This window comes from Thermoactinospora rubra (genome assembly GCF_002093975.1).
Classification (GTDB): Bacteria; Actinomycetota; Actinomycetes; order Streptosporangiales; family Streptosporangiaceae; genus Nonomuraea; species Nonomuraea rubra_A.
The window spans coordinates 282271-397613 of record NZ_MSZZ01000005.1; the positions used below are offsets into that span (position 1 = coordinate 282271).

The 115343-nt window shown below is 71.5% G+C and carries 74 protein-coding genes, 1 tRNA gene and 2 pseudogenes (2 of these 77 only partly in view); 44 read left to right on the forward strand and 33 right to left on the reverse strand.

Translation table 11 applies throughout. From position 1 onward, the window contains the following. Nucleotides 1–220, forward strand: partial view of a VOC family protein gene (locus tag BSB02_RS18275; RefSeq protein WP_084960188.1) — the 3' portion only. Its footprint begins 149 nt before the window's first position; only the last 220 of its 369 coding nucleotides appear in the window; its start codon lies off the left edge, out of view; the stop codon is at nucleotides 218–220. Nucleotides 221–329: 109 nt separating this feature from the next. Continuing rightward, nucleotides 330–1214, forward strand: a complete 885-nt coding sequence (locus BSB02_RS18280) for a DMT family transporter (RefSeq protein WP_084960189.1) — start codon at nucleotides 330–332, stop codon at nucleotides 1212–1214. On the opposite strand, the gene BSB02_RS18285 is transcribed toward BSB02_RS18280, so the two are convergent. Then, the gene (locus BSB02_RS18285; protein WP_084960190.1) at nucleotides 1117–2268 is read right to left on the reverse strand and encodes an FAD-dependent monooxygenase; all 1152 of its coding nucleotides are present in this window, start codon (nucleotides 2266–2268) and stop codon (nucleotides 1117–1119) included. The genes BSB02_RS18280 and BSB02_RS18285 overlap by 98 nt on opposite strands. 57 nt (nucleotides 2269–2325) lie before the next feature. Between BSB02_RS18285 and BSB02_RS18290 the strand changes: the two genes are divergently transcribed. Then, nucleotides 2326–2883: a TetR/AcrR family transcriptional regulator gene (locus BSB02_RS18290; protein WP_084960191.1), complete on the forward strand. Its 558-nt coding sequence runs from the start codon at nucleotides 2326–2328 to the stop codon at nucleotides 2881–2883. 47 nt (nucleotides 2884–2930) lie between these two features. Here BSB02_RS18290 and BSB02_RS18295 read toward each other — a convergent pair whose 3' ends face one another. Continuing rightward, on the reverse strand, nucleotides 2931–5297 hold the full coding sequence (locus BSB02_RS18295; RefSeq protein ID WP_084960192.1) for a protein kinase family protein: 2367 nt from the start codon (nucleotides 5295–5297) through the stop codon (nucleotides 2931–2933). 4 nt (nucleotides 5298–5301) lie between these two features. Beyond that, complete coding sequence (locus BSB02_RS18300) at nucleotides 5302–5880, reverse strand: GNAT family N-acetyltransferase (RefSeq protein ID WP_084960193.1); 579 nt, start codon at nucleotides 5878–5880, stop codon at nucleotides 5302–5304. Nucleotides 5881–5998: 118 nt separating this feature from the next. Between BSB02_RS18300 and BSB02_RS18305 the strand changes: the two genes are divergently transcribed. Genes BSB02_RS18305 through BSB02_RS18315 form a run of 3 tightly spaced genes read left to right on the forward strand, consistent with a single transcriptional unit; the run spans nucleotide 5999 to nucleotide 9455 of the window. Next, nucleotides 5999–7201, forward strand: a complete 1203-nt coding sequence (locus BSB02_RS18305) for an acyl-CoA dehydrogenase family protein (protein ID WP_084960194.1) — start codon at nucleotides 5999–6001, stop codon at nucleotides 7199–7201. An 8-nt stretch (nucleotides 7202–7209) separates the two neighbouring features. Further along, nucleotides 7210–8373, forward strand: a complete 1164-nt coding sequence (locus BSB02_RS18310) for an acyl-CoA dehydrogenase family protein (RefSeq protein WP_084960195.1) — start codon at nucleotides 7210–7212, stop codon at nucleotides 8371–8373. Beyond that, nucleotides 8370–9455 carry an acyl-CoA dehydrogenase family protein gene (locus BSB02_RS18315; RefSeq protein WP_084960196.1) on the forward strand — a complete coding sequence of 362 codons (1086 nt, stop codon included), beginning with the start codon at nucleotides 8370–8372 and terminating at the stop codon, nucleotides 9453–9455. Before BSB02_RS18310 ends, BSB02_RS18315 begins: the two co-directional genes overlap by 4 nt. On the opposite strand, the gene BSB02_RS18320 is transcribed toward BSB02_RS18315, so the two are convergent. Next, nucleotides 9438–10016 (reverse strand): TetR/AcrR family transcriptional regulator, encoded by a 579-nt coding sequence (locus BSB02_RS18320; protein WP_420855866.1) that lies wholly within the window; start codon nucleotides 10014–10016, stop codon nucleotides 9438–9440. The two genes, BSB02_RS18315 and BSB02_RS18320, sit on opposite strands and share 18 nt — an antisense overlap. A gap of 158 nt (nucleotides 10017–10174) precedes the next feature. Here BSB02_RS18320 and BSB02_RS18325 point away from each other — a divergent pair, with 158 nt between their 5' ends. Further along, complete coding sequence (locus BSB02_RS18325) at nucleotides 10175–10942, forward strand: nuclease-related domain-containing protein (RefSeq protein ID WP_084960198.1); 768 nt, start codon at nucleotides 10175–10177, stop codon at nucleotides 10940–10942. A gap of 250 nt (nucleotides 10943–11192) precedes the next feature. Here BSB02_RS18325 and BSB02_RS18330 read toward each other — a convergent pair whose 3' ends face one another. Continuing rightward, nucleotides 11193–12584 carry a vWA domain-containing protein gene (locus tag BSB02_RS18330; protein ID WP_084960199.1) on the reverse strand — a complete coding sequence of 464 codons (1392 nt, stop codon included), beginning with the start codon at nucleotides 12582–12584 and terminating at the stop codon, nucleotides 11193–11195. A 13-nt stretch (nucleotides 12585–12597) separates the two neighbouring features. Then, the gene (locus BSB02_RS18335) at nucleotides 12598–13431 is read right to left on the reverse strand and encodes an AAA family ATPase (protein WP_084960200.1); all 834 of its coding nucleotides are present in this window, start codon (nucleotides 13429–13431) and stop codon (nucleotides 12598–12600) included. A gap of 118 nt (nucleotides 13432–13549) precedes the next feature. Between BSB02_RS18335 and BSB02_RS18340 the strand changes: the two genes are divergently transcribed. The 3 genes from BSB02_RS18340 (at nucleotide 13550) to BSB02_RS18350 (ending at nucleotide 15849) form a co-directional block, all read left to right on the forward strand. Continuing rightward, a tRNA-Lys gene (locus BSB02_RS18340) sits at nucleotides 13550–13626 on the forward strand. Between the two features lie 372 nt (nucleotides 13627–13998). Continuing rightward, a complete protein-coding gene (locus BSB02_RS18345) occupies nucleotides 13999–14814 on the forward strand; it encodes a restriction endonuclease (RefSeq protein ID WP_206184759.1) in 816 nt (271 codons plus the stop codon). Between the two features lie 15 nt (nucleotides 14815–14829). Beyond that, the gene (locus tag BSB02_RS18350) at nucleotides 14830–15849 is read left to right on the forward strand and encodes an NAD-dependent epimerase/dehydratase family protein (protein WP_084960202.1); all 1020 of its coding nucleotides are present in this window, start codon (nucleotides 14830–14832) and stop codon (nucleotides 15847–15849) included. Here BSB02_RS18350 and BSB02_RS18355 read toward each other — a convergent pair. After that, nucleotides 15830–16312 (reverse strand): GNAT family N-acetyltransferase, encoded by a 483-nt coding sequence (locus BSB02_RS18355; protein ID WP_084960203.1) that lies wholly within the window; start codon nucleotides 16310–16312, stop codon nucleotides 15830–15832. The two genes, BSB02_RS18350 and BSB02_RS18355, sit on opposite strands and share 20 nt — an antisense overlap. A gap of 1 nt (nucleotide 16313) precedes the next feature. Further along, nucleotides 16314–17702, reverse strand: coding sequence for an NsdA family TPR-like regulatory protein (locus BSB02_RS18360; RefSeq protein ID WP_084960204.1), 1389 nt, complete (start codon nucleotides 17700–17702; stop codon nucleotides 16314–16316). A gap of 175 nt (nucleotides 17703–17877) precedes the next feature. Between BSB02_RS18360 and BSB02_RS18365 the strand changes: the two genes are divergently transcribed. The 11 genes from BSB02_RS18365 to BSB02_RS18415 all read left to right on the forward strand — a co-directional run bounded on the left by BSB02_RS18365 (nucleotide 17878) and on the right by BSB02_RS18415 (nucleotide 26769). Continuing rightward, nucleotides 17878–18096 (forward strand): hypothetical protein, encoded by a 219-nt coding sequence (locus BSB02_RS18365; RefSeq protein ID WP_084960277.1) that lies wholly within the window; start codon nucleotides 17878–17880, stop codon nucleotides 18094–18096. Nucleotides 18097–18196: 100 nt separating this feature from the next. Continuing rightward, on the forward strand, nucleotides 18197–19126 hold the full coding sequence (locus tag BSB02_RS18370; protein WP_084960205.1) for a thymidylate synthase: 930 nt from the start codon (nucleotides 18197–18199) through the stop codon (nucleotides 19124–19126). Continuing rightward, entirely contained in the window at nucleotides 19123–20805 is a 1683-nt protein-coding gene (locus BSB02_RS18375) for a carbamoyltransferase family protein (protein ID WP_084960206.1), read from the forward strand. The genes BSB02_RS18370 and BSB02_RS18375 overlap by 4 nt, the downstream gene beginning before the upstream one ends. Further along, on the forward strand, nucleotides 20802–21833 hold the full coding sequence (locus BSB02_RS18380; protein WP_206184760.1) for a glycosyltransferase family protein: 1032 nt from the start codon (nucleotides 20802–20804) through the stop codon (nucleotides 21831–21833). The genes BSB02_RS18375 and BSB02_RS18380 overlap by 4 nt, the downstream gene beginning before the upstream one ends. 57 nt (nucleotides 21834–21890) lie before the next feature. Further along, complete coding sequence (locus BSB02_RS18385; protein ID WP_206184761.1) at nucleotides 21891–22400, forward strand: P-loop NTPase family protein; 510 nt, start codon at nucleotides 21891–21893, stop codon at nucleotides 22398–22400. A gap of 16 nt (nucleotides 22401–22416) precedes the next feature. Continuing rightward, complete coding sequence (locus BSB02_RS18390) at nucleotides 22417–23244, forward strand: class I SAM-dependent methyltransferase (RefSeq protein WP_084960278.1); 828 nt, start codon at nucleotides 22417–22419, stop codon at nucleotides 23242–23244. Continuing rightward, nucleotides 23241–23975, forward strand: coding sequence for a phosphotransferase (locus tag BSB02_RS18395; protein WP_084960209.1), 735 nt, complete (start codon nucleotides 23241–23243; stop codon nucleotides 23973–23975). The genes BSB02_RS18390 and BSB02_RS18395 overlap by 4 nt, the downstream gene beginning before the upstream one ends. Next, nucleotides 23972–24619 carry a histidine phosphatase family protein gene (locus tag BSB02_RS18400; protein ID WP_084960210.1) on the forward strand — a complete coding sequence of 216 codons (648 nt, stop codon included), beginning with the start codon at nucleotides 23972–23974 and terminating at the stop codon, nucleotides 24617–24619. The genes BSB02_RS18395 and BSB02_RS18400 overlap by 4 nt, the downstream gene beginning before the upstream one ends. 11 nt (nucleotides 24620–24630) lie before the next feature. After that, nucleotides 24631–25434: a phosphotransferase family protein gene (locus tag BSB02_RS18405; RefSeq protein WP_338064350.1), complete on the forward strand. Its 804-nt coding sequence runs from the start codon at nucleotides 24631–24633 to the stop codon at nucleotides 25432–25434. Further along, the gene (locus tag BSB02_RS18410; RefSeq protein WP_084960212.1) at nucleotides 25421–26419 is read left to right on the forward strand and encodes an NAD-dependent epimerase/dehydratase family protein; all 999 of its coding nucleotides are present in this window, start codon (nucleotides 25421–25423) and stop codon (nucleotides 26417–26419) included. Before BSB02_RS18405 ends, BSB02_RS18410 begins: the two co-directional genes overlap by 14 nt. Next, the gene (locus BSB02_RS18415; protein ID WP_084960213.1) at nucleotides 26416–26769 is read left to right on the forward strand and encodes a hypothetical protein; all 354 of its coding nucleotides are present in this window, start codon (nucleotides 26416–26418) and stop codon (nucleotides 26767–26769) included. Before BSB02_RS18410 ends, BSB02_RS18415 begins: the two co-directional genes overlap by 4 nt. Here BSB02_RS18415 and BSB02_RS42305 read toward each other — a convergent pair. The 3 genes and pseudogenes from BSB02_RS42305 to BSB02_RS18430 all read right to left on the reverse strand — a co-directional run. Further along, entirely contained in the window at nucleotides 26746–27765 is a 1020-nt protein-coding gene (locus BSB02_RS42305) for an AfsR/SARP family transcriptional regulator (protein WP_240506504.1), read from the reverse strand. The two genes, BSB02_RS18415 and BSB02_RS42305, sit on opposite strands and share 24 nt — an antisense overlap. 663 nt (nucleotides 27766–28428) lie before the next feature. After that, nucleotides 28429–29604: pseudogene (locus BSB02_RS18425) on the reverse strand (IS3 family transposase). Between the two features lie 68 nt (nucleotides 29605–29672). Next, nucleotides 29673–30422: pseudogene (locus BSB02_RS18430) on the reverse strand (IS256 family transposase); the annotation flags it as partial. Nucleotides 30423–30549: 127 nt separating this feature from the next. On the opposite strand from BSB02_RS18430, the gene BSB02_RS18435 reads away from it, so the two are divergent. Further along, entirely contained in the window at nucleotides 30550–30828 is a 279-nt protein-coding gene (locus tag BSB02_RS18435) for a hypothetical protein (RefSeq protein WP_084960215.1), read from the forward strand. A gap of 181 nt (nucleotides 30829–31009) precedes the next feature. Here BSB02_RS18435 and BSB02_RS18440 read toward each other — a convergent pair whose 3' ends face one another. Together BSB02_RS18440 and BSB02_RS18445 are read right to left on the reverse strand one after the other, a co-directional pair. Then, nucleotides 31010–31624 carry a hypothetical protein gene (locus BSB02_RS18440; protein WP_084960216.1) on the reverse strand — a complete coding sequence of 205 codons (615 nt, stop codon included), beginning with the start codon at nucleotides 31622–31624 and terminating at the stop codon, nucleotides 31010–31012. Next, complete coding sequence (locus tag BSB02_RS18445) at nucleotides 31621–31857, reverse strand: hypothetical protein (protein WP_143590837.1); 237 nt, start codon at nucleotides 31855–31857, stop codon at nucleotides 31621–31623. The genes BSB02_RS18440 and BSB02_RS18445 overlap by 4 nt, the downstream gene beginning before the upstream one ends. Nucleotides 31858–32041: 184 nt before the next feature. Between BSB02_RS18445 and BSB02_RS18450 the strand changes: the two genes are divergently transcribed. Genes BSB02_RS18450 through BSB02_RS18465 form a run of 4 tightly spaced genes read left to right on the forward strand, consistent with a single transcriptional unit; the run spans nucleotide 32042 to nucleotide 34740 of the window. Continuing rightward, nucleotides 32042–32254: a hypothetical protein gene (locus tag BSB02_RS18450; protein ID WP_084960218.1), complete on the forward strand. Its 213-nt coding sequence runs from the start codon at nucleotides 32042–32044 to the stop codon at nucleotides 32252–32254. Further along, entirely contained in the window at nucleotides 32251–32775 is a 525-nt protein-coding gene (locus BSB02_RS18455; protein ID WP_084960219.1) for a DUF6879 family protein, read from the forward strand. The genes BSB02_RS18450 and BSB02_RS18455 overlap by 4 nt, the downstream gene beginning before the upstream one ends. Nucleotides 32776–32781: 6 nt before the next feature. Beyond that, entirely contained in the window at nucleotides 32782–33642 is an 861-nt protein-coding gene (locus tag BSB02_RS18460) for a helix-turn-helix domain-containing protein (RefSeq protein WP_084960220.1), read from the forward strand. 51 nt (nucleotides 33643–33693) lie between these two features. Beyond that, nucleotides 33694–34740 (forward strand): hypothetical protein, encoded by a 1047-nt coding sequence (locus tag BSB02_RS18465; protein WP_143590839.1) that lies wholly within the window; start codon nucleotides 33694–33696, stop codon nucleotides 34738–34740. Nucleotides 34741–34773: 33 nt separating this feature from the next. On the opposite strand, the gene BSB02_RS18470 is transcribed toward BSB02_RS18465, so the two are convergent. Next, nucleotides 34774–37050 carry a 2OG-Fe(II) oxygenase gene (locus BSB02_RS18470; RefSeq protein ID WP_084960222.1) on the reverse strand — a complete coding sequence of 759 codons (2277 nt, stop codon included), beginning with the start codon at nucleotides 37048–37050 and terminating at the stop codon, nucleotides 34774–34776. Further along, nucleotides 37047–37226, reverse strand: coding sequence for a hypothetical protein (locus BSB02_RS18475; protein WP_084960223.1), 180 nt, complete (start codon nucleotides 37224–37226; stop codon nucleotides 37047–37049). The genes BSB02_RS18470 and BSB02_RS18475 overlap by 4 nt, the downstream gene beginning before the upstream one ends. Nucleotides 37227–37349: 123 nt before the next feature. Here BSB02_RS18475 and BSB02_RS18480 point away from each other — a divergent pair, with 123 nt between their 5' ends. The 7 genes from BSB02_RS18480 (at nucleotide 37350) to BSB02_RS18510 (ending at nucleotide 57483) form a co-directional block, all read left to right on the forward strand. Then, the gene (locus BSB02_RS18480; RefSeq protein ID WP_143590841.1) at nucleotides 37350–38351 is read left to right on the forward strand and encodes a serine/threonine-protein kinase; all 1002 of its coding nucleotides are present in this window, start codon (nucleotides 37350–37352) and stop codon (nucleotides 38349–38351) included. Between the two features lie 11 nt (nucleotides 38352–38362). Then, nucleotides 38363–41104: a DEAD/DEAH box helicase gene (locus tag BSB02_RS18485; protein ID WP_084960279.1), complete on the forward strand. Its 2742-nt coding sequence runs from the start codon at nucleotides 38363–38365 to the stop codon at nucleotides 41102–41104. Continuing rightward, nucleotides 41104–45981, forward strand: coding sequence for an Eco57I restriction-modification methylase domain-containing protein (locus BSB02_RS18490; protein WP_084960225.1), 4878 nt, complete (start codon nucleotides 41104–41106; stop codon nucleotides 45979–45981). Before BSB02_RS18485 ends, BSB02_RS18490 begins: the two co-directional genes overlap by 1 nt. A 163-nt stretch (nucleotides 45982–46144) precedes the next feature. After that, nucleotides 46145–52528, forward strand: coding sequence for a DEAD/DEAH box helicase (locus BSB02_RS18495; protein WP_084960226.1), 6384 nt, complete (start codon nucleotides 46145–46147; stop codon nucleotides 52526–52528). Next, on the forward strand, nucleotides 52525–54654 hold the full coding sequence (locus tag BSB02_RS18500; RefSeq protein WP_084960227.1) for a UvrD-helicase domain-containing protein: 2130 nt from the start codon (nucleotides 52525–52527) through the stop codon (nucleotides 54652–54654). The genes BSB02_RS18495 and BSB02_RS18500 overlap by 4 nt, the downstream gene beginning before the upstream one ends. Continuing rightward, entirely contained in the window at nucleotides 54651–55544 is an 894-nt protein-coding gene (locus BSB02_RS18505; protein WP_084960228.1) for a serine/threonine-protein kinase, read from the forward strand. The genes BSB02_RS18500 and BSB02_RS18505 overlap by 4 nt, the downstream gene beginning before the upstream one ends. A 4-nt stretch (nucleotides 55545–55548) precedes the next feature. Next, nucleotides 55549–57483 carry an N-6 DNA methylase gene (locus tag BSB02_RS18510; RefSeq protein WP_084960229.1) on the forward strand — a complete coding sequence of 645 codons (1935 nt, stop codon included), beginning with the start codon at nucleotides 55549–55551 and terminating at the stop codon, nucleotides 57481–57483. A 7-nt stretch (nucleotides 57484–57490) separates the two neighbouring features. Here the strand turns inward: BSB02_RS18510 and BSB02_RS18515 are convergent, their stop codons facing one another. Next, nucleotides 57491–59185: an N-6 DNA methylase gene (locus BSB02_RS18515; RefSeq protein ID WP_158088669.1), complete on the reverse strand. Its 1695-nt coding sequence runs from the start codon at nucleotides 59183–59185 to the stop codon at nucleotides 57491–57493. A 3-nt stretch (nucleotides 59186–59188) separates the two neighbouring features. Between BSB02_RS18515 and BSB02_RS40645 the strand changes: the two genes are divergently transcribed. From BSB02_RS40645 to BSB02_RS42315, 3 genes are all read left to right on the forward strand, one after another. Then, nucleotides 59189–59494 (forward strand): RNaseH domain-containing protein, encoded by a 306-nt coding sequence (locus BSB02_RS40645; protein WP_158088670.1) that lies wholly within the window; start codon nucleotides 59189–59191, stop codon nucleotides 59492–59494. A gap of 175 nt (nucleotides 59495–59669) precedes the next feature. Continuing rightward, complete coding sequence (locus BSB02_RS18520) at nucleotides 59670–60590, forward strand: DNA-processing protein DprA (RefSeq protein ID WP_084960231.1); 921 nt, start codon at nucleotides 59670–59672, stop codon at nucleotides 60588–60590. A 1236-nt stretch (nucleotides 60591–61826) separates the two neighbouring features. Continuing rightward, a complete protein-coding gene (locus BSB02_RS42315; RefSeq protein WP_240506493.1) occupies nucleotides 61827–62594 on the forward strand; it encodes a hypothetical protein in 768 nt (255 codons plus the stop codon). Nucleotides 62595–62640: 46 nt separating this feature from the next. On the opposite strand, the gene BSB02_RS39725 is transcribed toward BSB02_RS42315, so the two are convergent. From BSB02_RS39725 to BSB02_RS18535, 3 genes are read right to left on the reverse strand one after another with little or no spacing between them, the layout of a single operon-like run. After that, nucleotides 62641–63219 carry a PP2C family protein-serine/threonine phosphatase gene (locus BSB02_RS39725; RefSeq protein WP_143590863.1) on the reverse strand — a complete coding sequence of 193 codons (579 nt, stop codon included), beginning with the start codon at nucleotides 63217–63219 and terminating at the stop codon, nucleotides 62641–62643. Further along, complete coding sequence (locus tag BSB02_RS43590) at nucleotides 63216–63401, reverse strand: acyl-CoA carboxylase subunit epsilon (RefSeq protein WP_143590843.1); 186 nt, start codon at nucleotides 63399–63401, stop codon at nucleotides 63216–63218. The genes BSB02_RS39725 and BSB02_RS43590 overlap by 4 nt, the downstream gene beginning before the upstream one ends. Then, nucleotides 63401–64942, reverse strand: coding sequence for an acyl-CoA carboxylase subunit beta (locus BSB02_RS18535; RefSeq protein WP_084960232.1), 1542 nt, complete (start codon nucleotides 64940–64942; stop codon nucleotides 63401–63403). The genes BSB02_RS43590 and BSB02_RS18535 overlap by 1 nt, the downstream gene beginning before the upstream one ends. A 187-nt stretch (nucleotides 64943–65129) precedes the next feature. On the opposite strand from BSB02_RS18535, the gene rfbA reads away from it, so the two are divergent. Further along, complete coding sequence (gene rfbA / locus BSB02_RS18540; RefSeq protein WP_084960233.1) at nucleotides 65130–66023, forward strand: glucose-1-phosphate thymidylyltransferase RfbA; 894 nt, start codon at nucleotides 65130–65132, stop codon at nucleotides 66021–66023. A gap of 6 nt (nucleotides 66024–66029) precedes the next feature. Here rfbA and rfbB read toward each other — a convergent pair whose 3' ends face one another. From rfbB to BSB02_RS18590, 11 genes are all read right to left on the reverse strand, one after another. Then, nucleotides 66030–67034, reverse strand: a complete 1005-nt coding sequence (gene rfbB / locus BSB02_RS18545; protein WP_084960234.1) for a dTDP-glucose 4,6-dehydratase — start codon at nucleotides 67032–67034, stop codon at nucleotides 66030–66032. Further along, a complete protein-coding gene (locus BSB02_RS18550) occupies nucleotides 67031–68449 on the reverse strand; it encodes an NDP-hexose 2,3-dehydratase family protein (protein ID WP_143590845.1) in 1419 nt (472 codons plus the stop codon). Before BSB02_RS18550 ends, rfbB begins: the two co-directional genes overlap by 4 nt. 93 nt (nucleotides 68450–68542) lie before the next feature. Then, on the reverse strand, nucleotides 68543–71236 hold the full coding sequence (locus BSB02_RS18555) for a helix-turn-helix transcriptional regulator (protein ID WP_158088671.1): 2694 nt from the start codon (nucleotides 71234–71236) through the stop codon (nucleotides 68543–68545). 232 nt (nucleotides 71237–71468) lie between these two features. Then, nucleotides 71469–72848, reverse strand: a complete 1380-nt coding sequence (locus BSB02_RS18560; RefSeq protein WP_158088672.1) for a SagB family peptide dehydrogenase — start codon at nucleotides 72846–72848, stop codon at nucleotides 71469–71471. A 43-nt stretch (nucleotides 72849–72891) separates the two neighbouring features. Further along, the gene (locus BSB02_RS18565) at nucleotides 72892–75153 is read right to left on the reverse strand and encodes a TOMM precursor leader peptide-binding protein (protein ID WP_206184764.1); all 2262 of its coding nucleotides are present in this window, start codon (nucleotides 75151–75153) and stop codon (nucleotides 72892–72894) included. Between the two features lie 32 nt (nucleotides 75154–75185). Then, nucleotides 75186–75320, reverse strand: a complete 135-nt coding sequence (locus BSB02_RS43020) for a hypothetical protein (protein ID WP_276206338.1) — start codon at nucleotides 75318–75320, stop codon at nucleotides 75186–75188. Nucleotides 75321–75521: 201 nt separating this feature from the next. Beyond that, nucleotides 75522–76142, reverse strand: a complete 621-nt coding sequence (locus BSB02_RS18570; protein WP_084960282.1) for a response regulator transcription factor — start codon at nucleotides 76140–76142, stop codon at nucleotides 75522–75524. A 170-nt stretch (nucleotides 76143–76312) separates the two neighbouring features. Beyond that, nucleotides 76313–78613, reverse strand: a complete 2301-nt coding sequence (locus BSB02_RS18575; protein WP_084960238.1) for a sensor histidine kinase — start codon at nucleotides 78611–78613, stop codon at nucleotides 76313–76315. A 135-nt stretch (nucleotides 78614–78748) separates the two neighbouring features. Next, nucleotides 78749–79726 (reverse strand): NAD-dependent epimerase/dehydratase family protein, encoded by a 978-nt coding sequence (locus BSB02_RS18580; RefSeq protein WP_084960239.1) that lies wholly within the window; start codon nucleotides 79724–79726, stop codon nucleotides 78749–78751. Next, the gene (locus BSB02_RS18585) at nucleotides 79714–81012 is read right to left on the reverse strand and encodes a nucleotide sugar dehydrogenase (protein WP_084960240.1); all 1299 of its coding nucleotides are present in this window, start codon (nucleotides 81010–81012) and stop codon (nucleotides 79714–79716) included. Before BSB02_RS18585 ends, BSB02_RS18580 begins: the two co-directional genes overlap by 13 nt. A gap of 176 nt (nucleotides 81013–81188) precedes the next feature. Further along, the gene (locus BSB02_RS18590; protein WP_084960241.1) at nucleotides 81189–81869 is read right to left on the reverse strand and encodes a PIG-L deacetylase family protein; all 681 of its coding nucleotides are present in this window, start codon (nucleotides 81867–81869) and stop codon (nucleotides 81189–81191) included. A gap of 217 nt (nucleotides 81870–82086) precedes the next feature. On the opposite strand from BSB02_RS18590, the gene BSB02_RS18595 reads away from it, so the two are divergent. The 4 genes from BSB02_RS18595 to BSB02_RS18610 are packed head-to-tail and all read left to right on the forward strand — an operon-like array spanning nucleotide 82087 to nucleotide 96478. Then, nucleotides 82087–93183, forward strand: a complete 11097-nt coding sequence (locus tag BSB02_RS18595; RefSeq protein WP_084960283.1) for a type I polyketide synthase — start codon at nucleotides 82087–82089, stop codon at nucleotides 93181–93183. Between the two features lie 8 nt (nucleotides 93184–93191). Beyond that, nucleotides 93192–94028 (forward strand): nucleotide disphospho-sugar-binding domain-containing protein, encoded by an 837-nt coding sequence (locus BSB02_RS18600; RefSeq protein WP_084960242.1) that lies wholly within the window; start codon nucleotides 93192–93194, stop codon nucleotides 94026–94028. 36 nt (nucleotides 94029–94064) lie between these two features. Beyond that, on the forward strand, nucleotides 94065–95198 hold the full coding sequence (locus BSB02_RS18605) for a cytochrome P450 family protein (RefSeq protein WP_084960243.1): 1134 nt from the start codon (nucleotides 94065–94067) through the stop codon (nucleotides 95196–95198). Further along, on the forward strand, nucleotides 95195–96478 hold the full coding sequence (locus tag BSB02_RS18610; RefSeq protein ID WP_240506496.1) for an activator-dependent family glycosyltransferase: 1284 nt from the start codon (nucleotides 95195–95197) through the stop codon (nucleotides 96476–96478). Before BSB02_RS18605 ends, BSB02_RS18610 begins: the two co-directional genes overlap by 4 nt. Here the strand turns inward: BSB02_RS18610 and BSB02_RS18615 are convergent. The 3 genes from BSB02_RS18615 to BSB02_RS18625 are packed head-to-tail and all read right to left on the reverse strand — an operon-like array spanning nucleotide 96450 to nucleotide 99932. Continuing rightward, nucleotides 96450–97604 carry an aminotransferase class I/II-fold pyridoxal phosphate-dependent enzyme gene (locus BSB02_RS18615; protein ID WP_084960244.1) on the reverse strand — a complete coding sequence of 385 codons (1155 nt, stop codon included), beginning with the start codon at nucleotides 97602–97604 and terminating at the stop codon, nucleotides 96450–96452. The genes BSB02_RS18610 and BSB02_RS18615 overlap by 29 nt on opposite strands. Continuing rightward, on the reverse strand, nucleotides 97594–98925 hold the full coding sequence (gene rfbH / locus BSB02_RS18620) for a lipopolysaccharide biosynthesis protein RfbH (protein ID WP_084960245.1): 1332 nt from the start codon (nucleotides 98923–98925) through the stop codon (nucleotides 97594–97596). The genes BSB02_RS18615 and rfbH overlap by 11 nt, the downstream gene beginning before the upstream one ends. A 2-nt stretch (nucleotides 98926–98927) precedes the next feature. Then, a complete protein-coding gene (locus BSB02_RS18625) occupies nucleotides 98928–99932 on the reverse strand; it encodes a Gfo/Idh/MocA family protein (RefSeq protein WP_084960246.1) in 1005 nt (334 codons plus the stop codon). 178 nt (nucleotides 99933–100110) lie between these two features. Here BSB02_RS18625 and BSB02_RS43025 point away from each other — a divergent pair, with 178 nt between their 5' ends. The 3 genes in view from BSB02_RS43025 to BSB02_RS18640 are tightly spaced (at most 58 nt apart) and all read left to right on the forward strand, a layout consistent with a single transcriptional unit that may run on beyond the window. Beyond that, entirely contained in the window at nucleotides 100111–101028 is a 918-nt protein-coding gene (locus BSB02_RS43025; protein WP_084960247.1) for a nucleotide disphospho-sugar-binding domain-containing protein, read from the forward strand. Between the two features lie 58 nt (nucleotides 101029–101086). After that, on the forward strand, nucleotides 101087–105862 hold the full coding sequence (locus BSB02_RS43030) for a type I polyketide synthase (protein ID WP_420855867.1): 4776 nt from the start codon (nucleotides 101087–101089) through the stop codon (nucleotides 105860–105862). Next, a protein-coding gene (locus tag BSB02_RS18640) for a type I polyketide synthase (RefSeq protein WP_084960249.1) crosses the window boundary here: on the forward strand, nucleotides 105863–115343 show its 5' portion. The gene runs 698 nt beyond the window's last position; 9481 of the gene's 10179 nt are visible here — the first part of the coding sequence; its start codon is at nucleotides 105863–105865; the stop codon falls past the right edge of the window. It begins immediately after the preceding gene.

Consider the following 115343-nt stretch of genomic DNA (forward strand, 5'->3'; position numbering starts at 1 on the left):
CTTCGGGCGCGTCCCGGACCGCAAGCCGGTGTCGTGGCCGAGCCCGGACAAGCAGTTCCACCTCGACTTCCGCGTCCCGGACGTGGACAGGGCCGTCGAGGAGTACGTGGCGCTGGGCGCCACCAAGCCGGACTTCCAGCCCGGCGTGAGCGAGGAGGGCACCCGCTGGGTCGTCCTGCAGGACCCGGAGGGCCACCTGTTCTGCGTGATCCCCGAGTAAGCCGTCCCTGAGTTAGCCGGTCCCGGGCAATCAGCCTAAAGGCGGATACGCGCCCGATCTCGGGCCCTTACGCTGGAGCAATGCTTCACACACGGGGGGAGTGGCCCGCATGACGTGGGCCGGCCTGCTGATCGCCCTGCTGGGGGCCCTGGGCTACGCGCTCGGCGCGGCCATGCAACAGTACGAGGCCGTGGCGGAGGGCGCCTCGCTCACGCTCATGAGGCGCCCCCGCTGGTGGATCGGCGGCGTCATCGGCTTCACCGGCGCGTGCCTGCACGCCGTGGCGCTGAGCTTCGCGCCGCTGGTGGCGGTGCAGCCGATCAGCGTCGCCACGCTGGTGTTCGCCGTCCCGCTCGCGGCCTTCATGTACGGGCGCAGGCCGTACAAGGCGGAGATCTTCGGGTCGGTGGCCGTGGCGGTGGGGCTGCTGTGGCTGATGCTGCTGGTCCCCCAGCACCACGTCACGCCGAGGCTGTCCACGCCGGCCGCACTCGGGTTCGTCGGGGTGGTCGCCGCGATCGTGCTCGTCACGCACGTGGCCGCCCGGTTCGTCCACGGGGCGGGGAAGGCGCTGCTGCTGGCGGTCGGCGCGGGGGCGACGACCGCCAGCGTGTCGACGTTCGTGCGGGTGGTCGGCGGCGGCATGGAGGGGGACTGGTCGCGGCTGCTGCACTGGTTCACGCTGGCCATCCCCACGCTGCTGGTCTGCGCCGTGGTGCTGCTGCAGAAGTCCTACGCGGTCGGCTACTTCGGCATCGCCTACGCGGGCGTGCAGGTGGTGGACCCGATCACCAGCGTGCTGGCGGGCGCGATCCTGCTCGGCGAGCCGCTGCCCACGAGCCCGAGCACGGCGGTCCCCGCCTTGATCGCCGCCGCGCTGACCGTCGGCGGCACCATCACGCTGGGACGCCTGGCTCCCGACCACTCCCGGCCCAAGCCGGTGGCCGCCAGCCCAGCACCGGTTCCTGCGACCGCAGGAGCAGATCCGGGCTGACCCGGCCCGCGAGCGACAGTCCCAGGTCGCGCAGCCGTACGGCCAGCGGGTTGCGCCAGCCCGTGATCCGGCAGATCGCCGCCGACCTGGCCGTGACCATGGCGGTCCGCCTGAGCCGGGCGGCCGTGTACCGCTCCAGGCCGTGGCCCTCCGGATCGGCGCACGCGGCCAGCACGACGGCGTCCTCGATGGCCTGGCAGGCGCCCTGGCCCAGGTTGGGCGTCATCGGGTGGGCCGCGTCGCCCAGCAGCGCCACCGTGCCGCGGTGCATGGCGGGCAGCGGCTCGCGCAGGTGGTAGACGTCGTTGCGCAGGATGCGGGCGTTGTCGGCGGCCTCCAGCAGGTGCGGGATCGGGTCGTGCCAGTGGCCGAAGCGCCGCAGCAGCTCGGCCTTCTCGTCGGCCAGGACCGTCCCGGCGGGCAGCGTGTCGGTGGCGTAGAGGTAGACCCACTCGTCCGCCATCGGCATGACGCCGAAGACCAGGCCCGGGCCCCAGGACTCGGTGGTGCGCAGCGTCACGCCCGCGGGTCTGGGCACCAGGGCCCGCCACGCCGTGATCCCGGCGTAGACCGGCCGCGGGTGGCCGGGGAAGAGCTCGCGGCGGGCTGCCGAGTGGATGCCGTCCGCGGCGACGACGAGGTCGGCGCCGAGGTCGGCGCGGAGATCGGCCACCGACTCCACGGTCACGCCGAGCCGCAGGGCGCCCTCGGGCAGCCGGTCGAGGAGCATGCCGGTGAGCGTGGCGCGGCGCAGCAGCACGACGGAGTCGCCGAAGCGCGCGGCGGCCCTGTCCTCGGTCGTCCGGGTGAGCCAGCGGCCGTCCCAGCGCCGCAGGCCGGCCGTTCCCTGGATGGAGGCGAGCCCCCGCACCTCGTCGCCCAGGCCGAGCGTGTCGAGGGCCTTCAGCGCGTTGGCCGCGATGGCGAGCCCGGCCCCCACCGGCTCCAGCCTGGCGGCCCGCTCCAGGACGGTCACCTCCCAGCCGCGCCGGCGCAGCGCGACGGCCGCCGTGAGCCCCCCGATTCCCGCCCCTATCACCGCTGCTCGCCGCATGCCGCCCTCCCGGGAAACTACATCTGTAGTTTCACACTACACCTGTAGTATGGCGCTGTGCTCACGAGGGCGGAACTCGTCGCGGAGACGGCCATCACGCTGCTGGCCGAGCGGGGCATGCGCGGGCTGACGCACCGCGCGGTCGACGAGGCCGCGGGGCTGCCGCCCGGCTCCACCTCCAACGTGGCCAGGACCCGCGCCGCGCTGCTGGAGCTCACGCTCGCCCGGCTCACGGAGCTGGAGGAGCGGGCCTTCGCCGGGCTGCTGACCGCCCCGCCGCGCGTGGCGGACCTGCCCGAGCTGCTGGCCCAGGCGCTGCTGGTGCAGATCCGCGACCGGCGGCGCACGCTCGCCCGCTACGAGCTGGCGCTGGAGGCCACCCGGCGGCCCGAGCTGCGCGCGGTCTACGACCGCAGCGGCGCCCGCTTCCGCGACCCCGCCGTGGCGCTGCTGAGCGCCGGGGGCTTCCCCGATCCGGTACGGCAGGCGAGCCAGCTGGTGGCCTTCGCCGAGGGCGTGCTGTTCTACGCGATCGTCGGCGCGGGCGGCGAGCCCTCGGCCGGGGAGATCGCCCGGGGCGTGCGTGAGCTGCTGGCGGGCTTCAAGGGCTCGTAGCGTGCCTTCTGACAGGGTCTTCTAGCAGGGTCTTCTGACAGGGCCTTCTAGCAGGTCTCGCGGTGCGGCAGCCCGGCCAGCAGGCGCCCCCACTCGGCGGGCGACAGGCCGCCGAAGCGCTCGCACAGCGCCTCGGCGATCCGCTCGGGATCCCGCTCGGGCGACCGGTCCGGCAGGGAGATCCCGATGACCACGCCCTGCCCGGTCAGCACGCGCAGCCCGTCACCGGTGAACCTGGCCTGCGCCGGCCGCGCGCCCGCGCTGGGCAGCGGCCGGTCCGCCAGCAGCGTGCCGCCGCCGGACAGCCGCCACACCCACACGTGGTCGTTGCTGGTGCCCGCCAGGAGCCCGCCGTCGCCGCTGAAGCGCAGCGGCCCGGCGGCGGGCGTGAGCGGCAGGGGCAGCTGCGGCACGCCGTCGAGGTCGTAGATCTGCACGCCGCGCTCGGTGGCGATGGCGATCCTGCGCCCGTCCGGGCTGAAGGCGGCGTACTCCAGCGACATCGTGGCCAGCCACGGCGCCGGCCGTACCCTGCCGGTGTCCAGCCAGCGGATCCGCGAGGCGGGCCCGTCGAAGACCACGGCCGCCTGGTCGTCCGGCCGGACCAGCGCGTACTCGCCGTCGAAGACGACCCGCCCGGCCCGCAGGTCCCAGGCCCACCGCTCGTCCCGCTGCCGGTCGGCGGCGAACACCAGCCCGCCGCCGGGGCTGAACCACGCCGACAGCTCGCCGGGCCAGTCCAGGCCGCGTTCGATCGCGCCCAGCTGCCGACCGGACCAGGCGTCCCACAGGTAGGTCCGCTCCGCGCCCACCATCGCCAGCTTGCGGCCGTCCGGCGCCCAGGCCAGCGCCCGGATCTTCTCCGGCACGTCCTTGGCGACGAGCTGCCGGCCGGTCGCGATGTCGTAGACCCGCAGCCTCCCGGACGTCAGCGCCGCCAGGTGGGAGCCGTCGTCGCTGAGCGAGTGGATGGACCGGTCGGTGGCGTGCGGGTCGGCGAACACGGTCACCGCGGGATCGGCGCCCGAGCTGCGCAGCGCCCGGGCCGACTCCTCGATCGGCGCCAGGCGCCAGGCGGCCACGCTGAGCCTGCGGGAGGTCACGGGGTCGGCCAGGCGCAGCGACTCGGCGCGCTCGGCCGCCAGCCGGGCCATGGCCTCCTCCAGCCGGCCGTCCATGGCGATCGTGCGGGCCACGCCGGTAACCGTGCCGACCAGCGCGGCCGCGAGCAGGCAGGCGGTCACGGCCCGCCGCCGGCGTGCCCGGCCGCGCCGGAGCGCCGTGCCCGCGTCCAGGAACGCCTGCTCCTCGGCGCTCAGCCGGACACGACGCCGCCGCGTCGCGGCCCAGGCCAGCGCGTGCTCCAGCGCCTCCCCGCCGAACAGGTCGGCCTCCCGCCGCCCGCCCCTGTCCCATCGCCGCGCCGCCGCCGCGAGCTCCCGGTGTACGGCCAGGCCCTCGCGCTCGGCGTCGAGCCAGGCGCGCAGCCGGGGCCAGGCGCGCAGGAGCGCGGGGTGGGTGATGGACACGGTCTCGCCCACCGTGAGCAGCCCGGCCTCGCCGTACCGGTCCAGGATCGGGCCGGCGGCCGGGGGCAGCTCGTCGCGGGCGGCGGCGCGCCTGGCGTCGGCGCCCTGCTCGTCGGTGTCCACCAGGCGCAGGAACACCTCGGGGACGGCTTCCTGGTCGGGGCCGGGGAGGCCCTGGTAGACCTGCTCGGCCCGCTCGCCCAGCGGCGGGTCGTCGACGGGCGCGGGCGGCAGCAGGCGGCCCTGCTGGGACTGGGGGACGTCCAGCAGCGCCAGCAGCAGCCGGCGGGCGCCGGGGCGGTGTTCGGGATCGGGGTGGAGGGCGGCGGAGAGCAGGTCGCGCAGCGGGCGGTCGACGGCCGGGTCGGCGGGCACCTCGGTGAGGCCGGGCGGCTGCTCCCGGGCCGTGGCGGCGAAGAGCATGAGCCGGGCCCAGTCGCGGATGTCGCCCGCGGGCCCCTCGGGCGATCCCGGGCCGCCCAGGCCGATCAGCCGCGGGCCGTCGGGGCCCAGCAGCACGTGGTCGGGGTCGACGCGCCCGTGCGCCGCGCCGGCCTCGTGGATCGCCGCCAGCGCGGTCGCCGTCGCGGCCGCGAGCCGGTAGAGCTCGTCGCGGCCGTAGGGGCCGCACCCGGCCACCACCCGGCGCAGCGTCGGACCCGGGACGTACTCGCTGACCAGGAACGGCGGATCGTCCTCCAGGTGCGCCTCGACCAGCTTGGCCACATACAGCGAGTTCACCCGCTGGGCGGCCCTGCACACGGCCGCGTCGGCGACCCGGGGTAACAGCTTGAGCGCGTATCGTGAGCCTTCCTCGTCGTAGGCCTCACGCACGGCGCCGTCGCCGAGTCCGGCGCCGAGCCAGTAGGCGCCCAGACGATCCAACAGATCAGTCCTCACGGGTCAGACGAGCCCGGTGCTCGGGCCACTCCTCCTTGAGGATGCCGAAACAGACGGTGTCGCGCCAGGTGCCGTCCGGACGCGGACGGTGACGGCGCAGCGTGCCCTCGTGGACGCCGCCGATGCGGCGGATCGCGGCCTGGGAGCGCTCGTTGAGGACGTCGGTCTTCAGCAGCACCCGGTTGTAGTCGCAGGCGCCGAAGGCGTGGTCGATCAGGAGCACCTTGCAGGAGGTGTTCACCGCCGTGCGCCAGTAGGCCCTGCCGTACCAGGTCCAGCCGATCTCGACGCTCAGGTCGAAGGTCGGCACGTCGCAGTAGCACGTCCAGCCGGCGGCGCGGCCGTCGTGGATCACCGCGAAGGGGACGTACTCGGGGCCGCCGATGAGGCGGCGCGCGATCGCGGCCAGTTCGTCCTCGGTGCGCGGGGTGGCGACGGGCATCCAGCGCCAGACCTCCTCGTCCCCGCCCCCGGCGGCGAACAGGTCGGGGATGTGGTCCTCCGTGAGCGGTTCGAGGCGGACGACGGCGTCCTGGAGGACGGTGGGGCGGGGCATGGCGGCGGTCATGCGAGTGAGGGTAGCGGGAGCCGTACCTGATGATTTATCGCCACATGTCCGGTTTTGCGGGAAGCCACTTGCGGGCGGGTGGTCGACAGGCATACCGGCCGGTCGGTAGGCTCCCATCATGGACTTCGCCTTCGACACCCTCACCGAGGACCTGCGCGAGCGCATGCTGCGTTTCATGGACGAGTGCGTCTACCCGGCCGAGGCGGCCTTCGAGGAGCAGGCGGCGCGCAGCGGCTGGAGTCCGCCGCCCCTGCTGGAGGACCTGAAGGACGAGGCGCGCAAGCGCGGGCTGTGGAACCTGTTCCTGCCCGGCGAGCACGGCGCGGGGCTGACCAACCTGCAGTACGCACCGCTGGCCGAGATCATGGGCCGCTCCCCGCGCATCGCCCCGGCCGCCACCAACTGCGCCGCACCGGACACGGGGAACATGGAGGTCCTGGCCATGTTCGGCAGCGAGTGGCAGCGCAAGGAATGGCTGCGGCCGCTGCTCGACGGCGAGATCCGCTCGGCCTTCGCGATGACCGAGCCGGACGTGGCCTCCTCCGACGCCACGAACATCGCCACGTCGATGGTGCGCGACGGCGACTCCTACGTCATCAACGGCCGCAAGTGGTTCATCTCCGGTGCGATGAACCCCAACTGCAAGATCTTCATCGTCATGGGGAAGACGAACCCCGAGGCCCCCTCCCACCGCCAGCAGAGCATGATCCTCGTGCCGCGCGACACCCCCGGGCTCACGATCGAGCGCGGCATGCACGTCTTCGGCTACACCGACGGCGACCACGGCGGGCACGCCGAAGTGATCTTCGAGGATGTGCGGGTGCCGGCGGAGAACCTGATCGGCGAGGAGGGCGGCGGCTTCGCCATCGCCCAGGCCCGCCTCGGCCCCGGCCGCATCCACCACTGCATGCGCCTGATCGGCATGGCCGAGCGCGCCATCGACATGATGTGTCAGCGCGCGCTGTCGCGCACCGCCTTCGGCAAGCCCATCGCCGAGCAGGGCGTCGTCCAGGACTGGATCGCCGAGGCGCGGGTCCGCGTCGAGCAGCTGCGGCTGCTGGTGCTCAAGACCGCCTGGCTGATGGACACCGTCGGCAACCGCGGCGCGCACACCGAGATCCAGGCCATCAAGATCGCCACGCCCGTCACGGTGGAGTGGATCCTCGACAAGGCCGTCCAGGTCCACGGCGCCGGAGGCGTCTCCCAGGACTTCCCGCTGGCCGGGCTGTGGGCCCACGCCCGCACCCTGCGCCTGGCCGACGGGCCCGACGAGGTCCACAAGCGCTCCCTGGCCTACCGAGAACTGAAGAGGCACATGTGATCGTTTCTATGGACGAAGCCGACATCAAACGGCGGATCGCCGACTTCCTCGCCGAGCACGACCCCTCCGGCGACCGCCTGGAGTTCCTGCGGGCCCGCTTCGACGCCGGGCTGGCGTGGGTCCACTTCCCCGAAGGGCTCGGCGGCCTGGGCGTCTCCCGCGACCTCCAGCAGGTCGTCGACCGGGAGTTCGCCCACACCCCGCAGCTGGACTACGGCGTGCAGGCGATCGGCCTCGGCATGGCCGCCCCCACGATCCTCGCCTTCGGCACCGAGGAGCAGAAGAAGCGCTTCCTCAGGCCGCTGTGGACGGGCGAGGAGATCTGGTGCCAGCTGTTCAGCGAGCCCGGCGCGGGCTCCGACCTGGCGACGCTGGCCACCCGGGCGGTGCGAGACGGCGACGAGTGGGTCGTCGACGGGCAGAAGGTGTGGACCTCCGGCGCCCACCACGCCCGCTGGGGCATCCTCGTCGCCCGCACCGACCCGGACGTCCCCAAGCACCGCGGGCTGACCTACTTCGTCTGCGACATGACCGCCCCCGGCGTGGAGGTCCGGCCGCTGCGCCAGATCACCGGCGAGGCCGAGTTCAACGAGGTCTTCCTGACCGGCGTACGGCTCGGCGACGACCTGCGCCTGGGCGCCGTCGGCGACGGCTGGCGGGTCGCCCAGACCACGCTCATGAACGAGCGCGTCGCCATCGGCGGCGCCCCCGTCAGGCGCGGCGGCGGGATGATGGGGATCCTCCTCGACACCTGGCGCGACCACCCCGAGCTGCGCACCCACGACCTGCACCAGCGGCTCCTGGCCCTCTGGGTGGAGTCCGAGGTCACTCGGCTGTCGGCGGTACGGCTGCGCGAACAGCTGCGCGCCGGCCAGCCGGGACCGGAGGGCTCCGGGATGAAGCTGTCGTTCGCCAAGCTCAACCAGGCCCTCACCGGGCTGGAAGTCGAGCTCAAGCGGGACCTCACCTACGACGACTGGACCTTCCGCCGCTCGGGGACCGTCGACTTCCTCGGCCGCGGGCCCGGCTACCGGTACCTGCGCGCCAAGGGCAACTCCATCGAGGGCGGCACCTCGGAGATCCTGCGCAACATCGTCGCAGAACGGGTGCTCGGCCTGCCGGGCGAACCGCGTGTGGACAAGGACGTGCCCTGGAAGGACCTGCCTCGATGACCCTGCTGTACAGCGACGTGGAGGAGGAGCTGCGCTCCGCCGTCCGCTCCCTGCTCGCCGACCGGTGCCCGCCCTCCGCGGTGCTCAAGCGCGTGGAGTCGGACCAGCCGTACGACCTGGACCTGTGGAAGACGCTGTCCCGGGAGATCGGCGTGGCGGGGCTGCTGGTGCCGGAGGAGTACGGCGGCGCGGGGGCCTCGGCGCGCGAGGCGGCGGTCGTGCTGGAGGAGCTGGGGCGGGCGGTGGCGCCGGTGCCGTTCTTCACCAGCTCGGTGCTGGCCACCCGGGCGCTGGTGAGCCTGCGCGACCCGGCGGCTCGCGTGGGGGAGGTGCTGCGGGGCCTGGCGGCCGGGGACACGATCGCGTGCCTGGCCGTCCCGTTCTCCACCGCCCCCCTGAACCCCTCTCCTGCCCGCACCACCGAGGTCCTCGGCATGCGCGACGGCGGGCCGGTGGTCACGGCGAGCGTCGCCGCCGTCGCCGGAGCCGACATCGCCGACCTGTTCCTCATCCCCCTCGACGGCGCCCTCTACCTCGCCGAGTCCGCGTCCGCCCACGTCGAGGCGGTCCCCTCCCTCGACATGACGCGCCCGATCGCCGCCGTCGTCTTCGACGCCGCCCCCGTCACCCCGCTGGGCGCCGTCGACCTCGCCGAGGTCCTGCGCTTCGGCGCCGCCCTGCTCGCCTCCGAGCAGCTGGGCGTCGCCGAGTGGTGCCTGGAGGAGACCCTGGCGTACGTCAAGCAGCGCTACCAGTTCGCCCGCCCGATCGGCTCCTTCCAGGCGATCAAGCACCGCCTCGCCGACCTGTGGCTGGACGTGGTCCGCGCACGTGCCGCCGCGCGCAACGCCGTCGCCGAGGACTCCCCCGTCGCCGCCTCGACCGCGCAGGCCTGGAACGCCGGCGTCGCGGTCCACGCCGCCGAGGAGGCGGTCCAGCTCCACGGCGGCATCGGGATGACCTGGGAGCATCCCATCCACCTCTACCTCAAGCGGGCCAAGGCCGACGAGATCGCTCTGGGCACGCCCGGCGACCACCGGGCCGCCCTCGCGTCCCTGGTGGGCCTACCCGGGCCGCAGTGAGGCCAGCAGCAGCTCGGCGAAGTGTTCGCCCACCTGGGCGCCGGTCAGCGGGCCGTCCGCGCGGTACCAGGTGCCCAGGTGGTGGACCGAGCCGAAGAAGTAGTCCACGACGATGTCGGCCGGGATGTCGTCGCGGAACACGCCCTCGCGCTGCCCCTCGGCCACCAGGTCGCGGAAGCGCTCGTGGTAGCGCCGCCGCTCGGCCCGCACGGTCTTCTGCGTCTGCGGGGCCAGCAGGTGCATCGAGCGGAAGAAGATCTTGGAGTCGTCGAGGTTCTCGGTCGTGGTCGCCACCACGTCGGCGGCGGCCCTGAACAGGCGCTCGGCCACGGTGCCCGGCCCGTCGGCGATCTGGGTGAGCCGGTCCATCTGCATGCGCAGTACCCGGGCGTAGATCTCGTGGAGCAGGTCGTCCTTGGAGTCGAAGTAGTGGTACATGGCGCCTTTGGTGACGCCCGCCGCGACCACGATCTCCTGGACCGAGGTGCTCTCGAACCCCTGCTCGGCGAACAGGCGGGTGGCCTCGCTGAGCAGCCTCTGGCGTACCGGTTCATCCCTCACGGCGGACAGCATACCGACTGGTCGGTTGACGTGGTCGAGTTGGTGCTATTTTCATAACCTCCTACCGTTCCGGCCTGGCTTCCGGGTATCTCTTTGAGCGGCGAGGGATCTCCGGCGTGGCAGATCCAGGTATTACCTACTTATTCGGGGAGTTTGTCATGCCTGGCGGCTCAATTTACGTGCAGCCCGACGAGAAGTTCACCGGAGCCTCACCGCAGTGGCTCTACGAGAAGCACTGGCACGAGGACGCGAAGAGCCGCCTGCGCCTGCGCGCCGTCAAGGCCGCCGTCGCCTTCGCGATCGGCTTCGGCCTGGCCGTGCGCTTCGACCTGTTCGGCCCCCTCTCGTACGCCACGGGCGCCGCCCTGCTGGCCGCCGCCGCCGACTGGTGGTGGGCCTGGCGCTCGTTCCAGTCCACGGCCGTCTGGCGCGGCCGCCGCCGCGGGGAGGTCATCATGGGCCGGCAGCTCAGGCGCTCGCTGTCCCGCCGCGGCTACCGCATCCTCGACGGCCGGGCCATCCGGGGCCAGGCGTCCATCGACCACCTCGTCATCGGCCCCAATGGCGTCTGGCTCGTCGACAACGAGGCCTGGAGCCCCGACACCGAGATCGCCGCCTACGGCGGCAGGCTGTTCTTCGGGGAGAAGTACGGCACGCGCGTCGCGAAACCGCTCGTCGAGGCCGGGGCCGCCTTCGCCGAGCTGCTGAGCAGGGAGACCGGCATACCGGTGACGATCACGCCGATCCTGGCCGTCCACGGCGGGCTGCTGCCCCACGGGGGAGTGCTCGCGGCGGAGGGGATCACCCTGATCAAGCCCGGGCGCGTGGCCAGGCTCATCCGGGAGACGGGCACGCAGGCTCTGTCGGAGGCGCAGATCGAGCTGCTGGCCCGTACGGCGGCGCGAGAGCTCGATCGCGCCGCCTGAAGCGTGCCGCCGTACCGACGAGCCGTACCGCCCAGCCGTACCGCTCAGCCCAGGAAATCCTCCACCATCCGTCAGCTCCCGGCCCAACTCCTTGATCTTCTCGATGAGCCGCGGCCGGTCCTGCGGTCGCGGCGCGAGCGCGGCGTAGGACTGCTCGAACGGCGAGCCGGCCAGGTGCTCCGGCTGGAGCTCGCCGATGCCGCCCATCCATCCTTGACCGCCGGGCCGCGCCGGGGCAAGGAACGGCGGCTCAGGCCAGGTCCTCGATGAACGCCGCGAGCTGGGCGACATTCCGGCATTCGCGCATGGGGATCACCTCGGCGTAGTCCGAGGCGACCGAGTCGCCGGTGTCCCATTGGGCGCGCGGTTCCGGGTTGAGCCAGTAGGCGTGCCTGGCCCGGGCGACGAGCCCTTTGAGCAGGTCCACCGCGGCCGGCTGGTAGTTGGAGCGCGCGTCGCCGAGGATGAGCAGCGCCGTCCTCGGCCCGACGGCCTCGCCGTACCTCTCGGTGAAGCGTTCGAGGGCGTGGCCGTAGTTGGTGCGGCCGAAGCGCGCCATGTCGGCTTCCTGCGCCATGCGCGTCATCGCCTCGACGACGTCCGAGCCCGGCGCGAAGAAGCGGGTGATCTCGTCGACGGTGTCCACGAAGCCGAAGGCGCGCACCTTGGTGAACTGCTCGCGCAGCGCGTAGGTGAGGAGCAGGGTGAAGTGCGCGAACGAGGAGACCGAGTCGCTGGTGTCGCACAGGATGACCAGCTCGGGCTTGTGCGGGCGCGGCGGCTTGAAGTGCGTGGTCAGGGGGACGCCGCCGGTCTGGAGGGAGGCGCGTACCGTGCGGCGGAAGTCCAGGCGGCCGCGCCTGCGGTGGCGGTGCTTGATCGCGAGGCGGGCGGCCAGGCGGCGGGCGAGCGGCTGGACCTCCCGCCTGAGCCTGGCCAGGTCGTCCTTGGTGGCACGGAGGAAGTCGATCTGGTCGAGGGGAGGGCGTACGGCGGAGCGGGCGATGCGCTCGACGCCCGACTCCTCGGCGATCCTTCGGCGGATGTCGGTGGTCACCGCGTCCGTGAACTGCTCGATTTTTCGGGATATTTGGGTGCGTGCCCGCTTTTCGGCGATTCCGCCGCGTTCCTGGCCGGCGAGAACCTCGGCGAGCAGCCTGGCCATGAGCGTCTCGGGCGACAGGGCACGCAGCACGCCGTACGAGAACCAGCTCTGCCGCCCCGGCGCGGCGGGCTGGCGGCCGAAGCGCTCGACCATGTCCCTGGCGAAGGCGCGCAACTCCTCGTCGGAGCCGTGGAGGAGCAGGCGGGCGAGCCGGTCGCGGAGCGCGGCGGTGTCGGGCTGCGCGGACCCCGTGGCCTCCCGGGATGCGGCCTCCTGAGACGCGGCCTGCTGGGACGCGGCCTGCTCCGTCTCGGTCATGACCGCGGGGAACCACAGGTCGAACAGGACGTCGAACCCGGGACGGTAGGCGGGCTTCTTGATCAGCGTCGCGGCGTAGGCGGCGCGCAGCGACTCGCGGTCGGCCAGCTCGACCACGCGCAACGCCCGCGCGGCGTCCAGCCCCTCCGCCAGCGACACCGGAATCCCCGCCTCGCGCAACGCATGCACGAACCCCACATGCCGGTCGACCAGGCTCACTGGTGCACCATCCTCACGACAGCCCTAGCTCCTTGACCGCCTTGGCCTGGTCAGAGGCGTGCTTGAGCACCACGCCCAGCGTTCCGGCCACCGTGGCCTCGTCGAGCTCCTGCCTGCCGAGCGCGAGCAGCGTCCTCGCCCAGTCCACGGTCTCGGCCACCGACGGCGCCTTCTTCAGCTCCATCGCCCGCAACGTCGCCACCGTCCTGGCCAGCTGCTCCGCCAGGTCCTCGCGGATCGTCGGAACCTGGGCGAGCACGATGTCGCGCTCACGCTCGGGCGTCGGGTACTCGATGTGCAGGTACAGGCACCGCCTCTTCAGCGCCTCCGACAGCTCGCGGGTCGCGTTGGAGGTGAGGACGACGTACGGCTTGCGCGCCGCCCGGATGGTGCCGAGCTCGGGGATCGTCACCTGGAAGTCCGACAGCAGCTCCAGCAGCAGGCCCTCCACCTCCACGTCGGCCTTGTCCATCTCGTCGATCAGGAGCACGGCCGGGCCGGATGACCGGAGGGCCTTGAGCAGCGGCCGTTCCAGCAGGAAGTCCTCGGTGAAGATGTCCTCGTCCGTGCTGGTCGCCTGGATCCTCAGCAGCTGCTTCTTGTAGTTCCACTCGTAGAGGGCTCTGGCCTCGTCGAGCCCTTCGTAGCACTGGAGGCGGATGAGCGTCGCGCCGGTCGCCTCCGCGATGGCCTTGGCCAGCTGGGTCTTGCCGACACCGGCCGGTCCCTCGACGAGGAGCGGTTTCTCCAGCGCCGTCGCGAGGAACGCGGCGGTGGCGATGGCGTCGTCGGACAGGTAGCCGACATCGGCCAGTCGCGTGCTCACGTCGGCGGGGGAGTCGAACATGCGTGCGTGCTCCTGTCGTGGGGCGAGGCGGGGACGCGGGCAGGGAACCGAACGTTATTCTGCCATGCGGGCATCCGATTCGACCTGGGGGCTGGGTACCGGTATGCTCCTTCTGCACGCGCCGCTAGCTCAGTTGGTCAGAGCAGCTGACTCTTAATCAGCGGGTCCGGGGTTCGAGTCCCTGGCGGCGCACCACCCAGAAAACCCCAGGTCATGCGGCCTGGGGTTTTTCGTTCCGCCCGTCGATCGCCTGGAACCTTCCGCTCGTTGGCCGGCTCCCCGCCCGCCGCCCGCCCACCCATCCGCCCCTGGTCCCGCTGTGGCCGGCCCGCCGCACACCAGGGCCTCCACGAAATCCGGGACGGTTCATCCCTTTCTGGAGCAGTTGTCGTTGCTTGCAAGCGCCATGCGACCGGTGCCCCCTCAAGAGCACCTCATCGCGACCGACCAAGTTCGTTCCGATCACAGCGAATCAGCGCGTGCACCACCTCAGCGCTGGGTAATCTTCGCCTCGTCCGCTCGTCTAGGGGAGGCTCGCCGATGGCAGGCAGCGTCACGATTCCGTCCGTGAGCGAGCTGTACTGGCCCACGGTGACGACGCTGCGGGACATCGGTGGCTCGGGAACGAAGGACGAAATCGTCCAGGCGGTGATCGAGCGGATGGCGTTCACCGATGCGCAGCAGGCCGTACTGCAGGGAGACGGTCCCACCACGAAGCTGGAGTACCGGTTGGCGTGGGCGCTGTCCCACCTCAAGGGCATGGGGCTCACCACCAACAGCCCGCAGGCCGTATGGTCACTCACCGAACGCGGCAGGACGGCCAGCCAGGACGACCTGCGGCAGGCGCGCTCGGCATGGCAGCGCAACGCCCGCCGTAAGAAATCGCAGGCCCCAGGCGGCGAGGAGGAGTCCGAGGAGCAGGACTGGCGCGAGGAGCTGAAGGACCTGCTCATCGCGATGTCGCCCCAGGCGTTCGAGCGGCTGTGCCAGCGCCTGCTGCGCGAGGCCGGTTTCATCAACACGCAGATCACCCGCTACTCCGGGGACGGCGGGATCGACGGGCTGGGCACCTACCGGGTCTCGCTGATCAGCTTCTCGGTGTACTTCCAGTGCAAGCGCTACAAGGGCTCGGTGCGGGCCAGCGAGGTGCGCGACTTCCGCGGCGCCCTGCAAGGGCGCGGCGACAAGGGGCTGCTGATCACCACCGGGACGTTCACCGCCGAGGCCCTGAAGGAGTCCACCCGCGACGGCGCGCCGCCGATCGACCTGGTCGACGGGGACCGTTTGTGTGACCTGCTGAAGGAGTACGGCTTGGGCGTCACCCGCGAGCTGGTCCAGGTGGAACGGGTGCGGGTGAATCCCCGCTTCTTCGAGACGATCTGACCTCGGCGGCCCATCGTGCGACTGCTGATCCTGGGCGGCACCTGGTTCGTTGGCCGGGCCGTACTGCGTGAGGCGCTGGCCAGGAGGTGGCACGTCACGGTGTTCAACCGGGGACGCAGTGGTCCGCCACCAGCTCCCGTCGAGCACATCCGCGGCGACTGGGAGCGACCGCAGGACCTGGTACGGCTGGCCGCCCACGGGCCGTGGGATGCGGTCCTCGATGTCGCCGGGACCATTCCGGCACTCGTTCGCAACGCCGCCCGGGCCCTGGCCCCGGTCACGGGCCGGTACGTGTTCATCTCGACGATCTCCGCCTACCGCGACTGGCCTTATGCGCCCGTGGATGAGAACTCCCCGCTGTGGGAGGGCGATCCCGATCTCGACCCCGGGACCCGGCGGTGGGACCCGGACGCCTACGGGCCGCTCAAGGTGGGTTGTGAGCTGGCAATTCGGCGAGAGTTCGATCGACACGTCCTCATCATGCGCCCGCACGTCATCCTCGGCCCGCACGAGTACGTCGGCAGGCTGCCCTGGTGGCTGACCAGGATCAGCCGGGGTGGCGTCGTCCTGGCTCCCGCTCCGCCTGATCGCGCCATCCAACCGGTGGACGTGCGTGACGTCGCTCGCTTCACGCTCGACCAGATCCAGGCGGGCGGCGCGGGCGTCTTCAACCTCGCGCCGCCTGTGGGTCGTGACACCTACGAAGGGCTGCTCATCGCGTGCGTGGACGTCACCGGCGCTTCCTGCGAGATCGTGTGGGCAGACGAGCAGTGGCTGAAGGCGCAGGGCGTGGCGGAGTGGACGGAGATTCCGCTCTGGCGGACTCTGCCCACTGCTTGGACGATGGACACCCGCAAGGCGCACGCGGCCGGGCTCGTGTGCCGTCCGTTGCGCGAGACTGCGGCCGACACCTGGCAGTGGCTGCAGGCCGGTGGCAGGCCGGTCGAGCATGAGCGGTTCGCCGAGCACGGCCTGGCTCCCGATCGCGAAGCCGAGCTGCTGCGGCGCTGGCGGCTCAGCCGCACAACTCCTTGAGGAAGGCGCGATTGATCGCTGGATCGCGGCCCGGCACGTAGCGCTGCGTCGGCAGGTAGCCGAAGCTGCTGTATAGGGCGAGGGCTCCGGTGTTGCGCACGCCCGTCTCCAGAATCGCCCGCTTGGCACCGCCCAGGGCGGCCTGGCGTTCGAGCTCCTGCAGGATCCGCGCGCCGAAGCCCTGCCCGCGCTGCTGCGGCACGGTGTACATTTTCTTGATCTCGACCGTCCGGCTCTCGGCGTCGTGCAGCCGGTAGCCGCCGCAACAGACCGCGATTCCGTCCCGATAGCCGACCAGGAACAACCCGGTCGGTGGCGCGTAGGCAGCGGGCTCGGCCTGTGCCGGGTCGGCGTAGCCGTACCGGGCGACCTGCTCCTCGAAAAGCGCGCGCACCAGGGCGACGGCGTCGGGGTGGTCATAGGACCGAGGCTTGATCGTGAACTCGGTTGGTGCTGGTGTCATGTCATGTCGGAGATAGCGCCATATCGAATTCGGGCAGGAACTCCGACACTACTGGCGACCGGCTCCGCCGGGCAAAGGCCGGACGGAGCTGCCGCAGGCAGGCGATGCCCCGCAGTGACTGCACCTGCGTGAGCCGGGTGATCGCCTCCCGTGCGGCGGACACGGCCGCTTCCAGCTCTCCTTGCAGGAGGTACGCCCTGGTCAGGAAAGCCCCGTGCAGCAGAGCCGAGCGTGGATAGTCCGGCCGCTGACCGGCCGCTGAGATGGGCGCCAGCAGGGCGACGGCTTCGCGGAGCAGCGCCTTGCGGTAGACGGTGGCCTGCTCGGCCAGGACGACGAGGGCCTGACCGGCCTCGGCGGCCAGTTGCTCCGGCTCCAGGTAGTACAGGTAGGACGGGGCTTCGCGTGCCTGGCGCAGGAGTTCGCGTGCCTCCTCCGACGCGGCCTGGAACCCCCGCTGGTCACCTGCCGCCGCTGCGGCAGTCGCCACCCGCCCGCTGATCCTGGCCCGCAGAGCCGGGTCGGAGGGGCAGATCTCGGCAGCCGCCTCCGCGATGTTCACCGCCTGGGAGCCGTGCCCGGCGAAGGCGGAGATGTAGACCAGCATGCCGACCGTGTTGGCCATCCGGCCGCGGTCTTCCAGCGCCCGAGCCACCCGCGCGCTGAGCAGCAGATAGCGTTCGGCGGCGCCGTACCGATGGGCGTCGAAATGCACCCAGCCGACGAGCTGGGCCAAGTCGGCGACGATGGCCATCAACTCGGGCCCCACCGTCGCGTCGTAGTCCGCGCTGCGCACGAGGTCCAGGACGTTCCGCAGCTCGCTGGTGACGTACCGAAGGCTGAGCACGCCACCGCCGTGCCGGTCGTCGAGTCTGCGCAGAGCGGCCACGTGCGAGGCGATCAGGGCGACCTGCGCGGGCAGCACCCGGTCCCGATTCGTGTTCCTGCGGGTCAGGCTGACCACGGTGGCGATGCCGTCCAGTACGGCTGCCGCCAGATCCGGGCCGGTCGCGGCTGAGACCTCACCGTGGAGACTGGCGCTGCTCAAGGTCAACTCGCTGAGGGCCGCGACGACATCCTCGGCGTTCGTGCAGTGCGCCAAACCGGAAACCGCGCCCACCACCGTCCCCACACCTTCGGCGTGGGGCCACAGCTGCTCGACGCTGATCGGGCGCCCCAGATGCTCGGACAGGACGGCAGCCACCACCTCCGGCAGCGGGTCGTACGGCTTGTAGCCGAGCCGCACCCACGAATACGGCGCGGTCGGATCGATGCGCCGCGCGGACAGCCCGCGAGCCTCCAGACGGGCGTTGACGGCGGCAGCCAGCTGACGCGGGTTCATTCCGGCACGCCGCAACACCTCTGTGAGATGCGTGCCCGGCTTGGTCATACAGCTGAGCCCTCCAGTCCTGGGCGAACGGTAACCCGATGCATACGCCATGGGAAAGCACGGCGGAGCTGTACTGGCTCACCTTCACGACCTTCACGGGGACGTTCCCGAGCTTCACGGCCTTCACGAGCCGCGGGTGTTCACCAACAGTGTCCGCGCTGGTCCACTGGGTGACATGCAGCCTGGCGACATCAAGCAGCGGTACCCCCGCTGGTCCATCTGGCAGTCGGACCTCGGCCGGTGGTGGGCGACGCGTCGAGGCGGGCTCGATGGCGAAGCGATCAACAGAGGGTGCTCCACCACGGTCGACGCTGACGATCTGGAGCAGTTGACCGCTCGGCTCGCCGCCGAGGAGAAGCTCAACGCCACGGTGACGGACACCGCTGGCCGTTAGACCGGCGCGGCGGCACGGGCAGCGTCCGCCTCTCCTGGGTGCGGGAGGCAGCCCCCATCCCGTGCCGCCGCGTCTCCATCTCCTTGTCCAGGAGGACATCGTGAGGACCGTCGTCGGCGAGGACATCGCCGAGCTGTTCACCAAAGCCGTGGCGCTGACGCTGGCCGGCGGGCGGGTGTGCCCGCGCGGCATGCCCACCCGGGAGGTGACGAACGTCCATTTGGTGCTGAAACGGCCCAGATCCCGGCTGCTGTACGCTCCACCGGCCCGGATACTGAACCCGGCGTTCGCGGTCGCCGAGACCGTCTGGATCCTGTCCGGCTCCGACGATCCGTGGATCTTCGACTTCAACGGCAGGCTGCGGCAGTACGCCGACGGCGGGGTGCTGCTCGGCGCGTACGGCCCGCGCCTGCGCCGCTGGAACGGGCAGGTGGACCAGCTGGCGCGGGTGCTGGCCGCGCTCCGAGCCGATCCGGATTCGCGACGAGCCGTCGTCCAGCTCTACGACCCGGGCCGCGATGCCGCCGGGCATCGAGATGTGCCCTGCACGCTCGGATTCCGGTTCCACCTGCGCGGCGGCCGGTTGCACATGGTCACCACGATGCGCAGCCAGGACCTGTGGACCGGCCTGCCGTACGACCTGTTCTTCACCACGGTCCTGCACGAGCTGATGGCCGGATGGCTGGGCGCGGAACTGGGCGATTACCACCACCAGATCGACTCGCTGCACCTCTACGAGGAGGTGCTGGAGCGTGCCGCCGAGGTGCGGGACACGGCGATGTGCCTGGAGACGCCCGCGCTGGCCACGCCGTGGGAGGGCTTCGACGCCCTGCTGGCGCTGGTGCGGGACGGCGAGCCAGTCGATCACCCCGGCTGGTACGAGATAGCCGCAGTCCTGGACAACTACCGGCGGTGGAAGAACGGGGAACGGGATGCGGCACGACAGCAGGCGGAGCGGCTTCCCGGTGGCCTCGGTCAGGGGCTGCGGGCGTGGTATGGGGAGTTGCAGCGGCGGGCGGTGACGCGATGATCGCGACAGTCGGGCTGTGCTCCTTCACGCACGACTCGGCCGCCGCGCTCTTCCTCGACGGTGATCTGGTCGGGTTCGTGGAGGAGGAGCGGCTGTCGGGGATCAAGCACACCCGCGCCTATCCCGAGCAGGCGGTCCGGTGGCTGCTCGGCGAGGCCGGGATCTGTGCCGACCAGGTGAGTACGGTTGCCTACAACTTCCGTGGGTTGGGTTACTTCGCCGCGATCCCCAGCGCGCTGGGGGTGCCGGGGGAGCGGGCGGTTCCTCGCGCGGCCAGCTTCGCCAAGGTCGGCGTGCGCACGCTTCGTAGGACCGCAGATCTGGCTCGCCGCTTTCCGAAGGCGCGGGTGCGGTCGTTCACGCACCATCACACCCACCAGCTGTACGCGTTCGCGGCATCCGGATGGGAGCGCAGCGCGGTCCTGATCGTGGACAGCCTGGGCGAGACCCAGACGACCACGATCGCCCTGGGCCGACAGCTCCAGCCGGGACGGCCCGCCGTCCGCACCGTGCACGCGCTGCACGACCCGGCTTCCCTCGGTTACGCCTATGGCGCGATCACCGAGCACCTGGGGTGGCGGCGCGGCGATGAGGAAGGCACGGTGATGGCGCTGGCCGCGCTCGGCGATCCGGCCCGGTTCCGGCCGTTGCTGACGCGGGCCATCCCGCTCACCGGGCACGGCTTCACGCTTGACCCCTCGCTCATCCTGCCGCGGGTGCTGTCGTCTCGGTACGGCCGCCTGTCCCCGCGTTTCGTCGCGGCGACGTGCCCACCGCGGGATGCGCAGGCTCCGGTGGAGCAGGTGCATCGGGATCTGGCCGCCGCCCTGCAGGAGCGCACCGAGACGGTCATGCTGCACCTGGCCCGCCGAGCGCGGGAGCTGACCGGCTGCTCGCGCCTGTGCGTCGGCGGTGGAGTGGCCACCAACTGCGTCAGCATCGGCAGGATCATTCAGGCGGGCATCTTCGATGAGGTCTTCGTCCCGCCCGCGCCGGGCGACGCCGGTACGGCCATCGGTGCCGCGATCGCCGCGCATCGTGCGGAGAGCGCGGTGACAGGGGTCGCGGGTGCCTGCTACCTGGGTCCTCGCTTCTCGGCCTTCGACCTGTCGGCTTGGCCGGAACTGGTCGAGCGGCGCATCGACGGTGACGTGCCGGAGTTCCTGGCCGGTGAGCTGGCGAAGGGCCGGATCGTCGGCCTGTTCCAAGGACGGGTGGAGGCCGGGCCTCGCGCCCTGGGCAACCGCTCGATTCTCGCCTCGCCGCTGCAGGACGGCGTGGTGCAGCGGCTCAATGCCACGGTGAAGTTTCGCGAGCCGTTTCGCCCTTTCGCGCCGGTCGTTCCGGTTGAGCGGGCGGGGGAGTACTTCACCCTCGGTCAGGAGGCGCCGTTCATGTCGATGGCTTCGCCGGTCACCGAGCTGGCGCGCCAGCACATCCCGGCCGTCGTTCACGCCAACGGCACGGCCCGAGTGCAGACCGTGGCCAAGGACGCCAACCCCTTCCTCCACGCCGTGCTGGAGGCGTTCGCCCGCCGTACCGGAGTGCCTGTCCTGATCAACACCTCGCTCAACATCAAAGGGAAGCCGATCTGCGGCACCCCGGCCATGGCGCTGGACTGCCTGGCCGGCTCCGGGCTGGATGCCCTGCTGCTGGAAGGCAGGTGGATCACCAAATGATCATCGGATACAGCTTCTGGGGCTTCCTCGGCCACGGCATCACCGACACCCCGGACGGCGGGCGCAGCCATCGCCGGCCATGGATCGACGCCCTGATCAACGCCGGTCACCACGTCGTGTTTCTCCAGGCCAATCGTGACCTGGCCGAAGCCGGGGACGATCTGGGGAACAGGTACGCCTTCGACGCCGGGCTTCCCGAAATCGAGGTGTTGTTCCTGGAGTGGCGCTGGCCCATCAAGGGCCGCAACACCAGCCCGTGCGGATCGACGGGCCACACCTGCGACCTGCACCGCCAGCGGGAGCTGCTAGAGAACTACACCCTCGGCAACGGCGTCCGGACGATCATCTGGGACAAGGATCGGCAACTGCCGCCCGACGATCCGCTACGCCGCCACCCAGCCGTGATCGTGTGCGAAGCCGCCCTGCACCCCACCCCAGGCGCGCACCGGCTGCTGTTCCCGCTGGATGACGCGCTGCTGGAGACGGCCGATCCTGCGGCGCTCGCCGCCCTGCCCAGGCCGGTGTCGCTCATCTACATCGGCAACCAGTACGACCGGGACAAGGCGTTCGACACCTACTTCGCCCCCGCGGCCGGGCGCTTTCGCCATCTGGTCGCGGGCAAGTGGACCGACACCAGGCGCTGGCCGGAGGTGATCTTCGCCGGGCGGGTGTCCTTCGAGCGGGTCCGGGCTCTGTACCGGGGTTCGCTGGCGACGGTCCTGCTGTTGCCGGAGCGGTACGCCGCGGCCGGGCAGGTCACGCAGCGCATCTTCGAGGCGGTGCTGTCCGGGTGCCTGCCGCTGGCACCGGCCGAGATCAGGGACGTCGAGCGGTTCGTCCCGCCAGAGCTGGTGGTGCGCGACGGCGCTGAGGTGATCGGCGCCATCCAGCGGTTGAACGCGAGCGCGGGCACCGGGGAGCACGCCGACCTGATCGCCGCCTGCGTGGAACGCCTGTCGGTCTTCCGGCTCAGCCACCAGCTCGCACAGCTGCAGTCGCTGCTGGAGGCGACCGGGAGGCGGCCATGAGCACGGGTGTGCCCAATCGTCGAGCGTTCGGGCAGGTCACGACTATCGTGGAGCGTCATGCGGATGAACCGGGTGGCCATCGTCGGCTCGGGCGGCAGCGGGAAGTCCCACCTGGCCCGCGAGCTGGGCAGGATCCTGGACGCTCCGGTCACGCACCTGGACGCCGTCTACTTCGACGACGAGTGGAACCCGCTGCCGCAGGACAAGTTCGAGGCGGCGCAACGGGAGCTGGTGGCCCAGCCCCGGTGGGTGATCGACGGCAACTACAACTCCACTCTCCAGGTACGGCTGGCCGCCTGCGACACCGTGGTGATGATGGACGTGCCCACCTGGATGGCGTTGTGGGGCATCGTCTCCCGGCAGGTACGGCACGGCGCCGGCCAGCACGCCTCCGGCGTCTACAACCGCATCACCTGGGACGTGGTCAGGTACGTGGCCACCTACCGGCGCAGGATGCGGCCCCGCGTGCTGGCGAAGATCAGGGAGTACGCGGCGGGCAAGCACGTCGTGTTCCTCACCAGTCGCAGGCAGGCACGCCGCTGGCTGGCACAGTTGCAGCACGGCTGACCCGGCGGTGCGGCTCATGACGTCGCACCCGTTCACGCAGGCCACGGCCCGCGAGCTGTATCGCACCGAAGAACGGCTGGCAGCCCGGACCTCCGCCCTCCACCGGGCCAAGACCCACGGCAGACCGGTCGCCGATGTCATCGCCGACCTGGCCCTGGAGTACCTACCGGCGTGCCCTCCAGACGTCGTAGCCGATATCGGCTGCGGGCGCGGCACCACCACCCGCGTGCTCGCCGAACGGCTGCGCCCTCGGTGTCTGCTGGCGATCGACGCCTCGGCGGCCATGCTCGCCGCGACCCAAGTACGGCTGGCCGGTCACCACGCCAGTTTCCTCCAGGCCGACTTCCACGCCCTGCCCATGCGCGATGCCGTGTGCGCGGTCGTGGTGGCCGCGTTCTGCCTCTATCACGCGCCCGACCCGCGCCGTGTCACGACGGAGATCAGCCGTGTCATCACGCCTGGCGGCATCGCCATCATGGCCACCAAGTCAATCGACAGCTACTCCGAGCTTGACCGGATAGTGGCTGGAGCCGGGCTGGACACCGACGCGGCTGCGCGGGAGAGCCTGTACGGCAGCGCACACAGCGGCAATCTCCCCGATCTGCTGCCACCGGGATTGGGGATGGCGCATCTGGAGCACGAGGAGCACCGGTTCACCTTCCGCGACCCTGACCATCTCGCCGCCTACCTGGCGACCACCCCCAAGTACCGCTTCCCGTCCGGGCTCACTGGTGATCCCGTCCCGCTCGCCGCCGCCCTTCGCGCCCACTGGGGCGACAAGCCGTTCTGCGCGACATCGACGGTCACCTACCTGGTCGCACGGCGTGAAGGGGCTATCGGATGACCTGGCGGACGTTCACCAAGACCTATACCTCCCCGGAGGCGGTACGGCGTGCCGTCGCTCACCACGCGTGGCTGGAGCGGCATGCCCAGCCTCTGTGCCTGCCGCGCATCGTCGAGGTGCAGCCGTTATCGGTCGCTTCCGAGTTCATCCATGGCCGCCACCTCGGCGTGGCAGACCTGCCTCGCGTGGCCAACATGCTCGGCAGGGCACACGCCACCGCCTGGAGGAGCGACCTCCGCCGAGCCCGGCTCGACACGCCACATCTGCTCCACGGCGGTCTCACGCTGCCCGACTTCGTTTCCACCAGGATGGCGGCGTTGCGCCGGGACGAACTGGCCTCGCACGAGCGCGCTGCCGCCGTACGGCTGCTGCACGAGCACCGGGATGGCGCCGCTGCCTTCTACAAGGACACCAACCCGCGCAACGTCCTCATCACCGGCGACGGACGCATGGTCGCGGTGGATGTCGATGATCTGACCTTGGCGCCGTTCGGATACGACCTGGCCAAGCTCGTCGTGACCCTGGCCATGACCTACGGGCGGTATCCGCTCCAGCTCGTCGAGGAGGCGTTGGCCGCCTACAACCACCAACTCGATGCCGTGGGGCCGGTCGCGTTCGATCACTTGATGGGCTTCGCCGAGCTGCACGATCTGCTGACCCGCCGGTATCTCGGTCGCGGCGGCTACCAATATCCCTGGCCGACGGTCCGGCCGTGTGAGGAGGAAACGTGATCGTCACTGAGCTGACCTTCGTCCGGCACGGGCAGGCCCACTGCAACGTGGCCGGAATAGTAGGCGGCCCAAAGACCTGCACCGGACTCACCGATCTCGGGCGGCGTCAGATAGCGCTGGCCGCGCGACGGCTGGCCGCCGAGCATGCGCAGGTGCCGTTCCACACCCTGTATGCCGGGCCACGGCTTCGGCTCCGGCAGGCAGGGCAGCTCCTCGCCGACGCGCTCGGGCTGCCGCTCATCGTTGAGCCCGGCCTGGACGGGCCCAACCACGGCGACGCCGACGGACAGCCCTGGCACGTCATCAAGACCGCCTTCCACGGCGGCCCCCACACTCACCCCGACCGGCCCTGGGCGTCCGGCTCCGACACCTGGAACGGCTACCTGCAGCGCGCAAGGACCGCTCTGGCCGGGCTGGTCCAACATCACTCAGGGCAGCGTGTCCTGCTCGCCGTACACGGTGAGACCGTTTGGGCCGCCCACGGCTTGTTCCTGGAGCTCGGCCCCGAGGTCCGGGCGGGCTTCGCAGTCGATCACGCCTCGCTCACGCGCTGGCAGTTGCACCGCAATCGCTTCGGACAGCAACAGTGGCTGCTGGATCGCCACAACGACACCGCCCATCTCGGCGATCGGGGGCAACCGTGAGTGCTCTGACTGTGGCGCGCCGGGGCCTTGGCTCGGCCAGCGTGGCGGTGGTGACGGACCCCTCCGGGAACCGCTATGTGCTCAAGAAGCACACCGCTCAGGAGCGTTTCGACGCCGAGGTGCACGCCTACCGCACCTGGGTCCCCTCCCTCGGAGGGCACGCCCCACGCCTGCTCGCCGCCGACCCGGACAGCAGATCCCTGGTGCTGTCCTTCATCCCCGGCACACCAGTCGTCGATCTTCCACCCGGCACGTCGGCACAGCGGCGGGCTTTCGCCGCGGCCGGAGAAACCTTGCGGCGGCTGCACCAGATCCCTCCCGGGCCTCGGCCCAGCGCCGACGTGCCGCTTTACCTGGCGAATCGGATGCGCTGGTGGACGGCCCGAGCGCGCGACGCCGGGTTGATCAGCCCGGCCGAGTGCCACGAGCTGGACCGCACGGCGGACCGGCTCGCGCGCACGGTGGTGGGCAGCACGATCTGCCACCTGGACTACCAGCCCCGTAACTGGCTCCTCACCTCTGATGGGAGCGTCTGTGTGGTCGACTTCGAGCACACCCGCCGCGATGCCCGCGTCCGGGATCTCGTCCGACTGGAATACCGCTGGTGGAGATCCGATCCACGGCTTCGTGAGGCGTTCTTCGCCGGATACGGGCACCATCTGGGAGAAGCCGAGGCCGAGCTCATGATCATTTTTGGGATGCTGGATGGCCTCACCTCTCTGGTACGCGGAGATCAGGGCCTCGCCGCCTATGGCCGCACGCTGCTCGCTGAGTTGACCTCGTCCCGAAGGGAAGCCGCTCATGGCCGCGCGTGATCCATGGCCGCTGCGCCGCGCCGTCGTCACCGGGGCCGCCGGGTTCATCGGCTCCCACCTCTGCCGGGCTCTGCTGGACCAGGGCGCGACCGTCATCGCGGTCGATCGCCGAGACCCCGGCCTCGATCCCGTCGCCGCTCGCAACCTCTCGGACGCCTTCGACCGGCCCAGCTTCTTCTTCGTCGCCGCAGACCTGCGGGCCTGCGCCATCGAACCCCTGGTACTGGACGCCGACGTGATCTTCCACCTGGCCGGCATCCCCGGAGTACACCCCTCCTGGGGAGGGTCCTTCGCCGACTACGTCGCCTGCAACATCCTGGCCACCCAGCGGCTCATGCACGCCGCCACACGGCTTCGCGTCCCCCGCGTGGTCGTCGCCTCCTCTTCCAGCGTCTACGGCGCAACCAATGGGCATCCCAGCCGCGAAACCGATCATCTGCGTCCGGCGTCGCCGTACGCGGTGACCAAGCTCGCCCAGGAGCAACTCTGTCTCGCCCACGCGGCCCGGCCGGACTGTGCCAGTACCGTGGTCGCGCTTCGCTACTTCACGGTGTACGGCCCGCGCCAACGCGACGACATGTTCCTCCATCGCCTGCTCATGGCGGCCATCACCGGAGAGCCCGTCCAGATCTACGGCGACGGCAGCCAGCGCCGCGACTTCACCTACATCACCGACGCCGTCAACGCGACAATCGCGGCGGCGACTGTCCCGTCGGCCAACAGCGTGATCAACGTCGGCGGCGGCACCACGGTGAGCGTGAACGACGCCGTCGCCCTGGCCGAACGGCTCACCGGGACGCCTGTCACGGTTCATCGGGTTGCTGCACGCAGCGGCGATGTCCCCGCGACACGGGCGGACCCCACGAGGGCGCGCCGCGTGCTCGGCTGGAGCCCGCAGACTGAGCTTCGCGTCGGCATGGTCGCCCAACTGGCCGCCATCCGGGCCGAGCGTGAGCTTCTCGAGGAAGGGATGATCAGTTCATGACATGGGTCGATGGGGACTTCGGGGTCGCGGGATCGCTGGCCCGCGTGCTGGACGACATCCAAGCGGAGCGGATCGCACAAGACGCCAGGTGGGGCATCCAGGACCTCCCGGACGGAACCAGCCCGGCGGACGCCAGCGTCGCGGAGACGGCCAAGAAAGCCACAGCCGACGCGGCGGCGGACGGAACCCTCACCTGGTGCCACATCCTGATCGAGGAAGTCCTCGAAGCGTTCGCCGAAGCCGACCCTGACCGGCTGCGAGCCGAGCTGGTGCAGGTGGCGGCAGTCGCCACCAAATGGATCCAGGCCCTGGACCGGAGGAGCGGGCTACCGGCGGCCGGTGAGCTGTAGGTACACCTCGGTCGTCCGCGCTCGTGGGCGCAGGTCGCCGAGGTCGGCCAGTGCCGCCTTGAGGTCTTGGTAGCTGCGATGCACCGCATCGGTCCTGCCCAGGTCGGCATATGTCCGCATCTGGCGGCAGCGCAGCGGCTCGTTGCACGGATCGAGCCGAAGTGCCCGATCCAGCAGCTCCACCAGCTCCTCGGGATCGGTCTCGTGATCGGTCAGCGTGGTAAGGGCCTTCACGACCCGCTTGCGCAGGTCTTCACGGATCGGCTCGCTCCACTCGCGGGTGCTGGCCGGCAGGAACGGGCCGCGATAGAGACGTACGGCCTGCCGAAGCAGCGCCACTTGCTCCGGGGCGTCCTCGACCTTGCCGGCTTGGTCCAGCAGATCGGTCAGCTGCCAGTAGTCGACCGTGATGAGCTGCTTGTTGAGCCAATACCGCTGGCTGGCCTGCTGGATCAGCTCGGTGGCGCCGATCTCCTCCCAGCCCAGCGCCTTCTCCAACCGGCGGGCGATCTCCTTCTTCGGGCTGTGGAACACGTCGTATTTGTCTAGCGGCACATCCGGCCACAGCACCTCATAGACCCGCTCCCGGGCCACCCCGTGACGGTGTACGGCGAGCTGACCCAGCAGGTCGGGCAGGTCCTTGCCGCTCGCGCAGTCGATCAGGCCGGTCGGCCCGTCGATGACGACTTCACCGAGCAGGCGGATCTGTAGCGGGGGAGCGGGCTTGGCGGCAACCGTTGCACGGACCTGTGCCGGTCCGGCCTGCTGCTCTGTCGCGGGGGATGTCGGTGCTTCGGCTGGTTCCGGACGGCGAGGCGTCGGAGAGACGACGGCTGTCCCTCCCGACGACCGCATCAGGGAGGTGTCGTCTCGCAGAGGAGCGGGCGGGGGAGCGACCGGCCTCGACGGGCATGGTGCCGTACGAGGCTGGAAGCGGACCGTGCGCAGGAGCATGAAGGTGCCACCGGCCACCACCAAGCCGAACAGCAGCGACATCCAGGCTCTGGCCGGGAGCGGGGCCTCATCGCTGGCTGCGACGTAACCCTCTGCCGGGGCGGAGGGGCGCTCCTGGCTCGTCACCTTGGGTGCTTCTCTCGTTGGAGATCTTTCCGGGAGTGGACGTGCCGGATCAGGGGAGACCGGAGCGCTTGTCGGGGAAGGCGTGGGCTCCTTCTCTGGCTCGGTTCGGGTCTTTGTCTTCGGTTGCGGAGTGTTCTCCGCCTTGACCTGCTGATCGCCTTGCAGTGGTGGCAGGACCTGCCGGACGCCACGATCGTCCACATCGTCAGGCATCCGTACCTGATCCTTCAGTCGTTCCGGCCCAAGCCGTACATCCACGCGGGGGCGCCGCTTGGTAGGTGGTGTGCTGCCCTTCTCGACCGGAGTCGTCCGCGTGGCCGCTTCGGCAGCCGATGGCCGAGGACGCTTGGTGATCGGCTTCGTGCTCGGGCCGGTGGTGGGCCCCTGGTGGTTGACGGGGCGGTTGCGTTGTGACTCCTGCAGGCGCTGGCTCAGGTTGGGGACGCGCCCCTGCCTGAGGTCGTTGTTGGTGGCGTCGCAGAACTTCTTCATGTCGTAGATCTGGTGCGCCCGCTCCGACACGGGCGGGCAGTAGTGAGGGGCCACGGTGATTCCGGACAGCCGTCTTATGGGCGTAGCCTATGCGGCCGTTTGGGCTGAGAGGGACTCCTTCAGGACCTCCAGGGGTGGCCGGTAGCCGAGCGCCGAATGCAGGCGCCGGTGGTTGTAGAACCCTTCGATGTAGCGGATGACCTGCCGTCTTGCCTTGGCTCGGGTGGTGAAGACGAAGCGGTGCAGCCATTCGTTCTTGAGCGCGGAGAAGAAGGACTCGGCCATGGCGTTGTCCCAGCACACGCCGGTGCGGCCGACTGAACGGCGGATGCCCAGGCCGGTCAGGAAGCCGGCCGAACTCATCCGAGGTGTAGTTCGAGCCGCGGTCGGCGTGGAACACGGCACCGGGCTGGAGCAGGCCGGTGCCGGTGGCCATCCGGATCGCGTCCTTGATCAGCTCGGTGCGGTAGTGGTCGGCCATCGCCCAGCCCAGCACCGCCTTGCTGTGACAGTCGATCACGGTGGCCAGGTAGAGGAAGCCTTCCCAGGTGCGGATGTAGGTGATGTCGCCGACCAGCTTGATGCCCGGCCGCTCAGCGGTGAAGTCGCGGCCGACCAGGTCGGGGATGCCGCAGTAGTCGCCCTGGACGGTGGTGGCCGGCCGGAACGCCCTCACCTGGGCCGGGATGAGGCCCTGTTCGCGCATCAGAGTGCGCACCAGCTCGGCCGAGCAGTGCTCGCCGCGGCGGGCCAGGGCGACGTGCACGCGCCGGTAGCCGTAGGTCTCGTGCGAGCCGGCGAAGACCTCGGCGACCGACGCGGCCAGCAGGGCCCGGCGTTGTGCGGTGGCCGAGGCCGGCCGCTCGCGCCATTCGTAGTAGCCCGAGCGGGAAACCTCGAGCCAGGCGCACATCTTCACGATGGAGTGATGGGCCTTCTCCGCGTCGATGAGCTCGTACTTGGCGAGCGTCATCGAGTCTCGGACGCGAAGAAGGCGGCTGCTTTTTTCAGGAAGATCAACTTCTCCCGCAGCTCGGCGTTCTCCCGCTCCAACTCCCTGATCCGGGCCCGTTCCGGACCGGGGACCGGCTGCCGTTCCTCCTGAGCGCTCTCGATCCGATGCCGGTTCACCCAGCTGCCCAGAGTGCTGGCGTTGATGTCGAACTCGCGCGCCACCGACGCGACCGTACGTTCGCCCTCCAGCACCATGCGGACGGCTTCTTCCTTGAACTCCGGCGAGAACTGCCTGCGACGCCTCGTCACGTACCTACCTCTTCCAGACTGCTGTCAGCTTATGTAGCTGGCTGTCCGGAATCTTCTAGGCACCTCAGACAGCGCTGCCAGGCGGCGCCGGGCAGGGTGGCGGCGATCGCGTCGCGCAGGCCCGGGTGGCAGTCGCTGGTGACCGGCAGCACCCCCGACAGGCCGCGGGCGACCAGGCCGCGCAGGAACGCCAGCCAGCCCGCGCCGTCCTCGGAGGAGACCACCTCCAGGCCGAGGATCTCCCGCTGCCCGTCGGCGTTGACCCCGGTGGCGATCAGGCAGTGCACGTTCACCGTCCGGCCGCCCTCCCGCACCTTCTGCGTCAGCGCGTCGAGCCGCACGAACGTGTACGGCCCGCCGTCCAGCGGCCTGGAGCGGAAGGAGGCCACCAGCTCGTCGCGTTCGGCGGCCATCTTCGACACCTGCGACTTGGACAGCTTGGTGATGCCCATCGCCTCGGCGAGCTTCTCCACCCGTCGGGTGGAGACGCCCAGCAGGTAGCTGGTGGCCACCACCGAGGTGAGCGCCCGCTCGGCCCGGCGGCGCTTGTCCAGCAGGAAGTCCGGGAAGTAGCTTCCCTGGCGCAGGCGCGGGATGGCCAGCTCGATGGTGCCGGTGCGGGTGTCCCACTCCCGGCGCCGGTAGCCGTTGCGGGAGTTGACCCGCTCGCTGGAGACCTCGCCGTAGCCGGCCCCGCACAGCTGCTCGACCTCGGCGTCCATCATCCGCTGCGCGACCTCCCGGATCATCGTCCGCAGCAGGTCCGGGCTCGCCGCGGTCAGGGTCTCCTCGACGTAGGTCCCGACGGCGGGCACAATGTCATTGACGGTCACTTTGTTCCCTTCGTGTCCTAATGAGCAGATCGAAGGATTACGAAGTGGCCGTCTCTTGTCACATGGATCTCTCCCGCCACACGCGAGGGAAGATCAGCCGTACACCATCCCCGTGGACGCTAAGGCCGGAAACCCGAGCGAGCGCATCGCAGCCGAGGCCGAGTTCGCCGAGGCGGCCCGGCAGTATTACGAGGCGATCGCCGAGCCGACGCGGAGGTTCCACGAGGCCATTGCCAAGGCGTCCGGTCCGCCGCCGAGCGAACCCGGTATGGACAAGTCCTTGGTGACCCGCCAGCGCATCGCGGAGATCACCAAGGAGATGGACCCGACCGGCGAAGGGCTGACGGTGTACGCCATCCGCGGGATTGTGGACGCCGTGCGGGCGCGCTAGATTCGGCGCGCGAGTTGAGCTGTCATTCACCTCGCATCGAGGCCCTCCGAGCCACCGGCTTGGAGGGCCTCGATCATGTTGCGCGGCTGTGGAAGGTGGCCCTGCCCCCGCGCCCTCCAGCTCGGAGGCAGGGCCACCACCCGGCCCGCCGCTCCGGGATCCGTGCGACGGGCCGGGCAGCTTAAGGAATCGGCTCCGGCCGCATGCCGGAGAGCTGGACGACGAGCTGGGTGGCCAGCACGAAGGGATGGCGGGCGAACTCGCCGAACCCGACGAACTCGTTGTGCCCCACCGGCAGGGCGACGCCGGACAGGCCGGGCTCGAACACCTCGGCCAGCACGCCCCCCGGCTCGGCCCTCGTGGCGGTGTACACGGCGGCGGACTTGCGCAGCTGCGGGCACCACCGCAGCGATTCGGGGATGCAGCGGGGACAGGTGGGCGGCGCGTTGGTCAGCCCGCCGTCGTCGCCGATCGCGCGGAACGCGGTCTCGGTGATCACCCACCAGATCCGCCCCGTCTCCAGGTCACCAGCAGGGCGCCCGCAGACCTGACACAGGTGACGCTCCATGCAGCGGCGCTGCCGCCGGGAGTTCAGCAGCCGCCACATCGGCTCGCCGCGCCGGTTGAGCTTCACCCGCGCCCACAGCAGGTCGTCGATGCGGTCATCCGGCAGGGGATCGGGATAGTCCAGCCGCAGGCCGCCGGAGGCGCGATGCGGGACGAACACCAGGCGGTGCGGGACGGCTTCGCCCGACCAGGCGATCACGTACGGGACGGTCATCGCCATCGACGTCATCGCGGATCCCACGCCGGCTTCCAGGCGTGCGCGATCCGCTCGACCGCCGCCTTCGCGTGGAGATCGTCGAGCGTGTCGGCTTCGATCACCGCGCCCGAGCAGCGGTGACGGCCATGCAGCTTGCCGTTCTCGTCCACCCACGTCTCGAACTCGGGCACTTCGGGGGCGTACCACGGCATCGACACGGGCCGCGTCGCCTTCTGGGCAGGGGTTTCAGGCTGCTGGGAGGGCATGTCCGCGACGGTAGAAACCGGCATCACCGCAGCTCAATGAGGTTGCCGCTGTTTGCGTAAACCGCGTGGCACGAGAACCGGATCACCTGCGAGCTGGCAAATTTCAGCAAACATCTTGAGCGTCACGACGCCGGGCGCGCAAGCTCGGGCATGTCACGTCCCCCCGGAAAGGAAGGACTCCCTCATGGCTCTCCGCTTCCTCGGCAAGGACCCCGACAGCCCCAACGGCGGCTCTCCGACGCTCTGGCAGGACACTGACACCGGCGACCTCATCGTCCAGGGCTACACGCTCACCGACCCTGCGGCCGTGGCCGAGGTCGGCGCCCTCCCGCCGGGCGAGGCCGTGGTCCGCATTCCCGTCCGGATGCTCCAGTTCCTGCCGAAGGCGCAGCAGTGACCCCAGCCAAGCGCATCGACCAGGCCCTCCACCGATGCCGCCGGTCCGCGCTCCACCTGGAGATGCGCGACGGCTACATGCTCGACGACCCCGACTACGACGCCTGGAAGGCCGGACATCGGCTCGACCCGGCCGACCGCGACTCCTGGTGGCGGCCCTGGCTTCAGAACATCGCCGACGCCGTCGCCCGGGGAGTGAAGGTACGGCGGGCGCGCATCGTGTCGGAGCCGATCAGCGAGTACATCCACTACGAGTACGACATCACCTTCCCCAACGTGCAGGCCGGAGAGGAGGTCCGGTGGTTGCCGCGCAGGCAGGCCACCGACATCGCCCTGCCGGGCAATGACTTCTGGCTGTTCGACGGGGACCTCCTCCTGATCAACCACTTCAGCGGCTCCGGCGACTGGATCGACGTCGAGCACGTCACCGATCCCGCTGCGATCAAGCTGTGCGCTGAGGCGTTCGAGGCCGTCTGGCGACGCGCCATCCCGCACGACCAGTACCAGCCCGTCGTGAGCTAGGCCGCCGTGCGCCACTCGTCCTCCAGCGCCCAGGCCGCAGCGAAGGTGCTCGCCGCCAGACTCCGCAAGATCCGGACCGAGGCCGGCTTGACCGGCCGTGATCTCGCGGAGCTGGCCGGCTGGCATTCCTCCAAGGTCAGCCGCATCGAGCATGCCCGCCGTACCCCCTCGGCGGCCGACATCCGCGCCTGGTGCGAGCACTGCGGCGTGCCCGACCAGGCCGAGGACCTCATCGCCTCGCTAGAGGCGATTCTCGGCATGTTCGTCGAGTGGCGCGACATAGAACGAACCGGGCTGACGGCCGCACAAGAGTCCGTCATCCCCACCTGGGAACGGACGCGGCACTTCCGCTTCTACTCCTCCCAGCTCATCCCCGGACCGGTGCAGACCCCCGCCTACATCACCGCCTTGCTGACGGCCCTCATGCACCGCCGGGGCCTGCCCAACGACATCGAGGAAGCCGTCCAGGTCCGCGTGGACAAGCAGCACATCATCCACGAGCCAGACCGGCGCATCGCGGTCATCCTGGAGGAAAGCGTCCTGCGCCAGCCGATCGGCGGCGCCGAGGTCATGACGGCCCAGCTCGGCCACCTGCTCACCGTGAGCGCGCTGCCCACCATCTCGCTCGGCATCATCCCGCTCGGGGCGGACCGGTCCACGATCTGGCCGGTCGAGGGGTTCTTCATGTTCGACGACGCCGAGGTGACCGTCGAGCTAGTATCGGGCCACCTGACCATCACCCGGCCGCACGAGATCGCGATGTACGCCCAGGTGTTCACCGAGCTGGCCAGCCTAGCGGTGTACGGCAAGGCCGCCCGAGCCTTGATCACGCGAGCGATCCAGGCTGTGGACGAGCATGCCCAATGAGGTTGCTCGACGGCTGCTCGCATGGCGGGTGCGGGCTCTACGATCGCTGCCATGGGAAAGCCGCGCATGAATCGCGACCAGTTCTACGCCACGATGGCTCCGCTCGATGAGGCGCGGCTGAGGAAGGCGCTGTGGACCCTGTACTGGCGCGGGTCGGCGCAGTTGCGGGAGAAGATCGAGGCCGAGCTGGCCCCGGAGGAGCACAAGCCGCGGGCCGGTAAGGCCAAGCAGCCGGTCGATGTTCCGGTGCTGCTTGAGGAGGTGCGGCGGTTCGTGGAGCTCGCCCGGGCCGGTGCCTACATGGCCGGCGATCGGCGAGTGTCGCCCAAGGAACGCACCCGCTGGCGCTTCACCTTCACCGGCCTGGTCGAGGAGGCCGGAAAGGCGCTGAGCGCGGACCCGGCATGCGGAGGCCAGGCGCTTGAGCTGCTGATCGAGCTTGCCGTCGAGTCGCGGGATCGCGAGTACTTCCGTTCGGAGGATCCGATGGCCGCCGCGCGTTTCGTGGTCTCCGACGCGGTGGCGCTGCTGTGGAGTTCCTATCGGGAGGTGTACGGCTTCGCGGGGTTCGCCGAGCGGGCCGCGCCCCAGCTGATCCGCTGGGAGGCGGAGTACGGCTGGACCCGGTACGGTGATGGGCCCACGGCGGAGAAGGAGACCACGCTGGCCGATGTGCTGACCCGGATGCTGCGCGGGATCGACGCCTGGCTCGATTTCACCGACCGCTACCTGGCCGCGCTGGATCGCCTGCCCCAGGGTGGTTCGGGCAAGCCGGCACCGTGGCACGACCCGGCAGGATACGCACGAAGCCAGCGGACCAGGAACCTGGCCACCTGGCACCAGGTGCTCCTGGAGCAGCTGGACGACGCCGAAGCGGGTGAGCGGCTGGACCGCTTGGTCACTCACCCGGCGCTGAATGGTCCCGAACTGCTGTATCTACGTGCGCGGCTGGATTGGCGGCGCGGCAAGGCCGACTCCGCGCGGGGCCTGATCCGGGATGCTCTCGATGTTCTGCCCGGTCATGGGGGATTCCGCGCCTTCGCCGAGGAGATCGGCGCGGAACTTCCCGAACGGGCCCGGAGGGTGGCGGCCAGATGAGGCCAGATGAGGCCAGATGAGGCGAGACCGGGGTCAGAGACCCTCCCAGGAGCTGGTGAGCCAGGCCAGGTCGGCTTCGTGACGATCGCGGGCGCGCCGTTCCCGCTCGAACAGTTCCCGGGTCTTGGTCAGGACCAGGGTGTACGGCCTGCCCTGCCGCCTGGTCTGGTGGCTGACCGGCAGTTCGGCCATGTCGATGCGGGAGTGGATGTGGCGTCGCCTGTCCTGGGCGAGCGGCCAGTCCAGGGTGCGCCGGCCCGGGTCGCGCAGGAAGGCGCCGAGGAGCGTGCAGAGTTCGCAGGAGCATCCGCCGGGCAGTTCGATGGACCAGTCGTCGTCGGCCCGCCGGGGCCGGTCGAGGATGGCACGCAGGCGCGCGGCGCAGCCGATGGCGAGCCGGTTGAGCGCGGGGAGCGGCCCGGTCGACCGCAGCACGGCCATGACCAGCACGACCGTCTGGTCGCCGCCGGACCTGCCGAGTGAGACGGCCTCATCCAGCACCGAGGTGGTCCCGATCCGGGCGGCCGCGGTCAGGACGCCGGCGAGCGGCCGGCCCATGCCGGTCAGCCACTGTTCCAGACGTCCGGTGGACGGCTGTGTCAGGGACGGACGGATCTGGCTGGCCAGCCACGTCCAGGACAGCTCGACCACGCGGTGCGCGATGCCCGCAGCCCCGGCCTGGAGCAGCGACGCGCACAGCGCCGGTAGCCCGGGGAGCCACTCCAGCAGGTCGGGGGCGTAGCCGCTCTGCGGCCACGATGCGGACCAGCCGCGCAGCAGCCCGGTGGTCCAGGCGTCGCCGTAGCGGGCGGCCAGCTCGGCCAGGGCCCGGGCGTGGCCGGGCGTGAGCCGTTCCAGAGGGAAGGGCCGCAGCAGCAGCTCAGCGGTCTCCACCTCCTCCAGCCCGCCGGCGACGATGAGCGCCTTGCCGAGCAACTCGCTCTGGGGGCCGGACAGGACGACGGTGCGCCAGAACGGCTCCAGCGACCGCGACGCCTGCCGCGCTTCGTCCAGCTGCCCGGCGGCGATCATCTCGGCGAGGCGGTCGAGGGCCCACAGCGGGGAGGCCTCGGCCCGGGTGGCGAAGCCGAGCCGCCGCGGGGTGATGACCACAGCGGCCCGGCGGTACCAGCGGTCCAAGGTGTTGCCGTAGTTGCCCATGTAGCCCTCGTACTGCGACTCGTAGGGCGTCAGGTCACGCGTCGCGGTCGTCGCGGCCACCTCCTCATCGGCGATGGACAAGGAGATCTCCTCGAAGCGGTCACCGTCGGGGGAGATCCAGTGGGAGAGCGTGATGGCGGATTCGATCAGATCCTGCACGACGTACTCACCGTCGGCCTCACCCGCCTCCTCATCCTCTTCCTCGTCGTATCGGTAGTCCCAGTCCTCGTCCTCCTCATAGGCGTCCCAGGTCTCCTGAATCTCCGCGAGGGCCAGCGTCACGTCGCAGTCGGCGAGGCCGGCCGCCATCCGTAGCAGCGCCGCCCGGTCGGCGTCGGCGCCCTTCAGCCGGGACCAGCTGAGCCCGCGGGCGGTGTACTCGTGATCGAGTAGATAGGCCAGGCGCAGCGGCGGAGCCGCCGGGCGGTAGCCGTAGCGCGGCGTGATCGGCGTGGTGAAGTGCTCCCGCAGACAGGTCGCGAGTTCGGCGGCCAGGCTCTCCTCGACCGTTGTATCGCTCTCCCCCGTGAGGAGCAGGTTGTAGGTGAGGGTGATCCGGTGCCCGGTTTTGACCGGGAGGACCTGATGGCGGCAGTCGGCGTAGAAGGCGACCAGCGACACCGCGACGTTTGAACCCCGATACTCCATGGTCTCACCCCGGTGCTCGACGACGAGCTCACCGCCGGTGTGGTCGGAGGGCAGCGTCACCACCAGGGTCGCGACCATGGCGTCGTCCTTCTCCGAATCCTGGTGGGTGACGAAGAACTGGCCGGTCTCATAGAGCAGCATCGAGTGCAGTTCCGGCGTGAGCGCATGGCCGGGCGGCAGTCCCAGCTCTTCACGCAACCGATCGAGCACGATCGCGAAGCGCTCGCTCCACCGGATGTGCACCAGATCTGTGGGGATCTCCCAGGTGTCGCGGACCCGCGGGTCGGTCAGTGTCTGTTCGCCGCGGCCGAACCGCGCCTGGCGGCCCAGCTCACGCAGTTGTCCAGCTTGCTCCACGGAGACAGGGAAACGGAGCGGCCCGATCCCGTCGACCGTCACGGACAGATCGGTCTTGCCGAGCTTGCGGTAGGCACTCGGCGCGGCGGGTTCCGCCAGGGCGCCGAGCAGTTCGGCAAGTCGTTCGCGCGCGGTTCCGGTCACGACAGGATCAACCCTTTCCAGCTGATGTCCGAAGCGCTGATTGTACGGCGGCGCCACGCGCCCAAGCCGAAATCGCCGTGCCGGTGGGGGCGCGAATCAGCGTCTCCCGTCGTGCTCGCCTGTACGACCGCCTCCAGCGGCTCGATCACCGGCTTCAGACCGAGGACCGTGAGCACGAGACGACCCGGATTCATGAATCCGATTCACAGACAAATCCGTATGGACGTGGTGAGTCGGACGGGCTAAGGTTTCGGCGTGGCTGGAGTGACGGGTGGCCACATTCCCTGAGGCAGGTGCGTGTGGAGTCCTTGGACCGCTCCGATCCCCGGCGGATCGGCCCCATCTCGTTGCGCGGACGACTCGGGTTCGGGGGCATGGGCCGGGTCTACTACGGCGTAACCGACGATCACGAAGCGGTGGCGGTCAAGGTCATCCGGGAGGATCTCGTCGCCCGTCCCGAAGTGCGGGCCCGCTTCGCCCGGGAGACCGAGGCGCTGCGCACCGTCCAGGGCCCGCACATCGCCGCGCTCGTCGACGCCTCCGACGAGACCGAGGAACGGCCGTGGCTCGCCGTCGAGTTCGTCCGGGGCCTGACGCTCAAGGAGTTCGTCGAGAGCCGGGGCCCGCTCGACGAGCCTCTGGCCGCCGCGCTCGGAACGGTGCTCGCCGGAGCGTTGAGGGACATCCACGCCATGGGCTGGCTCCACCGCGACCTCAAGCCCGCCAACGTCATCCTCGGCCCCGACGGGCCGAAGGTCATCGACCTCGGCCTGGTCGCCTTCGCCGAGGGCCCGACCGAGCTGACCACGACGGAGTCCACCCTCGGCACCCCGGCCTGCATGTCACCCGAGCAGGCCAACACCCCCAAGCAGATCACCTCGGCGTCGGACGTCTACTCGCTCGGCGCCACCTTGCTGTTCGCGCTGACCAGGCACTACCCCTACGACGGCGCCACGGTGGCCCAGATGTTCATGAACATCGTGAGCGCCGACAAGGCCCCCAACCTCGACGGTCTGCCCGACACCACCCGGCCGTTGATCGAGCGCATGCTCGCGCACGATCCGGCCGCGCGGCCCACCGTCGCCCAGGTGCTGGAACGGCTCGCGCCGCTGTGCGGACCGGCCGGCCTGAAACGGCTGGTCGAAGCCACATACGTGGTCCGCGACACCGATCCCGGCGACGTCGCCCCGCCGCCGAGGCCGCCGCGGAAGGATCTGTCCGAGATCGTCGTCCCCGGTTCGGTCGTCGCCCGGCTGGCCGACCGCCTGCGTTCCGCCTACTCCGCCAAGCCCGTTCTGTAGGAGCCGAACCTGTGAGCGAGACCGCCTTCCCGCCCGGAGCCCGGATCGAGGTCCGCGACGCCGAGTGGATCGTCCGCACCTGCGCCAAAACCGCGCACGACGGCTACAAGATCACGGCAGTCGGCGCCTCGGAGTTCGTCCGCGACGAGCAGGCGGTCTTCTTCACCGCGCTCGACACGGTGAGCCTGCTCAAACCCGAGGAGACCGTCCTGGAGCAGGACGGCACCTCCCGCTTCGCCCAGAGCCGGCTCTTCCTGGAGGCCGTGCTCCGCCGCACACCCTTGCCGCAGACCGAGAAGGGCCTGGCGCTGGCCGACCGGTTCCTCCTCGACCCGCTGCCCTACCAGCAGCGGCCGGCCGAGCTCGCGCTCAAGGGACTGCGTCCGCGCATCCTCATCGCCGACGTGGTGGGCCTGGGCAAGACCCTGGAGATCGGCCTGATCCTGGCCGAGCTGATCAGGCGCGGCCGCGGCGAGCGCATCCTGGTCGTCACCCCGCAGCAGGTCCTGGAGCAGTTCCAGCACGAACTGTGGACCAGGTTCGCGATCCCGTTGATCCGGCTCGACTCGGTGGGCGTCGAACGCATCCAGCGCGAGATCCCGGCCGGCCGCAACCCCTTCACCTACTACAAGCGCATCATCATCTCCATCGACACGCTCAAGAACGCCGGCAAGTACGGCCAGCACCTGGAGAAGCTGCACTGGGACGCGGTCGTCATCGACGAGTCGCACAACCTCATGGGCGAATCCACCGCCCGCAACAAGCTCGCCAAGCTGCTGGCCCGCCAGACCGACGCGCTCCTGCTGGCCAGCGCCACGCCGCACAACGGCAACAGCGAGTCGTTCGCCGAGCTCATCCGCATGCTCGACCCGGCGGCGATCGCCGACGACAGCCGCTATGAGGCCAAGGACATCGACCACCTCTACATCCGCCGCACCAAGATCAGCCCAGAGGTCCGCGACCAGATGGGCGGCAAGTGGCCCGACCGTGGCCCGTCCGTCTCGGTCAGGTGTACGGCCACGCCCGCCGAAGAGCGGATCTTCGAGGAGCTCACGCACGTCTGGCTCGCCGGTGACCGGCGCGCCGGCGGCCCGGTCGTCGCCTCCGCCAACCGCCTGTTCCCCTACACCCTGCTCAAGGCGTTCCTCTCCAGCCCGGTGGCGCTGGCCAAGACCGTGGCCAACCGGCTCAGGAACGCCACGGAGCAACGCGAGATCGACGCCCTCAAGACCCTCCAGCGCCTGGCCGCCCAGGTGGCGGAGCCCGCCAAGCTCACCGCCCTGGTCGGCGAGCTCGACGCGATCGACCTGAGGAAGAACCGGGTCGTGGTCTTCTCCGAGAGCGTCGAGACGGTCAGATGGCTGAAGGAGGTCCTGCCCGAGCGGCTGGGGCTCAAGGACGACGCCGTGGACATGATGCTCGGCAACGGCATGTCCGACCAGCAACAACAGAAGATCATCGAGGCGTTCGGCCTGGCCGACAGCCCGGTCCGGCTCCTGGTCACCACCGACGTCACCAGCGAGGGCGTCAACCTGCACCGGGAGTGCCACCACCTGATCCACTACGACGTGCCGTGGAGCCTCATCCGCATCGAGCAGCGCAACGGCCGCATCGACCGCTACGGCCAGCAACACCAGCCGCAGTTCAAGGCGCTCATCCTCACCTCCGGCGTCGAGGGCGCCAAGGACGACCGGACCGTGGCGGAGAAGCTCCTGCAGAAGGAGGAGATCGCCCACCGCACCCTCGGCACGGCGGAGGCGGTCATGGGCCAGTACCGCGCGGAACGTGAGGAACGCCGCCTCATCCAGGACCTCCTCGACGGCAAGCCGGTCGAGGAGACGATCGGCCTCCCGGTCGACGACTTCCTGGCCGACCTGCTCGGTCAGGTCGGCGCCGAACCGGCGAATCCCGACCCGCTGCGGGCGGACGTGCCACGGCTGTTCGACAGCACCGAGGCCTTCGTCAAAGAGGCCGTCACCACCCTGGGCCTGCTGCCGGACCTGGAGGACGACGGCGAGCTGATGGCCTTCACCCCGCCGCCGGACCTGGTCCACCGCCTGTCCGCGCTGCCGTCCGACTACCTGCGCACCCACGACGTGCGCAAGCGCATGAAGGTCACCTTCGACCGGGCTCTCGCGCAGCGCAAGCTCGCCGAGGCCCGCCGTACCAAGACCATGTGGCCGGAGATCGCCTACCTGTCGGACCTGCACCCGCTGGTCGAGTGGGTCACCGACAAGGTCCTGGTACGGCTCGGCCGGCAGAAGGCGCCGGCCGTCACCGCCAAGGTCGACGAGCCGATCTTCCTCATCCAGGGCATGTACTCCAACGACCTCGGCCGGGCGACCGTCGTGGAGTGGATGGCGGTCACCGACGACGGGGTCCTGCCCGAGCGGATGACCGACGTGCTCGCCAGGGCCGAGGTCGGCCCGCGGATGACCAACACCGGCAAGCCCGTCGACCTGCGACCTCTCCAGGCCCGGCTGCCCGGCGCGGTCGCGATGGCACGCGAGCACCTGGAGGCCCGTCGCGCCGACTACGACGCCCAGGTCGTCGCCCCGCTCGACCGCTACCGCGAGCACCTGCAGTCCTGGCGGCAGCTCACGCTCGACGGCGTGCACGTCTCCCAGCGCACCCGCAAGGAGCAGCGGGTGCGCGACGTCGTCGAGCGGCAGCAGCGGTTGCTCGACTCCATGAAGACCACCGGTGAGCCGCTGCTGCGCGTCCTCGCCGTCCTCGTCCCCCGGGAGGCGTGATGAGACTCGACTCGCTGGTCAACCGCGGAGACTACTTCTCGGCTCACTACCTGGCCGAGGTGCTGCCCAAGGATCTGAAGAAGAAGGACGGCCTGTTCGCCCGCTGGAGCGAGCAGGAGAAGGAGGGCCGGGTCACGCCCCGGCGAGGGCTCCGCGCGTTCGGCAAGCCGTACTTCGCCGAACGGCCGTTCTTCGCCGACATGGACCTGCGGCTGCGCGAGGGCGAGGTTCCCGACGATCTCCCCGAGTGGCGCAAGCGGCTCGGTGAGCTGCACATCGAGCTGCTCAGGGCGCTCGGCTACGCGGCGGTGCCACGCGAGATCACCGTCGAGCGGGCGGACAAGGACCACCCGGTCCAGGTCGCCTACGCCGACGAGCACCTGGTGGCGATCGAGTGCGGCTGGGCCGCCGAGGTCGACGCCGGGCTGGAGGCCCGCCTGCTCCACCCGGTCCAGCTCGACAACCGCGAGCGGATCGACGACGGCACCAAGCTCGCCTCCTGGCTGTTCTCCCACAAAGAGTCGCTGCGCTATGTGCTGCTGCTGGCGGGCGGCGTCGTGGTGCTCGCCGACCGGGCGACCTGGGGTGAGGGCCGCTACCTCGCGGTCAGCCTCGACGTCGCCCTGGGCCGCAACGACGCCGAGGAGCTGGGAGTCATCGCCGCGCTGTTCGGCGCCGACTCCCTGCTGCCGCCCGCCGAGGGCGGCAGCGAGCCGCTCACCGAGCTGCTGGCCAACTCCCGCAACCACGCCGTCGGCGTCTCCAAGGAACTGCGCGACGGGCTCAAGGAATCCGTCGAGCTCATCGCCAACGAGGTGCTGCGGCGCATGCGCGAGCAGGGCGTGCGGCCCGGCGACATCATGGAGCCGCGCGCGCTCGCCAAGGAGCTGGGCCGCGAGGCGCTGCGCTACCTCTACCGCATCCTGTTCCTCCTGTACGCCGAGGCCCGCCCCGAGCTCGGCATCCTCCCCACCGACGACGCCGACTACACGCTCGGCTACAGCCTGTCGCGCCTGGGCGACCTCGTGGTGCGCGACCTGGCCGGCGAGGAGGCACGCAACGGCTTCCACCTGCACGAGTCGCTCGACCTGCTGTTCCGCATGGTCAACGAGGGCCACCGGCCCCGGACCGGCGAGGAGGCCTCGGAGGAGGAGGGCCTGCACTTCGAGCCGCTCAAGTCGGCCCTGTTCGACCCGTCCGCCATCATGCTCATCCGCCGCGACCTGCCCGTCGACGACGACACCGGCCGCGTGATCGACACCCGGCTCCGCAACGAGACCCTCTACAAGGTGCTGCGCCTGCTCATGCTCACCAAGGGGCGCGGCAGGGAGCGCGGCGGCTTCATCTCCTACGCCCAGCTCGGCATCAACCAGCTCGGCGCGGTGTACGAGGGGCTGATGTCCTACACCGGCTTCATCGCCGACCAGGACCTCTACGAGGTCGCCAAGGGCGGCGACCCCAAGGACGGCTCCTGGATGGTTCCCGCCTCCAGGATCGACGCCTACCCGAGCGACACCGTCGTCCGCGACCCGCGCGATCCGGGGGCGTTCAAGCGGTACGCCGCCGGAAGCTTCGTCTACCGCCTCGCCGGGCGCGACCGGGAAACCAGCGCCTCCTACTACACGCCCGAGTCGTTGACCCGCGTCACCGTGCAGCTGGCCCTGCAGTACCGGCTCACTCCCGAGACCACCGCCCGCGACATCCTGTCGTGGCGGATCTGCGAGCCCGCCCTCGGCTCCGGCGCGTTCCTGAACGAGGCCGTCAACCAGGTGGCCGAGCTGTACCTGAAGCGCCGCCAGAAGGAGCTCGGCGTCGAGATCGCCCCCGAGGACCACGAGCAGGAGCTGCAGAAGGCCAAGGCCTACATCGCCCTGCACAACTCCTACGGCGTCGACCTCAACGAGACCGCCATCGAGCTGGCCGAGGTCTCGCTGTGGCTCAACGTGATGCACCGCGGTCTGCAAGCCCCCTGGTTCGGGCTCCACCTGCGGCGCGGCAACTCCCTCGTGGGCGCCGGGCGCAAGGTGTACGGCGCGCACCAGCTCACCAAGGGCGAGTGGCTGAAGACCGCCCCCGAGGAACTGCCGTTCTCCGCCGGGCCGCTGCCGTCCGGGAAGGTCCACCACTTCCTGCTGCCCGCCGACGGCTGGGGCGCGGTCGCCGACGCCAAGGAGGCCAAGGCCCTCGCTCCCGACCAGGCCAAGGCCCTGGCCACCTGGCGCAAGGGCATCAGGAAGGCCGTCTCCGACAAGAAATCCGGCAAGAGGCCCTCCCAGCTCCAGCGGCTCCAGGCGCTCGCGGCGCGGGCCGAGTACCTGTGGGACCTCGTCGTGCAGCGGCTCGCCATCTCCGAGCGGGAGATCAGCCGCAAGATCGACGTGTGGGGCGCCGACTGGATCGACCAGCCCGAGGTCGCCGTGCCCAAGGAGAAGGTCCTGGAGGACCTGACCTCGCCCGGCACGCCGTACTGGCGGCTCAAGAAGGTCATGGACGCCTGGTGCGCGCTGTGGTTCTGGCCGCTGGACAAGGTCGGGCTGCTGGATGGGACCGACCCGGTGTATCCGGCGGCGGCCGAGCTGGAGAGCGTGGTCCTCGCCGAGTCTGCTCCGGTACGGCAGGCGTATGTGTCGGAGAGCCTGTTCGGCGACGAGGCCAAGGTGGTCACCGGAGGCGGTTCCCGGTTCAAGCCGAAGCCGCCGCGTGCCGTCGAGCCGGTCCGCACGGTCATCCCGCTCAAGTCGCTGGACGACTGGATCGACTTCGCCGAGGCCGTGCTCGGCCGGGCCGACGTGCCCGAGGACTCGCTCGTCGCCCACTTCTCGACGCTGGCCGACCTGGAGAGCTACGAGGACCAGCTTCCGGCGTGGATGGGCATGGACTCGGAGTTCAAGCTCGCCGAGCGTTTTCCGTGGCTGGCGGTTGCGGAGGACGTCGCCGAGAAGCAGGGATTCTTCCACTGGGAGCTGCAGTTCGCGCAGGTGTTCTCGAAAGGCGGCTTCGATCTTCAGGTGGGTAATCCGCCGTGGGTCCGTCCCCGTTGGGAGGAGGCGCCGATCCTCGCCGAGCTGAACCCGTGGTTCATGCTGGCCGAGAAGCCGAGTGCCGACGAGGTCCGTGAGCGCAAGGCGCTCGCGCTTGAAGACGAGGTTGCGCGAACCTACTTCGCGAGCGAGCTGTCCGCTACCTTCGGGATGGTCGAATTCCTGGGAAGCGGCATCGCCTATCAACTACTTGCTGGGACTCAGCCCGACCTCTATCGCGCTTTCATGTGCCGCGTATGGGCGAATCTGGCCAATTGCGGGACTGCAGGCCTTATTCATCCCGACACCCATTTCGGGGGAACCAAAGAAGGCAAGCTGCGTGCGGTCACATATCGACATCTACGGCTCCATGCCAAATTTGTCAATGCCGCTAACTGGGCATTTGAAGACCTAAGCAGGACCCAAGAATTTGGGCTCCATATCTACGGTCAAGGTCAGAAAATCAATTTCAAGCACTTTAGTGATCTCTACAGCGTCGAGGTTGTTCCTCGATCGCTTGATCATGATGGAAAGGGTTCACTGCCAGGCATTAAGTACGAGGGCAAGTGGGATGTGCGCCCTCATAAGGCACGCGCCATCCGCGTTGACGAATCGGTTCTTGCCGAGTGGCGGCGACTTATTGGCGCCGAAGGCATGCCGCTAGATCATACTCCACTGCTATATCCGATTACTTCGGCTGAGGCGGGTGCTATGGACGCATTGTCCGCCGTTGAGTGTCGGCTAGCAACCTTCGGTCCGAGGATCAGCAGAGGTTACGACGAGGCCAATGCCAAGAAGGAAGGCTTGATCCGCTGGAAGGTTGGACAGCCGGAGTCCCTGGCTGACGTGATCCTCCAGGGACCGCATTTCATGGGAGCCACGCCTTTTGCCAAGCAGCCGCCTCGCTTCAAGAGCTCCGACCAGCCGCAGGATCTGACCAAGCTGGCCGAGGATGCCGTTCACGCGACCAACTACGAGCGGGCATGTGATCTGGACACCTACCTTGCCGCTCAGGACCGCTGGGTCGCTTCCGACGGCAGCACGCGCCGCTACACCGAGTTCTACCGGCTGGCCTGGCGCGTGATGATCCCGTTCAACGGAGAGCGGTCGCTGTTCGCCGCGCTGATCCCACCCGGTCCCGCGCACGTGCACACCGTGCACACGCTGGCGCTGCGCGACAACCGAGGAACCGCGCTGGCCGCCGGATTCTGGGCGGCGCTGCCGCTGGACTACATGCTTCGCATCACCGGGCGGTCGCACCTCCAATACGCCGAGGCCAACGCCATGCCTGCCGCCGACCCCGACCACCCCCTGGCCCCGGCACTGCTGCTGCGCACCCTGCGCCTCAACTGCCTGACCAACGCCTACGCCGACCTGTGGGCCGAGCTCTACGACCCCGCCTGGCAACAGGAAACCTGGGCCGCGGACTGGCCGGGCCTCCAGCCACTCGGCGACGTCACCCCCACCTGGCAGTACGCCACCCCGCTCCGCACCGAGCGGGAACGCCGGGCCGCCCTCGTCGAACTCGACGCCCTGGTCGCCCTCTGGCTCGGCATGACCGCCGACCAGCTCGTCGCGATCTACCGCTCCCGCTACCCGGTCCTGTCCGACTACGAGGCGCAGATCTGGTTCGACGCCAACGGCCGGAAGATCGCAGGCAACCACAACACCTACGGCTACGGCCAGACCAAGGCCGACTTCGAAGCCCTCATGGCCCACCTCGACCCCGAGACCAACGGCCCGGTCCCCGACGGCTACGAGGCCCCCTTCTACAAAGCCGACCGCGAAGCCGAATACCGCCAGGCCCACGCGGCGTTCGCCGCCCGCCTGGCCGCCGCCCGGAGGACTGCGTCATGACGGATCATCTCAACCGCCCGGTCGCCCTCCGCGCTTGCCGTACCACGGTCGGTGAGGCATACCGGGTTACGCCAAGCCCTCCGGGGGGCGGGAGTGAGGCCGGGCCTGCCGATGGAATCGGGCGTCCGGCCTTTGCGTTGCCCGCGAACACGGAGGTCGCGGCGTGAAGCCGACGCTGGCCGCCGAGGAGTTGCGGGAGAGCCTCACCCAGTATCTGACGACCACCTTCGCGCTCAGCGATCCGATGGCACGCGACGCGCTGAAGCTGTTCCTCAACGATCCCGGCCAGGGCATCTTCCGCGGGCCGTACCTCCGCATCCGCACGCCGTTCCGCGCGGCGGACGACGGCTGGGAGCGCTGCCTGGAGTGGGTGCCCAGCGGGTTCACCCCCTACCGGCACCAGGCGGCGGCGTTCCGGCGGCTCAGCACGCTCGGCAAGCGGGCGGAGCCGACGCTGATCACGACCGGGACCGGCTCGGGCAAGAGCGAGTCCTTCCTGGTGCCGGTGCTGGACCACTGCCGGAGGGAGCGGAGGAAGGGCAGGCGCGGGGTGAAGGCCGTGCTGCTCTACCCGATGAACGCCCTGGCCACCGACCAGGCGCGGCGCATCAGCGCATACCTGCGGGAACCCGGGATGGAGGCGGTCGAGGCCGCGCTGTACATCGGCGACACGCCCGAGGTCGGCTACCCGAAGGTGGCGACGCTGCGGGCGGACATCCGGCGCAACCCGCCCGACGTCCTCATCACCAACTACAAGATGCTCGACCTGCTGCTCCAGCGGGCCGACGACCTCCCGCTGTGGAACGACGCCGAGATCGCCTACGTGGTCGTCGACGAGTTCCACACCTACGACGGCGCGCAGGGCACCGATGTGGCGATGCTGCTGCGCAGGCTGGCCGCCGTGACCGGGCACTCCCGGCCGGGCAGCCCGCTCGGCGGCATCTGCCCGGTGGCGACCTCGGCGACGCTGGGCGAGGGCGCCGCCCCGGGCGCCCGCTCGACGGACCCCACGGCGGCCATCCGCGAGGTGGCCGAGCAGGTCTTCGGCACGGTGTTCCCGCCCGACTCCGTGGTCGGCGAAGACCGCCTGACCGCCGAGGAGTTCATCGGCGACATCGACGTCACCCTGCCGCTGCCCGGACCCGACGAGCTCATCGCGTGCGGCGACCCGCTGCGCGACCCCGGGGCGATCGACCGGCTCGCCGCCGCCGTCACCGGCCGGAACACCATCAGCGACGTCGAGCTGGCCGACACGCTGAGGCAGCACATCCTCACCCAGGCGGTGCTGGACCTGCTCGGCGACGGCCGGCCGAAGACCCTTGAGGAGATGCTGGAGCGGCTGCCGCGCAAGGGCGCCTACAACTGGGGCGCCTACATCCGCGACAACCCGGCCAAGGCCGCGACCGCCCTGGCCCGGTTCGTCGCCTTGCTGTCGCAGGCGCGGACGCCCGATCCCGGGACCGGCAGGCCCGACCGTCCCTTCCTCATGGTCGAGACGCACATCTGGGTGCGCGCCGTCACCCGCCTGCTGCGGCTGGTGCACCACTCGCCGGCCTTCGCCTGGATCGGCGAGCCGCCGATCGTCGACGCCGACTCCACGATCAACATCATGGGCAGGAGCCTGCTTCCGGCCGTCTACTGCCGCCACTGCGGACGCTCGGGCTGGGCGGCCTACTCGCCGGAGAAGGACCCGACGGAGCTGGTGACGAGTCCGGAGCGGATCTACCGCGCGGCGATCGGGCCGGAGAAGAAGCGGGTCCGGGCGCTCATCACGGCCACCAAGGGCGAGGCGGAGGCGGGCGCCAAAGGACTGCAGATCCTCGACGGCGACCGGGTCCGGCCCTACGACCCGGAACGCGACGCCTACGGCGCGGGCGACGTCGTCTTCGTGCTGGCCAACCTCAGCACCAAGCAGGACGGCATCCACGCGGCCGAGCAGGATCGCTGCCCGGCGTGCGACATGGAGCAGGGCATCCGCTTCCTCGGCGCCGGCCTGGCCTCGCTCGCCTCGGTGGTCGTCACCCAGCTGTTCGCCGGCGGCCAGCTGGAGCCCGAGCACCGCAAGACGCTGCTGTTCAACGACTCCGTGCAGGACGCCGCCCACCGGGCGGGATTCGTCGCCAACCGGTCCTTCGCGTTCTCGCTGCGCAGGCTGATCGCCTCCAGGCTCGACCCCGAGGCGCCGATGCTGCTCAACGACCTGATCGGCGACCTGGCCGCCGCGGCCAGCGAGGCCGACGTGCTCCCCGCGGTGGTGCCGCCCGACCTGCACGACCGGCCGGAGATCGACGCGATCCTGGCCAAGACGACGTCGGGCACGCCCAAGGCGTGGGATCTGATCGGCGAGCGGCTGGCCTTCCAGGCGATCCTGGAGTTCGGGCTGAGGTCGCGGCAGGGCCGTACTCTCGACCTGACCCGCACGGCGGTCGGCGAGGTCGTGCTCGGCGACCCGGAGAAGGCGGCGGACCTGGCGCGGGACGTGCACCTCGGGCTCTCCGGCATGGTCGACCCCAAGACGCCCGCACGCTATCTGGCCTTCGTCCGCGGTCTGCTCGACCGGCTCCGCTACCGGGGCGCCATCAGGCACCGGTGGCTGGATGAGTGGATCAAGAACGCCGGGACCAAGCGTTACGGGGCCATCTGGGGGCCGCGACCCGACGGCATCCCCAACTTCCCCCGTGGCCTGAGCGCGCCCACCTTCCTGCTCGACCGGCCCAAGAACAAATCGGAGTTCGACCGGATCGACGCCGACCAGGGCTGGCCGCAGGACTGGGCGATGAGATGCCTCGACCTGGATCGCAGGCAGGCCGGCGAGTACCTGGCCCGCCTGGTGCCGCTGCTGGCGTCGGAGGGGGTCATCGCCAAACGGGTCGTCGACGGCCAGACCGGCGTGTACGGCCTGCACCCCGGGCACATCATGATCCACGCGATCGACGACGCCCTCGTCAACGACGCGGGTCTGGGCTGCGACCAGTGCGCCTGGCAGCAGACGATCCGGCCCGAGATCGTCGGCGAGTGGTACGGCCAGCCCTGTCCTCGGTACCGGTGCCGTGGCCGGCTGACCGACCGGGGCACCAAGAAGTACCGCGACGACTACTATCGGCGGCTCTACCTGGGCTACGGCTACGGGCCGTTCCGCGTGGTCACGGCCGAGCACACCGGCGCGCTCACCCGCCGCCAGCGCGAACTGGTCGAGGAGCGGTTCAAGAACGGCACCCGCTACAACGACCCGAACGTGCTGTCCTGCACGCCGACCCTGGAGCTGGGCATCGACATCGGGACGCTGTCGGCGGTGCTGCTGGCGTCGCTGCCGCCGGGACCGGCCAACTATGTGCAGCGCGTGGGCCGCGCGGGCCGGCGCGACGGCAACGCCTTCCTGGTCACCCTGGTCGGGCGCGAACCGCGGGACCTGTATTTCCTGGGCGAGCCGATCGAGATGATCGCCGGGGAGATCGTGCCGCCGGGCAGCTACCTGTCGGCCGTGGAGATCCTGCGCCGGCAGTACGTCGCCCACCTGGTCGACCTCTGCGCGCGGGGCCGGCTCCCCGGGATCCTGCCCCTGCCGCGTCGCGCGTCGGCGCTGTTCGGCGAGACCGGGTGGCTGGCCTCCTTCGTGCCCGCCGCCCTGGCGTCCGGCGCCGTGGAGGGTTTTCTGGACCTGTTCGGGGAGCGGGTCACCGCGCAGGCCGCCGCGGAGCTGCGCGCGTTCGCCGCCTCGGGGCTGGCGCAGGCCGTACGGCGCGCCGCGGAGGAGTGGGACCGGCGCCTGGCCGACCTCAGGGAGCGGCTGGCCGCGATCGACGAGGCGATCGAGTCGCTGGTGGAGTCCGACACGATCGAGCGCGCGGTCAAACGGTCGCTGACGGCGGAGCGGCGCGCGGTCTCCAAGCTGATCGGCGACATCGGCCGGCAAAGCGCGCAGAGCGCGCTGGTCGAGCTCGGGCTGCTGCCCAACTACTCGCTCATCGACTCCGCGACCGCCCTGGAGGCCACGATCACCTGGGAGGAGGAGATACCGGGCGGCAAGCAGTACCACTCGGAGGTCCGCGAGTACAGGCGCCCGGCCCGGCTGGCGCTGACCGAGCTGGCCCCCGGCAACCACTTCTACATGCGCGGCTACGAGCACAAGATCACCGGCCTGGACATCGGCACGCCGTCGCGGCCGGCCTGGGAGGACTGGCGGGTCTGCGGCGAGTGCGGCTACGTGCGCACCGTGCGTGCGGTCGAGGACACCTCGCCATGCCCCCGCTGCGCCAACCCCGCCCTGGGCGAGATCGAGTCGCTCCACAAGGTGCTGCGGCCCACCCGGGTCTACGCGCACGACCGCCGCGACGACGCCCAGATCGGCGACGACAGTGAGGACCGCCAGCAGCGCTACTACGAGCGGGCGGTCGCCGTCGACATCGACGCCGCCGACATCGTTCCCGGCTCCTGGCGGCACCACAAGGTCGTCTTCGGCGTGGACTTCACCCGCAAGGCCACTGTCCGGCGCTTCAACCTGGGCACGATGCGGAGCGACCGGCAGGACGTCCGCAAGCTCGCCGGCGAAGACGTCCGGCTCAACCCGTTCCACGTCTGCCCGGCCTGCGGCGGCACCACGGTGGACGGCCCGCCCAACGCGCACTCCGACGGCCTGCTGGCGGCCTCGTGGTCGGACCCGAGCCGCCGGCACCACCGGCCCTGGTGCGCCCACCGCCGGGCTCCCCAGGACGTCGCCCACCAGCCGGTGATCCTCGCCCACGAGCTCCACACCGAGGCGCTGCGCATCCTGCTGCCGATCGCCACGCTCATGGCCGCGGAGCGGACCGCCACCTTCGCGGCGGCGCTGATGACAGGAGTCGCGGCCAAGTACGGCGGCGACCCGGACCACCTGGCGATCGTCACCGCCACGATGCCCGACCGCGACACCCGGCGCCGCCGGCGCTTTCTCGTGCTGCACGACACCCTGCCCGGCGGCACCGGCTACCTGCACCGGCTGGCGTCGGCGGAGGGGTTCCGCGAGGTGCTGGAGGCCGCGCACGCCATCGTGTCCGGGTGCCGGTGCAAGGACAGCGCCAAGCGGGCCTGCCACCGCTGCCTGCTCGCGCACGTCCCGGGTGGCGACTACGACAAGGTGAGCCGGGCGGACGCGGAGGAGATGCTCGCCGACCTGCTGGACGATTGGCAGGTCACCGAGGTGGCCGACACGGGCGAGATCTCGCTGTGGGATCAGGTCGAAAGCGAGCTGGAGGCCAGGTTCCTCGGCGGGCTCGAAGCGTGGGCGCGCCGCGCCGACACGCCGGGCACCCTGTCCCGCGGGGAGGTCGTCGACGGGCGCAAGACCGCCGACCTGCGCATCGAGGGACCCGACGGGGTGATCAGGCACTGGCGGATGACGCTGCAGAACACCATCCGCGGCACCCGGCCCGACGTCGTCTTCCGGCTCGTCGACCCCGAGCCGCAGGAGGTCTCGGTCTACCTCGACGGTTACGCCTACCACGCGAGCGCCGAGATCAACCGGCTGGCCGGCGACGCGGAGAAGCGGGCCCGGCTACGGGCCCACCGCGGCCTGGTCTTCCAGCTGACGTGGGAGAACCTCGACGAGTGGGAGGAGCGCGGGTTCGCTCCCGGCTCGGCGCGCCCGCCGTACCTCGGCAACGCCCAGGCGAAGGCGCGCGCCTACTACCAGCAGGTCACCGGCCGGGATCCCGGCGAGCTGGGTGCCACGCTCTGGACCAACCCCGTCGAGACGCTGCTGGCCTACCTGGGTTCGCCCGACCCCCGGCTGTGGCTGCGCCGAGCTGAGGCGATGGTCGTCGGCGCGCTCGTGGAGGCCCGGGAGAAGAGCGGCTGCGACGCGGCGGGAGTGCCGGAGCGGGTCGCCGCCGCCCTCCGCGGCCTGCCGCTGCCCGCCTCCGCCCCTGGCGCCGTCGTGGTCTGCCGGAGCGGCCTGTTGACGATCGTCCTGGACGGGCGCGACTTCAGCGCCTTCGTCGTGATCGACGACCGCACGGAGACGATCACCGCCGATGAGGCCACCCACAAGCGGAACTGGGCGAACTGGCTCTTCTGGGGCAACATCCTGCAGTTCCTCGACACCGGGAAGGGCGACGGCGCGCAGCTCGCGCTCACCGGGCTGGACCGGTTCGACCCGGCCCTGCTCGCCGCCGCCGGCGGGAGCGGCTTCCTGACCGCGCTCAGCCTGCTGCCGCTGGATGAGGACCTGCGGTCGGTGGAGGAGGTCAGTCCGGTACGGCAGGCGCCGGAGGAACGGGCTTCGGGCGAGTGGGAGCGGGTGCTCGACGAGATCGTCCCCGACGAGCCCGGCCTGGCCGAGCTCGTCCACGAGCTGGCCGCCCTGGGCGTCCCGGTGCCGCAGGTCGGCTTCGAGCTGGGCGAGCAGCTGTGGCAGGCGGAGCTGGCCTGGCCGGCGGCGAAGGTGGCCATCGTGCTGGCCGGAGACGACGAGGACACGCGCCGGCGTGACGCCGCCTTCCGGGCGGCCGGCTGGGACGCGCGGACCGTGGCGGGCTGGACGCCCGACGAACTGAGGAGGGCGATCGCGTGAGCAGGGCAACGCTTCGGCTGCTGGACAAGGCCGACAAGGAGATCCTCAAGCTGCCGCGGGCCGTCAAAGGCGCCATCTACGACTTCCAGCACAAGTTCCGCCAGGACAAGGACAACCCCGGCCTGAGGTTCAAACGGCTGGAGGGGCATCCGCGGCTGTACTCCGCCCGGGTGAACCTCGACTACCGCGCGCTGCTGCTGCACGCGGGCGGCGACGACTACATCCTGGTCGCGGTCAAGCCGCGGCAGGAGGTCTATGACAACCTCGACAAATTCGCCTACCAGATCAACCCGGTCACCGGCGGCATCGAGTTCGTCGACCTCGTCTCGGTCGAGTCGACGATCGTCGAGCGGCGACCCGCCGGACCGGAGCCGCTGTTCGCCAAGTTCACCGCCGAACAGCTCCTGGAACTGGGCGTCGCGGAGCCGCTCATCGGGCTGATCATGAAGATCACCACGGAGGACGAGCTTCTCGCGCTGGCCTCCATCGCCCCCCAGCTGACGGGAGAGGTCCTGCTCGCCCTCCACACGGGTAAGACGCCGGAGGAGGTCCTCGACCAGATCACGGCGCCGGTCGCGGTTGCCGAGGAGATCGACACCGACGACTACCAGGCCGCCCTGGAGCGCCCGGCCACGGTCACCACCGCCGACGCCGACCTGCGGGAGATCCTGGAACAGGGCGACTTCGAACGCTGGCGGGTCTTCCTCCACCCCACCCAGCGAAAGATCGTCCAACGGTCCTACAGCGGCCCGGCCCGGGTCAGCGGCGGCCCGGGCACCGGCAAGACCATCGTCGCGCTGCACCGCGTCAAGCATCTGGTCGACCGGATGAGCCCCGGGTCCGGCAAGGTGCTGCTCACCACCTTCAACACCAACCTCGCCGCCGACCTGCGGCAACGCCTGATCGCGCTGGCCGGCGCCGAGATCCTGCGGCACGTCGACATCCTCAACGTCGACAAGGTGGCGAGCGCGATCGTCGCCGAGGCCTCCACCGGCGGACGCCGGTCGCGGATCGACGACACCAAGGCGCTCAGGGAGTGGGAGGACCTGCTGCTGGAGGAGGGGGAGACCCGCTGGGACGCCGACTTCCTGCACGCCGAATGGACCCAGGTGATCCTCGGGCAGGCCTGCGCGACCAAGGCGGACTACTTCCGCGCCCGGCGCGCCGGACGTGGTCGTTCGATCAGCAGACAGGACCGCGCGGCCATCTGGCAGCTCGCCGAGCGCTACGTGATGCGCCTGGACGCCAAGGGCGTGTGGACCAACCAGCAGTTCGCCGAGCGGGCCGCCCGCATCGAGCTGGAGAAGGCCCGCGACCGCGCCTCCTATGAGGCCAACGCCGGGGTGCAACGCGAGTCGGGTATCTGGCACCGTCCCCGTTACCGGCACATCGTGGTGGACGAGGCGCAGGATCTGTCGGTGGCGCACTGGAAGATGCTGCGCGCGATGATCCCGGAAGGGCCCGACGACCTGTTCATCGTCGGCGACACCCACCAGCGGATCTACGGCAACCACGTCTCGCTCGGCAGCCTGGGGATCAACATCCGCGGCCGGTCCGCCAAGCTGACGCTCAGCTACCGCACCACCCACGAGATCCTCGGTACGGCGGTGCGGCTGCTGGGACAGGAGGAGTGGGACGACCTCGACGACGGCCACGACGACCTGACCGGCTACCGCTCCGTGCTGCGCGGCCCGGACCCGGTGCTGAGGCCGTACCCGACGTGGGAAGCCGAGCTGGACGGGATCGTCAGCCAGGTCCAGGAATGGGGTGGCGGATCCATCGGCGTCGCCGTGCCGGAACGATGGATGGTGGCCGACGTGGAGAACCGTCTCGGGCGGGCGGAGATCGTCTCGACGTCGATCACCGGCGAAGGGCCGCGGCTGGTCGACGCGCCGGTGCACATCGGGACCATGCACCGGTTCAAGGGGCTGGAATACCAGCGGATGATCATCGCCGGGGTGAGAGAGGGGCTGGTGCCCCGCACCCTCGACTTCGAGGAGAGCGACCCGCTGCGCTTCCGGCGGGAGCTGCGGCGGGCACGGTCCCTGCTGTTCGTGGCCAGCACCCGGGCCAGGGACAGCGTCGTGATCTCCTGGCACGGGCGGAAGAGCCGGTTCCTGCCATGAGAACCGTCGCCGACCGCTACAAGGTCACTTCACCCATCGGGCGGGGCGGCATGGGCCAGGTCTGGGCGGGCAAGGACCTGCGGCTCAACCGGCCGGTGGCGATCAAGCTGATCAGCCTGGGCGATCTCGTCTCGGCGGAGGAGGGGCGCAGACGGTTCAACCGGGAGGCTCGGATCACCGCCAGGCTGCGCCATCCCGGCGTGCCCGTGGTCTACGACTTCGGCCACGACGGCGATCTCTTCATGGTGATGGAGGCGTTGGAGGGCGACAGCGTCGGCAAGCTCAAGGACGAGGTGGGGCGCCTGCCGTACCCCTGGGCGGTGTTCATCGCCGCGCAGGCGTGCGCGGTGCTGGCGGCCGCGCACGACGCCGGCCTGATCCATCGAGACCTCAAACCGGAGAACCTGCTGCTGTGTGCGAACGGAACCGTGAAGGTCATCGACTTCGGGGTGGCCGCTTCGCTCGGCGCCGGCGAATTCTCCACGATCACCGCCGAGGGGCAGATCCCCGGATCGGCTCGGTACATGGCGCCCGAGCTGATCCAGGGGAGGGCGGCCAGCCGGGCAAGCGATGTCTACGCGGTCGGGGCGCTGCTGTATGAACTGCTCGCGGGGCGGCGGCCGTTCCAGGACGACGACCTGCTGGCCGAGATAGCCAGATGTCAGCGGGAGGAGCCGCCGGCGATGATCGGCGTGCCGGCGGAACTGAACCATGTCACGCTGTCGTTGCTGGTCAAGGAGCCGGAAAGGCGGCCGGGCAGTGCCAGGGCGGTGTTCGACCTGCTCCGCCCGATGGTCTGCGACCTGCCACCGCTTCCCGGCTGGATCCGCGACGACGTCCGCGCCGACCCGGCCCTGATGTACGCGGCGGTCCTTTCACGTTTGGGGTGACCACATGGACGACAGCGCCACCGTCGCGGCCGCCGACATCGCCAGGCTCGCCGGAGTCGGGCGGGCCGCGGTCAGCAACTGGCGACGACGCTTCGCCGACTTCCCCGCGCCGGTGGGCGGCACCTCCAGCAGTCCGCTGTTCTCGCTCGCCGCGGTCGAGGAGTGGCTGAGACGGCAGGGCAAGCTGGCCGAGATTCCGGCAGAAGAGCGGGTGTGGCAGCAGATCAAGGCCAGCGTCGGGGATCTTCGGCTGGGCCAGGCCGTGGGCCAGGCGGGCGCCTTCCTGGTCTTCCTCGACCAGCAGGCCGGGACCTGGCGGAAGCTGGCCCGCAGACCGGACGGGGAACTGGCCGACCGGCTCGGCCACGCGCTGTCCGGCCTGGACCTGCCGGGGGAGCCGCACGGAATCCTGGAAGCCGGGCTGCTGCGCACCATCGCCGACCTGGCGGCCGAACGGAGCGCGGCCGGGATCTTCGACTTCGTGTACGAGCGCTACCTGGAGGCGCATTCCCGCCGGGTCGGCGAGGTCTCGACGTCGCTGGCGGCGTTGATGGTGGCGTTGACCGAGGCCAAGGGCGGCGTCGTCTACGATCCGGCCTGCGGCTTCGGCTCGGTGCTGATGAGCGCGGCCAAGGAGGGCGCCGAGGAGCTCTTCGGCCAGGAGCGAGAGGACCACACCGCCCAGATAGCCGCTGCCCGGCTGCGGCTGCACGGTCATCGCGGCGCGGTGTCGGCCGGCGACGCCGTCCGCTCCGACGCCTTCGGCTCGCTGCGGGCGGACGCGGTCACCTGCGTGCCGCCCTTCGGCGAACGCGACTGGGGGTACGACGAGCTCGCGACGGACGTCCGGTGGCAGTACGGCCTGCCACCGCGGGGCGAGCCGGAACTGCCCTGGGTTCAGCACGGTCTCTACCACCTCAAGCCCGGCCGGTACATGGCCGTCGTCATGCCGGCGGCGGCGGCCAACCGCCGGTCGGGACGCCGGATCCGCGCCCGGCTTCTGAGAACCGGCGCGCTTCGCGGGATCGTGGCGCTGCCCGCCGGCTCGGTGCCCGGTGTCCTGGCCGCCCCGCACCTGTGGATTCTGCGCCGGCCGGTGACCGGAGAGCCGGTGCCCACGCACATCATGATGGCCGACGCCACCGATCTGCCCGACGACCGCCTCCGCGAAGCCGTCGTCGAACAGTGGCAGGCGTTCACGGGCGCGGGACACGAGAACGCGGTGGCCGTCATCGACCTCCTGGACGAGGAGGTCGACCTGACGCCCGGCCGCCGAGCAGGCCCGGGCCAGCCTGAAGGGGCGTTCTCCACCCTCCTGGAGGAGATGACCGGTTCCGTCGAGCGGTTGCGGCGCAGCGTGCGCAACCTCCGGCGGCTTCGCGCGGCCCACGCGGACGTGCCCAAGACGACGATCGCCGAGCAGATGCGAGCGGGCGCCGTCACCGTGCTCCAGCCGCCCAGGGGCGAGCTGCCGCCGGGCGACCTGCCGGTGCTCACGGTGAGCGATGTGCTGGAGGACACCGAGCCCCGCGAGCGTGCCGGAACCACGGCCGGCACGGTGATCCTGCAGGCCGGCGACGTCGTGCTGCCCTCGGGCGGGCGGCCCATGGTCGTCCGGCTGGTGGAACGGGGCGGGGCCGTCCTGGGACCGGGGCTGTACGCCATCCGGGCCGACCGCGAGCGGATCGACCCGGCCTGTCTCGCGGGGTTCCTGCGGGTCGCCGCGGCGGCCGGGTCCGGCAGGGGGCAGACGGGCACCTCCCGCGCGGACATCCGGCGGGTGGAGATTCCACGGCTGCCGATCGAGGAGCAGCGGCGGCTCGGGGAGGCGTTCGGCCTGCTGGAGCTCTTCGAGACGAGCGCCGGCCGGTTGTCCGGGGAAGCGCGGGCGCTGTATCGCCTGGGCCTCGGCGAGCTCGCGGCGGGCAGACTGGTGTGAGAGGCCGTCAGGGCCGCGCGTCGCGAGTGATCTCATCCAGCACGAGCCGGGTGAGCCGCTCGCCTTTCGCCGCCGCCTCGTTGAGGACGACCCTCAGCTCTTCCAGCCGGCGGAACACCTCGCCGTAGGCGCGTTGCGTCTCGATCGCGGGCAGCCTGGGAACGACCGCCTTCCGCACGTCCCTGCGCATGCCGGAGGACGTGCCGGAGCTGGGCACGGGGTTGTGCGCGCTCCGCAGGAACCCCGCGATGAACTCCGGGTCGACGTCGCGCCGATGGATCCGGATGAGATGGTTGCGTGCCGTCACAAGAGTGGGCCGCCGGGTGACCTCGACGTCGAGCCGGTCCGTTCCCGGCGTGACGACGATGTCGCCGGCTTCGCTCCACGCCTGTTCTTCTCTCCCCGGGCGGATGATCTCCAAGATGCCCGCCTGCGCCAGCTCTCCCGCTGTGGTCAGGGAGACGGCAAGCGGCTCGGGCTGCGCGGGCAGAAGGCGGCGCACGCGCCCGAGGAGGTCGTTGATCTCGTCCGTGAGCGACTGGACGGTGACCTGATCCCCGCCCCCCTCGGCGAGGTACCTGTCGGGAGTCAGATCGACGTCCTCGTCGAGCAGGTCGATCGTCGCCACGGTCCGGCCGGACGACGGCTCGGCGGTCGGCTCACGCAGGTAGGCGACCCACGCGGACGCGAGCTCGGCGGGGCGATCCTTCACCGCCGAGGCGAACCACACCGTCGCGGGCGGGGGACTGCCCGGAACGGGCCTGGTCAGGAGCCACAGATGGGCCGGAATCCCCGCGGTCGACGCCATCGACGGCGGCAGGTCGACGACGCCACGAAGGGCGCCCTTGCGCACGAGGTTGGCCCGGATGCGGCGGCCGGAGCGCCGGTTGGCGGCGGTGACCGGCATCAGCGTCACGACGATCCCGCCCGGCTTGACGTGGGCCAGCCCATGCTGCACCCAGGCCAGCTCTGACTCCATGCGGGGTGGCAGGCCGTACTCCCACCTCGGGTCGGCGGCCAGCTCCTCGTGACCCCAGTCGCGTTCGTTGAAGGGCGGGTGGCAGACGACCGCGTCGACGAGTTCGCCGCCGAACCCGTCGGCGTGGAGGGAGTCTCCGCCGACGACGACCGCCTGCTCTGCGGACAGGGCCAGCCGGATGGCCGCGACCTGGGCGAGATCGGTGTCGCGCTCTTGGCCGAGCAGCCGCCTGTGCTGATCGCTTGCCGCCAGGAGCAACGTGCCCGTGCCGCAGGCGGGGTCGAGAAGCGTGCGCGGCCGCTCGCCCACGAGGTCGGCCACGAACTTTGCCAGCGGGGGAGGCGTGGCGGCGAAGGAGCGATGCTGTGCTTCCAGGAACCGGGTGGTGAAGTACTCAAACAGCTGTGCTTCGCCGAGTTCGCCCGCGAGGGAGGCCAGGTCTCTGAGCAGAGGGCCGGTGCCCGGCGGGAGCTTGCTCGGGAAGACGGCCGCGCTCTGGCAGGCCTTGCGCACCTCCGCGGGGACCGTGGCTTCCAGCTTCTCATCGTCGAGCTTGGCCAGCCTCTGCCAGGCGCCCTGCCGTACCACGGCCAGGAACGCGCCTGTGGCGCACAGCACCTGCGCGAGACGCAGGTCGTCACCGAGGGCCTTGATCGCATGCCACAGCTTGCCTTCGGCGGACAGGCTCAGGCCGGGCTTGTTGGCTTGCAGCCACGCCTCCACTTCTTGCAGGGAGAAGAGCGGGCTGGCGGCCGTGCCGCCCACGGGTGGGGGGAAGTCTTCACCCTGCCCGCCGGCCGCGCCGACGAGCAGGGCAACGACTGGCACGCCTTCACCGGCACCGAGTTCGTCGTGGTCAGGCCGGGACTGATCAACGAAGACCAGGCGGTGGCGGTGACCGCGCGGTTGTGTGCTCAGCCTCTGTCCTGGGACGCCCAGACACGCTGGCCGCTGCCGCTCCACCTGGCCAACATCGCGGATGAGGATCACCCGAACTACCGCTCGGGCAACTTCGATGAAGATCTTTCGTGATGGCTCAGGCGTCGCTTCGGAGGGAGGCGCTCCTCCATGACCGCCCGCCCATGCGTCAGGCCGCCGCGGCGCCGTCGAGCAGGGCGTAGCTCGCAATTATTCGAACTGTTCGAATTTTTGGGGCGTCGCGCGGTATCGTTGGGGCGTGGGTCCTCTCGTGGGTAACATCGCTGGCATGGCTTCGGAGCTGCGTGAACGTGCCGCGCTCGTGGCGCTCCTGCAGCGTCCGGGTGCAAGCTGGGCTGATGTCGCCCTGGCGGTCCTGGAGCAAGGCAGCGCGGTCGCTGTCCTTGCCTCGGAACTCCAAGTACAGGCGACGCTGTTTCCGGAGCCCGATCTGGTCGAGTCCGCGATCGTGCAGGCAGCGGAATCACTCGCGAAGTGGGAGAATCAGGGCATCACGGTACGCACCTGCCTCGATGCGGATTATCCAAGCCAGCTACGAAGCATCCACCAAATGCCGCCGATCCTGTTCTCCCGCGGGATCTCGGCACATGACCAGCGTGCGATCGCAGTGGTCGGGACCAGACAGGCGAGCGAGCAGGGGCTCAGGATCGCCGCTGCCGTCGCCCACGATCTGGCGGTGAACGGAGTAACCGTCGTCAGCGGCCTGGCCAGGGGGATCGACACGGCCGCCCATCGCGCCGCGCTCGAAGCCGGAGGTCGGACGGTTGCGGTCATCGGAACCGGGATCAATAAGTTCTATCCGGCGGAGAACCGCTCGCTGCAGGAGCGCATCAGCCGGGAGGGGCTTGTCGTCAGTCAGTTCTGGCCGGACAGCCCACCGCATCAGCGAAACTTCCCGATGCGAAACGCCGTGATGAGTGGATACGCCGCTGCCACCGTTGTGGTGGAGGCACCGTGGAAGAGCGGGGCGCGGATTCAGGCACGGCTTGCTCTCGAGCATGGGCGTCCCGTCGTCATGCCGAAAGAGTTGCTGGAGCATGACTGGGCCCGTGATTATGCGAAGAAGCCGGGGGTTCACGTGGTCTCCGGGTTGCGCGAGTTGCTGGCGGTTGTGGAAGGATTGATCGCCGAGCTAAACGCCGGCCCCGACTCACTTCCGGAGATTCCCATCCTTGCCAGGAGCTGCTGATCCATGGGAGGCGACCCGCAGACGGGTCGCACACCAGGCCTCCTACCTGAGAAATCCCCTCGAACCCGCTCCGGGGATCTGTTACGTCTGCCGTGGTCCGGCAGATCCGCGCTGGACCCGCTGTTACGCCTGTGAGCAGCACCTGGCCACCGCACAGTCCAAGGTAGCCAACGTGGTGGTCCCAATCTCGTACGCGGTTAAACGGCAGCAGCATGCTTACGCTCTTGCGGCGTACAAGGCAGCTGTGCCGTCTCCGGCAATCCAGCTGGACTTGCTGAATCTGCTCCTGGTATTTGTAGCCGACCACCATGGTTGTATTGCCCGTGCGGCGCGCGTTGACAGATGGACGCATCTAGCGGTTGTGCCGAGCACGAAAGGACGGCCGGGGGAGCATCCGCTGCGAGCGCTGATCGGCGATCGAATCCAGCTTCCCTGGGCGGAGTTAACGGCGAATCCCAAGATTCCCTCTGACTCGCGGAAGTTCCACCCAGACCGATTCTCCGCCGGAGAGGATCTCGGCGGAGCTCAGATTCTCCTGCTGGATGACACGTGGACGACTGGCTCTCGGGTCCAATCAGCATCGTATGCACTCCGGAAGGCCGGAGCCTCCAAGGTTGCCGCAATCGTGCTGGGACGTCACGTGAATCCGGAGTATGACGGCTGGAAGCCTATTCTTCAGGCGATCAGGGATGTTCCGTACCGGCAGGACGTCTGCGCGGTCCACTGCAGAGATTGAAGGTTGGGTGACCCTCGGGGTGGCCGCCATGCTGCTGTGGGCCTCAGCAGGACTGTCGGTGATCGCGGACGCCATCCCGTATGTGGCCACGATGAGCCCCATCGGCGCCGACCTGGGCAGCAACGCCACCGTTGTGGACGCCGACGCCAAGCTCGACCACATGCCGGTGCTGGCGATCACCGGCATGCAGGAGACCGCGGTGCTGGGCACCGGCTACCAGCAGGAGGTCCACCTGGACCGGCTGTTCGACGACGTGGCGGTCTACAACGAGGTCGTCTCCACCCCCGCGCAGCTGCCCGCCCTGGCCGACATCGCCATCCGTACGGCCTGCGCCCGCCGTGGCGTGGCGCACCTGACGATCCCCAACGACATCCAGGTCGCCGACGCCGACGCCGACCCCTGGCGGCACGTCGCCCCGGCGCGGGCGCCGCAGACGGCCCCGGTCTACCTGCCTCCGCCGGCGGTGCCGCGCCAGGAGGACCTGCGGCGCGCGGCCGGGGTTGCTCAACGCCGCCGAACGGCCCGCGCTCCTGGTGGGCGCCGGGGCGCTGCACGCCCGCGAGGAGGTGCTGGCGGTCGCCGAGGCCCTGCAGGCGCCGGTGATCAAGACGCTGCCCGGCAAGGCCGTCGTCCCGGACGACTCGCTCTACACCACCGGCGGCATCGGCCTGCTCGGCACGCGGCCGAGCGAGGAGCTGGTCGAGGACGTGGACGTGCTGTTCATGGTGGGCACGAACTTCCCCTACGCCAAGCACCTGCCGGAGCCGGGCAAGACGCGGTTCGTGCAGCTGGAGGCCGATCCGGCCCGTGCCGGGACGCGGGTGCCCACCGAGGTGCCGATGGTCGGCGACGCCAAGGAAGGGCTGGCCGCGCTGCTGAGCCCCGACCGCGACCCGATCGCCCCGCAGTACTTGGCTGGCGTGCTGGACGAGCTCGCCGCGGAGGACGCGATCATGACGTGCGACAGCGGCACGGTGGCCACCTGGGCGGCGCGGCACTGGACGATCCGGGGCGGCCGGGAGTTCTACCTGTCGGGCAACCTGGCCTCGATGGCGCCCGGCCTGCCGTACGCGATCGCCGAGGCGCTGGCCTTCGACGGCCCGGCGCTGGTCGACGTGGACGTCAACCCCGACGAGCCGCCCATGCCCGGCAAGGTGAGCTACGACCAGGCCAAGCACTTCGCCCAGGCCTTCCTCAAGGGCCAGCCGCGGCGCGCGTCGATCGCCACCACGCTGTTCAAGGACCGGATCCAGAAACTGGGGGAGTGACGTGCCGCCGTCCCGATCGAAGTAGCCCAGCACCGCGAAGGCGGTCTCAGCTCTGGCGGCGCCGCAGGGGCATCGCCGCGTCGTCGGGCAGCGGCCCTCCTCTGTGCCGGAGCAGGTCCGCGCGCAGCTCGTCGAGCGCGGCCTGCGGATCCGGTCCGGACAGCAGGTGGATCCGCTCGGTGAGCGGGTAGAACGCGCCGCCCCCGTCGCGCGTCTCGATGACCCCGTCGGTGTACAGCAGGATCTGGTCTCCGCTGCCGAAGGGGATCGAGTACGGCTTGGGCAGGCTCGTGGCCATGTCGCTCAGCCCGAGCGGAACGCCCTCCTCGGGGGCTTCGGCGCAGGCGATCTCGGCCACGAGCCGGACGTTGGCCAGCTCCCGCTCCCGCCGGATGCGCAGATGGCTGGCGACCATGCTGGCCAGGGTCACGCCGACGACGGCCGCGATCGTGACCCGGTACTGCGGGCGGTCGAGCAGGCCGTTGTAGTAGGCGAGGGGCAGCGACAACACCAGGCCGGGCAACCTGGAGCCCTCCACGGTTGCCCGCTTGACACCTGATGCGGTGAGGTGAGCCGCCCCGAAGGGCCGCCCCACGCCCGCGGCGGCCGGGGACGCGGCGTTCATCGCGCCCGCGATGCGGGTCCTGCCCAGGAACGCGGTGACCAGTACGGTGACCAAACGGGTGTCCAGCCGGCCTTCCTGACCTCGGGCGCCGGCGGCGGTTGCGCCCTTCGCCTGGCCATCAGGGCGCAGACGAGCGCGCACAGCTCCTCCTCGGTGGGGTTGCCGTAGACCCGGATGTCCATCACATCGGCGGGTTTCCGTGCTTGCGGTGCGACATGGGGGCGTGCTTGGCTCGCAGCAGCCGCAGGGCCTGGGTGAGCGTGGCCCTGGTCTCCCGCGGGTCGATGATGGCGTCCACCAGGCCGCGCTCGGCGGCGTAGTAGGGGTGCATGAGGGTCCGGCGGTATTCCTCCACCAGCACGGCCCGCTTCAGGTCGGGGTCCTCGGCGGCGGCGATCTCCCGGCGGAAGACCACGTTGGCGGCGCCCTCGGCGCCCATGACCGCGATCTCGTTGGTCGGCCAGGCGTAGGACAGGTCGGCGCCGATCGACCGGGAGTCCATGACGATGTAGGCGCCGCCGTACGCCTTGCGGATGATGAGCTGGATGCGGGGCACGGTGGCCGCGCAGTACGCGTAGAGCAGCTTGGCGCCGTGGCGGATGATCCCGCTGTGCTCCTGGTCGGTGCCGGGCAGGAACCCGGGCACGTCCACCAGGCTGACGAGCGGGATGTTGAAGGCGTCGCACATCTGGACGAAGCGCGCCCCCTTCTCGGAGGCGTTGATGTCCAGCACGCCGGCGAGCCGGAGCGGCTGGTTGGCCACGATGCCGGTGACGTGGCCGTCGAACCTGGCCAGGCCGCAGATGAGATTCTGCGCCCAGCCGGCGTGGAACTCGAAGAACTCCCCGTCGTCGACGATCTCCTGGATCAGCTCGCCCATGTCGTAGGCCTGCGCCGGATCCGACGGCACCAGGTCCAGGAGCCGGTCGTTCGGGCGGTCGGCCGGGTCGGCCGGCACCGTCGAGGGCGGCAGCTCGCGGTTGTTGGAGGGCAGCATGGACAGGAGGTACCTGACGTCCTCCAGGCAGGAGGCCTCGTCGGGGTAGACGAACGTGGCCACGCCCGACATGGTGCCGTGCACGTGGGCCCCGCCCAGGTCCTCGTGGCTGATCTCCTCGGCGGTCACCGCCCGGACCACGTCGGGGCCGGTGATGAACATCTGGGAGATGCCGCGCACCATGAAGACGAAGTCGGTGAGCGCGGGGGAGTAGGCCGCGCCCCCCGCGCAGGGGCCGAGCATCACGCTGATCTGCGGGATCACCCCGGAGGCCCGGACGTTGCGCCGGAAGATGCCGCCGTAGCCGGCCAGCGCGGTGACGCCCTCCTGGATGCGGGCGCCGGCGCCGTCGTTCAGGCTGATCAACGGGACGCCCGCCGCCTCGGCCAGGTCCATCACTTTGTGGATCTTCTCGGCGTGCGCCTCGCCCAGGGCACCGCCGAAGATCCGGAAGTCGTGGGCGTACACCATGACCTCGCGCCCGTCCACCTGCCCCCACCCGGCGACCACGCCGTCGGTGTACGGGCGGCGGTTCTCCAGGCCGAAGCCGGTGGCGCGGTGGCGGCGGAACATCTCGATCTCCCGGAAGGAGCCTTCGTCGAGCAGGATGTCCAGCCGCTCGCGCACGGTCAGTTTGCCCTTGGCGTGCTGTTTGGACGTGGCCGACGGCTCGCCCTCCCGCACGCTCTCCCGAGTGAGCGCCAGTTCCGCGACCCGGTCACGCATGGATTCGCGCGGCAATTTAGCGATCAGGTGTTCTTGGGTGTGCACCTGTTCTCCTCAGGGAAAGGAACAAGTAATCGCAGGATAATCATCGCGCCGTCGCGCGGAACACCCCTAGCCCGTGGTCCCACCCCTATTGTCCGGCCGCGTTCTTGCCGGTGGCCCGGAAGGGTTCCTAGCCTTGCTCGGTATGAAAGGGATAGTCCTGGCTGGGGGTTCTGGAACGCGGCTCCATCCCGCCACTCTCGCCATTTCCAAACAACTGCTTCCGGTGGCGGACAAGCCAATGATTTATTATCCGCTGTCGGTGCTGATGCTGGCCGGCATCAAGGAGATCCTCATCATCTCGACGCCGCGCGACCTTCCGCTTTTCCAGCGGCTGCTCGGCGACGGCTCCCAGTTCGGCCTCGACTTCTCCTATGCCGTGCAGCGCGAGCCGCGCGGCATCGCCGAGGCGTTCATCATCGGGGCCGACCACGTGGGCGACGATTCGACCGCGCTGATCCTGGGCGACAACATCTTCCACGGCCAGGCCTTCTCCCAGGTGCTCGCCGAGAACTCGCGCGACGTCGAGGGGTGCGTGTTGTTCGGATATCCGGTGCGCGACCCGGAACGCTTCGGCGTGGCCGAGGTGGATCGGCTCGGCAGGCTCGTCTCCCTCGAGGAGAAACCCGCCCGGCCCCGTTCCGACCGGGCGGTCACCGGCCTGTACTTCTACGCCAACGACGTCGTCGAGATCGCCAGGAGCCTGCGGCCCTCGGCGCGCGGCGAACTGGAGATCACCGACGTCAACCGGGCCTACCTGGAGATGGGCCGGGCCAGGCTGGTCGACCTCGGCCGCGGGTTCGCCTGGCTCGACACCGGTACGCCGCAGGCGCTCCTGCAGGCCGGCCAGTACGTCAACACCATGGAGGAGCGGCAGGGCGTCCGCATCGCCTGCCTGGAAGAGGTGGCTCTCCGCATGGGGTTCATCGACGCGGAGACCTGCTATCGCCAGGGCGCCCGGTACCGGAACTCGCCCTACGGCCAGTACGTCATGAGCGTGGCCGAGCAGCACGGGTACCGGCTTGCCATATCGGCGTGAGGCCCTTCACGACCGGGCTCCGGCGGGGACGGCGCGCGCCGAGCGCCCCTCGCCCTGCCCGTCCCGCTTGAGCGGCTCCCACCAGGAGCGATGGGTCCGGTACCACTCCACCGTCCGTCGTAGCCCGGCGGCGAAGTCGGTGCGCGGCGCGTACCCCAGCTCCCGCCGGATCTTGGTGCAGTCCAGGGAGTAGCGCCGGTCGTGTCCCGGACGGTCCGCCACCGGCAGCACCATGTCCCAGCCGGCGCCGCACGCCTCCAGCAGCAGGGCGGTGAGCTCCCTGTTGCTCAGCTCGGTGCCGCCTCCGATGTTGTAGACCTGCCCGGGCCGTCCGCCCTGCCGTACCAGCTCGATGCCCTGGACGTGGTCGTCGACGTGGAGCCAGTCACGCACGTTGAGGCCGTCGCCGTAGAGCGGGACCGGCCGGCCGGTGAGCAGGTTGGTCACGAAGAGCGGGATGACCTTCTCCGGATGCTGGTAGGGGCCGTAGTTGTTGGAACAGCGGGTGATCCGCACGTCCAGCCCGTAGGTGCGGTGGTAGGCCAGGGCCATCAGGTCGGAGGCCGCCTTGGACGCCGAGTAGGGGGAGTTGGGGGCCAGGGGTTCGCTCTCGGTCCACGAGCCCTCGGCGATGGAGCCGTACACCTCGTCGGTGGAGATGTGCACGAAGGTCCCCACCCCGCCGGCCAGCGCCGCGTCCAGCAAGGTCTGGGTGCCCAGCACGTTGGTCCTGACGAAGCTCCCGGCGTCGGCGATGGACCTGTCGACGTGGGACTCGGCGGCGAAGTGCACGATCTGGTCGTGGTCGGCGGCCAGCTTGCCGACGAGCTCGGCGTCGCAGATGTCCCCCTGGACAAAGGTGAACTGTCCCGCTGCCTCTTTCAGGTTCGCGAGATTTCCGGCGTAGGTGAGCTTGTCCAGCACGGTGATCGAGACCCCGCGCTGCCGCGCCAGCGTACGCACGTAGTGTGAGCCGATGAATCCGGCCCCGCCGGTGACGAGGATTCTCATGCGCCCACCATCTCGGCCCGGACCCCCGCCCTCTCGGTGGTCAGGCTGTAAAGGCTCGCGATGAGCGTCCTGGCCTGCACGTTCACGTAGTGGCTGTGCCGCAGCAGGCCGGCCAGCTGGTGCAGGGTCATCCAGCGGTAGTCCGGCGGCACCGGGACCGGGTCGTCCTCGCCGAGCTCGACGATCATGTAGCGGGTCTGCGCGTGGTAGAACCGGCCGCCCTCCTCCGACAGCACGGTGTCGAAGCGGACGCGCCCGGCGGGGGCGTCCAGGACGGCGTCCAGGAAGGGCGGCCGGGGCAGGGAGGGAAGCTTGGCGTAGTCGTCGGGGATGCACGAGACCGTGGGGCCGAGTTCCAGGACGTTGAGGTACCCCGGCCCGGGCTGGGCGCTGACCAGGACGTGGAGCACCCCGCCGAACTCGGCGACCAGGAAGGCGGCCAGCTCCTGGCCGCACGGCTCGATCATGGGCTGCATCCAGTGGCCCACCTCGCGGTGCCGGGTCGTCACCTCGACGCCGATCACCTTGAAGAAGGCTCCGCTCTCGTGCGCGATCTCGTCGGCGCCACGCCGCCAGTCGCGCACGGCGTTGAGCGGGATCCGCCGCGCGGTCGTCTGCTGCCGGGCGCGCACGTCGGTGATCCAGTGCAGCACCTCGTCGGTGGTGTGCAGGCTGCCGTACTCGGGGCTGCACGAGCGGAGCAAGGCGGCGTGGAACGGCGAGCCGGCGGGCGGCGCCGAGCGCACGATGCCCGGCCAGGTGCACGGCATGCAGGACAGCACGGTCCGCGCGTCCATGTTGACCACGTTGGGCAGGGCGAGCAGGCGGTGCAGCTGGCCGATGGTCAGCCAGTGGAAGCCTTCCAGCGGCTCCACCGGGCCGGCGGCCTCGACCACCATGTTCCGGTTGCGCTTGTGGTAGAACCAGCTCCCCTGCTCGGACTGGAGCACGTCGCTGATCACGAGCGATTCGTCGGGGTGCAGGAAGTGCTCCAGGTACGGAACCGGCTTGCCCTTGTGCACGCGGGTGTAGTTGCTCCTGGTGGCCTGCACGGTCGGCGACAGCTGCACGCCGTTGCAGTTGCCCGGCTCGTTCTTGGCCTGCATCAGGCAGTGCAGGACGCCGTCGAACTCCTTGACCAGGATGCCGAGGATGCCGATCTCGGGCTGGTTGATGATCGGCTGCGACCACGCGGTGTCCGGCCCTCGCACGTCGATGCCTTCGACCACGAAGAACTTGCCGCTGCGGTGGCGGATGTCGCCCGTGGCGGCGTCGGTCTCCCACCCGTCCAGCTCCTCCAGCGGGACCCTGGTCACGGTGGCCCGGTCCATCAGCGAGCGCTCGGCCAGCCAGGCTTCCGCCTGGGCCAGCGTTCCCAAGCCGTCGCCCGCGATGGCGGACGCGGTCACCCGCATGGCGTTGCGATGCGTCGGTGTTTTGAGTGGTTTCAGCCTGCGGCCCAGGAGGTGCGACACTTGCGCTCCCATGGTTCAGGGTGAACGGGGTTGCTAGGCGGAGATCTTCAGGCATTCCAGCTCGTCGGCGAGGGCGCTGCGGCCCTTGATGCCGAGCTTGCGGTAGGCGCGCGTCAGGTGCTGCTCGACGGTGCTGACCGTGATGAAGAGCTGGTCGCTGATCTGCCGGTTGGTGTGCCCGAGCGCGGCCAGCTGCGCGACCCGCAGTTCGGCTTCGCTCAAGACGCTGGACTCGCCCGGAGCCGGGTGCTCTCTGCGCGGTGCGGCCGGTTTCCTCGCCGGTACGGCACGCGCGGGCGTGGCATGTGCCGGTACGGCACGCGCCGGCATGGATCGCGTGGGCAGCGCGGTGACGGTTGTCGTGGGCGCGGCTTGCGCGGGTACGGCTCGCGGGCGCGTCGCGGCCAGCGGGACCGCCGCCTGGACCTCACGCCGCTGGGAGTTCTTCAGGTGGGCGACGGCCTTGAGGGTCCGGTTGAGCTCCAGCTGGTGTCCCGCGTCCTGGAAGCACTTGGCCGCGCGGCCGAGCATGGCGGCGCACTCGGTGGTGGGACCCGCGAAGGCCAGCACTCGCAGGGCCAGGCCGTACGCGTAGGGGTTGGCCTCCTGCGACAGCTCCATCTGCTGGGTGGCCAGGCTGCGGGCGATGGCGCGGTTGCCGAGCTGGAGGTTGGCCTCCGCCAGGTCGCTGCGCCACGGCACCAGGGTGGGGGAGACGGCGTCCCATCTCTGCATCAAACGCTGACATTTCTGGAAATAGCCGACGGCCGCCAGCGGGCGCTTCGTGGCGAGGTGGAAGTGGCCGCACGCGCGCAGGTACCAGGCGCCGGCGATGGTCTCGAACATGGCGTCGGGCACCACACGCCGCATGGTCTTGGTCGCGCTGTCGAAATCGCCCTGGTAGATGTCGGCGAAGATCAGCGTGCTGAGCGGATAGCCGATCGACACCCCCCAGTTCTGGTCGCTGAGCAGGTCGAGCGAGGCCCTGGCCAGCTCGGCCGCCTTGGCCACATCGCCGCGCTGCAGGACGACCCCGGCCCAGACGGCATCGATCATCGCCTGCCAGGCCGCCGCCCGTCGCCGGCGCGCCTGGTCGCTGAGCCGCTCGCACCACCACTCGGCACGGTCCGCCCTGCCGCCCCGGGCAAGGGCGGAGACGGCCATGACGATCGCCTCCAGCGAGGTGTCGCTCAGCCGGCTGTTGAGCAGGATGCGTTCCGCGCTCGCGTTGGTGGCCTCGTCGCCACCGCGCTCCCAGGTCTGCAGCAGCGTCTCGGCGGTGACGTTCCACGGCGTGGCGCAGGGGTGGGCTTCGCCTTCCCCTTCCTCAGTCTTGGGCAGGATCGGGCCGAAATGCCACTGGACGGCCAGGTTCACCTCCACCTGCGTCTGCGGGTCCAAGGGCTCGGACGAGCCGCTCAGCAGCCCGTGCGCCCGCATGGCCGTCTCCTTGTCGCCGTGCCAGAGCGCGTGCCGGATGAGCGACAGGCACTCCTCTTGATCGAGCGCGCCGGTTTCGCGAAGCGTGGCGATGTGAGGCGCCACGGCGCTCGGGTTGGCCCGCCACACGCTCTTCATGAAGGCCTGCCGAATGGCCCGCCGCTCGGCCTCGCTCGTGGCGGCGGGCAGGGCCAGCTCCAGGCAGCGGGTCGCGAAGGCGATCTCGCCCACCGTCAGCGCCTGGTCCGCGGCGCGGCGCAGCACGCTGATCGACCACTCCGGCGCCTGGCCCGCCTGGACGAGGTGCGTCGCCACCTCGAGGGCTCCGGCGGCCGCCTGGTGCTTGAGCCGCGCGGCCCTGGCGTGCAGGCTGCTGCGGGCCTCGGGAGAGAGCCGCCTGAGCGCCGCCGCCTCCGCGCTGGGATGACGGAACCTGCCGTCCCTGATGAGGCCGCCCTGCGTGAGGACATCCAGGATGTCGGCGACCGTGTCGAGGTCGATGCCGGTGAGGTCGGCGATCAGCTCGCCGGTGCCGTGCTCGCCCAGCACCGCCAGCGCGGTCGTGACCTCCAGCAGGTGGGCGTCCGGCCGGTCCAGGAACGCGCAGAGGGCGCGGACGTAGGAGGCGCCGACCACGAGCTGCTCGCCGCTGTGCCGGCAGTCGTCGATCAGGGCCCTGACGAGCAGGGGGTTGCCGGCGCTCAGCTCGTGTATCTGCCGGGGGAGGTCGCCGTCGGAGTCCTTCATGAGGGCGCGGACGGCCTGCTCCGTCATCGGAAGCAGGTGGACGGCGTGGTAGCGGGGCTGTCTGGCGAAGGAGAAGCCGTGCCTCATGCGGGCGGGATGCGGCCAGTGCTGCTGGCTCAGCACGATCAGCAGTTTCGTGGCCCTGATCCGGCGCTGCAGCTGCAGCAGCAGCTTGAGGGAGACCTCGTCGGCGAAGTGGATGTCGTCGACGCAGATGACGGTGGGCCGGTCGCGGGCGAGCTCAAGGATGGCGTCGCACACGTGCTGCACGTCGTCGTGGTCGGGAGCCCGCACGTCCAAGGACGCGGAGCAATTGGTGAGCAGCTGGTCGATGACGGCCGCGGGGATGTCCTGCTCGTCGGGCGCGCCCGTGGCGCTGAGGGTGAGCGCCCCGAGGTTCGCGGCGTCGTCCAGCAGCTCGTTCAGCAGCGTGGTCTTCCCGCTGGCGATGCCCCCGCTGATCAGCACCAGCCGGCCGGCGTCGGCCGCGCTCTCCTCGAACTGCTCGCGCAGATAGGACTTCGCCTCGTGGGGCGACATTCTTATCTGATTGCCAGGGTCGCTGGCCATGGCTCTTCGGCTCCCCCATGGAATGGTGAGAAGACTTAGAAGGGAAGGACGCGGCCTTTCGGCGTGCGCCGGTCTATTTCGGAGGGCGTGGCTCTCTTCTGTTTCCTGCGCATCCCTGCCGGCTTCATGCGCCAAGGCTAGCCAAGCCATTCAGGGTGCGACACTCACGACGTCATCATCTGATGGATGAAAAATTCACGCCTCACCGGGCGCGCCGGCCGATCGCAAGCCCGCCCACGCTGGACTCGGTACGCCAGTCGAGCTGGAACAGCCGGGCGGTCGACGTGATGTCCACATGCTCCAGGGAGCGCGTGGCGAGGCCTATCGCGGTGCCCGCGAGCGACAAAGTCTGGATCAGCATGCCGACGTTTTTGAGGACGAAGGAGTAGCTCGCCGACTCGTATTTCCAGGTGAGCCTGCGGAAGCGGGAGGTGATGGTGATGAGCGCCGGCGGCGCCACGTTCAGTCCGGCCGCCACCCGCGCGTCCTGGAGAATTCGGTCGATGCCCGCCGGGTCGGCCTGGATGTGCTCGAGACGGTGTTCGAGCGGGTCGTAGTGGTAAATGCCGCGTGGAATTCCGGTGCATTCGTTCACCGTGACGTAGAGTTCGAGCTCATAGCCCCTCCCGTTGCTCAGATAGGGACGGTCGGCGGCGTCGCCGGCCCGTATCCTGGCCGACCGGTACAGCAGCTCACCCAGCTCCCTGGCGTGCAGTGGCCGGATGTCGAAGTCACACGTGTGCCGGGTGGCTTCCAGCACGGTGGTGAACGGCGGGTCGGAGGCGACCAGCTCGTCCCACGGCGGCCGGTAGAGCGGCACCGACGGCCCCGAGTGCGGCGGCTTGACCAGGGGCTCGGCTTCCTGGATGTCATCGACTCGGTGGGTCTCGCCGAAGTCGTAGTCATGCCGGCCGAGCGTGGTGCGGGTGTGGACCATCAGCTCCAGGGGCGACCAGCCCACCAGCGCCGGGTCGGTGTCCTCGGCGAACTCCACTCGCGACAGCAGGTCCCCCCGCACGGCCTGGACCACCATGCCCGTGGCCATGAGGACTCCTACCAGGTGCCGCGTCCGTGGGGCGATCGAGGAGGGGTTGGCCGGCCGGCACAGCGGGCCGATCAGGGACAGCGCCTCGGCCCCGTGCAGCAGCACGCGGTGCAGCGACAGCGGGGACTCCATGCAGTAGTCGTTGCCGTCGGTCCGCAGCATCACGTACTTGGACAGCCGGACGGGAAGCTCCAGCACCGGCGTGCCGAGGCCGAAGCGGGCCTCCCTGGCGATCGGGACGACCGAGATGAGCGGCCGGCCCTGGTCGTCGCCGAACGACCGGACCACCAGGTGCTGCAGCCGGTCGAGGAGGAGGTCCAGGTCTGCGCGATCCTGCCGGGTGTCGATGACGTTCTCCAGCGAGATGGGCCCGAGGCTCATCCTCCGCAGCGCCTCCAGCACCGCGGGCGAGGGGCGGGGCAGCCTCAGCTCTCCCCACGGGCTGTGGATCACCACGGTCTCGTCGGCCGTCTCGGTCTCGATGTACACATCCTCTCGGAACGACCACAGGGAAAATCGCGGTGAGCGGTTCTCCATGAGTGTGCTCCTCATCGGCGCGGACAAAGCTACCCCGCGCGGATCAGAAGAACAGGGGAGTCGGATTGAGTCGCTCGTACGGCGTCGCCTCCGGCAGCCGTCCCAGGCGGACAGGCACGTCGTAGAGGCGGCCGGGAGCGAAACGCGCCCAGATGTGGCGCAGGCCGGGCACCACGACCTTGACCACGGGCATGCCGATGTCCGGGCGGGTCTGGTCCACCACCAGCACCTCCAGGCCGAGCCGCCGGGTGAGGTCCCGGATGTGGTCCAGGTCCTCCAGCAGGTCGGTCCGCGGCCGGTAACCGTAGTCCGCCGCGGTGCGAGGGGCGAGTTCCCGGTCCGGCAGGAGGTAGGGCTGGTTGGCCACGGTGCTCTCCCGCCACCACCGCCGGAAGTGTGGGTTGGACAACCCGTATCCGGTGCCGTCCGCGCGGACCTGCGCGACGGCCGGCATCAGCTGGCCCAGCTCGGTCACCGCGCGCCAGAGGGCGACACGGGGATCGAAGTGCGCGCCGAAGCCGAACATGATGTCCTCCTCCGGCTTGTCGGTTCGCCGCGAGATCGCGCCCATGACCGGGATGTCCAGGTCGGCGGTGAGGTCGATCACCCAGAACTCCCGATTCGCGCGCCGGTAGTGCTCCCGCAGGTCCGCCAGCCAGGGATCGTCGAAGGAGTCCAGGTCGACCGCCGGCTGCCGGGTGCGGTTGTACCACCACAGCGCCACCGCGTCCCGCTCCACCAGCTCCAGGAACCCCTGGAGGATGGCGTCCTCCAGGCTGCCGCCGGCGGCGCCGCCGTTGGAGTTGGCGCGCATCGCCGGGTGGGGCGCGTCCCCGCGGTAGTAGAGCAGATCCGTCGGGACGAGGCGCCGGCGGTCCCAGGTCAGGGACCACACCGGGGTCCAGTCGATCACCTCGTCGTCGCGGAAGGGCTCGGGAATGTGCTGGAAGGGCATCTGGGCGGCGTTCCAGCGGTCGCGCTCCCGGTACTGCCGGGGGTGGAAGAGCTGGCACTCGTCGGGGTGGACGGCGGGGGCGCCGAGGCAGGCGAAGGTGTCGCGGACGGTGGGCTCGTCACCGAAGCGGGACCCGCAGTAGCGCTCCACGGCCTCGCAGAGGGCCCCTACCTTGGCCTCGAACGCGGTGCGGCCCTTGCCGCCGCTCTGCTGCCGGAGCCCGGCGCGGATCATGGAGAGCCGGTCGGCGCCCAGCGCCCGGTTCGGCCCGGACAGGTAGCTGTGCAGGAACGGCGGGCACCGCGGGTCACGGACGATCTTGTCGGTGATGCCAGTGATGGGGTCGACCAGGTGGTGGTACTGCTCCCAGACTTCCTCGGCGCCGACCGCCCGATGAGAGTTGCCGTCGAGGACGCTCTTGGGGCGGCTGCCGACCACGATGGGCTGCCACCCTCGCTTGGCGACCAGATCCGGGTCGCCGCAGGCCGGGCACTGCGGCCGGCGGGTGAGCTTGTGGTGGGCGGACTCCAGCGTCAGGGTGTCCAGCGTCCAGACCGCTTCGGTGAGCCCGGTGTCGCAGCCCGCCAGCCACTTGGCCGTCTCCAGCACGGCGAGCTGCGCTCCGATGGCGCGGGTGGCGGGCAGCGAGGTGTCAGGCGGCCTGATCGCGGCGCCCGCCTCGGCCAGCTTGCTCACGCAGGCGTGCCCGGGCCGCTGTGCGCGCAGCCGTGAGGCCAGGCAGGCCCAGCACGGGCCGGCTCCCGGCCGGAACAGCGGTCCCACCCAGACGTCGGCCCCGGCCGGCTTGGCCAGCAGCCAGGGGCGGCCCGCGGCGAGGTGGCGGGCGTTGACGTCCTCGAGCGCGGGGTCGAGGTAGTCGTCGCAGAGCACGAGAGTGAACCGCCCGGCCTGCCATTCGTGGCCGGTGGTGAGCCCGGCGGCCCGGCAGGCCTCGGCGACCTGGCCGGCGTCGACCTCGCCGAGCGTCTCGACGTACACGACGGCCTGCCGGGAGCGGGCGCGCTCTTCCTGGTCCACGCCGGCCAGGTCCCAGTAGGCCTCCGCCGAGGCGTCCTCGCCCGAGCCGGGGTGGCGGTAGCCGACCAGGTTGGCCGCGGCCAGCTTGCCGAGCACCTGTCCCACGGCTTCGGCGGAGAGAGCGGGTGACATCGCTTCGCACACCTCGGCCAGGGTGTGGCTGCCGTCAAGGAGCGGCGCGAGCTGTTCGATCGCCTGGCCGGACAGCGCGTACGTGCCACGTGTGGACGTGACGTAGACGGCCTCGCCCGGCACCGTCGCCGCGCTCACGTGCCGCTTGAAGCCGATCAGTGGCGCCGCTCGCTCGCTCACGGTCACCGCCTCCCGCTTCGTGCCCGCCCGGCTCAGATCCGCTCTGCCGGCTCGATGTGCGCCGTGGGCAGCGCCATGGCGAAGGCGTCGGAGCGGTCGAGGTCCTCAATGGTCAGGTCGGCGGCGAGCGGGTCCTTGCGGCAGGCCTCCGCCAAGGTGGGATCCATCCAGCTCCGCATGACGAGCTCAGCGTATCGCCAGTCACGCTGTGCAGGCAGAGAAGCGCAGATCGACATGGTTTGCCTTTCTCGGCGATTGGCCCGGTGGTTTCCGGTAACCCGGTGGCTTCCACCAAGAAGATGCGGGCAGCCCGCCCGGTCTGCACAGTTCTATGGTCACTTTCTCGGATGTGAATTTTTCACGCCCGCTCACTTGGGTTTGGGGGAGAACCAACCGGCTTCGATGGCGATGCGGATGGCGTCGACGCGGTTGCGCGCGTTGAGCTTGGTGGTGATCCGCGTCAGGTGGTTGCGTACGGTGCCGACCGACAGGTGCAGGCTGGCCGCGATCTCCGGTGCCTCGGCCCCTTGCGCGGCCATCTCGAGCACCTCGATCTCCCGGCTGGTGAGCGGGTTCTCCCCGACGTCCCAGGCCGTGAGCGCCAGCTGCGGATCCACCACGCGCCGCCCCGACGCCACCGCCCGGATGGCGGTGGCCAGCTGGTCGGAGGGCGCGTCCTTGAGGATGAAGCCGGAGACGGAGACCGACAGGGCGCGGCGCAGCGTGCCGGGACGGCCAAGGCCGGTGAGGATGAGCGTGCGGCAGGACGGCAGCTCCTTGTGCAGCAGGCCGGCGGCCGTCAGGCCGTCCATCTTGGGCATGTCGATGTCGATGACCGCCACGTCCGGGCGCTTTTCCAGCGCCGCGGGGACGATCTTGTCTCCGGTGTCGACTTGCGCCACCACGGTCAGGTCGTGCTCCAGCTCCAGGAGCGCGGCGAGCGCGCCGCGAACCATGTGCACATCCTCAGCCAGCAGCACCTTCAGCACGGTCACTCACATCCTGGGACGGTGCCGGTACGGCGACACTGAGGTGGGCCCCTCAGGCGCCCCGTCCAGCCTGCTCAAGAGCCCTGAACTCCCCGACATCGACGATGACTGAGTCGTCGAGTAATTTGCAATCCTTTACTGATATTTGTGGTAGTTGAGAATGTAGCGCGTCAGGGCTCGGGAGCCTCCATGGAGCTGGGGACCTCCGCGGTCAGCCGGTACCAGCCGTCGTCGGCCGCGATCGTCAGGCGGCCGCCCGTGCTCGCCAGCCGCGCCTCCAGATCGTTCAGCCCGCTGAAGCGCGGGGAGAGCCGCTCGCCCGCGACCTCGTCGTCGCGCATGTCCAGCCGGAGGGTCCGCTCGTCGCCGGTGACCTCGATACGGCAGCGCCGCGCCGAGCTGTGCCGCAGCACGTTCGTCACCGCCTCCCGCAGGACCAGGGCCAGCAGCGCGTCGGGGCCCTTGGGCAGCTCGCCGACGGCGACGTCGGTTTCGACGCTGATCCCGGCCGCGATCAGCATCGCCTCCGCCGAGCGGATCTCCGTGGTCAGCGACATGTTCCGGTAGCCGCTGACCATGGTCCTGATGTCGGCCAGCGCCCGCCGGGCGGTCTCCAGGACGAGCGCCATCTGGTCGCGTGCCCGGCCAGGCGCGTGAGGCAGGAGCCGGCGCACCAGCTCGGTCTTCAGGACGATGGCGGTCAGGTTGTTGTCGACCACGTTGCGCAGATCGCGGGCGAGCCGCAGCCGCTCCACCCCGACCGCTGCCTCGGCCAGTTCGGCCTGCTTGGCGTCCGCGTCGGCCACCAGCGCCGCCAGCTTGCTCATGCCGTACACCACCAGGCCGGTCACGAGGCTGGAGAGCGTGAGGTAGCCCATGAGCGCGTTGGGCAGCGGCCAGGTCAGCGCGAGCAGGACCGCCCCCAGGCCCGCGTACGCCGGCCACCGCCACGGGCGGCTCAGCAGCAGCAACACCGAGCCGGCCAGGAAGCCGGCCATCGACCCCCACGGCCGGCCGACCCAGAGCAGCGGCGCGAAGGTGGTCAGGGCCTGCACGCCGAGGCCGGTCAGCCTGAGCCACGCCGGCCAGCGGCCGGGCCACCCCAGGGAATGAATCCCCTGCTGCAGGAACACCGCCAGCACGCACATCACGGCGCCGGCGCGAGCGAGCCCGGACATCGGGAGCGCCAGAACGTTGATCAGGATGACCGAGGTGTAGCCGATCAGCACCACCGATAACAGCAGGAACGCCGGCGCCGGTCTCCAGCCGGCGGTCAGGCCGGCCCGCCAGGACCGGTCATACCACAGCCGCAGCAGGGGCGGACCGCCCGGGTGGTCCTCACGCGGCGGCTGGCGTGCGACCGCCTCCCGGCGCAGGGGCACCTCGGCGATGAGGTGGAACCACCCTTCTTCGACGTCGGTCCGCACCGTCAGCTCACCGCCGACGCCGCGCAGCCGGCTCATGAGGTTGTCCAGCCCGTGCCCGCGCCGAAGGGTGGCCGGGACGGCGCCGACGCCGTCGTTGGCCACCAGCACCCGCACCGTCCGGCCGTCCGGACCGTCGTGCTCGCCGGCCTGAATGACGCAGCGCTGCGCCTTGCTGTGCCGCAGCACGTTGGTGACCGCCTCCCGCAGCGCGATGGCCAGCACGGTCTCCAGCTCCGGAGGAAGGCTGGGCAGGGACACCTCCGGCCTCGCCTCGATCTCGGCCGACACGAGGGTCGAGGACACCGATTCCACCTCGGCCTCGAACGACAGGTGGCTGTAGCCCTCCACCACCGACCGGATCTCGTCCTTGGCCCGGTCCGCGATCCGCCGTGCGCCTTCCAGCTCCGCCAGCGCCTGGGCGTGATAGGCCGGGAGCAGGCGAAAGACCAGCTCGCACTTCAGGGTCAGCGCGGACAGGTGGTGGCCGATCAGGTCGTGCATGTCCCTGGCGATCTGGAGGCGCTGGCGGTGGACCGCCATCTGCGCGAGATCGCCGCGTGCCGCCCGTGCCGCGGTGACCAGTGCCCCAAGGGAGCTGAGGCCGTAGGCCACCAGGCCGCTGAGCAGCGCGAAGGCGAAGCCGTAGGCAAGGGCGAGCAGGCCGGCCTCGTAGCGGGCGTACCCCAGGGGGACGGTGCCCCCGATGGCCAGGAACAGCGCCCGCCCGAGCCGGCCGGGCACGGCCAGCAGGCAGGACCCGGCCAGGAGCGGCACCAGGGCGAAGGCCTGCAGGCCGACCCAGAGCACCGGGACATAGGTCGCGGCGCCCTGCACCGTCAGGGTGAGCGCGCGGGTCCCCGGCGGCCAACTGCGCGGAGCCAGCACGGAGTGGGCCATCTGCGTGCCGAACACCACGACGAGACAGACCACGTAGCCTGCCATCGCCACGCCGCCCGGCGCCGGGCCGTACAGACCGCCGAAGACGTTGATCACGGCGATCAGCTCGGTGCCGAGCAGCCACCCCAGCATGACCAGCAGTGCCACCCGAGTACCCAGCACCTCGGCGGCCGTGGGCCTTGTCGGCCTGAACCGCCGGGGAATCAGCCGTAACGCCGACTGCGCTGATCCACTCCCATCCACCCGTTCTCCCCCGATTTGGGGCGCACTGTCGGATGGAATTTATCCCACTTGAACGGTATTCGCGAAAGCAGACGTGCGAGCCCGATCGGCGATGAGCGAGGCGATGATGTCGTCCAGGCTGTAGCGGGGGCGGAAGCCGATCCGCTCCCTGGCCCGTGAGCAGTCCGGAATCCGGCGCAGCATGTCCTCGTAACCGGGACCGTACGCCTCGTCGTAGGGAACCTTGATCACGGTGCTCCGTGAGCCGGTCGCGGCTATGACCCGCTGCGCCAGGTCGGCGATCGAGATCTCCTCGCTGTTGCCCAGGTTGTACACCGTGCCGTGGGCGCCCCGGTCGTTCATCAGCGCCACCAGCGCGGGAACCACGTCGAGCACGTGGATGAACGACCTGACCTGCTGGCCGTCGCCGAACACGGTGATCGGCTCGTTGGCGAGAGCCTGCTCGACGAACCGGGGGATCACCATGCCGTAGTTGGGGCTCTGGCGCGGGCCCACGGTGTTGAAGAGGCGGACGATCACCCCGCTCACGCCGTACTCCTGGGCGTAGAGGTGGGTCAGCGTCTCGTCAAGCGCCTTGGCCTCGGCGTAGGACCACCGGTTCACCAGCGGCGAGCCGATGATCCGGTCATCGTCCTCCGACAGCCGATCGGCGGTGTTCTTGCCGTACACCTCGCTGGTGGAGGTGACCAGGATCGGCACCTCGTACCGCCGGGCCGCCTCGAGCATGGTCTGCGTGCCATGCAGGTTGGTGTGCAGGCTGGACAGGGTCTTGCGCAGGATGGTGAAGACGCCCACGGCCGCGGCGAGATGGTAGATCGCGTCCACGCCCGCCATGCACGAGTCGACCACGTCGCTGTCGCAGACCGACCCGTAGACGAAGCGCACGCGCCCGTCGAGGTTGCTCAGGCTTCCCGTGCTGAGATCGTCCAGGACGACCACCTCGTGGCCGAGGGCCAGCAGGTGGTCCGCGAGGTGGGAGCCGATGAAGCCGGCTCCTCCCGTGATCAGGCAGCGCACAGTCCCGTCCTCTCCGCCTGGGTGAGCGAGCCGGCGAAGCGGTAGGTGGGGTCCACCACCAGCGGGCAGTCCGCCACCCAGCCGTAGTCGTGGCCGGGGTGCACGGTGTGCACCAGCGCCAGATCCCAGTCCGGCCCGGCCGGGTGCGGCACGCTGGTCATGACCGAGCCGCCCGGCAGCACGACTTGGGAGACCAGCGGATCGTGGTAGGCGACCTTCGCGCCGCGCTCGGCGAGCAGTTCGATGATCTCCAGGGCCGGGGAGGACCGCACGTCCAGCACGCCCGGCTTGTAGCTCACCCCGACGACGACGATCCTGGTGCCGGCGAGCCCGCGACCCGCCTGCGACAGCGCTTCCTGCACCTGGCCGACGACCTTGGCGGGGCGCTCGGCGATGGCGGTCATCGCCCGGTCCACCAGGGGAGCGGCGCCCCGTCTCTCCCGCAGCTGCCACAGCAGGTAGTGCGGGTCGCAGGGGATGCAGTGGCCGCCGACGCCGGGGCCGGGGTGGAAGGCCATGAACCCGAACGGCTTGGTCGACGCGGCGTCGATGACCTCCATGGGGTTCAAGCCGAGGCCGGCGCAGATGTCGGCCATCTCGTTGGTCAGCGCGATGTTGACCGCCCGGAAGGTGTTCTCGTACAGCTTGCTCATCTCGGCGGCCTCCGGCGAGCTCACCCGGTGCGCGATCGGGGAGATCACCTCGATCACCCGCGCGGCCATCTCGGTGCACCTCGGGGTGACCCCGCCGACCACCCGCGGGGTGTCACGCTGGGTGTGCGTCACGTTGCCGGGGTCGATGCGTTCGGGGCTGGAGGCGACGAAGACGTCGGTGCCGACGGTGAGGCCGCGCTCGGTCAGCGGCTCGACCACCAGGCGGGCGGTGGTGCCGACGAAGCTCGTGGAGGTCAGGATCAGCGTCTGGCCCGGCCGCGCGTGCCGTACCAGCGCCTCACATGCGGCCCTCAGCGGGCGGAGGTCGGGCACGAGGTGGCCGTCCACCGGGGTGGGGACGCACACCATGACGGCGTCGGCCGCGGATATGTCGCCCGAGTCGGCGGTGAGGACGAAGTCGCGGTGGCGGAGGGCTGCCGCCAGCTGGGTGCGGTCGGACTCGACGAGGTCCACGACCTGGTTCCGGATCGCCTGCAGCCGGTCGGGGTCGCGGTCCACGCCGATCACCTTCAGGCCGGCCGCGTGCAGTCCGAGCGCGGTTGGCAGTCCCACGTACCCCATGCCGATAACCGCGACCGAAGAAAGCCGCCTTGTGGCGGAATTCTCGGGCATGGGTCTCCTCAGGTTGAGCAGGGCATCGTCAGGAGTGGATTGTTGAGGAAACAGAGCTCGTGGAAGGTGTTGCCTCAAAATCCGTTGTCCCGAAATTTCGGGGGCTTTGCGGCAGAGCGTAAGAACGGCCGATTGCGATTCCCACCCCTATCCCGGCGCGTTAAGGGTGCCCACCCTCACAGCACCAGGCGCACGAGCTCGAACGCCTCGGCGAACTCGGTCGCCACCTGTGAGCCGCGGTACTCCGCCAGCGCTCGCACCCCACGCTCGCTGCGCGAGTTCGGCCAGCTCTCCACCTCGCTCCCGTAGGCGCGCAGTGCCTCCAGCTTGGCCTCCAGGTGCCGTTCCGCCAGCGGCTGCCAGCAGTTGGGGCGGAAGGAAGGCAACCCCGACGCCTCGCCGCAGTCGGTGGCTGAGCGCACCTCGAAGCACCGGATCTCCCGCACGCTGCTGCGTCCGGGCCGGCTGGCGATCCGCGCCGCCCTGCTCACCAGCTGGTGGTCGTGGTTCAGGTCGCTCATGCTGGTCGTGAACACCATGTCCGGCCGGAACTCGCGGACCTCCCGCTCGAAGACGCGGTTGATCTCCAGCTGAGGGACGGTGTCCAGGCGGTTGTCGCCGAAGTTGTGGACGGTCACCTCCTCGATGCCGAGGATCTTCGCCGCCTTCTCGATCGAGGAGGTGCGGTCGGTCACGCCCACGCCCGTCGGGCATCGTGAGCCGTCGTCGCTGGTGAGAACGGCAAGCTTGATCACCACGCCCTCGTCGGCCAGCATGGCCAGGGTGCCGCCGGCCCCCAGCGTCTCGTCGTCGCCATGCGCGACGGCGACCAGCAGCCTGGTTGTCTGTCTGTGCATAGGCGCTCTTTCCTGTGCGGGTGTCCCCCGATCCTTGGGTACGCGGTGGAGCGGGTGGTGGGAAACCCCTTCCGTGGTGTGCGCGCGACTCTAGGGGTCCGGGTTCTTAGGGGTAGGTGGGTTCCGGCGCCCCGGCTACAGTGCGAAATTGCCGAATTTAGGGATATTCCAGCGGCTGTCCACCTTTGAATCCGCAGGAATTGAGGGTCACGTGAGCATGTCCGACAACCGGCTGGTCGATGCGCTGCGTGCGTCGCTGAAAGAGGCGGATCGGCTGCGCGAGCAGAACAGAAGACTCACCGAGGCCGCCAGGGAGCCGATCGCGATCGTCGGCATGGCATGCCGTTTCCCCGGAGGAGTGGAGACGCCGGAGGACCTGTGGCGCCTGCTGGCGGAGGGCGGGGACGCCGTCGGAGAGTTCCCCTCGGACCGCGGCTGGGACCTGGAGCGGCTCTACGACCCCGAGGGGCGCCGGCCCGGCTCCACCTACGTGCGCGAGGGCGGGTTCTTGCACGACGCCCCGTACTTCGACGCCGACTTCTTCGGCATCAGCCCGCGCGAGGCGCTGCTCATGTGCCCGCAGCAGCGGTTGCTGCTCGAGGTCTCGTGGGAGGCGATCGAGCGCGCCGGCATTCCGCCGCACAGCGTCAAGGGCGACCCGGTCGGCGTCTTCGCGGGCGTGATGTACCACAACTACCCGGGCAGCTACGGCTCCTCGGGCGTGGTGTCCGGCCGGCTGTCGTACACCCTCGGACTCGAAGGCCCGGCGGTCACGGTGGACACCGCCTGCTCCTCCTCGCTCGTCGCCATCCACCTGGCCGTCCAGGCCCTGCGCAACGGGGAGTGCACGCTCGCCCTGGCCGGGGGCGTCTCCGTGATGGCCACCCCCCGCACCTTCGTGGAGTTCAGCATCGACCGCACGCTGTCCAGCGACGGCAGGTGCCGCTCCTTCGCGCAGTCGGCCGACGGCACCGGCTGGTCGGAGGGCGCGGGGATGGTGCTCCTGGAACGCCTGTCGGACGCACGCAAGAACGGGCACCCGGTGCTCGCCGTGATCCGGGGCAGCGCGGTCAACCAGGACGGCGCCTCCAACGGCATGACCGCCCCCAACGGACCGGCGCAGCAGCGGGTGATCCGCCAGGCCCTGGCCAACGCGCGGCTCACACCTGACCAGGTGGACGCCGTCGAGGCGCACGGCACGGCCACCGTCCTCGGCGACCCCATCGAGGCCGAGGCGCTCCAGGCGACCTACGGCAAGAGCCGGCCGGAAGGCAGGCCGCTGTGGCTGGGCTCGATCAAGTCCAACCTCGGCCACACGCAGGCGGCGGCCGGCGTCGCCGGTGTCATCAAGATGGTCATGGCCTTGCGCGGCCACCTGCTGCCCAAGACCCTGCACGTCGACGAGCCGACCCGGCAGGTCGACTGGTCGGACGGCAGGGTGCGGCTGCTCACCGAGCCCGTCGCCTGGCAGCGGAACGGCGAGCCGCGCCGTGCCGCGGTGTCGTCCTTCGGGATGAGCGGCACCAACGCGCACGTGATCATCGAGGAGGCGCCCGAGACCGAGCAGGAAGAGCGCGGTTCGTGGCCGGGCGACCCGATTCCCCTGGTGGTGTCCGGCCGGAGCAGGCACTCGCTCGCCGCCCAGGCCGCACGGCTGCGTGACTTCCTGCGCGAACGGCCTGACCTCGCCCCGGCCGACATCGCCTGCGCCATGGCCACCACCCGCACGGCGCTGGAGTACCGCGCCGCCGTCATCGGGCACAGCCGCGAGGACCTGGAGCGCGGGTTGACCGAGCTCGCCGAGGGCGCGTCCTCCGCCTCCGTGGTGGAAGGGGTGGCGCGCGGCGACCACACGACCGCGTTCCTGTTCACCGGTCAGGGTTCGCAGCGTGTGCGCATGGGCCGAGAGCTCTACGCGGCCTTCCCCGCCTTCGCCGCCGCCTTCGACGAGGTGTGCGACGCCCTGGACGAGCACCTCGACCGTCCCATCCGCACGGTGATCGACGGTGACGCCGAGACGCTCGATCAGACCGCCTACACCCAGGCCGGCCTGTTCGCGCTGGAGGTGGCGCTGTTCCGGCTGCTGGAGTCGCTGGGCGTGCGGCCGGACTTCCTCGCCGGCCACTCCATCGGCGAGCTGAGCGCCGCGCACGTCGCCGGCGTGCTGTCGCTGTCCGACGCCGCCGCTCTGGTGACGGCCCGGGGCAAGCTGATGCAGGCGCTGCCTCCCGGCGGGGCGATGGTGGCCATCCGGGCCACCGAGGAGGAAGTCCGCCCGCTGCTGACCTCCCGGGTCGGCATCGCGGCCGTCAACGGCCCCTCCTCCGTCGTCGTCTCCGGGGACTCGGCCCACGTGCAGGCGCTCCTCGACGCCCTGCCCGGCCGCCCCGCCAAGCACCTGCGGGTGAGCCACGCCTTCCACTCGCCGCTGATGGAGCCCATGCTCGCCGAGTTCCGGCGGGTGGCCGAGCGGCTCACCTACCACCCGGCGCGCATCCCCGTGGTCTCCTGCCTGACCGGCCGGCAGGCCACCGACCAGGAGCTGTGCTCGCCGGACCACTGGGTGCGGCACGTCCGTGACGCGGTCCGCTTCCACGACGCCGTCCGGTGCCTGCGCGACAACGGCGTCGACCGGTTCGTCGAGCTGGGGCCGGACGGCACCCTGTCGGGCATGGCCAAGGCCGCCATGGGGCCGGAGGGCTCCGCCGTCGTGGTGCCCGTCCTGCGCCGGGATCGCCCGGAGGTCCACTCGTTCACCGCCGCGCTGACCGAGCTGCACGTGCGCGGACCCGCGCCCGACTGGCGGCCGTTCTTCAGCGGCCGTGGGGCCAGGCCGGTCGACGTGCCGACCTACGCCTTCCAGCGGCAGCGGTTCTGGCTGGAGCCCGCGTCGGGCGACGGCGACGCGGCCACGCTCGGCCTGGAGTCCGCCGAGCACCCGCTTCTCGCCGCGGTCACCGCGCTCGCCGACTCCGACACCATGGTGCTGTCCGGACGGCTGTCGCTCTCCTCCCACAAGTGGCTGGCCGACCACGCGGTCGGTGGCGCGGTCCTGCTGCCCGGCACCGCCTTCGTCGAGCTGGCCATCCAGGCCGGGCATCGAGCCGGCTGCCGCCGCCTGCGCGAGCTGACCCTGCACGCGCCCCTCGTGCTGCCGGAGCGGGGCGCCGTCCAGATCCAGCTCATCGTCGGCGCCCCGGACGGCTCCGGTGCCCGCCCCGTCGGCATCCACTCCCGGTCCGGCGACGCTCCCTGGGTACGGCACGCCACCGGCACGCTGGTGGCCGACCACGGCGTCGCGCCCTTCGAGCTCACCGCCTGGCCGCCGCCCGGAGCCGAGCCGATCGCCGTCGAGGGCATGTACGACGAGCTGGCCGCCCACGGCCTGGCCTATGGACCCGCCTTCCGCGGCCTGCGCGCCGCCTGGCGCCGCGGCGACGAGGTGTTCGCCGAGGTCCGCCTGCACGACCGGCAACGGGAATCGGCCGAGTCCTTCGGCCTCCACCCGGCCCTGTTCGACGCCGCCCTGCACGCGATCGGGCTGGTGGAGGGCACCACCGGCGACGGTGAGCGGTTCTCCCTGCCCTACGCCTGGTCCGATGTCGCCTACTTCGCCGCGGGCGCCTCGGTGGCGCGTGTCCGGGTGCGGCGGGCCGCGGAGGGCGCCATGGCCCTCGACATCGCCGACGCGGCCGGGCAGCCCGTGGCCACCGTGGGCGCCTTGACGATGCGTTCCACCTCCGGCGCGCACTTCGCCGCCCCCGCCTCGCGCGACGCCCTCCACGTGGTCTCCTGGATCTCGCTGACGCTCCCGGACGCCGGCCCGCTGCGCATCGCCGGCATCGACGGTGCCGCCGAAGGCGAACCGGCTCCCGACGCGATCGTGGTCAGCGTGGCCGGCGGCCGGGACGCGAGGGCGGCACGGGAGGCGACCCGGCGCGCCCTTGCCGCCGTCCAGCGCTGGGCGGGTGACCAGCGCCTGAGCGCCGCCCGGCTCGTGGTGCTGACCAAGGGCGCGGTGGCTCTCCCCGGCGAGGACGTCGCGGATCTCGGCGCCGCCGCGGTGCACGGTTTCGTCCGCGCGGTGCAGGCCGAGCACCCGGGCCGGGTGATCCTCGTCGACAGCGACGACGAACGTGCCGCACTCGATCTGCTGCCGGGCATCGTGCGGGCAGGCGAGTCGCAGGTCGCGGTCAGAGACGGCGGCGTCATGGCGCCGCGGCTCACCCGGGTCGCACGAGCCGAGGAGAGCGGGCCGCGGTGGGACGGCGAAGGCGCCGTGCTGATCACCGGAGGCACCGGCGCGCTGGGCCGCCTGATCGCACGGCACCTGGCCGAGCGGCACGGCGTGAAGCGGCTGCTGCTGGTCAGCCGGCGGGGCCCGGCCGCGGAGGGTGCGGCCGAGCTGGTCGGCGAGCTGGCCACGCTCGGCGCGCAGGCCGAGGTGGTGGCCTGCGACCTCTCCGACCGGGGCGCGGCGGAAGAGCTGCTGGCCACCCGGCGGGTGAGTGCCGTGGTGCACGCCGCCGGGGTGCTGGACGACGGCGTGGTCTCCGCACTCACCCCGGACCGGCTGGACACCGTGCTCGGTCCCAAGGCCGACGCCGCCTGGCACCTTCACGAGCTCACCTCCGACCTCACCGCCTTCGTGCTGTTCTCCTCGGCGGCAGGCGTGCTCGGAGCCGCGGGCCAGGCCAACTACGCGGCCGCCAACGCCTTCCTGGACGCGCTGGCCGTACACCGCAGGGCCAACGGGCTGCCCGCGCACTCGATCGCGTGGGGCCGGTGGGCGCTGGCGGACGGCATGGCCGGCCGTAGCAAGGCCGGGGTGCCGGCGCTGGCGGAGGCGGAGGGCCTGGAGCTGTTCGACGCCGCGACGGCGGGCGCCGACGCGGCCGTGCTGGCGATGAAGCTCGACGTCGAGGCCTTCCGTACCCCCGACGGGGAGCTGCCCGATGTGCTGCGCGGCCTGGCGCCCTCGCTCCGGCGTGCCGCCGGCTCGGCGCAGGCCGGCGCCGAATCCCTGCTGGGCCGCCTGGCCCGGATGCCGGCAGAGGACCGCCGCGCCGCCCTGCTCGACCTGGTGCTGAACCAGGTCGCAGAGGTGCTCGGCCACGGCTCCGGCGAGCTGGTCGACGCCGATCGCGCCTTCAAAGACCTCGGCTTCGACTCGCTGACCGCGGTCGAGCTGCGCAACCGCCTGGCGGCGGCGACGGGCAGGCACCTGGAGGCCACCCTCGTCTTCGACTACCCGACGGCCACCCAGCTGGCCGGCCACCTGCACGAGACGCTCCTCGGCGAGCTGGCCGAGACCGGCCAGGACGAGCAGGTCACGGCGGTGGCCGACGACGAGCCGATCGCGATCGTGGGCATGGCCTGCCGCTACCCGGGCGACGTGAACAGCCCGGAGGACCTGTGGCGGCTGGTGTCCAACGGCGAGGACGGGATCACCCCGTTCCCGACCGACCGGGCCTGGGACATGGACTACTGGCTGGAGCTGCTCAGCGCGGTGGGCACCAGGCCGGAGGGCGGATTCGTCCGGGACGCCACGGACTTCGACGCCGCCTTCTTCGGCATCGGCCCGAACGAGGCCCTGATGATGGACCCGCAGCAGCGGCTCCTGCTGGAGGCGTGCTGGGAGGCGATCGAGCGGGCGGGGCTGGATCCGCTGTCACTGAAGGGCAGCCAGACCGGCGTGTTCGCCGGCGTCATGCTCGGCAGCTACGATCCCGGCCCGGTGAGCATGGGCGAGCACGACGGCATCCACGTCGGCACCGGCTCGCTCGCCAGCGTGGTGGCCGGCCGCGTCGCGTACGCGCTGGGCCTGGAGGGACCGGCGATGTCGGTCGACACCGCCTGCTCCTCCTCGCTCGTCGCGCTCCACCTGGCCGTGCAGGCGCTGCGGAACGGCGACTGCTCCCTGGCGTTGGCCGGGGGAGTCGCGGTCATCTCCTCGCTGGAGCAGTTCGCGCACTTCGGCGAGAGCGGCACGGCCGCCGACGCGCGGTGCAAGCCCTTCTCGGCGTCCGCGGACGGCGTCGTGTGGTCGGAGGGCGTCGGCGTCGTGGTGCTCGAGCGCCTGTCGGACGCCAGACGCCACGGCCACGAAGTGCTCGCCGTCGTACGGTCCACCGCGGTGAACGCCGACGGCGCCTCCAACGGCCTGACCGCGCCCAACGGCCGGTCCCAGGAGAGGGTGATATCCCGCGCCCTCGCCCTGGCCGGGCTCACGCCCGCCGACGTGGACGTCGTCGAGGCGCACGGCACCGGCACCAGCCTCGGCGACCCGATCGAGGCCAACGCGCTGCTGGCCGTATACGGGAGGAACCGCCCCAGCGAGCGGCCCCTGTGGCTGGGCTCGATCAAGTCGAACATCGGGCACACGCAGGCCGCCGCCGGCGTGGCGGGCGTCATCAAGATGGTGCAGGCGTTGCGGCACGGGCAGATGCCGATGAGCCGGTACGCCGAGACCCCCACCCCGCACGTCGACTGGTCATCCGGCGCGGTCAGGCTGCTCACCGAAACCCGGCCGTGGCCGGAGCTGGACCGGCCCCGCCGCGCCGGGGTGTCCTCGTTCAGCTACAGCGGCACCAACGCGCACGTCATCCTGGAGCAGGCACCCGAGCCCCCCGAGCCGGAGCGGAGCGAGCCCACCCGCGAGGCGGACGCCCCGGTCCTGCCGTGGGTGCTGACCGCGCGGACGGCGGAGGCGCTCCCGCTCCAGGCCGACCGGCTCCGCTCCCACCTCGCCCGGCATCCCGGGCTCGACCCGCTCGACGTCGGCTACTCGCTGGCCAGGCGGCGTCCGCAGTTCGGCTACCGCGCCGCCGTCGCCGGCTCGACGCGCGAGGAGCTGCTCGCCGGGCTGTCCGCGCTCGCCGCCGGGCGGGAGACGGCAGCGGTCGTGGTGGACCGGGCACGGCCCAGCGGCAAGATCGCTTTCCTCTTCCCCGGCCTCGGCGCCGTGCGGCCCGGCCTCGGCCGTGACCTGCACGCCGCGTTCCCCATCTTCGCGCACGCCTTCGACGAGGCCAGCGAGCGCTTCGACCGCTACCTGGACCGGCCGCTGCGCGAGGTGCTGTTCGCCGAGCCGGACTCGGTCCTGGCCCAGCTGCTGAACCAGCCCGCGTTCGCCCAGGCGGCGCTGTTCACGGTGAGCGTGGCGCTCGGCCGCCTGCTGGAGTCGTGGCAGGTGCGGCCGGACTACCTGCTGGGGCACTCCGCCGGAGAGGTCGCCGCCGCGCACCTGGCCGGCGTGCTGTCCCTGGACGACGCCGTCAAGCTGGTCGCCAACCGCGGCCAGCTGATGCAGGAGCTGCCGCCCGGCGCGATGGCGGTCGTCGAGGCGGACGTGGCGGACATCGAGCCGGAGCTCACCGAGCTGACCGGCATCGCGGCGATCGACGGGCCGCGGACGGTCGTGATCTCCGGCGACGCCGACGAGGTGGCGGAGATCGCCGAGCGCTGGAACGGCCGCCTCCTGCCGCATGCGGCGGGCGAGCACTCGCCGCTGGCCGAGGAGGTGCTGGAGGACCTCCTCCAGGTCGCCGAGCAGCTGAGCTACGAGCCTCCGCGGATCAAGCTGGCCTCCACCGTGACCGGATCCCTGGACGCCGACCTGACCGACCCCGAGCACTGGGTGGCCAACTGCCGCGAGCCGGTGCGGTTCCTCGATGCCGTGCGGACGCTGGAGGGCGAGGGAGTCACCCGGTTCCTCGACCTGAGCCCCGGCGGCACGCCGGCGGCCACCGCCCTCGGCGAGGGCGCCGAGGCGTGGCCGGTGCTCGCCGACGGCACGCCCGAGGTCATGGCCGTCGGCCTGGCCGCGGGGCGGCTCTACGTTGAGGGCCACGGCGTGGACATGACAAAGCTCTACGCCGGCCACGGCGCCAGGCGGGTCGAGCTCCCGCCCTATGCGTTCTGCCGCAAGCGGTACTGGCCGGACGTGGACATGGGCGCCGTCAGGGGCACCGCGGGCATGGCGCCGACCGGGCTGGACTCCACCGACCACCCGCTCGTCGGAGCGGCGATGCAGGTGGCCGACTCCGGCGAGGTCGTGCTCTCCGGCCGGCTGTCCCTCGGCACCCAGCACTGGCTCGCCGACCACGCGCTCGGAGACACGGCGGTCTTCCCCGGCGCCGGGTTCGTGGAGCTGGCCGTGCGCGCCGGTGACGAAGCCGGCTGCCGCCGCCTGGAGGACCTCACCCTGGAGGCGCCTCTCGTCCTGCCCCCGGAGGGCGGGGTCCGCGTGCAGGTGGTGGTCGGCACGCCTGACGGCGACGGCCTCCGGCCGGTCAGCGTGTACGCGCGTCCGGACGAGGACGGCGCGCCGTGGACCCGGCATGCCCAGGGCCGGCTGGCGGCCGAGGGCACGCCCGAGCCGGACGGGCTCACCGCCTGGCCGCCGCCCGGCGCCGAGCCGATCGACGTGGACGGCCTGTACGAGGAGCTGGCCACGGCGGGCCTTCGCTACGGCCCGGTCTTCCGCGGGCTGCGCGCCGCCTGGCGGCGGGGCTCGGAGGTCTTCGCCGAGGTACGGCTCGGCCAGGAGGCCTGCCACCTCGCCCGACGGTTCGGCCTGCACCCCGCCGCCCTGGACGGCGCGCTGCACGCCGTCGCTCTGGCCGAGAGCGTCGAGGTCGACGGCGGCCTGCCGTTCGTCTGGTCCGGCGTCGAGCTCTACGCCACCGGCGCCACCGCGCTGCGCGTGCGGGTGACTCCGACCGGGCGTGACACCGTCTCGCTGCTCCTGGCCGACCAGGCCGGCAAGCCGGTGGCCGCGGTGGAGTCGCTGGTGCTGCGCGCGGCGGGCGACCCGGCCGGCGCGCAGGCCGCACGCGCCGTGCCCGAGTCGCTCTTCGGCTGGACCTGGACCAGGCTTCCCAGCCGCACGCCCGTCCCGGCCACGGGCCGGTGGGCGGTGGCCGGCGGCGGAGCGCTGGACCTGCTGCGGGCGGCCGGCGTCCCCGCCGTCGACTTCGACGGACAGGTGGAGGCCGACGTGGTGGTGCTCGACCGCACCGGGCGGGCGGCGGACGGTCCAGAAGCGGTTCACGAGACGGTCGGCGAGACCCTGACGCGGCTGAGGACCCTGTTCTCCGGCACCCACACCGTGCTGGTGCTCACCAGCGGAGCGGTCGCGGTGGGCGAGGAGGACGTGACCGACCTCGGCGGCGCCGCGATCTGGGGCCTGGTGCGCTCGGCCCAGTCGGAGAACCCGGACCGGATCCGCCTGGTCGACATCGACGACAGCCCCGACTCCTTCCGCAGGCTGCCCGGCGTGCTGGCCGGTGACGAGCCGCAGGCGGCCATCCGCTCGGGCGTCGTGCACGTCGCCCGGCTCACCCGGCCGCCCGTCGTGGCCGGCCCGCCGTACCAGACCTTCGACGGCGGCGGCGCCACGCTCCTGACGGGAGCCACCGGAGCGATAGGCCGGGTGCTCGCCCGGCATCTGGTGACCGCGCACGGCGTGCGACGCCTGGTGCTGCTGTCCCGCCGCGGCGAGGCGCCAGGCCTGGTCGCCGAGCTCGCCGGGCTGGGCGCCGAGGTCACGACGGTGGCCTGCGACGCCGCCGACCGGCAGGCCCTGGCCAGGGTGCTGGACGAGCACCCGGTGACCGCGGTGGTCCACATGGCCGCCGTGATCGACGACGGCACGCTGGGAACGCTGTCGGAGGACAAGCTTGCCGCGGTGCTGCGGCCCAAGGTGGACGCCGCCTGGCATCTGCACGAGCTGACCAAGGACCGGCCGCTGACGGCCTTCGTGCTCTTCTCCTCCGTCGCGGGACTGCTCGGCAACGCCGGCCAGGGCAACTACGCCGCGGCGAACGGCTTCCTGGACGGTCTGGCCGCGCACCGTCGCGCACACGGGCTGCCCGGCCAGTCCCTCGCCTGGGGCCTGTGGGCCGGCGCCGCCCTCGCCGAGACCGATCGGGCCCGGATGGCGCGCAACGGCATGGCCCCCCTGCCGGAGGAAGAGGGCCTGCGGCTGTTCGACGCCGCGGTGGCGCGGCCGGAGAGCCTGCTCGTGCCCATGAAGCCGGCCATGGGCGGACAGTTCGACGGCGAGCACGTCCCGCCCGCCTTCCGCGCGCTGGTGACGCCCGGACGGCGCACCGTCTCGCGCGCCGGCGCATCCGAGGCCGATGCCGCCGGGCTGCGTGGCAGGCTGGCCGGACTGGCGCCGGAGCAACGCGAGAAGACGCTGCTGGATCTGGTGCTGGAGCACGCCGGCGCCCTGCTCGGCTACGGCGAGGACGAGACGATCGAGGCCGACCGGGACTTCCTGGAGTCCGGCTTCGACTCGCTGACCGCGGTCGAGCTGCGCAACAGGCTCAACGCCGCCACCGGGCTGCGGCTGCCGCCGACCGTGGTCTTCGAGGACAAGACGCCGGTCGGGCTGGCCGCCCACCTGGCCGCCGAGCTCGACGCCGACCCGGCGGAGCCGGTGCGCGCGGAACCGGCCGGCTCCGCGCACGCCGACTCGGTGCTCGACCTGTTCCACGCGGCGGTGCGTGCCGGTCGCGTCGAGGACGGCCTGGCGCTCATGGGGTCGGTGGCCAACCTGCGGCCCACCTTCTCCTCGGCCGCGGAGATGGAGCGGCTGCCGGCCCCGGTACGGCTCGCCGACGGCGGCAAGCGGCCCCACCTGATCTGCCTGTGCACGCCGGCCGCCGTGGGAGGCGCCTACCAGTTCGCGCGGCTGGGCTCGTGGTTCCGCGGCCGCCGCAGGGTGTCGGTGGTCGCGATGCCCGGATTCGCCGCGGGCGAGCCGCTGCCCGACTCGGCCGGCGCCGTCTTGGACGTGCTCGTGCGAAGCGTGCTCGCCGCCGCGGGCGACGAGCCGTTCGCCCTGCTCGGCCACTCGTCGGGCGGGCTGTTCGCGTACGCGACGGCCGGACGGCTGGAGCGTGAGGGGCGCCCGGCGGCGGGCACCGTCCTCCTGGACACCTACCCGGTCGCCGATCAGCAGGGCGCGCGGATGGCCGCTGATCTCGCCTTCGACGTGGCCGCCGCCGGACTCGACCGGGCCGAGCGGAACGGCCACGGCGACCAGGCGGCGCTCACCGCGATGGCCCGGTACATGACGCTGCTGCCCCACGTCGAGGTGACCGGCATCGCCACGCCGACCCTGCTGCTGCGCCCCGAGCGCCGCTTCGCGGGCCGTGCCGAGCAGGCAGGGGAGGACTGGCGCACCGGCTGGACCCGGGCCACCGCCGAGGCCGGGATTCCGGGCGACCACTTCAGCATCGTCGAGGACGACGCGCCGACCACCGCGGCGGCCGTCGACGCCTGGCTCGACTCGCTCGGCTGAGAGGACCCATGCGTGTACTCGTCACCACCGACGCCGTGGCGTCGCGGCTGTACAACCTGGTGCCCACGGCGTGGGCCCTGCGGTCGGCCGGTCACGAGGTGTGCGTGGCAGGCCCGCTGGAGACGGCCATCAGGGGCAGCGGGCTCACCGCCGCCCCGGCCGCGGACGTGGTGAGCTTCGCCCGCGTGTGGCGGCCGGACCTCGTGCTGTGGGACTCCCACGTCCAGGCGGGCCCCGCCGTGGCGGAGCGCATCGGTGTGGCCGGCGCTCGGGTGCTGTCCGCCCCGGACAGCGGTGGGCACTCCCCGGCCGGTCTGACCATCGACCCCCTCCCCGGCAGCGTGCCGGTCTCCGGCGACCCGGGGCGCCGGGTGATCCGGCATGTGCCGTACGACGGGGTCGCCGTCACTCCCGCCTGGCTGCGCAGGGAGGCGAGGCGCCCGCGGGTCGCCGTCAAGGTGGGCCGGGCGGCGATCCAGGAGGTCCTGGCCGCGGTGGCGGGGCTGGACGTCGAGGTGATCGCGATCCTCGCCGCCGACCAGGTCCCGCCCGGCACGCGGATCCCGGGCAACGTGCGGCTCCTCGACCACCTCTCGCTGACCGTGCTGCTGCCCGCCTGCTCCGCCGTCGTCCACGACGGCGATCTCGCCACGGCCGCCGCCGCGGTCGTGTACGGCGTGCCGCAGCTGGAACCGCCGCTGACCGCCGGGGACCTCGGGTCGCTGCTGGAGGACCGGGCGGCCCGGGAGCAGGCGGCACGGCGGCAGCGGGAGATGCTGGCCCGGCCCGGTCCCCACGACATCGTGCCCGACCTGGAGGAGCTGGCACATGCCCGATCTCGTTGAGGTCGCCGAGGCCATGCCGCCGGCTGAGGACGTCACATGACCAGGCACCAGATCGATCCGAGACAGCACTCCGACAGCGACCTCGCCCGTCACCTGCTGACCGTCCGCGGCGTGCAGTGGCTGCACGGTGACCGGGGGGTGCCGCTCGCCCTCCTGCTGCGCGGCGACGACGCCGGCCGGGACGCGCTCCACAAGGAGCTGCGCGGCCATCCGGCGTTGCGGCAGAGCGACGTGGACGTATGGGTCACCGCGGAGCACGCGAGCGCGGCCGCGATCCTGACCGATCCGCGGCTGGCCGTACGGGACGCCAGGGCGGCCGGGCGGCGCAAGCGGATCTACACGCTCGACGCGGCCACCACGCCCAAGCACGTCCTCGCCGTCGACGACCTGCTCGATCTCGACCACGCGCCCGTGTACGGCACCCCGGAGCTCGACGAGATCGTCCGCACGCGGGCCGCCGGCCTCGGCGGCCGGTTCGACCTCATGACCGACTTCGCCCGCCCGGCCGCGGTCGAGGCGCTGGCCGCCCTCGCGGGCATGCCGTACTCGCCACGGCTGGCCGACCTGGTCGCCGGCACGGTGCCGGTGCTCGACGTGCGGCTGTGCCCGCCCACCCTGGCGATGGCGCGGACGCTCGTCGCCTGCTGGGACGGCATCAAGGACATGGTGGGGGAGCGGCATGTGGTGACGCTGGCGGTCACCAGCCACGTGACGGCGAACCTGATCTGCGGCACCGTCCTGGCGCTGCTGGACCATCCCGACCAGTGGGCGCTGCTGCGGGCCGATCCCTCCTTGGCCGGCCGCGCGGTGGCCGAGACGCTGCGGTTCGACCCGCCGATCAGGATGGCGAGCCGGATCGCCGGCGAGGACCTGGTCCTCGGCGGCGTCCCGGTCAAGGCGGGCGACCAGGTCGTGGTCCTGATCGACGCGGCCAACCGGGATCCGGCGGTGTTCGCCGAGCCCGACCGGTACTACGTCGCGCGTACGGAGAACGCGACCCTGGCCGACCGGTTCGTGGCGCCCGTCGCGTCGCGGCTGGCGGCCGAGGCCGTCCGCGCCCTGGTCTCCCGGCTCCCGGACCTGCGGCCGGCCGGGCCGGTGGTCAGGTACATGCGCTGCCCCGTCACCGGATCGGTGGCCAGATGTCCCGTCAGTGAGGCAGGTGGATGATGCGGATTCTGTTCACGGTTTTCGCGTCGCGCGCCCACATGTACAACCTGGTGTCGCTGGCGTGGGCCCTGCGGTCGGCCGGCCACGAGGTGCGCGTCGCCAGTCAGCCGGACATGGTGGACACCATCACCGCCACAGGGCTGCCCGCTGTGGCCGTCGGCAACCCGCTGGACATGGGCGGCTCCTGGCGCGGCAAGGGCACCTGGAACCAGGAGGTGCTCAGCCGCGGGCTGGCCTCGCCGTACACCGAGGAGCGGCGCCGGGACTGGGGCCACGTGCTGGGCGAGTTCACGCTGGCCTGCGGGGTCAGGTACGAGTTCCTGGCCGATCAGGCGATGACCGACGATCTGGTGAGGTTCGCCTGCTCGTGGCGGCCCGATCTCGTCGTCTGGGACGCCCTCACCTTCGCGGGGCCCATCGCGGCGTTGGCGAGCGGCGCGGCGCACGCCCGCCTCCTCTTCGGGCTGGACTACATCGGCCGCCTCTACGACGACTTCGTACGGCTCCGCGACCGGCAGCCGCCCGAGCGGCGAGACGACCCGCTCGCCGACTGGTTCACCGGCCGGCTGTCCCGGATCGGCCTGGACTACGACCCCGCCATGGCCGAGGAGCTGATCACCGGCCAATGGACCATCGACCCGATGCCCGAGTGGATGCGCCTGCCGACCTCCCGGCATCACGTCCCGGTTCGCTACGTCCCCTACAACGGCCCGTCCAGCATCCCCGCCTGGGTCCACCGGCCGCCGGCCAAGCCCAGGGTCTGCCTCACGCTCGGGGTCTCGCTGCGCGAGCAGCTCGGGCGCGTGATGGTGTCGGCCGACGAGCTGCTGCGCGCCCTGGCCGAGCTGGACATCGAACTCATCGCCACCCTGGACGCCAGCCAGCTGTCGTCGGCCGCCGTGCCGGACAACGTCACGGTGGTGGACTTCGTTCCGCTCAACGAGCTGCTTCCGAGCTGCTCGGCGATCATTCACCAGGCCGGGTTCGGCACGCACAGCAACGCCGTCGCCCACGGCGTGCCCAGCATCGTCATCCCCGACCCCTACTGGGACGAGGCCGAGTGCGGGCGGCTGTTCGAGAAGCGCGGGGCGGGCCTGTGCCTGCCGCCTGAGGACTTCACGCCGCAGGCGCTCGCCGCCATGCTCTGCCGGCTGCTCGACGACCCCTCCTACCGCGCGAACGCTCGGGAGCTGCAGCGGGAGCTGCTGGCGGCGCCGACGCCGCGCGAGGTGGTCCCCGTGCTGGAGGAGCTCACGCTCGCGCGGCGATCTGCCGGATGATCTCGCAGACCTGCTCGACATCGGTCAGGCTGACCCCGGTGCCGGTGGGGAGCAGGACCACCCGGTCACTGAGCGCCTCGGTGTGCGGCAGGGGCAGCGGCGCGAACCTGGCCGGGTCACGCACGTACGGCTCCGTGCGGTGGCAACCGGGATGGAAGTGCGTGCGTGCCAGCACGTTCTCCGCCCGCAGGGCCGCCACGAGCCGGTCGCGGCCGATCTCGGGGCCGACCTCCAGCACGACGTACTGGTAGTTGACGTCGTTCTCCGGGCTCGGGCACCGGAGGACGACGCCGGGGACGCCCTCGAGCCCGGCCCGGTAGCGCTCGTGACGCTGCCGGTTGACCTCGATGAGGTGGTCGATGTTCTCCAGCGAGGTGATGCCCATGGCGGCGGCGATCTCGGTCATCTTGGCGTTGGTGCCGACCGAGGAGACGTACTCGCCCTCCCCTCGCCCGTAGTTGTGCATCGACCGGACCCGCTCGGCCAGCTCGTCGTCGTCGGTGACGACCGCGCCGCCCTCGAAGGAGTTGATGAACTTGGTGGCGTGGAAGCTGTAGACCTCCGCGTCGCCGAAGCCACCCACCCGGCGGCCGAACCGGGCGCTTCCGATGGCGTGCGCGCTGTCGTAGAACAGCCGCAGCCCGAACTCGCCGGCCAGGTCGGCCAGCTCCTCGGTGGGCGCGGGATGCCCATACAGGTGCACCGCCATGATGCCGGTCGTCCGCTCGGTGATCAGCTTGCGGGCGTGCGCCGGGTCGATGTTCCCGGTCCGCTCGTCGATGTCGCAGAAGACCGGCGTGACGCCCTCCCACAGCAGCGTGTGCGCGGTGGCGATGAACGTGAACGACGGCATCACCACCTCGCCGCGCAGGCCGGCGGCCCTGATCAGCACCTGCAGCGCGATCGAGGCGTTGCAGGTGGCGATGCAGTGCCTGACCCCGGCGTAGTCGGCCAGGTCGCGCTCGAACTGCTTGACGAACGGGCCGAAGGCGGTCAGCCACCGCCGGTCGATCGCCTCCTTGATGCGCTCGAGCGCCCGCTTCTCGTCCGGCACGTTCGGCCGGCCGACGTGCAGCGGCTCGGCGAACGCCGGCTCGCCTCCGTCGATCGCGAGCTTACGCGACATCGGCGCCTCGGTAGGGGAGCACGAAGTCATGCACGGACTCGATCATGTAGTCGATCATCTCCTCGGTGATCGCCGGGTAGACGCCCAGCCAGAAGGTGCACTCGGTGACGATGTCGCTGTTGGTGAGCTCGCCCACCACGCGGTGAGGGTGGTCACGGTAGGCGGGGTGGCGGGTGAGGTTGCCGGCGAACAGCAGCCGCGTGCCGATCCGCCGGGACTCCAGGTGTCGGACGAGCTCCCCGCGGGAGAACGGCGCGTCGGGCTGGATCGTGATCACGAAACCGAACCAGCTCGGGTCGCTGTCCGGCGTCGCCGAGGGCAGCAGCAGCCAGGGCAGCCCCTCCAGGCCCTCGCGGAGCCGGCGCCAGTTGGCGCGGCGGGCCGCGCCGAACTCGTCCAGCTTCTCCAGCTGGTTCAGGGCCAGGGCGGCCTGCAGGTCCGTCGCCTTCAGGTTGTAGCCGATGTGGGAGAAGATGTACTTGTGGTCGTAGCCGTACGGCAGGTCGCCCATCTGGTAGGAGAAGCGCTTGCGGCAGGTGTCGCTCTCCCCGGGCTCGCACCAGCAGTCGCGGCCCCAGTCGCGCAGTGACTCCACGATCCGGGCGAGCGCCAGGTTGTTGGTCAGCACGCAGCCCCCCTCGCCGGCGGTGATGTGATGGGCGGGGTAGAAGCTCACCGTGCTCAGGTCGCCGAAGCCGCCGGTCAGCTTGCCCCGGTAGGTGGACCCCACGGCGTCGCAGTTGTCCTCCACGAAGAACAGGCCGTGTTCCTCGGCCAGCTCCGCGATCTCCTGGGCCTGGTACGGGTTGCCCAGCGCGTGCGCGATCATGATCGCGCGCGTGCGCGGCCCGATCGCCTCGGCGATCCGCTCCGGCGTGGTGTTGTAGGTGCCCAGCTCGATGTCCACGAAGACGGGGACCATGCCGTTCTGCACGATCGGGTTGACCGTCGTGGGAAAGCCGGCGGCCACCGTGATGACCTCGTCGCCGGGCCGCAGCCGCATGTCGCCGAGGTCCGGCTGGCACAGCGCGGACAGCGCCAGCAGGTTGGCCGAGGAGCCGGAGTTGGTCATGTGCGCCTTGCGCAACCCCAGTTTGCGCGCGAAGCGGCTCTCGAACGTGCGCGAGGACACCCCGGCCGCGATCCGCATGTCCAGCGCCGCCTCGACCAGCGCGACCCGGTCCTCCTCGTCGAGCGCGGCTCCGGACGGCAGGATCGGCGTGACGCCCGGCACGAAGCCCGTCCCCCTGCCGACCTGCTTGTCGTACTCGCGCACCAGATCCAGGATCGCGCTCTTGGTCTGGGCGGCCCTCTCGTTCATGGTCACTCCACGAGGATCGAGTCGTCGGTCTTGAGCGACGCGGCTTGCCGTACCGCGTCCATCAACGCGGCGCCTCGCAGGGCGAGGCGCAGGTGCTCCCTGACGGGGACGCCGTCGCGCACGGCGGCGGCGAAGGTGTCCACGCTGGCTCGGAACTGGTCGAAGGGCGGCAGCGTGCGCACCTCCACCCGGTCCTGCTGCTCGATGCGGACGGCCGGCTGCCAGGTGGCCGGGGGCGTGAAGGCCCGCTCCAGGATGAGGCGGCCGCGGCTGCCCCACAGCTCGTAGCCGGAGCGGTAGCTGTGCTCCAATCCGAAGGTCAGATGCGCGGTGACGCCGTCGGCCGCGCCCAGCAGCACGCTGCCGCGGACGTCGACGCCGTGCGCCGGATCCACGTGCAGGGCCGCGCCGATCACCGCGAGGGGCTGGGCCAGGAACAGCAGGGACGCCTGAAGGGGGTAGTAACCCACGTCGAGCAGGGCGCCCCCGCCGAGGTCGGGCCGGTACCTGATGTCCTCGGCGGGCCGTGGCGGAACGGCCATGGTGCTGCCGAACACCCGTAGTTCGCCGATCGCGCCCGCGGCCACCAGCTCGCGCACGGCGGCGTGCTGGCTGTGGTAGGCGAACATCCGGTTCTCCATCAGGCACAGCCCGAACCGGTCGGCGAGCGCGACGAGGCCGGACGCCTCCCGGTGGGTGGCGGCCAGCGGCTTCTCCACCAGCACGTGCTTGCCCGCCTCCAGCGCCTTCGCGCACCACTCGGCGTGCAGCCCGGTGGGGAGCGGGATGTACACGGCCTCGATGTCGGACCGCTCCAGCAGCGCGTCGTAGCCCGTCACGGCCTGGCAGCCGAACCGCTGGGCGAACCGGCACGCCTTGTCCCGGTGGCGGCTGGCCACCGCGACGATCTCCACGCGGTCGGAGGCGGCGAACGCGGGCAGGGTGCGCCGCCAGGCGATGTCGGCGCAGCCGAGCACGCCCATCCGGACCGGACTCGTCTCAGCCATGGTCGTTCCTCGCGTCGATTCGCCCGCGAGCCTAGGGACGCCCGCCGATCGGGCAAACCCCTATTCACGCTGGTGAGGGGCCATGTCCCGGGACTCCTTACGGCGGCAGGTTAGGGGGAGGCGGGACCGGCTCCCGCGGTTACAGTCGCCACCGATCCTGTTTGTGGAGGGGTGTCCCATGCGCGTTCTCCTGGCCACGCCCGCTTCCGCGGTCCGGCTGTTCGGCATGGTGCCGCTGGCCTGGGCGCTGCGTACGGCCGGGCACGAGGTGTGGATCGCCGGCCCGCCCGGGTTCGCCGCCACGATCAACAGCACGGGCTTCGTCGCGGTCGACGATTCGACCGGCATCTCGACCGGCATCTCGACAGGCGTCGCCTCGCTCTGGCGGCCCCACCTCGTCATCTGGGACGCGCCGGCGCCCACGACGATCGACGGCGCGGCGAGCGTGCGCTTTCTCGGGCCGTTCGACGAGGCCCCGCCGATCGACGGCGCGACCCTGGACTGCCTGCCGCCGTCCCTGCGGGACGGAGACGTCCCGGCCGGCTTCGTCCCGATGAGATTCGTCCCCTACACCGGTCCCGCGGTCATCCCTTCCACCCTGCGGAGGGAGCCGCGCCGTCCCAGGATCTACGTGTCCCTGAACGACGCGGACGCGCTGTCGAGGCTGTTCACCGCCGCGGCGAGGTCCCGCGTGGAGCTCGTCTGCGACGCGCGGGTGCCCCCGGGTGTACGGCTGCCCGCCAACGTCCGCCTCCTCGACCCTGTTCCCGTGACCGCGGTGCTGCCCACGTGCACGGCCGTCATCCACGACGGCGCGCCGTACACGACGATGGCCGCGCTCGCCCACGGGCTCCCCCAGCTCGTGCCGCCGGGGGAGGACGCCCGGCGGGTGGGCGGCTGCCTCGTCGCCGACGTCACGGACTTCGAGCGCCTGCTGACCGACACCGAAGTGCGCGCCGGGGCCGAGCGTCTGCGTGCGGAGATCGAGGCCATGCCGAGTCCCCGCGAAGTGGTCGCCGACCTCGTCCGCATGACGGATTGTGGGGTCCCCAGACCTGCCCGAATAGGGGTGGGTGCCGCCTGCGACGGTCAGTAGCGTTCGGCGCGAAACCAGCGCGAAATCGTACAAGTCCCCCCGGTAACGCAACGATGGGGTGAGTCGCTTGGCCGGCGAAGAACAGCTCCGCGCCTATCTCAAGCGTGCCACCGCGGACCTGCAGCAGGCGAAACGGCGGCTGCGCGAGATGGAGGCGCGTGCCACGGAGCCGATCGCGATCATCGGCATGGGCTGCCGCTATCCCGGCGGAGTCGCCTCCCCGGAGGACCTGTGGCGGCTGGTCGCCGACGGTCGTGACGCCATCGGGGAGTTCCCCGCCGACCGGGGATGGGACCTGGACCGGATCTACGACCCGCGGCCGGACCAGCCGGGCAAGACCTACGTCCGGCACGGCGGATTCCTCTACGACGCCGCCGAGTTCGACGCGGCGTTCTTCGGCATCGGCCCGAACGAGGCCCGCGGCACCGATCCGCAGGAGCGGATCCTGCTGGAGGTGTCCTGGGAGGCCGTGGAGCGGGCCGGCATCGCACCCCACTCCCTGGCAGGCAGCCCGACCGGGGTGTTCGTGGGGCTGATGTACCACGACTACAGCCCCGGCGACCCGGCGGGCAGCCTGGTGTCCGGGCACGTCGCCTACACCCTGGGCCTGGAGGGCCCGGCGGTGACCGTGGACACGGCCTGCTCCTCCTCGCTGGTCGCGGTGCACATGGCCGTGGAGTCGCTGCGCCGGGGCGAATGCTCCCTCGCGCTCGCGGGCGGCGTCGCCGTCATGGGGAGCCCGGCCATCTTCGTCGACTTCAGCAGGCGGCGCGGGCTGGCGCCCGACGGCCGCTGCAAGTCCTTCTCCGACGACGCCGACGGCACGGCGTGGGCCGAGGGAGCCGGCGTCCTGGTGCTGGAACGGCTCTCCGACGCGCGGCGGCTGGGCCACCGGGTGCTCGGCGTGATCCGGGGCTGCGCGGTCAACCAGGACGGCGCGAGCAACGGCATCACCGCGCCGAACGGCCCCGCCCAGGTGAAGGTGATCCGGCAGGCCCTGGCCGCGGCCGACCTCACGCCGGCCGACGTGGACGCCGTGGAGGCGCACGGCACCGGCACCGCGCTCGGCGACCCGATCGAGGCGCAGGCGTTGCTGGCGACCTACGGGCGCGACCGCGACGAGGACCGGCCGCTGTGGCTGGGGTCCATCAAGTCCAACATCGGCCACGCGCAGGCCGCGGCCGGCATCGCCGGAATCATCAAGATGGTGCAGGCGATGCGCCACGGCGTCCTTCCCAAGACCCTGCACGTGACCGAGCCCACGCGGCACGTGGACTGGTCGGCGGGAGCCGTACGGCTGCTTCTGGAAGCCCGGCCCTGGCCGCGCGCCGGACGTCCCCGCCGCGCCGCGGTCTCCTCCTTCGGCGTGAGCGGCACCAACGCCCACGTGGTGCTGGAGGAGCCGGAGGAGGTGGAAGACGTACGGCCGGCCGAAGGGCGGGCGCCGGCCCCCCTGGTGCTGTCGGCCAAGACCGAGCCGGCGCTGCGCGAGGCGGCCGGGCGGCTCGCGGCGCAGCTGGACGGCGGCGACGACCGGCTGGACGACGTCGGGTTCTCCCTGGTCACCGGCCGTTCGCCGGCCGAGCGGCGAGCCGTGGTGATCGGCCGCGAGCGCCGGGAGCTGCTGGCGGGGCTCCACGCCCTGGCCTGCGGCGGCTCCGCCCCGAACCTGGTCACGGGAGTCGCCGACGTCCGGGGCAAGACCGTCTTCGTCTTCCCCGGACAGGGGTCGCAGTGGTCCGGCATGGCCGCGGCGCTGCTGGAGGAGTCGCCGGTCTTCGCGAGCCGGCTGGCGGAGTGCGAGCGGGCGCTGGCGCCCTTCGTGGACTGGTCGGTGACGGACGTGCTGCGCTGCGCCCCCGGGGCGCCCCCCGCGGACCGGGTGGACGTCGTCCAGCCGGTGCTGTGGGCGGTCATGGTCTCGCTGGCGGCCCTGTGGCGGTCCTACGGCGTCGAGCCGGATGTGGTGATCGGGCACTCCCAAGGCGAGATCGCGGCCGCGTGCGTGGCGGGAGCGCTCTCGCTCCAGGACGCCGCCAGGGTGGTCGCCCTGCGCAGCAGGGCGATCTCCGAAGAGCTGGACCGCGACGGCGGGATGCTGGCGGTCGGGCTGCCGGCCGCGGACGTGGGCCGGTACCTGGAACGGTGGCAGGGCCGGATCTCCATCGCGGCCGACAACGGCGCCGGCTCGGTCGTGCTGGCCGGCGAGGGCGCGGCGCTCGACGAACTGCGGCTGGAGCTGGTCGCCGGCGACGTGCGCGCCAAGCGGGTGCCGGTGGACTACGCCTCGCACTCCGCCTACGTCGACGCCCTGCGGGAGCGGCTGCTGGAGGACCTGCGGCCGATCACTCCGAAGCCCGCCGAGATCGCGATGATGTCCACGGTCACCGGCGAGTGGATCGACGGCGGCGCGATGGACGCCGGCTACTGGTTCGACAACCTCCGCCACATGGTGCGCTTCGGCCCGGTCGTCCGCGAGCTGGCCACCACCGGGCACGCGGCATTCGTGGAGGTGAGCCCGCATCCGGTGCTCACCATGAGCATCCAGGAGACGCTCGCCGAGCTCGACGGCGCCGCGGTCGTGGTGGGCACGCTCCGCCGCGACCAGGGCGGCCTCGACCGGTTCGCCACCTCCATGGCGGAGCTGCACGTGCGGGGCGGGACGGCGGGCTGGAGCGCCTTCTTCCCCGACGCCCGCCCGGTCGAGCTGCCCACCTATCCCTTCCAGCGCAAGCGGTACTGGGAGACCCCGGCCCCGGCCGCGCGGGCCGGGGGGAGCGACGACGGCCGCTTCTGGGCGAAGGTGGCACGCGACGACGCGGAGGCGCTCGCCGCCGAGCTCAAGGTGGAGGTCGCGCCGCTGCGCGAAGTCCTGCCGGCGCTCAGGGCCTGGCGCGAGGACCGCGCCAGGGACGCGCGGCTGGAGTCCTGGCGCTACCGGGTTCGCTGGGCCCCGCTGGAGAGCGGCCCGCCCACCCGGCTGTCCGGCACCTGGCTGGTCGTCGCACCGCCGGCCGGCGCGTGGACCGACACCATCGCGGGCGAGCTGGCCGCCCAGGGCGCCGATGTGATCACTCTTCGCGTGGACGTCACGCATGAGGCCCTCGCGGACCGGCTGCGTGCCGAGCTGGGTGACACGTCCCCCGCCGGGGTGCTGTCGCTGCTCGCCCTGGACGATCGGGTGCATCCCGGCTCTCCTGTGCTCTCCTACGGCGTCCAGGGAACGCTGCTCCTGATGCAGGCACTGCGGGCGGCGGAGGTCGTCGCGCCGCTGTGGTGCGTCACGTCGGGAGCGGTCGCGGTCAACCGGTTCGAGGACGTCGACCCCGCCGCGGCGGCCCTGTGGGGGATGGGCACCGTGCTCGCCCTCGACCACCCCGGCACCTGGGGCGGGCTGGTCGACCTCGCCGACGGCGCCCCCCTGGCCCGGCTCGGCCGGATCCTCTCGGGGGCTGACGGGGAGGACCAGGTCGCGATCCGGTCCTCCGGCGTCCTCGCCAAGCGCATGGTCCGGGCCCCGCTCGCCGAGGGAACGCGGCGACCCTGGCGTCCTCGCGGCACCGTGCTGGTCACCGGCGGCACCGGAGCCGTGGGCTCGCACGTCGCGCGCTGGCTGGCGCGCAACGGCGCGGAGCATCTCGTGCTCGCCGGCCGGCGCGGCAGGCGGACCCCCGGCGCCGAGGCGCTCGCCCACGAGCTGGAGCAGCTCGGCGTCCAGGTCACCGTCGCCGCCTGCGACGTGTCCGACGCCGCCGCCGTGACGGCTCTGGTCGCCGGCCTGCCCGGGCTCACCGCCGTCGTGCACGCGGCCGGAGTGCTCACCGACGAGCCGCCGCTGGAGGAGATGACACCCGCCCGGTACCGCGAGGCCGTACGAGCGAAGATCGCGGGAGCCGTGCACCTGGACAGCGCCCTCGCGGACCGGGAGCTTGACGCGTTCGTCTGTTTCGGCTCGGGCGCGGCCCTGTGGGGCACGTCAGGCAAGCCCGCCTACGCGGCCGCCAACGCCTTCCTCGACGGTCTCGCGCAGCACCGCCGCGCCCGGGGCCGGACCGCCACCTCGATCGCCTGGGGCTCCTGGGCGGGCGGCGGCATGGTGGACGACGAGGCGAGCGCCCAGCTGCGCCGGATCGGCCTCACCGAGATGGATCCCGAGCTGCTGGTCGAGGCGATGGCCAAGGCGGTGGGCGACGAGGAGGTCCACCTCGCGATCGCCGACATCGACTGGGCCACGTTCGTCCCGGTCTACACGCTGAGGAGAGACCGTCCGCTGCTGCGGGACCTCCCCGACGCGCGGCAGCAGCCGGAGCAGCCCGTCACGGAGAGCACCGACCTGGAAGGCCGGCTGGCCGGCCTGCCCGCGGCCGAACAGCGCCGGGTGCTGCTCGACCTGGTCTGCACCCACGTGGCGGCGGTGCTCGGCCACGACGGGCCGGCGGCGGTGGAGCCGGCGCGGGCGTTCAAGGAGCTCGGCTTCGACTCGGTCACCGCGGTCGACCTGCGCAACAGGCTCAGCGCGGCGTGCGGGCGCAAGCTGCCCGCCACGGTCGTCTTCGACCACGTCACCCCCGGGGCGCTGGCCGAGCACCTATGGACCGAGCTGTGCCAGGGTACGGCGGTGCCGCTCGGCGTGGAGCTGGACCGGCTGGAAGCGAGGATCGCCGCCCTGACCGAGGAGGAGCTCCACCGCGAACGGGTGGCGGAGCGCCTGCAGAGCATGGCATGGAAGCTGACCCGGAACGGCCACGCCACCGACCTGGCCGACCGCTTGAGGACGGCGACAGCCGACGACCTCTTCGACCTGATCGACAACGAACTCGCGCACGAGGCGTAGATGGCACAAGAAGAAAAGCTCGTCGACTACCTCAGACGGGTGACGGCAACGCTGCACCAGACGCGCGAGCGGCTCCGCGAGCTGGAGGCCGCCGAGCGGGAGCCGATCGCGATCGTCTCGATGAGCTGCCGCTTCCCCGGCGGCGTCCGGTCTCCGGAGGACCTGTGGCGGCTGGTGGCCGAAGGCGTGGACGCGATCGGCCCGTTCCCCGCCGATCGGGGGTGGGACACCGAGGCGCTGTACGACGCGGATCCGGACCGGCCCGGGACCAGCTATGTCACCGAAGGCGGGTTCCTGGAGGGCGCCGGCGACTTCGACGCGGAGCTGTTCGGCATCTCCCCGCGTGAGGCCCTGGCGATGGATCCGCAGCAGCGGATCGCGCTGGAGCTCGCCTGGGAGGCGGTCGAGCGGGCCGGCATCGCGCCGCACAGCCTGCGCGGCACACCCGTGGGCGTGTTCATCGGCAGCGGCGGCCAGGACTACTTCGACGACATCCCCTCCGCCTACCTGTCCGAGGTCGCCGAGGACTACCTGAGCACCGGCACGGCCGGAGCGGTCATCTCCGGCCGGATCGCCTACGCGCTCGGCCTGGAGGGACCGGCCGTCACGATCGACACCGCCTGCTCCTCGTCCCTGGTGGCCGTGCATCTGGCCTGCCAGGCGCTGCGCCGCGGGGAATGCTCACTGGCGCTGGCCGGCGGCGTGATGGTGATGGCCACCCCCTCGCCGTTCCTGGCCTTCAGCCGGCAGCGCGGCCTCGCCCCCGACGGGCGGTGCAAGCCGTTCTCCGACGACGCCGACGGCACCGGCTGGTCGGAGGGCGCGGGCACGCTCCTGCTCGAGCGCCTGTCCGACGCCCGGCGCAACGGCCACCCCGTGCTCGCGGTCATCCTCGGCTCGGCGACCAACTCCGACGGCGCCTCCAACGGCCTCACCGCTCCCAACGGGCTGTCGCAGCAGCGGGTGATCCGGCAGGCGCTGGCCAACGCCGGGGTGAGCGCCGCCGAGGTCGACGCGGTCGAGGCGCACGGCACCGGCACCACGCTCGGCGACCCGATCGAGGCCGGGGCGCTGCTGGCCACCTACGGCGCCGGCCGGCCCGCGGACCGGCCGCTGTGGCTGGGGTCCATCAAGTCGAACATCGGGCACGCCCAAGCCGCCGCCGGGGTGGGCGGCGTCATCAAGATGGTGCTCGCCATGCGGCACGGGCTGCTGCCCCAGACCCTCCACGTGAGCACGCCGACCACCGCGGTGGACTGGTCCTCCGGCGGGGTCAGGCTGCTGGAGAGCGCCCAGCCGTGGGAGCGCCGCGGGCATCCCCGCCGCGCCGGCGTGTCCTCCTTCGGGGTGAGCGGCACCAACGCGCACGTGATCCTCGAGGAGGCGCCGCAGACCGCTCCTGCGGACGGCCCCGCCGTACCGGAGGGCGAACAGGAGGCGCCGCGCCGGCCGGAGGGCGTCGCCGTACCGCTCCCGATCGCCGGTCAGAGCGCGCGTGCTCTGCGTGCCCAGGCGGACAGGCTCCGGCCCGTCCTGGCCGAGGCCGCCCTGCCCGACATCGGCTACTCGCTCGGGACCACGCGGTCGCCGCTGCGCCACCGTGCGGTCGTGCTGGCCGCGGACCGTGCCGCCGCCGAGCGCGGCCTGGCGGCCCTGGCCGCGGGGGAGGCGGACCCCGCCGTGATCGTCGGCGCCGCGTCCCGTGGGCTGACCGCGTTCCTCTTCCCCGGGCAGGGCGCGCAGCGGGCGGGCATGGGTCGTGCCCTGTACGAGGCCTTCCCCGCCTTCGCGGAGGCCCTGGACACCGTGTGCGCGGCTTTCACGCTCGACCGGCCGCTGAAGGACGTGATCTTCCACGAGCCCGAGCTCCTGGACCGGACCGAATACACCCAGCCCGCCCTGTTCGCCGTCGAGGTCGCGCTCTTCCGCCTGCTCGAAACCTGGGGGATCGTGCCCGACCTGCTCCTCGGCCACTCCATCGGGGAGCTCGCCGCGGCGCACGTGGCCGGCGTGCTGTCGCTCCAGGACGCCTGCACGCTGGTGTCCGCCCGCGCGCGGCTCATGCAGGCCCTGCCGTACGGCGGAGCCATGGTGGCGGTCGAGGCCACGGAGGACGAGGTCGGTCCCCTGCTGACCGAGCGGGTGAGCATCGCGGCCGTCAACGGTCCCGCCTCGGTGGTCGTCTCGGGCGACGAGGAGGAGGTCGTCCGGATCGCCGCGCACTTCTCGCAGGCCGGGCGCCGCACCACCCGGCTCCGGGTGTCGCATGCCTTCCACTCGCCCCACATGGACGCCATGCTGGAGGAGTTCGCCGGCGTGGCCCGCACCCTGACCTACCACCCGCCCGCCATCCCCCTCGTCACCGGTGGCCCCCTCGTCGCCGGCGGGCCGGCCTCGCCCGACTACTGGATCCGCCAGGTTCGCGACACGGTCAGGTTCGCCGACGGGGTCAGGAAGCTGGAGGAGGCGGGTGCGACGCGGATCGTCGAGCTCGGGCCCGGCGTGCTCACACCGTACGTGGACACCGCCGTGGCGATGCTGGGCGGCACCGCCGACGCGGCGCTGTCGGCTCTGGCGCGGCTGTACGTGAACGGCGCGGACCCGGACTGGGCGGGCGTGTTCGCTTCGCGCGCGGTGCGGCGTGTCCCCCTGCCCACCTACGCCTTCCAGCACAGGCGCTACTGGCTCGACGGGCGCGGGCAGCCGGACGGCATCGACGCCGCCGGGCTGCACTCGCCCGGCGGCGCGCTGCTCGGCGCCGCGATCTCGCTGGCCGGCGCCGAAGGCGTGGTGCTGACCGGTCAGCTGGCGGTCGGCCGGCACCCGTGGCTGGCCGACCACAAGGCCGACGGCGCGGTCATGGTGCCCGGCACGGCGTTCGTCGAGCTGGCCGTCGAAGCCGGCGGCCACGTCGGCTGCGGCCGCGTCGAGGAGCTGACCCTCAGCACCCCGCTGGTGCTGCCCCCGCGCGGTGGCGTCCGCCTGCAGGTCACCGTCGGCGCCGCCGACCGCGAAGGCCGCCGGGAGCTGGCCGTCTACTCCCAGCAGGACGACGAGCCCTGGATCCTGCACGCGAGCGGAACCGTGGCTCCGCCCACCGGCGGGGCGGGGGCGGAACTGACCGAATGGCCGCCACGCGATGCCGAGCCCATCCCGCTGGAGGGCCTCTACACCGCTTTCGCCGAAGACGGGCTGGCGTACGGCCCGGCCTTCCGGTCGCTGCGCGCGGCCTGGCGGCGCGGCGAGGAGCTCTTCGGTGAGGTGCGGCTGCCGGACGACGTTCCGGCCGGCCGGTTCGCGCTGCACCCCGCGCTTCTGGACGCCTGCACGCACGTGTTGCGCGCCGTCGGGGACGGTGGCGCCGGACTCGTCCCGTTCTCCTGGTCGGAGGTCGAGTCCTACGCCGGAGGCGCCTCGGCGGCCCGCGTGCGGTTCACCCCGACCGGACCCTCCTCCTTCGCGGTGACCGTCGCCGACCCGGCCGGGCGGCCGGTCGCCTCCATCGGGTCGAGCGTGTTCCGCGCGCCGGGCCACCCGCTGTACCGGCTCGCCTGGCGGCCGATCGACGGGCGGGCCCCCGCCGAGGCGGCGCCCGGCGTCGTCGTGCTGAGCCCACCGGCCGGTGCGGACGCCGCCGCGGTACACGCCGCCACCTCCCGCGCGCTCGAAGCCGTGCAGGCCTGCCTGCGTGAGGAGGACGGCACGCTGGTGGTGGTGACCAGCGGCGCCGTCGCCGTGGCGGAGGAACCCGTGGAGAACCTGGCGGGCGCCGCGGTCTGGGGTCTGGTCCGCTCGGCCCAGACCGAGCATCCTGGCCGCTTCGTCCTGCTGGACGTGGAGGACCCCGGTCAGGCCCAGGACGTGCTGCCCATGGCCATCGCCACGGGCGAGCCGCAGGTCGCGGTGCGTGGCGGCGTGCCGTACGCGCCACGGCTGACCCGCGTGGCCACGCGAGAGGACTCCGGCTTCCCCAGCTCGGGCACCGTGCTGGTGACCGGCGCGTCGGGCGGGCTCGCCGGCGTCGTGGCCAGGCATCTGGTGAGCGACCACGGCGTACGCCGGCTGCTGCTGGTGAGCCGCACACCCGCCACCGAGCTGGCCGCCGAGCTGACCGAACTAGGCGCGCAGGTCCAGGTCGCCGCCTGCGACGTGGCGGATCGCGCCGCGCTGTCGGCCGTGCTGGCGGACCTGCCCGAGCCGCTGACCGCCGTGGTGCACACCGCGGGCGTGCTCGACGACGGCGTGGTGACCGCGCTGACTCCCGAGCGGCTGGAGCGGGTCCTGCGCCCCAAGGTGGACGGCGCGCTCAACCTGCACGAGCTGACCAAGGACATGCCGCTGGGCGCGTTCGTGCTGTTCTCGTCGATCTCCGGCGTGCTCGGCGCGCCGGGCCAGGGCAACTACTCGGCCGCGAACGCCTTCCTCGACGCCCTGGCCCGGCACCGCCGGTCGGCCGGCCTGCCCGCGCTGTCCATCGCCTGGGGGCTGTGGAGCCACGGCATGGGGGCCGACGTCACCCGGCAGGCCCTGAGCGGGATGGTCCGGCTCTCCCCGTCCGACGGCCGTGCCCTGTTCGACGCGGCCGTGCGGCAGGCCGATCCCACGGTCGTGGCGGCGAAGCTGGACCAGCGGGCATGGGCCGCGATGACGTCGGCGACGCCGGCCCCGGCTCGCGCGCGGCAGGTCGCCCCCCAGCGGACGCCTGCCGTACCCGACCTGGTGCGCGCGCAGGTGGCGGCGGTTCTCGGCCACGACTCGCCGCAGGACATCGACCCCTCGCTGGAGTTCCACCAGCTCGGCTTCGACTCGCTGACCGCGCTGGAGCTGCGCAACCGGCTGGACGCGGCCACCGGGCTCCGGCTGCCCGGCACGCTGATCTTCGACTATCCGACCCCCGCCGCGCTCGCCGACTACCTGGCCGAGCGGCTGTCGGGCGCGACCGTCGCCGATGCGGAACCCGAAGCCGCCGCGGGTCCCAGCGAGGAGCCCGTCGCCATCGTCGGCCTGGCCTGCCGGCTGCCCGGCGGCGTCGCCTCGCCCGAGGACCTCTGGCGGCTCCTGGCGGAGGGCGGCGACGCGATAGCGGACTTCCCCGCCGACCGCGGATGGGACCTGGAGGATCTGTACGACCCCGACGGGCAGCGGCCGGGCACCACCTACGTGCGCAAGGGCGGGTTTATTGAGGGTGCGGGAGACTTCGACCCGGCCTTCTTCGGCATCGCGCCCAAGGACGCCGCGCTGATCGACCCGCAGCAGCGGCTGCTCCTGGAGGTCACCTGGGAGGCGCTGGAGCGGGCCGGGATGGACCCGCAGTCGCTGCGCGGCAGCAAGACCGGCGTCTACGTGGGGGTGCAGTACCACGACTACGTCGGCGCCAGCAGCTCCGGCTCGCTGGTGACCGGGCGTGTCGCCTACACGTTCGGACTGGCGGGACCCGCGGTCAGCGTCGACACCGCGTGCTCGTCGTCGCTGGTGGCGATGCACCTGGCGGCCCAGGCGCTGCGGCAGGACGAGTGCTCGCTCGCGCTCGCTGGCGGCGTCGCGGTGATGGCCTCCCCCGATTCCTTCATCGAGTTCAGCAGGCAGCGCGGCCTCGCACCGGACGGCCGGTGCAAGGCCTTCTCCGCCGACGCCGACGGCACCGCCTGGTCGGAGGGCGTGGCGGTGCTCGTGCTGGAACGGCTCTCCGACGCCCGGCGCAACGGCCACCCGGTGCTCGCCGTCGTCCGGGGCAGCGCCGTCAACCAGGACGGCTCCTCCAACGGGCTGACCGCGCCGAACGGGCCCGCCCAGCAGCGGGTCATCCGGGCCGCGCTGGCCAACGCCGGCCTGTCGGCGTCCGACGTCGACGTCGTCGAGGCCCACGGCACCGGCACGAAGCTCGGCGACCCCATCGAGGCGCAGGCCATCATGGCGACCTACGGCCAGGACCGTCCCGCCGACCGCCCGCTGTGGCTGGGCTCCATCAAGTCCAACCTCGGGCACACCCAGGCGGCGGCCGGCGCGGCAGGGGTGATCAAGATGATCCTGGCCATGCGGTACGGCATGCTGCCCAAGACCCTGCACGTCACCGAGCCGTCGCCGGAAGTGGACTGGTCGGCGGGTGCCGTGAGGCTGCTCACCGAGCCGGCCGACTGGCCCGCGACGGACCGTCCGCGCCGGGCGGGTGTGTCGTCGTTCGGCGTGAGCGGCACCAACGCGCACCTCATCCTGGAGGAGCCGCCGGTGGACGAGACGCCGGAGCCCGCGCCGGAGCCGGGCTGCGTGCCGTGGGTGATCTCGGCCAAGAGCGCGCCGGCCCTGGCCGGCCAGGCCGAGCGGCTGCTGTCCCTCCTCAACGACGACCCCGACCGCGATCTCGCCGACATCGGCTTCTCCCTGGCGACCTCGCGGGCCATGCTGGAGCACCGCGCCGTGGTGGTGGGCAGCCGCGTCCCCGAGTTCCTGCGCGGGCTGATGGCTCTGGTCGACGGCGAGGACGCGCCCGGCGTGGTCCGCGGCGTCGCCGGCCCCGGCAGGCGGACCGCCATGCTGTTTTCGGGTCAGGGGGCGCAGCGGCTGGGCATGGGCCGGCAGCTGGCCGCCCGCTTCCCGGTCTTCGCCCGGGCGCTGGAGGAGGTGCTCAGCCATCTGGATCCGGCGGTGCGGGAGGTGATGTGGGGCGGTGATGAGCAGGCGCTGGCGCAGACCGGCATCGCCCAGCCGGCGTTGTTCGCCATCGAGGTGGCGCTGGCCCGGCTGCTGGAGGCCTGGGGGGTGCGGCCGGATGTGGTGGCCGGGCATTCGGTGGGCGAGATCGCCGCCGCGCATGTGGCCGGGGTGTTGTCGCTCCCGGATGCCTGCGCGCTGGTGTCGGCGCGGGCCCGGTTGATGCAGGACCTGCCGGCCGGTGGGGCGATGGTGGCCATCCCCGCCCCCGAAGCCGAAGTGCGCGCCGTGCTGGCCGAGGGGCCGCAGGAGGTGCACGGGGTGGACATCGCCGCGGTCAACGGCCCGGCCTCCGTGGTGATCGCCGGACCCGAGCGGGCGGTGGAGGCGGTGGCCGCCCGCTTCCCGCGGGCTCGGCGGTTGCGGGTCTCGCACGCCTTCCACTCGCGGCTGATGGAGCCGATGCTGGCGGAGTTTCGGCGGGTGGCCGAGGGGCTGGCCTATCGCGCGCCGGTGGTTCCGGTGGTGTCGAATGTGACCGGGCGGCCGGAGCGGGAGTTCGGGGCGGAGTACTGGGTGCGCCACGTCCGTCAGCCGGTCCGCTTCGCCGACGGCCTGCGGACCATGCGCGAGGAAGGCGTCACCCATTTCCTGGAAGTCGGTCCCGGCCAGGCGCTCAGCGCCCTGGTGCTCGACGGCGAGGCCGTCCCCCTGCTGCCCGGTGACCAGCCCGAGCCCGAGGCCGTCCTGGCCGCCGTGGCCCGCCTGCACTGCGAAGGCGTGCCCGTGGACTGGCGCTCGGTGTACGGCCGGCGCCGCCTCGTCGAGCTGCCCACCTACGCCTTCCAGCGCCGGCGGTACTGGCTGGAGACCGCCACCGGCGGCGCCGGGCCGGACGAGCACCCCCTGCTCGGATCGGCGACCGAGCTGGCCGAATCCGGCGGCCTGCTGTTCACCGGCCGGGTGTCCGCGGGGACACACCCCTGGCTCGCCGACCACGTCGTCGGCCGTACCGCGGTGCTCCCGGGCACCGCCCTGGTGGAGATGGCTCTCACCGCGGGCGACCGGGTCGGCCTGCGCCAGATGGCCGAGCTGACCATCGAATCCCCGCTGGTCATCCCGGACCGGTCAGGCGTCCGCATCCAGCTGGCCGTGCTCGCTCCGGAGGAGGACGGCACCCGGCGGTTCGCCGTGCACTCCCGAGCCGAGGACGCGCCCGACCACCTGCCCTGGACCAGGAACGCCACGGGCGTCCTGGCGTCGGACGCCGGGCGGACGCCGGCCGAGCAGACCGTGTGGCCGCCGGCCGGCGCGCGGGAGGTGCCGCTGGAGGGGATGTACGCCGACCTGGCCGCGCGTGGCCTGCGTTACGGCCCCGCCTTCCAGGGGCTCAGGAGCGTGTGGAAGCGGGGCAAGGAGGTCTTCGCCGAGGTGAGCCTGCCGCCTGCCGTACAGCTCGGCGCGGACCGGTTCGGCGTCCACCCCGCGGTGCTGGACGCCGCGCTGCAGGCGATCGGGTGCGGCGAAGCCGCCGGCGAGGCGCCCATGCTGCCCTTCTCCTGGGAAGATGTGCGGCTCCACGCGACCGGCGCCACCTCGCTCCGGGTGCACGTGCGGCCCACCGGAACCGCCACGGTGGCCATGGAGGTGGCCGACGCCGCCGGCCGGCCCGTCCTGTCGATCGGATCGCTGCTGCTGCGGCCCGCCTCTGCGGCGACCGCCACCCCGGTGCAGGACATGCTCTACGCGGTGTCCTGGCAGCGTGTCACGCTGGATCCCGTCGAGGACGTGAGCGGCTGGCGCGTCCTCGGCCCGGACCGCTGGGGCCTGGCCGACGCGCTCGGCGTTCCCATCGTGAGCGAGCCCACCCAGAGCGGCGTCCTGGTCGTGCCCTGCGGCGGCGGGCCCGACGTGCGGGCGGAGGTGCATCGGGTGCTCGGCGTGCTGCAGTCCTGGCTCGCCGGGGGCGCCGGAGCCACCGTGGCCGTCGTGACCAGGGGAGCCTCCGCCTGCGACACCGGTCCCAGGGACCTGGCCGGCGCGGCCGTCTCCGGGTTGGTGCGATCGGCCCAGGCCGAGCACCCCGACCGGATCGTCCTGGTGGACCTCGACGCCGACGACGCGCTGAGTGAGCTGTCGATGCGGATGCTGCCGGCGGCGGTGGCCTCCGGCGAGCCGCAGGCGGCCATCCGGCGCGGCGCCGTACGCCTGCCGAGGCTGATCCGCCGGACCGTGCCCGAACCGGCCTCACCGGTCTGGGATCCGGACGGCACCGTGCTGATCACCGGCGCCAGCGGCGCGCTCGGAGCCGCGGTCGCCCGGCATCTGGTCGCCACCCACGGAGTCAAGCGCCTGGTGCTGGCCAGCAGGCGCGGAGCGGACGCCCCGGGCGCCGCCGAACTGCGCGCGGAGCTGACCCGGCGCGGCGCCGCCGTCACCCTGGCGGCCTGCGACGTCGCCGACCGCGACCAGGTGCGGCGCCTGCTGGAGCAGACGCCGGTGACCGCGGTCGTCCACGCGGCCGGGGTGCTCGACGACGGCGTGATCTCCTCGCTCACTCCGGAACGGGTCGACGCGGTGCTCCGGCCCAAGGTGGACGCCGCGTGGAACCTGCACGAGCTGACCAGGGACCGGGAGCTGTCGGCGTTCGTGCTGTTCTCCTCGGCCGCCGGTGTGCTCGGCGCGCCGGGCCAGGGCAACTACGCGGCCGCCAACGCCTTCCTGGACGCGCTGGCCGCGCAGCGCCGGGCCGCCGGGTTGCCGGGCACCTCGCTGGCCTGGGGTCTGTGGGACACCGCCGGCATGGCGAGCGGGCTGAGCAGGGCCGACGCCG

Excerpts from the sequence above, each read along its gene's own strand:
- BSB02_RS43590 (WP_143590843.1), bottom strand. The coding sequence starts at position 63,401 with ATGGACATCCGGGTCTACGGCAACCCCACCGAGGAGGAGCTGTGCGCG.
- BSB02_RS18550 (WP_143590845.1), bottom strand. The coding sequence starts at position 68,449 with ATGCGGGTGACCGCGTCCGCCATCGCGGGCGACGGCTTGGGAACGCTG.
- BSB02_RS18610 (WP_240506496.1), top strand. The coding sequence starts at position 95,195 with ATGATGCGGATTCTGTTCACGGTTTTCGCGTCGCGCGCCCACATGTAC.
- BSB02_RS18385 (WP_206184761.1), top strand. The coding sequence starts at position 21,891 with ATGCGGATGAACCGGGTGGCCATCGTCGGCTCGGGCGGCAGCGGGAAG.
- BSB02_RS18505 (WP_084960228.1), top strand. The coding sequence starts at position 54,651 with ATGAGAACCGTCGCCGACCGCTACAAGGTCACTTCACCCATCGGGCGG.
- BSB02_RS18595 (WP_084960283.1), top strand. The coding sequence starts at position 82,087 with ATGTCCGACAACCGGCTGGTCGATGCGCTGCGTGCGTCGCTGAAAGAG.
- BSB02_RS18300 (WP_084960193.1), bottom strand. The coding sequence starts at position 5,880 with ATGACCGCCGCCATGCCCCGCCCCACCGTCCTCCAGGACGCCGTCGTC.
- rfbA (WP_084960233.1), top strand. The coding sequence starts at position 65,130 with ATGAAAGGGATAGTCCTGGCTGGGGGTTCTGGAACGCGGCTCCATCCC.
- BSB02_RS18450 (WP_084960218.1), top strand. The coding sequence starts at position 32,042 with ATGGCTCTCCGCTTCCTCGGCAAGGACCCCGACAGCCCCAACGGCGGC.
- BSB02_RS18560 (WP_158088672.1), bottom strand. The coding sequence starts at position 72,848 with ATGGAGAACCGCTCACCGCGATTTTCCCTGTGGTCGTTCCGAGAGGAT.
- BSB02_RS18285 (WP_084960190.1), bottom strand. The coding sequence starts at position 2,268 with ATGCGGCGAGCAGCGGTGATAGGGGCGGGAATCGGGGGGCTCACGGCG.
- BSB02_RS18440 (WP_084960216.1), bottom strand. The coding sequence starts at position 31,624 with ATGACGTCGATGGCGATGACCGTCCCGTACGTGATCGCCTGGTCGGGC.
- BSB02_RS18625 (WP_084960246.1), bottom strand. The coding sequence starts at position 99,932 with ATGGCTGAGACGAGTCCGGTCCGGATGGGCGTGCTCGGCTGCGCCGAC.
- BSB02_RS18375 (WP_084960206.1), top strand. The coding sequence starts at position 19,123 with ATGATCGCGACAGTCGGGCTGTGCTCCTTCACGCACGACTCGGCCGCC.
- BSB02_RS18615 (WP_084960244.1), bottom strand. The coding sequence starts at position 97,604 with ATGTCGCGTAAGCTCGCGATCGACGGAGGCGAGCCGGCGTTCGCCGAG.
- BSB02_RS18280 (WP_084960189.1), top strand. The coding sequence starts at position 330 with ATGACGTGGGCCGGCCTGCTGATCGCCCTGCTGGGGGCCCTGGGCTAC.
- BSB02_RS18510 (WP_084960229.1), top strand. The coding sequence starts at position 55,549 with ATGGACGACAGCGCCACCGTCGCGGCCGCCGACATCGCCAGGCTCGCC.
- BSB02_RS18535 (WP_084960232.1), bottom strand. The coding sequence starts at position 64,942 with ATGCGTGACCGGGTCGCGGAACTGGCGCTCACTCGGGAGAGCGTGCGG.
- BSB02_RS39725 (WP_143590863.1), bottom strand. The coding sequence starts at position 63,219 with ATGAACGCCGCGTCCCCGGCCGCCGCGGGCGTGGGGCGGCCCTTCGGG.
- BSB02_RS18585 (WP_084960240.1), bottom strand. The coding sequence starts at position 81,012 with ATGCCCGAGAATTCCGCCACAAGGCGGCTTTCTTCGGTCGCGGTTATC.
- BSB02_RS18325 (WP_084960198.1), top strand. The coding sequence starts at position 10,175 with ATGCCTGGCGGCTCAATTTACGTGCAGCCCGACGAGAAGTTCACCGGA.
- BSB02_RS18445 (WP_143590837.1), bottom strand. The coding sequence starts at position 31,857 with ATGCCCTCCCAGCAGCCTGAAACCCCTGCCCAGAAGGCGACGCGGCCC.
- BSB02_RS18305 (WP_084960194.1), top strand. The coding sequence starts at position 5,999 with ATGGACTTCGCCTTCGACACCCTCACCGAGGACCTGCGCGAGCGCATG.
- BSB02_RS18390 (WP_084960278.1), top strand. The coding sequence starts at position 22,417 with ATGACGTCGCACCCGTTCACGCAGGCCACGGCCCGCGAGCTGTATCGC.
- BSB02_RS18605 (WP_084960243.1), top strand. The coding sequence starts at position 94,065 with ATGACCAGGCACCAGATCGATCCGAGACAGCACTCCGACAGCGACCTC.
- BSB02_RS18355 (WP_084960203.1), bottom strand. The coding sequence starts at position 16,312 with ATGACACCAGCACCAACCGAGTTCACGATCAAGCCTCGGTCCTATGAC.
- BSB02_RS18410 (WP_084960212.1), top strand. The coding sequence starts at position 25,421 with ATGGCCGCGCGTGATCCATGGCCGCTGCGCCGCGCCGTCGTCACCGGG.
- BSB02_RS18395 (WP_084960209.1), top strand. The coding sequence starts at position 23,241 with ATGACCTGGCGGACGTTCACCAAGACCTATACCTCCCCGGAGGCGGTA.
- BSB02_RS18520 (WP_084960231.1), top strand. The coding sequence starts at position 59,670 with ATGGCTTCGGAGCTGCGTGAACGTGCCGCGCTCGTGGCGCTCCTGCAG.
- BSB02_RS18590 (WP_084960241.1), bottom strand. The coding sequence starts at position 81,869 with ATGCACAGACAGACAACCAGGCTGCTGGTCGCCGTCGCGCATGGCGAC.
- BSB02_RS18365 (WP_084960277.1), top strand. The coding sequence starts at position 17,878 with ATGCAGCCTGGCGACATCAAGCAGCGGTACCCCCGCTGGTCCATCTGG.
- BSB02_RS18360 (WP_084960204.1), bottom strand. The coding sequence starts at position 17,702 with ATGACCAAGCCGGGCACGCATCTCACAGAGGTGTTGCGGCGTGCCGGA.
- BSB02_RS18465 (WP_143590839.1), top strand. The coding sequence starts at position 33,694 with ATGGGAAAGCCGCGCATGAATCGCGACCAGTTCTACGCCACGATGGCT.
- BSB02_RS18555 (WP_158088671.1), bottom strand. The coding sequence starts at position 71,236 with ATGTCGCCCCACGAGGCGAAGTCCTATCTGCGCGAGCAGTTCGAGGAG.
- BSB02_RS18600 (WP_084960242.1), top strand. The coding sequence starts at position 93,192 with ATGCGTGTACTCGTCACCACCGACGCCGTGGCGTCGCGGCTGTACAAC.
- BSB02_RS43020 (WP_276206338.1), bottom strand. The coding sequence starts at position 75,320 with ATGGATCCCACCTTGGCGGAGGCCTGCCGCAAGGACCCGCTCGCCGCC.
- BSB02_RS42305 (WP_240506504.1), bottom strand. The coding sequence starts at position 27,765 with ATGTCGCTGCTGTTCGGCTTGGTGGTGGCCGGTGGCACCTTCATGCTC.
- rfbH (WP_084960245.1), bottom strand. The coding sequence starts at position 98,925 with ATGAACGAGAGGGCCGCCCAGACCAAGAGCGCGATCCTGGATCTGGTG.
- BSB02_RS18335 (WP_084960200.1), bottom strand. The coding sequence starts at position 13,431 with ATGTTCGACTCCCCCGCCGACGTGAGCACGCGACTGGCCGATGTCGGC.
- BSB02_RS18315 (WP_084960196.1), top strand. The coding sequence starts at position 8,370 with ATGACCCTGCTGTACAGCGACGTGGAGGAGGAGCTGCGCTCCGCCGTC.
- rfbB (WP_084960234.1), bottom strand. The coding sequence starts at position 67,034 with ATGAGAATCCTCGTCACCGGCGGGGCCGGATTCATCGGCTCACACTAC.
- BSB02_RS18490 (WP_084960225.1), top strand. The coding sequence starts at position 41,104 with ATGAGACTCGACTCGCTGGTCAACCGCGGAGACTACTTCTCGGCTCAC.
- BSB02_RS43025 (WP_084960247.1), top strand. The coding sequence starts at position 100,111 with ATGCGCGTTCTCCTGGCCACGCCCGCTTCCGCGGTCCGGCTGTTCGGC.
- BSB02_RS18415 (WP_084960213.1), top strand. The coding sequence starts at position 26,416 with ATGACATGGGTCGATGGGGACTTCGGGGTCGCGGGATCGCTGGCCCGC.
- BSB02_RS18310 (WP_084960195.1), top strand. The coding sequence starts at position 7,210 with ATGGACGAAGCCGACATCAAACGGCGGATCGCCGACTTCCTCGCCGAG.
- BSB02_RS18380 (WP_206184760.1), top strand. The coding sequence starts at position 20,802 with ATGATCATCGGATACAGCTTCTGGGGCTTCCTCGGCCACGGCATCACC.